The organism is Thermoleptolyngbya sichuanensis A183 (assembly GCF_013177315.1).
Classification (GTDB): Bacteria; Cyanobacteriota; Cyanobacteriia; order Elainellales; family Elainellaceae; genus Thermoleptolyngbya; species Thermoleptolyngbya sichuanensis.
Genome location: NZ_CP053661.1, coordinates 4,431,380 through 4,546,722, shown reverse-complemented (window position 1 = coordinate 4,546,722; position 115,343 = coordinate 4,431,380). Strand labels below are relative to the sequence as shown.

The following is a 115,343-nucleotide window of genomic DNA, read 5'->3' as shown; positions in this document are numbered from 1 at the left end:
CAGCGGTAGCTGCCGTCTTTGCAGCGCAGCCGATACTCGACCCGAAACAGGGGCAGCGCTCCCTGGCAGTAGGCTTCGTAAACCGACATGACCCGCGCGTGATCATCGGGATGGATGCGCTGCTCCCACGCTTCGTAGGTTTCTGAGGGTTCGTCGGGCTGGTGGCCCAGCATGGTCTTCCAGCGCTCAGAGTGGAAGGTCTTGCCCGTGATCAGGTCTGCATCAAACACGCCGTCATTGGTGGACTGGACGACGGTTTGCCAGCGCGTTTCGCTGTCTTGCAGGGCGAGTTCGGCTTGTTTTCGCTGGGTAATATCGATGCAGGCGATCGCCACGCCATAGTTTTCTAGCGGAATCGGCGCAGCGCAGACATTCACCCATTGCACAGAGCCGTCGGCGCGAACAATGCCCTTTTCAACATTATGAACAGGCTGTTGCGCTGTCAGAGCGCGGACGCTGGCGAATTCCTCTGGCGGCATGGGGGTGCTGTCTGGCCGCAGCATGGGCTGGGCAGGGCGATCGCACGCATAGCGCGTTTGCTCAACCGCCGGAATGCCCAACATTTCCTCCAGTACCGGATTCACCTCCACAATCCGACCCTGTTCATCCGTCATAGCAATGCCCACGGGCACAGTTTGAAACAGGGTTTCGTATTTGCGCTGGCTTTCGCGCAGGGCCGCTTCGATTTGTAATCGTTCAGTCACGTCTTTGGCGATCACCAGTTCTGCCCGCCGCCCCTGGTAGGTGAGCCGGTACGAGGTAATTTCCACTTGGATCGGACTGCCATCTTTTTGGGTGTGTAGCCAGATGCCCGAATCTTCCATGCCCTGATTCACGGCAGAGATCATCGCCAGCAGCCGAGGAATCTCCTCTGGTGGGCGGATTTCTGCCAGGGTCATGCTGAGAAATTCCTCGCGGCTATAGCCATATTTCTGCACCGCCGCTTCATTCACCATGAGAAACGCCAGCGTGTCTAGGTCAAACACCCACATGGGCAGGGGATTGCTTTCAAACAGCAGCCGGTAGCGCTGCTCCGAGGCTTGCAGCGATCGCTCTGTCTCTTGGCGCTTGAGCAAGGCGGCGATCGCCCCCGATAGACTTTGCAGCCATTCCAGCAGCGATGGCGACACCTCCTGCCGCTGGGGATGTCCCAGGCTAAGGGTGCCGAGGGTGCGTCCGTCTGCGGTCAGCGGCAGGCACACGAACGTAGCGATCCCCAGCACCCGCAGCAGTGACGTGCGATCGCCCGGAACCGTCGCTTCAGGTTCGTAATGCCGGATCAGCGCTTGCCCCGTTTGCGCGACCACGCCCGACATGGTTTCTGCAACTGGAAACTCCAGCGTCGGCGCGTGGGTACAGGCTCCCCTGCATTCGCGAGTCTGTTCATTAATCCATTCGCCGCCCCATCCCTCTATGGCTTCCCCGACGGCTGGATCTGCCGAACAATCCACGCCACACAGCCCCTCAAACACCATCGTCTGACGGGTCGTGTCATATCGCTCAATGGCCACGATCAGAAAGCCCGTCGCTTGCCGCACCTCTTCGGCAATGCAGCGAAACACATCCGGCGTAGATTGGGCGTTTAGGCTGAGCGTTAGAATGCGGTTGAGGGTGCGCTGTTCCTGGTGATAGCGCTCTAGCTCTAGCTCCATCTGTTTGCGGCGAGTCACGTCGCGCCCGACGGCTTGCAGTTCGATCAGTTCGCCAGATGGGTTAAAAAAGCCCTGGACGATCCACTCATACCAGGTCATTTCGCCCGTTGCGCTCCAGACCCAATGTTCGTGGGTTTGAACCGGGCTATCTGGGGTCAGGGTTTGAATTTCGGTCAACTGCTGAGTGACGCGGCCCTGCTCGTTTGGATGAACCAGGTTGACGAGGGGCTGCCCCAGCAGTTCGGCTGCGGATTTGCCAAAGCGATCGCAATAGGCCGAATTCACAAAGGTCAGCACGCCATTGGGCAAAAAGCGGCAAACTAGCTCGGTTTGGCTATTCACCACGGCTTGATAACGGCGAGCGCTCCCTGCTTCGTCTGCACGGCTGCTAGAGGGATGGGTGGCACCAGGATCGGGGTTCATGCAGCCTTTAACACGAGTCTGACTGAGCAGACAAAGGGATTAAATTAACGATCTTAACGGTCTTAAATTGATTACCTTAAACCGATTTCAGCCATTTGATTGACAATGCACCCTCTTTCTTCAGAGTAGCAAGAGAGCCACAATCTCTAAAAATTCTTAACAAGTCTGGTCTTCACTCGCCAAGATGAGCCGATATCTAAGCGCTGCAAATTGGGCTGAGTGGGTCTGCAAATCGGGCTGCAAATCCGGGCTGTCCGCAGGCAACCAAGCCTGTGTAACGCTATGTTAAGGAATGGATGCTGATCCATGTGCCCTGATGACAGTACTCTGAAGTATTCTGACGACTGTGACCCAACGTATTCTTCTCTGGTTCCGCAACGACCTCCGGCTCCACGATCATGAACCGCTGCATCGGGCGATCGCCAGCGGCGCAGAGATCGTCCCGGTCTACTGTTTCGACCCGCGCCAGTTTGATAAGACTGCTTTTGGCTTCCCCAAGACAGGCGCGTTTCGGGCCCAGTTTTTGCTAGAGAGTGTAGCTGATTTGCGGCGATCGCTCTGCGGCCTGGGCAGTGATTTACTCATTTGCCAGGAGTGCCCTGAACTTATTATTCCCCGCCTGGCAGCAAAACTGGCGATTTCTGCGGTCTTCTATCACCAAGAAGCGACCGCCGAGGAGCAAGCAGTCGAAATCGCCCTCAGCAATGCCCTAAAGCCGCTGGGCGTTCGGGTGCAATCGTTTTGGGGACATACGCTCTATCATCCCGATGATTTGCCCTTTGATCTGTCGCAGCTTCCGGAGTTGTTTACCGCTTTTCGCAAGCAGGTCGAGCGCGACTCATCGGTCAACCCGCCCCTGCCTGCGCCCAAGTCGCTGCCGCCCCTGCCAGAGGATTTGCCAGACGACTGGCCAGACGATTCGCACAAACCAGGCGAAATTCCCACTCTGGCAGACCTGGGGCTGATGCCGCCTGCAACCGATGCGCGGGGGGTGCTGCGGTTTCAGGGGGGCGAAACGGCGGGACTGGCACGACTCAAGGATTATTTTTGGGAGGGCGATCGCCTGCGGGTATACAAAGACACGCGCAACGGCATGTTGGGTGCAGACTATTCCTCCAAGTTTTCGCCGTGGCTGGCGTTGGGCTGCCTGTCGCCGCGCCTGATCCACGCCGAAGTCGGTCGCTACGAAGCAGAGCGCATCAAAAACGACTCCACCTACTGGCTCATTTTTGAACTGCTCTGGCGCGACTATTTTCGCTTTATCTGCGCCAAGCACGGCTCCAAAGTGTTCTATCCCTCTGGTCTCCAGGGCATTCCCATCCCTTGGCAGCAGGATTGGCAGCGGTTTGACCTGTGGCGCAAAGGGCAGACGGGCTTTCCGCTGGTGGATGCCAACATGCGAGAACTGGCCGCCACCGGGTTCATGTCCAATCGTGGACGGCAAAACGTCGCCAGTTTCCTAACGAAAAATCTGGGCATCGACTGGCGCATGGGCGCAGAGTGGTTCGAGTCGCTGCTGATCGACTACGACGTATGCAGCAACTACGGCAACTGGAACTACACGGCGGGCGTGGGCAACGACGCTCGCGGCTTTCGCTTTTTCAACATCCTCAAGCAGTCCAAAGACTACGATCCGCAGGGCGACTATGTAAAGCACTGGCTACCAGAACTGGCGAACGTGCCCGCTGCTAAGGTGCATGAACCCTGGAAACTGTTGCCCGTCGAACAGCAGCGCTTTGGGCTACGGCTGGGCGTGGATTATCCCAATCCCGTGGTGGACTTGTTCAAATCGGCAGAAGCGAACGAAAAAATCTACAACGCCGCCACGCAGGGTTGGAGCGCGGCTCCCAAGCCCAAAGCCTTGCAGCGAGGCAAGCGTCGGCGCTAAGAAGCCCTGACATCGATTTGCGATTTTGGATTTGCGATTTTGGAGTGCCCGTCAAGCTCTGCAAGATTTCTAGCCATTCTTTTCCTGGCTCCGCGCAGGCGATGTGGCTAGCAGAATTGGTATAGGGTGGTTAGCAGAATTGATACAGGATTGAGACAAGAAAGCGCCCGAAAAGCAAGACTGCTCCGACAGCATCCTGTTGACCTTGCAATCCGAAAAAACTCGCACTACCGTATGGGCAGAAAGGGTTCCTAGAGCCGTGGTTTGACCGATAGAAATTTCTCTGGGCTGAGGGATCGGCCTGAAGAGAATCTCTTAGGACTTACGCAGTTGGAGGATTTCTTGCGGGCTGCACCCGCAAGAAATCCTCCAAAACCTAGAGAACTTATGGCAAGTGCGTCAGTCCTGTCTCTCAGAGGGTGTTTGAAAAGGTATCGCCTGTAATGTTAAGCACTCAGAGATCCCCCCTAGCCCCCCTTAACAAGGGGGGAAACCGCCTTAAAGTCCCCCTTTTTAAGGGGGATTTAGGGGGATCTAGCACGCTTTGCTACAAACAGTAGGACTTTTCAAACATCCTCTCAGAGGGTGTTTGAAAAGGTATCGCCTGTAATGTTAAGCACTCAGAGATCCCCCCTAGCCCCCCTTAACAAGGGGGGAAACCGCCTTAAAGTCCCCCTTTTTAAGAGCTAATTTGTAAAGGAGCCTGAAAGCCTTGTTAATCAAGGATTTCCGAGAAACCGCTTTTCCTGGGCAAACATGACCTCAAAGCCACACATGCCAAGAGTTTCAGGCTTCTTAAGATTTGCTTCATAAATTAGCTCTAAGGGGGATTTAGGGGGATCTAGCACGCTTTGCTACAAACAGTAGGACTTTTCAAACATCCTCTAAAGGCAGTTTCTAGGTTAAATGTCTGATTGATTCTTCTGGTTGATTGTGTTTAGGAGTGAACAGAAATCATGGCTCGACGAAACGGTGCGGTAGGCGGGTTTCTCCGCGATTTTCGAGAATTTGCCCTGAAGGGAAACGTGGTTGACTTGGCGGTGGGTGTAATCATCGGCGCAGCCTTTGGCTCGATTGTGCAATCGCTGGTGGACGACATCATCATGCCCATCATCGCCCTGATTTTTGGCGTAGATCCGGCGGCAGGAATTTCGGGCATCACAATTATTGGTGCTATTCCCGTGGGCAATTTTTTGGCCGCCATTATTAACTTCCTGATTATTTCCTTTTCGCTGTACCTGGTGATCAAGTGGTTTGCTTCGTTTAAGCGCAAGGAAGCCGATCCCGAAGCGCCTGATTTGGCTGAGGTGAACACTCGCCTAGCGGATGCGGTGGAGCGCCTGACGGAAACGCTAGAACGACGCTAGTCGCGACGATGCGAGGGCGTGGGGGTGGGTTAGGAGTTAGGAGCTTAATTGCTAGCTCATCACCGCCAAATATTCGCCCCGATCGCACACGCCGGTAATCTCCAGCGCATCGTTGAACATCGCCAGGTTTGCGACGTAGCCAGGTGCGAGATAGCCCAGACGATCGTTCACGGCGATCGCCGCGGCGGGATAAGCACTCGCCATCCGCAGTGCCTCGTCTAGGGGCAGCCCAATCGAAACGCAGTTGCGGATGGCCTCGATCATCGTCAGCGCAGAGCCGCCCAGGGTTCCCTCGGCCGACACGCACTTGCCCTCGCGGTAGAACACCACCTGCCCGCCAATCCTGAAGGAGTCCATCTGAGTGCCAACGGGCGGCGTGGCATCGGTGACAATTAGCAGCTTTTCACCTTTCATGCGGTGGGCCAGGGCGATCGAGCGCAGGTGGGTGTGATGACCGTCGGCAATAATTCCGGCATACACGTCATCTCGGTCAAAGGCAGCGCCTACCAGCCCCGGACTGCGCCCCAGCCAGGGCGACATGGCGTTAAATAAATGCGTCACCATGCCCACGCCTGCGTCGAATCCGGCGATCGCCTGCTCGTAGGTTGCATCGCTATGGCCGGCGGACACCAAAATACCTGCATCTGCCAGCGTCAGAATATCGTCTATCTCTACGATTTCGGGAGCCAGCGTCAGCAGCAACACAGAATTGCGACCCGCCGCCGCGATCTGCTGAATCATTGCTGGTTCGGGCCGACGGATGTAGCGCTCGTTGTGGATGCCCTTGCGCTTTGGGTTTAGATAGGGCCCTTCCAAATGCAGCCCTAGCACGTTATGGGGGCGAAATTTTCGATAGTCGCGCACCAGTTCCATCGCCCGCAGCATATCCGTATCCGACGTGGTGATCAGCGTTGGCAAATAGCTGGTGGTGCCGCTTTTAAGGTTGGTCGTGTGCATGATCTCCAGCGTCTTGGCTGTAATCTCGTCGTTGAACATGACTCCCCCACAGCCGTTCAGTTGCAAATCGACAAAACCGGGTGAAACGTGGTCGCCTTGCAAGTCAATAACGCCGAAAGAGTCGGGTAAATCCCAGGACGGGAGAATGTCGAGAATGCGATCGCCCTCAATCAGCAGCGCGTGATCGACCAAATCTTGCTCACCAGTATGCAGTACGCAATTTGTCAGGGCGTAGGGGCGCATAGTTAGGACAAAATAAAAGGCAAAAGGCGTTCGCGCTGCCGTTCGTGAATTCGTGTATCAGCTTGAACGAAATTAGTCTTGCTGACGTTTCATCTGACGTTCATCTGATGTTCTAACTGTGGGATCAGTGCAGGGCAGAAGGGCGATCGCCCCCGGCAACAGCACGTCCCTTAAACTCTAAATTCTGCTCCGGTCAATGCGGACAGTCTCAAGAGGCTGGCCTCAATCATACATAAACTCAAAAGGCCGCGCTCCAAATTGATCCGCACATTGATCCGCCAGATTCAGGATCTATCGGCTTCTTCTAAGTCTTTTGAGTCTGAGTCTGCGTCTGTGATTCCCGCATGGGCGGCTCGATCCGTCAGTTCCCCATCTGCCTGCTCGGAATGTAGCCTCTGAGAATGCCCTGGCTGAGAATGCCCTGACAAATTGGCTCGTCCCGGTTGACCTTTGCGCCGCAGCACCCGATTCACCGATGAGGATAAATATCCCGGCAGGACAAACACCACCAGCGGCAACCCCGCCAGCAGCACGGTGATCCCCGTTCCTGCCACCTGCGTTCTGACGTATTGACGCGGCTGGGGCTGGGCGCTGGAGGTCATCTGTTCTAGGGGCAGCGCTGCCATCTGGAGCCAGTTCGACAGCTTTTCTGAAAGCTGGGCATTTAGCCGCAGTTGGAGGGTGGCGGTGGAAAACGACTGGACATACTCTGCCGACAAAAATGGCTTGTAGTGACGAGCATCCGGCGTAAGCTGTTTGACAAAGGACAGCGAGATGCCCTTGAGCAATTGTCGGAGTGCCTCTGTTTCGCGATCGCCCTGTTCTCGCATAAACAGGCTGTGGGTAAGCGCCTGGTTCAGGTTTTCGGGATCGCCAACACTGAGGTGCCCGCCGCCAATGACTGTGAGCAAGAGCTTGGAATCAGCCGGAAGCTGGGTAAAGGGCAACAACTGCTGGCTGACGGCGGGCATCACTGCGTCTGAAGTGCCCGATACAATCAGCGTCGGAATACGGATCTTCGCCAGACTCTCTTCGTCAAACAGGCGACCAATCACCGGATTGAGCAGCATCACTCGCGCCACCCGGCGATCGCGCAGATCGGGCAGTTCGTCGGGCAGATCCGCCGCCGTACACTGCAACCAGTCAGCAATGGACAGGGCGACCCGCTCCGGGCTATTGCAAAACTGGCGCAGATTGGGCAAGTCGAGTCTGGCTCCGGCCAGCGCTAGCGCCGTGTAGCCGCCCAGCGAGTGGCCGATGACCACGACCTGCTGGGTATCTAGCCGCCCCCTGAGCAACGTGGAGTGACGATTCAACCGATCGAGTTCGCTCAGTAAAAAGCTGATGTCATGAGGGCGATCGATAAACTCCTGGCTGGGCAGAAGATCGGTGCCATGTCGCCCCCGTGTCCTCCCCTGCGTAATTTCCGTGATCCAGGCGACGTTGCTGCCAGGGTGTTCCAGTGCGGCCACTGCAAAGCCATAGGAAGCCAAGTGTCTCGCCAGATAGCCCAAAAATCGGCGGTCGGCTCCAAAGCCGTGAGAAATAACGATAAGCGGGCCAGTCGTGCGATAGCTCCAGTACAAATCGACCGGAATCGTGCGGGCCCGTTCGTAGTCGCGGAAGACGAGGGACTGCTGGCGTACCCAATGCATACCGGGACGGGTCGGGTCTAGCTCCGCATGGAAGGGAGCTGCTTCAGGCACGGTCAGCTCGCGCTCCAAAATCGAGGTCAGCGCCTGACTTTGCCAGTAGGCTAGATTCATCTGCGAGGTCAGCGAGGCCACTGCCGTCAGGTCTAGCACGACTTCTGGAGCGGGAAATTCTTGCAAGAATCCCAGCAGGCTCAGCCCGTTGGCGTGGGTGGCGGCACGAGTCAGCGCCAGTTGCAGCATTTTGCGATCGCCATTGGGGATAACGCGCTCCAGTGCTGTAAGCAGGCGATCGCCCGCCGAGGAACTCAGGAGATCCTTAACCAGGCGATGCCCAGCGTTTGGATCAAGTGGAATACTGCTTTGCAGCGTGCTTTGCAGAGATGGACTAAGCAGCAGACGATAGCCCCGCAGCGACCCCTGCACATCCCCGGTCTTGGCGTAGTGCTGTAAATCGGACAATTGCACCGAAGACTGCACTGGGCCGAGCTTGATCGAGAGCTTTTTTGCCGCTGCTGCCGGATCGGCTAGGCTACCCACCAGCAGCAGCGCTCCACCCACCCAGCCCAGGGGCGATCGCCATCGCTGGGCCGTGATAAACCGCTTCAGAGGGGCAGATAAAAGCACAGATGGGACATCACGCCATCGGTCAGCAGGTGCAGGTCTTTCGGTTTTCGCGGACAGATTCTCAACTCCGGGGGCGGCGTGTCGAGTAAAAAACCGTCGAGCGTGTAGGGGCAGCAAAGGCATCGCAAACAGGTCTACAGAGCATCTCGGCAAATGAGCGGGTCGGGCAAATCAGCGAGGCTGTTGTTCTGATGGGGTTTCTGAACAGGGCATTCTGAACAGGGCGTTCCGACGAAATCCGCTGGGCTAGAAGCAGGTATTGTTAACCATACCCAGATTGCTGGTGCAACGGTATAAATCCAGCGGCATAAAATCAACAATTTGTAAGAATTTAAGATTTTGACCACCCATTAGTTAGTTTTCCCTACCTGCCAAGGTAGATTACAGCAAGTTAACAATCTGTCAGACTTCGCGGCTACAAGTCTGCTTTAGAAAACCGGGTGAGAAAATCTGGACGAGAGATCCGGCTGAGAAATTTGGACGAGATATCTAGACGGGAAAACTTGGGCGAGAAAAGTGCCCGCCAACCTTCTTATCGGGCTTCGTACAGGGCTTTATAGGGAGCTTTACAGGGGGCTTTACAGGGGATGCAGGCTGAATCTGAAGCTTGCCTTAGCTGTGGCTCAGTTCTCCCACCCGATGACCACACTGGGCGCAAAAGCGATCGCCCATCTGCACCTCGCCGCCACACTGGGTACAAAATCGCTGCTGGGACTGGCGTTCGGCACTGCCCATTCGCATCTCCAAACTGCCCATCTTCATTTGCATCGGGTTCAGGCGCATTTCCATATCGCCCATCTTTAGCTCGCCCATCTGCATCTCGCCCATTTGTAGGGGATGACCGGAATTCATCGGCGGCATTGGCTTCATGGGTTCCATTGGCTTCATGGGTTCCATTGGCTTCATGGGTTCCATTGGCTTCATGGGTTCCATCGGCGGCATTGGGTCTTCTGTCGTTTCCTGCATCGGCAGCACCGCCGCCCCCGAAAGCACAGGCACACCGTTGAGCGACTGCATCTGGCTCCCCTGCACCTGCACAAAGCGCGAGCCGTTTTCTGTCTCCACTTGCACCACCACACCGCCTGCTGTGCGAAATGCCTGGGGTGGTGCGGCCCAAGCACCCGTTTCGACCGACATTCGCTGGCTTTGCTGCTGTCCGGCGCTGGCGCTTAGAAGGGTGAGAATCGTGAGGCGATCGCGGCTTTCAATCCAGAGGCGCTGACCTGCACCCAGGTCTGTGACGTATGCCATAGCTAGCTCTTCCTTAATCTTTTCAAAGGGAATCCAGGGGAATTTCAAAAAGGTTTGGTATCATCCCTACATCCTAAACGCCAGACCCAAAGACTCTGCCCAAAACAAGCAAGGATCGGGGGGGTTGAAGCGCTAGAGGATGCTTGCGAACCAGTTCAACACTGAAAGCAGGTTTTTACAGTATCCGTTTTGGCCGATTTGGAAGACGCGGTTTGCCATAGTGGGGGGCGTGGTAAGTACACAGCAGCAGGCTGGGCGGTGTTCTAAAACTTTCTAGGTTGTTGCTTGCCCTGAGTCGATTCCCCCCTTTTAAGGGGGGCTGGGGGGATCAAAAGTGCTCTAAAGCCCGTCCTAGGGTCATTCATCCGCACCCTTTGACGAATCAAAGAAACGAGCCAGAAAAATTACTAGAAAAATTAATTTCTTTTGCCGTGAAACTGGACGACTACGACCCCGGAGATTTCTACGACGAGCTGTTTGTCGAACGAGGACAGCCTCGCCCCGAAGCGCTGCCGCTGGTTGAGCGCATCAACTCTTTGAGCATCGAGGAGTTGATGCAGCGACAGCAGTCTGCCCAAAAAGCCCTACTGCGGCTGGGGGCGACCTTCAACGTCTATAGCGATGAACAGGGCACTGAGCGGGTGTTGCCCTTCGACATTATTCCGCGCATCGTATCTGGACATGACTGGGCCTGGCTGGAGCGCGGACTCAAGCAGCGGATTGAGGCACTGAACCGCTTCTTGAGCGATATTTATGGCGAGCAAAAAATCGTCAAAGACGGACTGATTCCGGAAGACTTAATTTACTCATCTAAAGGGTTTCTCAAGCCTTGTCTGGGCATGGAGCCGCCCAACGGCATCTGGTGCCATATCACGGGGACAGATCTGGTGCGCGATCGCGACGGGCAGTGGTACGTGCTGGAAGACAACCTGCGCTGTCCCTCTGGCGCGTCCTACGTGCTGGAAAATCGCCGCGTCATGAAAACCACATTTCCGCTGGTGTTTGGGCAGATGCCGATTTTGCCTGTAGACGACTACGCGGGCCAGCTTTTGGAAACCCTGCTAAACCTGGCTCCGCCCCACCTGGACGATCCCACCGTGGTTGTGCTGACACCGGGGATGTACAACTCTGCCTATTTCGAGCATTCCTTTTTGGCGCAGCAGATGGGCGTGGAACTGGTGCAGGGCAGCGATCTGGTGGTGGCGGATGGCTATCTGCAAATGAAGACCACCAAGGGTCTTCAGCGGGTAGATGTGGTCTATCGCCGCATTGACGATGATTTTCTTGACCCCACCACGTTTCGCCCCGACTCGATGCTGGGTATTCCCGGCATTATGGAGGTCTATCGGCGTGGGCGGGTGGCGCTGGCCAATGCGCCGGGTACGGGCGTAGCCGACGACAAGGTAATCTACGCCTACGTGCCCAAGATGGTGAAATATTATCTGGGCGAAGACCAGATCATTCCCAACGTGCCGACCTATCTCTGCTGGGAGCCGCAGGATCAGGCCCATGTGTTAGCAAACTTGGACAAGCTGGTGGTGAAGGCGGCGAACGAGTCTGGCGGCTATGGAATGCTGATCGGCCCCCACGCCACGCCAGAGCAGCGCGAAGACTTTGCCGAACGCATCCGCGCCACCCCGCGCAACTATATTGCCCAGCCCACGCTTACGCTGTCTCGCGCCCCGACGCTGATGGGCGATCGCATCGAAGGGTGTCACGTCGATCTGCGGCCGTATATCCTCTACGGCAAAGAGATTTATGTGAACCCTGGCGGACTCACCCGCGTTGCCCTGCGGCGCGGCTCCCTCGTCGTCAACTCATCCCAGGGCGGCGGCACGAAGGATACGTGGGTCGTGGGCAATAGTTAGCAAGTCCAACCCTTTAACCTCTAATCTTCCTTCAATCAACTAGCCTTCCATCAATCCATCAAACAATGCTCAGCCGCGTTGCCGATTCCATCTACTGGCTTAACCGCTATATCGAGCGGGCCGAAAACGTCGCCCGATTTGTAGACGTGAACCTGAACCTGCTGCTGGATTCGCCCGTGGGCGTGGCCCAGCAGTGGGAGCCGCTGGTGCTGACGACGGGCGACCTGACGCTGTTCAAAGAGAACTATGGCGCAGCGACGGCAGACAACGTGATTCGCTTCCTTACCTTTGATGCCAAATACCCCAACTCCATCCTGTCGTGCCTGCAAATGGCCCGAGAAAACGCGCGATCGGTGCGGGAGAGCATTTCCTCGGAAATGTGGGAGCAGGTCAACGATTTTTATCTCATGGTGAAAGATGCCTGCCAGCGCCCTGATGACTTGGACTTGTCGGACTTTTTCTCGCAGGTAAAGATGTCGAGTCACCTGTTTGCAGGCGTGATGAACGCTACTATGTCGCACAACGAGGGCTGGCACTTTGGGCGGATTGGGCGGATGATCGAGCGGGCAGACAAGACCGCGCGGATTTTGGACGTGAAGTATTTCATCCTGCTGCCCTCAGTCAAAGACGTGGGCACGCCGCTGGACGAGTTGCAGTGGATCGCGCTGCTGAAATCAGCCAGCGGCTATGAGATGTATCGCAAGCGGCAGCACCGCATCACGCCGCAGGATGTGGTGAACTTTTTGGTGCTGGATCGGGAGTTTCCCCGGTCGATCCAGTTTTGCCTGCTAGAAGCCGAGCGATCGCTCCACCAGATTACGGGCAGTTCTCGCGGTGTATGGCGCAACCCAGCAGAACGGGCCCTGGGAAAACTGCGCTCCGAACTGGACTACATTACCGTTGAAGAGATCACCCAGCGTGGGCTGCACGAGTTTCTCGACGACCTGGAAACTGCGTTGAACGACATTGGCAGGAAAATCCGCGAGACGTTCTTTGCGCTGGAAGTGGTCTAGCGGGCACTGAGACTCGGCGAGTTTGGCGAATATTGGCGAATATTTCAGATGCACCTAGCTGATGGGCCTAGCTGACTAGCGCATGAAGTAGCGGGCACTGAGTCCGAGCAAGTTTGCCGGGCGAGTTTGCCGGGCGAGTTTGCTGGGCGAGTTTGGCGAAAGCAGCGGCTCGATTGGGAACGCTAGGATGGAGATCCGGCGGTGTTTCCCGCTACCTGTCTTTTCTCCTTTTCCATCGCTGCATCATGGGACTGTTTAACCGAGTCTTTCGCCCTGCCAGCCCACCGTCTTCGCCGCCTGCCCCGCTGCCCGCAAAGCCCAAATCGCTCACCGAACTTGAACGAGAGCTAGAGCATGAGCGGCGGCAGGCAATCCAGGCGCGTCCTGTGAGTGCGCCCCCGCCGCGCCGGAGTGGAAATTTTTTGGGCAAGCTGCTGGGACTGGGGCTGCTTGTTGGCGTTCCAGCGGGCATTCTCTGGGCCATCAACCTGCCCTACGCGCCGATTCGCCGCCCGGTTGCCGAAAAAGCGCCCGTGCTGCTGTTGCCCAGCTATGTCAGTATGGACAACAACTACAAGGCGGCGATCGCCCTGACGCAGCAAGCTAAACAACTGATTGACAACCCTACCCGCCCCGAAGATATTGATGCGGGTCAGCGCAAGGCCATCGAAGCGCAGAAGCGTCTAGACGAGCTACCCGTGTGGCTGCACGACTATTGGTACGACGGCTGGAGCGGGCTATATCGCTGGAGCTTCACCACCGCAGGCTTTAACAATGCCCGTATGGAAGTGGCCCGCCTGCAAGCCAAGGCCGCTCAGGAGCAGAACGCTCAAACGGCGCTGGTGACGGCAGAGCAGGCAATCGCCCAGGCTAAGCAGACTTATCAGCAGGCCGCCAACCCGGCTGACCAAGCAGGGGCGATCGCCGCTTGGCAAGCGGGTCTGCAAGACTTGGAACTAATCCCCAGCCAGACCCTCGCCGGCCGCACTGCCCGCACCCGCCACGCCGCCGCCGTCGCCGAGCTTCGCAGCACCGTTGGGCTGGCTGCCGAAAGCGCCAAGGTCAACGCGCAAATTGAAAATGCCCGCCAGTTTGCCTGGCAAGCGGCCAAAGCAGCCCAAAACCCGCCCCATACCGTAGCAGAGTGGGATCGGGTGATGGATCTGTGGAATGAGGCGATCGCCCGCCTGCGGCAAGTTCCCAGCAATGATCTGCAAGGCAAAGCCGAGGCCGAAAAACTGCTGGCCCAATATCAGGCCAACCTGGGCGAAATTCGCGTGCGCCGCGATGCCGAAGCCGAGGCTGTGCGCCGTCTGGCGCGGGTAAACCAGGAGATTCAGCAGTTTCAGCAGCTCGCAGGCAGCACCAATGCCAATTATCAAATTGGCCAGCTTAACCGCATCCTCACCGAACTGAAGGCGATCCCCAGTGGCACCACGGTTTACAAAGAGGCAGAACTGCTGACGATTCAGGCGCAGAATGCCCTAAGTAAGCTGACAGGGCAGTGAGGCATCATCATCGCCGCATCTTCGTTCCGTTCTGATAAGGTGAATATTGCAGAAGGCAGGGACTCCGTTACGGTTTGTCCTGCATTCTCCTCATCTTGCAATCTTTTAAGCTATGCCAACACCTGCTGAATTTTTGACGGCGACCCAGTGGGCGGGACTCATTACCCTGGTGGCGGGGGCGATCGCCGCCCTCGGCTTCCTGTTCCAGTGGGGCATCCGCTTCCGGTTTGTGGGCATCACCGGGTTTATGGCTGTGCTAACGGTGGGGCTATTTGCGCTCAGCCTGATGCCGATTACCCGCGTGGAAATTCCGGGTGCGGTGCGCTTTTCGACGGTTTATGACTCTGGCTCCACCCAGGTCGTGATTGCGGTTCCCCCCGATCTCACCAGAGAGCAACTCACCGCCACGCTCCAGCAGGCCGCCAACGACCTCTTTTCACCCGGCCGCCTGGGCCGCAGCGGCGAAAACCAGATGACCATCCGCGCCCGCACCGTCACCCACCCCCAGGAAGGGCTGACCCAGTTGGTATACCTGGGCCAGGTCAAGCGCTCCCTGTTCGATCGCAACGACGATAAGATGGAAATCTCTATTTTTTAATCTTTGATTTTTGATCTTTGATTTCTAAGGGATTTCTAAGGGGTGATAGAGCGACCAGGCTCATCAAGCGCTGCTTGCACCCTCCGGCGAATCCCCAGTCCCTCAAACACGCTGCACCGCAACACCGGTTACCGAACCTATGGCCAAACCCTCCTCGCCTCCGACGCTGATAACCTCCATGATTGCCCCGGCACAGGTCATGCGCGGGCAGGGGGCGATCGCCCAGGCGGCAGAGGCGATCGCGCAGTTGGGGCGGCGGCCCGTGGTGATTGGGGGCGATCGCACGCTGAAGGGAGTGCGGCCGCGGCTCCAGCCCGTGTTCAAAAAGCATTCGCTGAGCGCAACAGAGGCAAGCTACGGGGCAGATTGCAGCGAGGCTTCACTGGCCAAGCTGCGGGAGGCGATCGCCCAGCACGGTGCAGATTTCGTCATCGGCGTGGGCGGCGGCAAGGCGCTGGATGCGGCCAAGCTGGTGGCACATCAAACCAGCCTGCCAATCGTCACAATTCCCACCTCTGGTGCCACCTGTGCGGCTTGGACGGCGCTGTCCAACGTGTATTCCAAGGCGGGGGCATTTCTCTACGACGTGGGGCTGCCCCGCTGTCCTGATTTGCTGATTTTGGATTATGACCTGGTACAGACGGCGGCCCCGCGCACGCTAGTTGCGGGCATTGGCGATGCGATCGCCAAGTGGTACGAAGCCTCGGTCAGCAGCGGTCATTCGGAGCGCACGTTTCTCATTGCCGCCGTGCAGCAGGCGCGGGTGCTGCGCGACATCCTCTTCCAAAAGTCGGCCGAAGCGCTGCGATCGCCCGGTAGCGACACCTGGCAGGACGTGGTAGACGCAACGGTGCTGCTGGCGGGCGTGATCGGCGGCATCGGCGGGGCCCAGTGTCGCACGGTGGCGGCCCACGCGGTTCACAACGGGCTGACCCATTTACCTCAGAGCCACGGCACGCTGCACGGCGAAAAAGTTGCCTACGGCATTCTGGTGCAACTGCGGCTGGAGGAAATGGTGCAGGGCAACCGCCTCGCCAGCAGCGCCCGCCAGCAGCTTCTCCAGTTTTATGACGACATCGGCCTGCCCAGGACGCTGGGTGATCTGGGCCTCGGCGATATCACAATCGCTCAGTTGCAGCACGCAGCCGAAGTCGCTTGTGCAGACCATTCCGATATTCACCGCCTGCCCTTTGCCGTTACCCCAGCGCACCTGATGGCGGCGATGGTGTCCACCACAGCGCCCATTGCCGATAGCTGGGCCCAGGAGGCGGCCACAGCGCGAAACCTGGACGACGCTGATCGCGCTCCGGCTCAGCCTTCCCATCCGTCTTCTTTCCTCCTCCCCCCCGTGTCTGCGGAGGTGTCGGAATGAAACTAGACTGGATTAGCCCGGCGGATCGGCTGAGTGCGCTGCCGCCCTACGTGTTTGCGCGGCTGGATGAGCTGAAGGCGCGGGCAAGAGAGCAAGGCCTAGACCTGATCGACCTGGGCATGGGCAACCCCGATGGCCCAACGCCCCAGCCCGTCGTTGAGGCGGCGATGAAGGCGCTGCAAAATCCTGCCAACCACGGCTATCCCCCCTTTGAGGGGACTGCCAATTTTCGCAAGGCGATTACCGACTGGTATGCCCGTCGCTATGGCGTGCAGCTTGACCCCGATGGCGAGGCGCTGCCGCTGCTGGGGTCGAAGGAGGGGCTGACGCATTTATCCTTTGCCTATGTAAATCCGGGCGATGTGGTGCTGGTGCCCAGTCCGGCCTATCCGGCGCACTTTCGCGGGCCGGCGATCGCCGGAGGCGACATTTACCCACTGCTCCTGAAGCCTGAAAACAACTGGCTGATTGACCTGGCGGCAATTCCCGAAGAGGTGGCCCGCCGCGCCAAGATCCTCTACTTCAACTACCCCAGCAACCCCACTGCGGCCACTGCGCCCAGGGAGTTCTTTGAAGATGTAGTTGCCTTTGCCCGCCAGCACCAAATCCTGCTGGTTCACGATCAGGCCTACGCCGAGCTAGCGTTCGATGGCTACCAGCCCACCAGCCTGCTGGAAATTCCTGGCGCAAAGGAGATTGGCGTAGAGTTCCACACGATGTCCAAAACCTACAACATGGCGGGCTGGCGCGTTGGCTTTGTGGTGGGCAATCGCCACATTATCCAGGGCCTCCGCACCCTAAAGACCAATCTGGACTACGGCCTCTTTAGCGTCCTGCAAACGGCAGCAGAAACGGCGCTGCAACTGCCGGATGTGTATCTACATGAGGTGCAGGAACGCTACCGCACCCGCCGCGACTTTCTGATTCGCGGGCTGGGCGAACTGGGCTGGAACGTGCCCAAAACCCTGGCGACGATGTACCTCTGGGTTCCGTGCCCGCCGGGAATTGGCTCCACCGATTTTGCGCTGCATTTGCTGGGCGAAACGGGCGTAGTGGTGACACCGGGCAACGCCTTTGGGGAGGGCGGCGAAGGGTACGTGCGAATTAGCCTGATTGCTGAGTGCGATCGCCTCGGTGAAGCGCTGCGCCGCATGAAGGACGCGGGCATCCATTACAAGGCCTGGCAGTCGGGCTGAAACCGGTCTGGAACCAGGCCAGGTCAGGCAGCGTGAGAGGTCTATACCCCATTCGCTAAACTAGGCTCATCTCTCAACCCCTCTCAACCCCTCAACCCCGTCTTGCCATGTCCATTGCAAAAGACTTGGACGGTCAGGGTCTGGAACCAGCGACAGCCCCCCGCACCGCATCCAGCAATTTGCCTAGCCCGGAGCCTGCTTGGGCTGCGGGTATAGACTCTGGTCTTGACCTGGACAAGGTTCCCTTTCCACCCGGCGACCTCTACAGCGACGAACCTCCATTGGAATCTGAACTGCATCTCCGCCAAATTTTGTTGCTGATTCAGTCGCTTGAATGGCTGTGGCGCGGGCCAGACCCCAGCACCCATCGAGATTTCTACGCCTTTGGCAATCTCACCATCTACTACAGCCTGCGCGAGCGCAAATCAGAGGACTTTCGCGGGCCGGACTTTTTTGTGGTGTTGGGGGCCGACCCCAAGCCCCGCAAAAGCTGGGTCGTGTGGGAAGAGGGCGGCAAATATCCCAACGTCATCATTGAACTGCTGTCGGATTCGACGGCTCATGTCGATCGCGGGCTGAAAAAACAGCTCTATCAAGACACCTTCCGCACGCCCGACTACTTCTGGTTTGACCCCCATACGCTGGAGTTTTGCGGATTTCACCTGCTAGACGGACGCTACCAGCCCCTCGAAACCGACTCGCGGGGCTGGCTGTGGAGCGAACAGCTTCAGCTATTCTTGGGAATTCAGGATCGCAAGCTGCGGTTTTTTACCCCAGACGGGCAGCTTGTACCAATCCCTGAAGAAGCGACCGCCATCGAGCGGCAGCGGGCGGAAGAAGAGCGACAGCGGGCAGAAGAAGAACGGCTGCGGGCGGAACAGGCCGAAGCACTCCTCGCACAGTATCGGGCGCGGTTCGGCGAGTTGCCCAGCGAGTAGCGCTTCGGCGGTTGCCTGGGTTGAGGGCGATCGCCCCTCCAGTTGCTTCTCAACCAGTTGCCTCTTAAGCTTCCCCTGACCAGCCCTAAACCATTGCGCTGAACCGGGCATTCACCTCTTCCATAGACACATCTTCGACGTGGGTCGCAAGCGTCCAGACGTGACCGAACGGATCGGCCAGCGTACCCGCGCGATCGCCATAGAACTGATTTTCCACGGGGCGAATTTCCGTTGCCCCTGCGGCGATCGCCCGATTAAACAGCGAATCCACATCTTCTACATAGACCATCAGGCTGACAGGCGTTCCGCCAATGGCTTGGGCGCTGCGATGATCCATCTCCGGAAACTCGTCGGACAGCATGATGGGCGAGTTGCCGATTTTGATTTCGGCGTGGGCCAGCTTGCCCGATGGGTCAGCCAGGCGCATTAGCTCCGTTGCCCCAAACGCCTGCTCATAGAAGGCGATCGCCCCTGCCGCGTCATGCACAATCAGATACGGAGTCACCGCTGGATATCCATCAGGAATCGGTTTGACTGCCATCGTGATCGCCTCCCAAAAAAAAGAACATGTGTACTATATCACAGCGTAACGACCCTCGCGCAGCGCCAAAATTAAAATTAATGCTCCGTTTTTGCGATTTCTCAGTACACTTTTGGGCAATGTGATGTTGCAGTGTTGCAGTGTGTGTTGCAGCGGTTGATTCTCAGGGCTAGCTCCCACAGTTGGCTCATACCGTACTGCTCACACCGTATTGCACACTGTATAGCAGCGATATCGCGGAACTCCTCCACCCGGTTTTGAACAACGCTATGAACTCCAAACTCGTTTCTCTAGGGCTGTTGGCTGCGCTGGGTGTGGCCCTGCCTGCCCGCGCCGAAAATCTTGAGCATGTGCAGCGGTTGCTTGCAAATCGTCAGTGCCAGCAGTGTGATTTGCACCGGGCGGGGCTGGTGTTCACCAATCTGTCGGGGGTAGATGTCAGCCGTTCTGACCTGAGTTTGGCGAACCTGAACCGGGCAAACTTGCAAGGGGCAAACCTGCAAGGGGCAAACCTGCAAGGGGCGGTCTTGTCCTATGCCAATCTGGGTGGAGCCGACCTGCGTGGGGCAGATTTGCGCGGGGCAGACTTGCGCGAAGCCTACCTCTATGGCGCAAATCTGACCGGGGCGCTGCTGGACGGGGCAAACCTGTGGCGGGCGATTGGGCTGCCCGAAAACCTGGTGTCGGTGGAGCAGTTGTACCTCTGGGGGTTGGCAGAGGCGCAGCGCGGCAACTTCCCCGATGCGATTCAGTATTTCAATCAGAGCCTTAGTCGCCAGCCTGACTTTTCAAGCGCGATGCTGGCGCGGGGCATTGCGCGGCTTCAGTTGGGCGATGAAGCAGGGGCAATGGAAGACGGACGGCAGGCCCAGCAAATGTTTTTGGCCCAGGGAAACATTCCAGGGCAGCAGCTTTCAGAGCGGTTTGTCACTGGGATTGAGCAAGTGCTGGCAGCCGAAGAGCGGGAACGGCGGGCCCAGCGGCGCAGCAACGGGGTTGGCAATGTGGTTAGTGCTCTTGGGGGCTTGGCGAGTTTGTTTTTACGCTTTTTGCTGTAGGGCCAGCGCTCTGAGGGCTGAGGCTCTGGAAATAGAGCCAGCCGACGATTCCCAAAAACGCCAGGTAGGCGATCGCCTGTGCCAGATACAGCTGGTCGCGGTAGCCCAGCAGCGCCTTTAGCAGCACGCCGGGAAATTTTTTGTCGGGCAGCACGGCGCGGGCATCCCACACCTGCGGCCCCAGCACGCAGTCTGGCCCGGCGCTAAAGCAGAGATTTGCCCAGGCGGGATGAAGTTGCACCCAGGCGGCGATCGCCAGGTCTACATGACGCAGCATGGAGATCACCAGCCCCGACACGATCAGCAGCAGCAGCACCCCCATCACCTGAAAGAAGCGCCTCAGGTTGATTTTCACGCCCAGTTGAAACAGCAGCACCCCAATGGTCACTGCGCCCACCAAGCCCGCTATCGCGCCCAGCGCCGGAGCCAGCCCGTCCTGAAACTGCGCCGCCAGAAACAGCACCGTCTCGAATCCTTCCCGCAGCACGGCAATGGTGATTAGCCCAAACACGCCCCAGCCTGCGCCGTCTTGCTGCAAAGCCGACGTGACCGCACCTTCCACCTCTGCCTTGAGGCTGCGGGCCTGCCGCGTCATCCACACCAGCATCCAGCTCAGGAGGGCGATCGCCACCAGCCCAAATCCCGCCTCCATCGCCTGCCGCAGCACAGGGGCATAGCGCTGCTGAGACTGGTTCAGCGCCGTCAGCACGCCGCCCAGCAGCACACCCACCAGCACGCTGCCCGCCAGCCCTGCGCCAATGCCGCCGTAGACCCACGGGTTCAACCGGGACTGGCCCGCCTTGCTGAGGCAGGCCAGCACGATGCCCACCACCAGCGCCGCCTCTACGCCCTCGCGCAACGTCACCACAAATGCAGGCAAAGCAGCCGTTAAATCCATTGGTTCAAACAGCCCCAACTCAAGAACAGACTCGCAAGTATTGACGGTTACAACCGCAATTACAACCGCCATTACAACCAGGGATTGCAACCAGGGATTGCAACCAGGAATTGCAACCAAGAATTGCAACCAGCATCGCAACCAGGGATTGCAACCAGGAATTGCAACCAGCATCGCAATCAACGATTACACCTGTGATTCTACTCTGCTGCTGCTACAGGCGGCGAGATGGGGCTGGGTGTTGGGGGCGATCGCCGTTAAAGCGTCGGGCAAAGCGTTGGGCAAAGCGTCGGGCTGCGGCGCTTCCTGATGAGGCATATCCAGCGGACACTCGCAGACCCCCTGCTGAAGCCAGCGCATCCCCACCTGATGTAGCGCCGCCATCACGGGCTGAATTTCTCGGCCCTTGTCCGTCAACCGATACTCCACACGGGGCGGAATCTCTGCATAGACCGTCCGCTCAATGAGTCCGTGTTCTTCTAGCTCCCGCAGCCGCGCCATCAGCGTTTTGGTGCTTAGCCCTGGCAGTGCATCGAGAAATTCATGGGTTCGGCGGGCAGGGCGACCATTCTGATTTGGCGCACTGGCAAACAGCTCGCGCAAAATCAAAATTGCCCACTTGCTGCCAATCAAGTCAAGCGTAAACTGAATCGGGCATTTGAAATCAGAGGAAGAATAAGAGCGAGAATCCAACGGACTATCTCCTGAACTTTGGGGGTGTAATTGATCTATCTCAGGATTAGCAAGTGATCCATCCAATAGCTTCTTCGACCCGATACCAGGCTATTAGTGCAAGGGATACGAATTCGTCAGGTTTAACGTTTTCTTCCGGTTCCGCCCAAATCCAGCACCCATCTGATTCTTTTCCTCTGGGTAACTGGGTGTGCATTCTGGAAACTGTCTTGTCCTCCTGAGGCACGTCTTTCATCATGGGGGCAAAGGCAAGTACTCGACAAACCGCTGCCTTAGTCCTGCTGTCATCTGGGCACTTGTGCATCGGTACATTCCATCCCGCTTCAAGCTGCCCGTTGCACACTCACTTTTTGGAGAATTGGCTGAATGGTTAAGTTACTCGTTGGCGTGCTGGTGTTTGTGATCAACCAGATTTATCACGATCGCCCGATTCCTCGGTTTTACGTCCTGGAAACTGTGGCTCGCGTTCCCTACTTTTCTTACCTGTCGGTTTTGCATTTGTACGAGACGCTGGGATTGTGGCGGCGTGTGGAGTGGCTCAAGGTTCACTTTGCCGAGTCCTGGAACGAGCTACACCATCTGCTGATTATGGAAGCGCTGGGGGGCAGCCAACATTGGGGCGATCGCCTTCTAGCCCGCAGCGTTGCCTTGCTCTACTACTGGATTATCGTGGCGTTGTATATTATCTCACCCAAGTCGGCGTATCACTTTATGGAGCTAGTAGAGGAACATGCCTATCATACCTACGACCTGTTCTTGGTGCAGGAAGGCGAAACCCTAAAGGCTCAGCCTGCTCCTCAAGTAGCCCTTGAATATTACCAAACGGGCGATCTGTATCTGTTTGATGCGTTTCAAACGGCCCATCCTCCGCAGGAGCGTCGTCCAGCAATTAACAATCTGTATGACGTGTTTGTTGCCATTCGCGATGATGAGCGAGAACACGTAAAAACGATGGTGGCCTGTCAGCAAGCAGACCATACCGGCAGACTCGGCTACGAACCCCTTCAGGAATTGCCGTCAAACACCGTCGCAGAGCCAGTTTTGATTGAGAAAGCTGAGGAAAAAGAAGCCGTGACGCGCTCATAGGCAGGAGAGTCAGGCTCAGAAAGAGCATTAAGGAGCATTAAGGAGCCTCAAAACTGGATGCGTATTGAGCCTGACCCTGAGCTTGCCTTGACCCTCACGTTGCAGGAATTTTGTAGGGATTGATGATGGCACTGTTCAGCTTGTGAGGAAACTAGAGAGAAGGTTTGGTGAAGCCCAAAGATCCTCCTGCTGGTTTTGCTGAAGCACAGTTGGGCACGCAGTTGGAAGCGCAGTTGGAAGCACGTCTGGAAGCGCATTTGGAAACGCAGTTGGAAACGTATTTGGAGACACACACTGCGCTAACGCTTGAAGATCGTAGACGCTACACCGCCGACTCAGATCCACACCTACTCACACCAGTTAAGGAGTCCCTATGCAGGTTACTACGATTCAAGAATTGGAAACGCTGATCGAACAAGTCAAGGCAGCCCAGGCTCAATACGCAACCTATACCCAGAGCCAGGTAGACTGGATTTTTAAGCAAGCTGCTCAGGCGGCTAATGCCCACCGGATTGATCTGGCCAAGCTGGCCGTTGCAGAAACCGGGATGGGCATTGTTGAGGACAAGGTGATCAAAAACCACTTTGCCTCGGAAATTATCTACAACAAGTACAAGCATGAGCGCACCTGCGGGCTGATCGAAGAAGATGATACCTTTGGCATTCAAAAAATTGCCGAACCTGTGGGCATTCTGGCAGGCATTGTGCCCACAACGAACCCAACTTCGACCGCCATTTTCAAGTCGCTCATTTCCCTGAAAACCCGCAATGCCATTATTTTTTCACCCCATCCCCGTGCCAAGCGCTGCACAGTTGAAGCAGCCCGACTAATTCTTCAGGCGGCTGTGGCGGCCGGTGCGCCGGATCACATCATTGGCTGGATTGATGAGCCATCGGTGGAGCTATCGCAGGCCTTGATGCAGCACCCGGATATCAAGCTGATTTTGGCGACGGGCGGGCCGGGGATGGTGCAGGCTGCTTACTCATCCGGGCATCCGTCGCTGGGGGTGGGTGCAGGAAACACGCCCGCCGTGATTGCCGAAAGCGCGGATATTCAAACGGCAGTGAGTTCTATCTTACTCAGCAAAACGTTTGATAACGGCATGATTTGCGCGTCGGAGCAGTCGGTGATTGTGGTTGAGCCAATCTACGACGCAGTGAAGCAAGAGTTTACGACACGGGGCGCTTATTTCCTGAAGCCAGAGGAGAAGGCGAAACTGGGCGAACAGATTGTGCAGAATGGGCGGCTCAATGCGGCGATTGTGGGTCAGTCGGTGCAAACGCTGGCGAAGCTGGCGGGAATCTCGGTGCCGCCACAAACCAAGGTGCTGATGGCTGAAACCGACCGAGTGGCCCTAGATGAGGCGTTTGCCTGGGAAAAACTGTCGCCGATTCTGGCGTTTTATCGGGCAGCAAACTTTGAAGGGGCGATCGCCCGCGCCGAGGAGCTAATTAACTTTGGCGGCAAGGGGCACACCGCCGCGCTCTACATCGACACCGCTCAGCGTTCCGAAATTCAGCTTTTTGAAACCCGAATGCAGACAGGGCGCGTGCTGATCAACACACCGGCCTCCCAAGGAGCAATTGGCGACTTGTATAACTTCAGGCTTGACCCGTCGCTGACGCTGGGCTGCGGCACTTGGGGGGGCAACTCGGTCTCTGGCAATGTCACTGTGCATCACCTGCTAAATATCAAAACCGTGTCGCAGCGGCGCGAAAACATGCTTTGGTTCCGCGTGCCGCCGAAGGTTTACTTCAAAAGCGGCTGCTTGCCAATGGCACTGGGCGACTTGGCGGGCAGGCGGCGGGCATTTATTGTGACCGATAAGCCGCTCTTTGACCTAGGCATGGTCAACCCTGTCACGCGGGTTCTGGAGAATTTGGAAATTCGCTACGACGTGTTTCACGATGTCGAACCTGATCCGACACTATCGAATGTGAATCGCGGGCTGGAGCAGTTGCGGCGGTTTCAGCCGGACGTGATTATTGCGCTGGGCGGCGGCTCGCCGATGGATGCGGCCAAGATCATGTGGCTGATGTATGAGCAGCCGGAGGTGGAATTTGCGGGCGTGGCTATGCGGTTTATGGACATTCGTAAGCGGGTGTATGAACTGCCGCCGCTGGGTCAAAAAGCCCTGCTGGTGGCGATTCCGACTACCTCAGGAACGGGGTCTGAGGTCACGCCTTTTGCCGTGGTTACGGATGACCGGGAGGGCATTAAATATCCCCTGGCAGACTATGCCCTGACTCCTAGCATGGCGATTGTAGACCCGGATCTGGTGCTGACGATGCCGCCCAAGCTGACGGCCTGGAGCGGGATTGACGCGCTGACCCATGCAGTTGAAGCCTATGTGTCGGTGTTTGCGACGGACTTTACCAACGGGCTGGCGCTAGAGGCGATCGCCCTTCTGTTCCAATATCTGCCGCGCTCCTATCGCAACGGGGGCCGCGATCCCGAAGCCCGCGAACGGGTTCACTATGCCGCCACGATTGCGGGCATGGCCTTTGCCAATGCGTTTTTGGGCATCTGCCATTCGATGGCGCACCAGCTTGGCGCGGTGTTCCACGTTCCGCACGGGTTGGCCAATGCGCTGCTAATTTCCCATGTGATTCGCTACAACGCTACGGATCAGCCCTTTAAGCAGGCGATCTTCCCGCAATACAAATATCCCAACGCCAAGGCCCGCTACGCCCAGATCGCCGACCATCTGCACCTGGGGGGCAACACAGCCGATGAAAAGGTGGAACGGCTGATCATCGCAGTGGAAGAACTGAAGCGCAATGTCGAGATTCCGGCAACCCTGGCGGAAGCGCTCAGTCAGATGGGTCAGGCCTCCTATCCGGGGGGCGATCGCGCTTCGTTCTATGCCCAGCTAGATAACCTGGCCAACCGCGCCTTCGACGACCAATGCACGGGGGCAAATCCTCGCTACCCGCTGATTCAAGACCTGAAGGAGCTATTTGTGTTGGCCTACGAGGGACCCCAGGCCGATCCAGACGACGTGCCGCTGTGCTATCGCGCAGAAATTGCCCGCGCCAGTCAGCAGCTTGCGCCAAACCCCAGCGAGCATGAACCTGCGAACGTAGGCGATCTGTCTGCCTCGGTAATGGCGGAGATGCCCTCGATTCCCTCTTTAGCGGCGGACGACTCATAGCCCCCCGGCGCGGGGCCGGCCCGGAATCTGGCTGGCCCCGCGAACCCGCCGCTTTTTCTGATTTCAGGTCTTACCTTCAAGTCTTACCTTCAAGTCTTACGTTCAGGTTTTTACGTCCAGGTCTTACCTTCAGGTCTTACGTTCAAGGAGGCACTATGCCAACGCTTGTTTTAGAACCAGATGCCAGTCAAGCGCGATCGCCCTGGGACGGGTTTGTGCCCGGAGTCTGGGTAGAACGGATTGACGTGCGCGACTTTATCCAGAAAAATTACACGCCCTACACCGGGAATGAGGCGTTTTTAGCGCGTCCCACCGCTGCCACGCGCACCCTGTGGCAGCAAGTGACGCAATTCATGCAAGCTGAGCGAGAACGGGGCATTTTGGATGCCGATACGCGGGTGGTGTCGAGTATCACTTCCCACCCGCCGGGCTACATTAACCGCGAACTGGAGCGGATTGTGGGGCTGCAAACCGACCAGCCGCTGAAGCGAGCCATAATGCCCTTTGGCGGCATCCGAGTTGTGAAAACAGCGCTAAATGCCTACGGCTATACGCTCGACCCCGAAACGGAGGCAATTTTCACGACGTATCGCAAAACGCACAACGACGGCGTGTTTGATGCCTACACCCAGGAAATGCGGATGGCGCGGCGGTCGGGGATTATCACCGGGCTGCCCGATGCCTATGGGCGGGGGCGGATTATCGGCGACTATCGGCGAGTGGCGCTGTATGGGTGCGATCGCCTGATTGAAGACAAAAAAGACCAGAAGCAGTCGCTCGCAGCCCTCAGCGACGAACCCACCATTCGGCTGCGGGAGGAACTGTCGGAGCAGATCCGGGCGCTGGAGGAACTGAAGCAAATGGCCGCCAGCTACGGCTGTGACCTCAGCGCCCCGGCCGCCAATGCCCAAGAAGCCGTGCAGTGGCTTTATTTTGGCTATCTAGCCGCCGTGAAAGAGCAAAACGGCGCGGCAATGTCGCTGGGGCGGGTGTCTACGTTCTTAGATATCTACTGCGAGCGGGATCTGCGAAACGGCACGGCTACGGAAATCGACATTCAGGAACTCATCGACCAGTTTGTCATGAAGCTGCGGATGGTGCGGTTCCTGCGAACGCCGGAGTATAACGAGCTATTTTCGGGCGACCCGACCTGGGTGACAGAATCCATTGGCGGCATGGGAGAAGACGGGCGACCCCTGGTGACAAAAACCAGTTTCCGAATGCTGCATACGCTGAACAATCTGGGGCCGGCTCCCGAACCCAACCTGACGGTGCTGTGGTCTGAACGGCTGCCGGATGCGTTCAAGCAGTATTGCGCCAGGATTTCTATTGAAACCAGTTCAATTCAGTATGAAAACGATGACCTGATGCGGCCCGAGTTTGGCGATGATTATGCGATCGCCTGCTGTGTGTCTGCGATGCGCGTGGGCAAGCAAATGCAGTTCTTTGGCGCACGGGTCAATCTGGCCAAGGCCCTGCTCTATGCCATCAACGGCGGCCGCGATGAAAACACAGGCGAACAAGTAGCGCCCCCGTTCCGCCCCATCCTGTCGGATTATCTAGACCCCGATGAGGTGATGGAAAAATTCGACAGACTGCTCACTTGGCTGGCAGAGCTATACATCAACACGCTGAACGTCATTCACTACATGCACGACAAGTACTGCTACGAGCGGCTAGAAATGGCGCTGCATGATCGGGACGTTTATCGCACGATGGCCTGCGGCATTGCAGGACTTTCGGTGGTGGCGGATTCGCTGTCTGCGATTCGCTATGCCAGGGTGAAGGTGTTGCGGAATGAAGCCGGACTGGCCGTAGATTACGCCGTGGAAGGTGACTATCCCAAGTTTGGGAACAATGACGACCGAGTGGATGCGATCGCTGCGAACTTGGTGACGACCTTTATGAACAAGCTGCGGCAGCATAAAACCTACCGCGATGCCGTGCCCACCCAGTCAGTGCTGACGATTACCTCCAATGTGGTCTACGGCAAGAAGACGGGCAGCACCCCTGACGGGCGAAAGGCCGGCGTGCCCTTTGCCCCCGGTGCTAACCCCATGCACGGCCGCGACACCAAGGGGGCGATCGCCTCCCTCGCCTCTGTCGCCAAACTGCCCTACGCCCACGCCAAAGACGGCATTTCCTACACCTTTTCCATCGTGCCTGACGCACTGGGGAAACAGACGGGCGATCGCATCCAAAATCTGGTGAGCTTACTAGACGGCTATTTCCACGGTCAGGGGCATCACGTCAACGTCAACGTACTCAATCGAGAAACCTTGCTCGACGCGATGGCGCATCCTGAACAATATCCACAACTCACGATTCGAGTGTCGGGCTACGCGGTCAACTTCATCAAGCTCACCCAGGCGCAGCAGCTAGACGTGATCAGCCGCACCTTCCACGATCGCGTCTAGGCATAGGTGGCATTCGCAAGAGACTCGCTTTTGTAAGGCGTTCAGCCGACGCAACGCAGGGCAAAAGGACTCCGGACGGCAACGACAGGAACAATTGAAACTTGCTTGCAACTTGCTTGCAACTCGCTTGCAACTTGCCTGAAACTCGCTGACCGTTCGCCTTTTGCCCTTTCTCTCGACACTCTTGTGACTTTAGTTTGGACTAATGGTGAAGAGGAAGGCAGTCAATGAGAAGCACCGACTGCCGTAAGGTCAATGAAGTACAACCAACATTGACCCCATGATTTTCAACGAACTTCAGCAATTTCGCCAAACGTTGTATGCCAGCTTGGGAAACGCCAGAGATGCCCTGTTTGATCTGATGGATGCCGTGTTAGTGAGTGCGTGCATCGTGTCGTTTGTGAGGCTATCGCAGAGTCCTGTCTTTCGTCGCCAGTGGTCGAGCACCTATGAAGCGTTGCGCGATAGCCGCCTACCCCGATCAAAGGTGCTGAAGCTGTTGGTGCAGCAGATACCGACTCAGCAGCAACCGTTGTTGGCAGGTGATGCGAGTCGGTGGAACCGTCCTGCTGCCAGGCGTTTGAAAGACCGCACCTTATCAGGCAGAACAGGACATGCCCCGATAGCCGGACAAAACTACAGTACCTTAGCCTGGATTGCTGAAGACAGGGGCAGTTGGGCATTACCATTGCGGCATGAGCGCATCACCAGCTTTGAAACACCCGCCAGTAAAGCGGCATTCCAACTCAAACAAGTGACTCGGCAGTTAGCGGTGCGTCCGTTGGCGATCTACGACCGAGGGTACGGCAATGCCAGTTTTGTCAACCAAACGGCAGGGATTGAGGCAGACTTGCTGCTGCGGGTTACATCCAATCGATGTGTCTATGGCGCGCCCCCAGCGTATCGAGGGCGAGGCGCACCTGCCAAGCATGGACATAAGATGAAACTCAATGACCCTGACACTTGGAGTGTCCCGGTCGAAACCGTTGAAGTCGATGATCCCAACTGGGGACGAGTGCGGGTCAGTCGTTGGAGTGCATACCATTTCCGCAAATCCCCCAAACGGGCAATGGAAGTGTTGCGCGTGGAGGTGCTGGAGACACAGAGCAGCACGCGACGCTTGGCTCCTTTGTGGTTAGTTTGGCTGGGTGAGCAGATGCCTCCGTTAGAAACCCTGTGGTTGCACTACCTCCGTCGCTTTGCCATTGAACACTGGTATCGCTTTGCCAAGCAGAGGCTATATTGGACACATCCCCAGTTCAGTTCTGTATCGGCAACCGAACAGTGGAGCAGCCTGATGCCGTTGCTCAGTTGGCAGTTGTGGTTAGCGCGAAAGGACTGTACTGACCACCCCTTGCCCTGGCAGGCACCGCAAGAAACGTTGACTCCGGGTCGGGTCGCACAAGCGTTTGCAGGCATTTTGGCAGCGATTGGCACCCCTGCTCCTGCGCCTAAACCTCGTGGTAAATCGCCAGGACGAGGCAAGGGGCACAAGCCAACTCCTCGTCCCTGCTATCCGATGGTCAAAAAACGAGCCTCGAAACGCAAGACATCCGAACAATCCCTGAACAGTCCGGTTGCAACAGCAGCTTAACTGCGAGCAGGATTGTATCCAATTCCTTAAGTTCAACTGTTATGAACGGTTGAGCAGATTCTTTATGGCATCCTGTTGAGCATTATTGTGATGCCAGTTAGTCCAAACTAAAGTTGTGACTTACGCAGTTGAACAATTTCTCGCGGGCTGCACCCGCAAGAAATTGTCCAAAATCCAGAAGGTCTATCGCAAGTGCGTAAGTCCTGACTCTTTTGACACGCTTTGCTGAGTCTGCTTCCCTTGGCGCTGTGATTTTTAAGGCCTACCGTTATGTCAATCACCGGACGCATTCACTCCATCGAAACCTGTGGCACCGTCGATGGGCCTGGCCTGCGGGTCGTGGTGTTTACTCAGGGCTGTCCCCTGCGCTGCCTCTATTGCCACAACCCCGACTGCCGCGAGATATCGGGTGGCACTGAGGTCACCGCCGATGAAATGGTCGCCGAGATTCAGAAATATCGCTTCTACATTCGTCCGCCTGGTGGCGTGACCCTGAGCGGCGGCGAACCGCTGATGCAACCAGAGTTTGTGCAGGAGATTTTGCGGCAGTGCAAGGCGCTGGGCATTCACACCGCGCTGGATACGTCGGGCTATTGTCCGCTGGCGATCGCCCGCCCAGTGCTAGAGTTTGTCGATTTGGTGCTGCTGGATATCAAATCATTCAACCCGTCAATCTACACCCAGGTCACCAGCGTCAGCCTCCAGCCCACGCTGGATTTTGCACAATACCTCAGCGACTGCCACAAGCCTGCCTGGATTCGCTTTGTGGTGGTGCCAGGTTTAACGGATGATCCAAACAATGTCGCTGGGCTGGCCCAGTTCGTCGCCCGCTTGAAGAACGTGGAGCGGGTCGAAGTTATTCCCTTCCACAAGATGGGCGAATACAAGTGGCAACAGTTGGGCTATGACTATCAACTCAGCAATACCCCAACGCCCACACCAGAATGTATCCAGGCAATCCGGGCGCAGTTTCAGCAGGCCACGCCCGCGCTGGTACTGTAGTCCGAAGAATCCTAACTCTGGTTCTCTGCTCTAGCCAGCGTCTTAAAACTTTCTAGGTCGTTGATTGCCTTGAGTCGATCCCCCTAAATCCCCCTTAATAAGGGGGAATTCCAGAGTGGTTCGGCTCGGTTCCCCCCTTTTTAAGGGGGGCTAGGGGGGATCAAAGGGCTTTAAAACACGCCCTAGCCAGATTCTCCAGCCAGACTTCTTGGCCAGACTTCTTGGCTAGACTTCTCGGCTAGACTTCTCAACCAGACTTTTACGATCTCTCCTGTTTCTTCCTGCAAACCCCCTGTATCTTAGGAGGCAGAGCGTCGCTTGGTAATGTTCTGATTGATTACCGCTGGCCCCGCTCTTTAGAACGACGTAGGACGAATCAGGACGACAACCATGACAGACGTGCGAATTGGCATCATCGGCGGCAGCGGCCTCTACAAAATGGACGCGCTGAAGGACGTGCGCGAAGTCGAGGTAGACACGCCCTTTGGCAAACCGTCGGACGCGCTGATCGTGGGCACGCTGGAGGGCACGCCCGTCGCATTTTTGGCACGGCACGGACGCAACCACACGCTGCTGCCATCGGAACTTCCGTTTCGGGCGAATATTTACGCAATGAAGTCGCTGGGTGTGGAGTACCTGGTTTCGGCTTCGGCGGTGGGGTCTCTGCAAGCGGAGGCCAAGCCGCTGGATATGGTGCTGCCGGATCAGTTCATCGATCGCACGAGGGGGCGCGTCTCGACTTTCTTTGGCGAGGGCATCGTGGCGCATATTGCCTTTGGCGATCCGGTGTGCAAGAACCTGGCGGCGGTGTTGGGAGAGGCGATCGCCTCCCTGGATCTGCCCGATGTAGCGCTGCACCGGGGCGGCACCTACGTCTGCATGGAGGGGCCAGCCTTTTCTACCCGCGCCGAGTCGAACCTGTATCGAAGCTGGGGCGCAACGGTGATCGGCATGACCAACCTGCCCGAAGCCAAGCTGGCCCGCGAAGCCGAAATCGCCTACGCGACGCTGGCGCTGGTGACGGATTATGACTGCTGGCATCCCGACCACGACAGCGTGACAGTGGACATGGTGATCAGCAACCTGACAAAAAATGCGGTAAATGCCCAGCGCGTGATTCAGGAAACCGTGCGTCGCCTGGCCCAAAACCCGCCGCCTTCCGAAGCCCACCACGCCCTGAAATACGCCATCCTCACGCCGCTAGACAAGGCCCCTGCGGAGACAAAAGCTAAGCTGGAACTGCTGCTGAAAAAGTATTTGGGCTAGTATCGATTCTTTGATTTTGGATTTTGGATTTGCGATTTTGGATTCCGGTCGAGCGTCTGCGGGGCTTCCGGTGATTGCATCGGCCGCATGGTTTGTGTGAAGTGATGCGATTCGTAGCGTCACTTTGGCAATTCGATGGCGATTCGATACGGGGTCAAAATTGGGGCAAACAATCAATCGATAAATTCGCCCAAAAAGGGGTTGCTTCTATCAGGAAACCTGGACGTTTTTAGGCAGGGTTGAAGCGGTTGTAGGGGCGATCGCCCGTTATCCAAATCCTTGAACCCAAATATCGCAACCTCCAAAAGCGTGAATTCTCGTGAATTCTCAAGGCGTTTTTGTCGATCCCCAGCCCATTCGTCAAGAATTGTAATTAAATATACAATTTAATATTTTCCCGAACTCAAGCAGCATCCAGGCTTGGGCAATTTCCGTCAATCTCGCTCGTCCTCAGGCCTCAGGACTCCCCCGATTCCATTGACTAGCATGAAGGAGAGGGGGCAATGCAACCAGTCCCTCATCGCTTCCACACGGTTGCCTCAAGGAGGTACTCATGGTTCAGCTATCCGAACGCAGCGTCGCGATGCCGCACGATCAGAGTTTGGTGCTGTGGTTTGAGGATGTCGGAATTCACGATATTCCGCTGGTGGGCGGCAAAAACGCCTCGCTGGGAGAAATGATTCGTCAGCTTAGCGCCAAGGGAGTGCGCGTGCCGGGTGGGTTTGCGACGACGGCCCACGCCTATCGCCACTTCATTCAGAGCGCAGGGCTGGCGGAGGCGCTGCATCGCCTGTTTGCCACGCTGGATGTGGACGATGTAGAAAACTTGCAGGCTTGCGGGCGGGAAGCGCGATCGCTCATTCTCAACGCCCCCTTTCCCCAAGATCTAGAAGAGGCGATCGCCCAGGCCTATGCTGAACTGTGCCGCCGCTACGGGCCTGATACAGATGTCGCCGTGCGCTCCAGCGCCACCGCTGAAGATTTGCCCGATGCCAGCTTTGCCGGACAGCAAGAAACCTACCTCAACGTCCACGGACTGGATGCGGTGCTGAATGCTTGCCGCCATTGTTTTGCCTCCATCTTTACCGATCGCGCCATTTCTTACCGAGCCACCAAAGGGTTTGACCATTTCACCGTCGCCCTCTCCGTTGGCGTGCAAAAGATGGTGCGCTCTGACCTGGCAGAATCGGGCGTGATGTTTTCCATCGACACCGAGAGCGGCTTTCGCAATGCGGCGCTGGTGACGGCGGCCTACGGGCTGGGCGAAACGGTGGTGCAGGGTTCCGTCAACCCGGACGAGTATCTGGTGTTTAAGCCCACGCTGCAAGAAGGCTTCCGCCCCATCCTGGCCAAGCGCCTGGGCAGCAAAGAAATCAAAATGGTCTACGACACCGACGGAGAACATCTGACCAAGACCGTGCCCGTGGAACAATCGGAGCGCGATCGCTTTGCCCTGAGTGATGAGGACATTCTCAAGCTGGCGGAATGGGCCTGCATCATCGAAGACCATTACTCCCAAACCCACGGCACCTACACGCCAATGGATATCGAGTGGGCGCGAGACGGCATCACGGGCGAACTCTACATCGTGCAGGCGCGGCCGGAAACGGTGCAGTCGCAAAAGGCGCAGACCGTGCTGCGGCGCTATCGCCTAGAGCGCGAGGCCGGCGCAAAAACAGAAGACACTACCTACACCCACCACGAGCCGCTGGTGACGGGCCGCGCCGTGGGCGAGATGATTGGCCAAGGCAAGGTGCGCGTCATTCTTAGCCCAGCAGAAATTCACGCCTTCCAGGCGGGCGACGTGCTGGTGACGAGCCGCACCGACCCAGACTGGGAGCCAATTATGAAAAAAGCAGGGGCGATCGTCACCGATCAGGGCGGCCGCACCTGCCACGCGGCGATTATTGCGCGGGAATTGGGCATTCCGGCGATCGTTGGCTGCGGCAATGCGACGCAGGTTTTGCAAACGGGTCAAGAAGTCACTGTGTCTTGTGCCCAGGGCGAAGAGGGGCGTGTTTACGCCGGGTTCTTGCCGTTTGAGGTGGAGGAAACGCCGCTCGACACCCTGCCCCGCCCGCGCACGCAGATTCTAATGAACGTGGGCAATCCCGAAGAGGCCTTTCGCCTGTCGGCCCTGCCCAACGACGGCGTAGGGCTGGCGCGGTTTGAGTTCATTATTGCCAACCACATCCGCGTGCATCCGCTGGCGCTGCTGAACTATGACCAACTGCCAGAGGATGACGAAAAAGCGGCGATCGCCCAACTGACTCACCTCTACGACCACAAGCCCGACTACTTTGTAGACAAGCTGGCCCAGGGCGTGGCCACCATCGCTGCTGCTTTCTATCCCAAGCCGGTCGTCGTGCGGATGTCAGACTTCAAGAGCAACGAATACGCCAACCTGCTGGGCGGCAAATCGTTTGAACCGCACGAGGAAAACCCAATGCTGGGTTGGCGCGGTGCAGCGCGATACTATGACCCGAAATACCGCGACGGCTTTGCGCTGGAGTGCGCGGCGATTCGGCGCGTCCGCAACGACATGGGGCTGACGAATGTGATTCCCATGATCCCCTTCTGCCGCACACCCGAGGAAGGGCGCAAGGTAATGGCAGAACTGGAGCGCAACGGCCTGAAGCGCGGCGAAAACGGCTTGCAGGTCTACGTCATGTGCGAAGTGCCCAGCAACGTGATTCTGGCAAACGAGTTCAGCGAAATCTTCGACGGCTTCTCCATTGGCTCCAACGACCTGACCCAACTGACGCTGGGACTCGACCGCGACTCGGCGCTGGTGGCAAACGTGTTTGACGAGCGCAACGAAGCCGTAAAAACGATGATTCGCGTCGTGATTGAACGCGCCAAAGCCAACGGTCGCAAGATCGGCATCTGCGGCCAGGGGCCCAGCGACTATCCCGACTTTGCCCGCTTCCTGGTCAGCCAGGGCATCGACTCTATTAGCCTAAACCCCGATACGGTGGTGAAGACCTGGCTGGATGTGGCGCAGGCGGAGGCGATGGAGTGAGGAAAGAGAGAAGAACGAAGAACGAAGAGCGAAGAGGGCAGGAAAGAGAGAAGAACGAAGAGCGAAGAGGTTCTGTTTTTCGTTTTTCGTTTTTCGTCTTTTCCGTCACTCAACTGCCGCGATAGGTGCTGTACGACCACGGCGACACCAGCAGCGGGACGTGATAGTGCGCGTCGGCATCGGCAATGCCAAAGCGGATGGGAATCTGGCTGAGGAAGGGCTGGTCGGGCAGTGCGTCGGGAAATTGGGCGAAATAGTCGGCGACGGCAAACACCAGTTCGTAAACACCGGCTTTCAAATCACCATCACTGAGCAGGGGGGCATCGGTGCGGCCGTCGGCGTTGGTGGTGACGGTTTTCAGCAGGGTGCGGCTGTCGCCGTTGGGGTGAATGCCGCCGTGAATCGCATAGAGGGCGATCGCCATTTGCGCCGCCGGACGACCATGCGCCGTGTCCAAAACGTGGGTCGTGAGCTTACCCGCCATTGCCATCTCTCCAGTTTTTGTATCTCTCAAGCCTAATTCCCGATTCGCTAACGCAGCGGCCCCGCCAAAATCACCTTGCTAATGGCATCGGTAACATCCGTCGGCTTTTCCGTCGCCAGTTGGTGATACCACTGCTGCGTCACGGCGGGGTCTTTGCCGTGAATCTGTTCGGCCCGTTTGCGGGCCTTTTCTACCACCGCGTTGGCGCGGGCCATGCGCTCCGACTCGTAGCGCTTCAGGGCATACTCGATGCTGATATTGGTGGTCAGCAGATAGTTTGCCAGCACCAGCGCATCTTCCATCGCCTGACAGCCGCCCTGGCCCAAGTCAGGACAGGTGGCGTGGGCCGCATCGCCCAGCAGCGCCACCCGCCCGCGCACGTAGCGATCGATCGGGCCGACATCGTGAATTTCCGGACGCGCCACGGTATAGGGGTCAAAGCGGTCGATCAGGCGCTGCACAGGCTCGGCCCAGCCTGCGAAATGGGCCTTTAGCTCTTCCCGGTAGGTGTCGGGGTTGGCGGGTGTGCCCTTGGGCAGCGGCACGTCGAGGAAGAAATAGAGGCGATCGCCCGCCACAGGCATCAGGGAGGCTCGCTTGTGTTCGCCAACGTAGATGACCCAACTCTCCGGCGGAGACAACTCAGCATCGGCAGGCACTAGCCCGTTCCAGTTCACATAGCCCACATACTGCGGCTCTACCTCGCGCCCTACGACGTAGCTCCGCAACACCGAGCGAATGCCGTCCGCCGCCACCAAAAAATCGCCCCGCGCCTCGCGCCCGTTGATAAACTGCACCGTCACGCCGTGGTCGTCTTCCTCCACGCCGATGCAGCGACAGTCGAGATGCACCTCGCCCGGAAACGCCGCCATCAGCATTTTTTGCAAATCGCGGCGGGCGACCGGATAGGGGCGCTGTCCGACTTTGTGAATCAGCGGCGCAAGCTCGATGTAGTTCAGAAGTTCTCCGGCTTTGGTGTGATACTGCATCCGGTTCATAATGCCGCCGATTTCGGCCATGCGATCGCCCAATCCCAAACGGTTCAGCACTTTCACGCCATTCGACCAGACGGAAATCCCCGCACCCACCGGCCGCATCTCCTTCACCCGATCATAAATTTCTACCTCATATCCGGCTTGTCGCAGGGCGATGCCAGCCGTCAAGCCACCAATCCCAGCCCCGATCACGATCGCCTTCAGGTTTTGCATAGATCTCCGTCTGTCGCTTTCCTGTATACGGTATACAGCGTTTCACAAACCCATTTGAACCTATCGAAATAAATAAGACGTATCAAACGCCTCATTTGGTATCCTGACTTACCAAACTGATGCTCAAGCCCTTGACTTGAAAGCCGTTTGGTTGATATTCCCAGTCCTCATTCGTTTTTATTCTAATCGCTTTAGGACTTACGCAGTTGGACGATTTCTCGCGGGCTGCGCCCGCGAGAAATCGTCCAAAACCCAGAAAACCTATCGCAAGTGCGTAAGTCCTACGCTTTCCAGAATGACCTTTCGGTGATTTTGCCATTCTTCTTGACTCGATATCCAAAAGTGATATTATTTTTTAGGCAAGGATATCGTTTTTCGGTATCAAGCCCGCGTCCCGATGTGGCTGATGCAGCTCCCCGTCAGCCACTCGATGACGCTGGGGCGATCGCCCTGGCAATTTTGAATTGTGGATTGGTGATTTTGGATAACGAATCCGACGGAATGTGCAACTTTCAATCTGCCCTCATCCCCCAACCCCTTGTATCTTGAGAACAGGAGAACGAGCTAGGACTCTTGTTCCCTCTTCTTTGGGAGAGGGCTAGGGTGAGGGCAGCAAGACGCTTAAGCACGAAAATCATACGTCTGTTTAGAAACGCCGACTCCAAAATCAGTCCATCCAGAAACGAAGACCATGACCCGCGTGTTGATTGCAGAAGATGAGCCGCGCATTGCTGCTTTTCTAGAAAAGGGATTTCGGGCCAATGGCTTTGCAACGGCGATCGCCCCCGATGGACAAACTGCCTGCGACATGATTACCAGCCAGGAGTTTGACCTGCTGATTTTGGATCTGGGGCTGCCCAAAAAAGACGGCTGGACGGTGCTGGAGGAACTGCGCGGGCAAGGCGAACAACTGCCCATTATCATCCTCACCGCCAGCGACAGCGTATACGACACTGTTGCCGGGCTAGAGAGCGGCGCAGATGATTACGTCACCAAGCCCTTTCGGTTTGAGGAATTGCTGGCCCGCGCCCGCCTGCGCCTGCGCCACACCCGCACGACCCAGGGTGCCGAAATGCGGCTGCAAGTGGGCAACATCGAGCTAGATTTGCAAGCGCATCAGCTTTGCGTGGGCGATCGCCAGATTGAGCTATCGGCCCGAGAATTTGCCCTAGCAGAAACGTTCCTGCGAAATCCAGGGCGGGTACTCAGCCACGAGCATTTACTCAAACACGTCTGGGGCTACGACTATGACCCCGGCTCCAATATTGTCAATGTCTACGTCGGCTATCTGCGAAAAAAGATGGGGAACGGGTACATCGAAACCGTACGCGGCATCGGTTATCGCTTTCAGCCGTAACACGCCGTAATCCACAGATGCCCAAAATTTCAGTCCAATATAATCTCGGTTCATCATTTTAGATTTGGATTGGATGGCGCTCCTCATCTTTTGGGTATCTTTGGGGTCAATTGTGATGCGCTTCTGCGGCATTCAGAGTGCGCTGCTTGCGCTAAGGCCTGCACTTTTTATGGGGGCGATCGCGCCGCAGACAGCAGACGAAAGCCCGAACGCAAAAGTTCCCAAAATCCAAAACTGATTTTCAAAAAGCAGGTGACGTTTACTCCTTTCAAAAAGTTCCTGAATCAGACTAGTAATTTCTAAAATTCTAGAAATTTTTCAGAACTCATATCTTGGGATGTATCCTGAGAGCGACTTTTCGGCAATATTCTGCACCTTTAGATACAGGTATTCTTGTCGTGAATCTCATTGCAAAACAATGCTTTAGTGCTTCCTAAGAAAAGCATTAGAAAACTCTAATAAAGGTTGCTCCCTACTATCCACCTCGATAAGCTGAAGACACATGGAGGAAATACTGAAAAATGCAAGCGTTCTTGCAGGTGCAAGTATTTCTAAACATGAGTCGATAGTTAGTAATGAGGATCGTGCAATGACTAATAAGGAACTTTCACAACATCAGCCTGCGGGTATCGATCTGTTCCTGGGTATTGAAGGCTTGGCGCAAGTGCTAACCGAAGAAAACGAACTGCTGATCACGGGTGGGCGACGCCGAAATTCCACCCCTCCGCGCCGTAATACTCGACGGGTTGTGCGCCGTCGGACGACTCGCCGAGTAGTGCGTCGCCGCAATCTTTCCACGACCTAATTTTGACCTGATTTCGCTACGGCGCTTTGTCGCTGGCACTGGTTCATAAAAGGATGATGTAGCACTTGAAGTGCTGACTATGCAAAGACCTCAGCCGATTTTGACTACAGACTGCGAAGGTTTGTCTACAAGGGCTTTGCGAGGTTTGTCCTCCACTAACAGTCCAGTGCCCGATATCTTCGACTAATCCGCTGTTGATTAGGGGATAGGATTTTAACTCATGACCAATTCATGACTTAAAATGCCTCTTTCGACAGAGGTTAGCTCTTTAACTTTTACCGAGTCAGAGCCATAGCCAGAGTCCTGAGTGGCTCTGGCTAAGTTTCTTAGAAAAGTAAGCTATGGCAGAAAACCGTTTACCTGAACTCGTCAGCCTTGGGGATGCTGATTAATATAAACTCCGAAATGCATACAGAAATGACGTTTAGATTAGATCATCAGAACGTTTTTGATTATCTAGTGAGGCAAAAGCTGTGCGATCGCCCATCGGAATCCGTTCTTTCTATTGAAGCCAAATCTTCCAAAAACTTTAATTTGCTGGTGCGACTGACGGGCGATCGCCTGCTGCTGGTGAAACAGGAACCACTGGATGCCCAGGGCAATGCCGCTGGAGATTTGCTGATTGAAGGGCAGGTGCAATCTCTATTTCAAGCACATTCTGAACTGAGTAGTTTGATTCCCCTAACGGCGGGCATTTTGCTGTTTGATCCAGTCCATCACATCCTGGTGATGAACTATCTTCAGGACTATCTCGATCTGGAAACTTTCTATGCTGAACAGCAGGTATTTCCAGCGGCGATCGCCCACCAGTTAGGGCATCTAGCCGCGCAATTTCACCGCACTACGCTGGACTATTGGCCGATTTATCACCAGCTTCATCCCGACGAGGAGGCACTTCATCGGGCTGCCCTCCAGCAAACCCAAACGGCGGCAATGGCAGAGGACGAAATTGCCACGATTGTTCCCAATTTTGAAGACGGTCTGGAGTGGCTGACTCCAGAAGATTTGGGGCGGATCAGCGAAGATGGGCAGCGGTTTTTTGAGCTGTATTTTCAGGCTGAGGATCTGCGGAGGGCGATCGCCCATTTAAGCGAGATTTACGACCCCTGCTGCCTCACGCATCAAGATTTCAAGTTTGGCAATGTGCTATTGCATCGCAACTGGCCGCAGTTGATTCGAGCCTCCTCTAAAGAATTAAAAGAATTAGCAGGATCAGCAGAATCGGCTAAAAAATCATCCGCGACCAATCAGCCTTGGAATGCTGCCCCGCAACCGCTGCGCCTGATCGACTGGGAAAAGGCAGAATGGGGCGACCCAGCGCTGGATATGGGCTTTCTGATTGCTTGCTATCTGCGGCTATGGCTACAGAGTTTGGTCGTGTCGGGGCTGGATTTGACCGAGGCGCTGCGGCTGGTGGCCGTCCCGCTGGAGGCTCTCCAGCCGTCGCTGCGATTGCTCGTGCGCGGCTATGGAGCGGCGTTTCCCGAAATGGGGCGATCGCCAGTCTTTTGGCAGCGGGCGATGCAGTTTGCAGGCTATAGCCTGGTTCGCACGCTGCGGGTCAAGGCGCTACATTTCGAGCCGCTGGGCAATGTGGGCATTTGCACGATGCAGGTGGCGAATTCGCTGCTCAATCGGCCAGAAGCGGCGATTCGGTCAATTTTTGGCGGGCCGCTTCTGGACTGGATAGACAGGGAAGCATCTGACGCAGAATTGGGCAACCAGCCAGATAGCCAATCCGACCTTGCGGCGACATCCGGCTCTAGCGAACTAGCAGGTTCCCCCGCGACAGTTCCAAACGCGACCCCGACGCTTAAGCTGCCGCCCAGAGCGGGGCTAGACGATTTGCTGCGACATCTCCACATCAGCCCAGAGGGACGGATTTATCACGATCGCTGTCCGGCGGCGGTGCTAGTAGAAGACGATCGCCCCTTTGACCAGTTGCCGCCAGAGGTGCAGCGCTCCTATCTGCGGCTCCAGCTTCGCAACGTGATCTACGACCTCTATTTCTGCGGCCGACATCTGACCGACCAACCTGCGGCAACGGATCTGCGAAACTCGGTGCAGGCTGGGGTGGATGTGGAATTTTTTGAGCAGCTTAGCGCAGCAAACACAGGACAGGGCTATTTTGACGCAGGCTGGATCGTCACGCAGATCGACGAAACGACGGCCTTGGTTCAGCGCAATGGGTTGATTTTGCGGCTGGAGCGCGATCGCCATTTATCTCCCTCCCAAAGACATCCGGCAGTGGGCGACATGGTTGCGGTGTGGATGCCACCCCATCGCATGGACGCGAGTTTCTATACTGTTTTGGGCGATCGCGGCCCGATTTCGCCCGATGCGCCAGCGGTGCAGGTCTATTTCAACCTGTCGGCTGCGGGGGCGATCGCTCTCATGCGCGTCCTGATTCCCGCGCTAAATCAGGCAAAACTGCCCTTTTCCCTCGGCCTGCTGCACGACCCAGCCGACTATGGGCGACGCGACGCAGCCATCTTGCGGCTGTGCCAGGTCGATTGGGCTGCGGCGGCTCCGATGCTGCGGCAGGCTTATCCGGTTGTGCGATCGCACCTCCAGCGGGCCGTGCCTCTGTTTACCAAGGCCCTCGCGCCAGGAGTGGGGCTAGCGGAGGAACCGATGGAGGAACCGATGGAGGAAGCCTGCAACGAGGCGATCGAGTTTGGGCTGCACCGCGCTCAGTTGGTTGCCGATGGGCTGCTAGACAGCGCCGACCCCACCGCCCGGCTAGCGGCGATCGCCCGTCAGTTTCAGCAGGCAGGGCTGTGGCTTGACCGGCCGTACCTGAATCCTGGTGCGGGCGATCGCTACTCGCTTTGAACGGCTCGACGATTGCTGAGTTTAGAAAATAAACGGCAGCACCGGGCGCAGTAGCCGCCGCAGCTTCAGCAGCATCACTGTTTGCCGGATTTCGGGCGGCAGATCGCGGGGTTGTTCCTCAATCGCCGTCTGGCGACTGGTCTGCTGGGTGGCGCGTTCGCTGGCAGTAAGCGGTTCTCCCGTGACGGGCGATCGCCCCTCCAGCACAATCTGCGTCCGCAGCACCTCCTCTGGCACGTCCTCCGGCGGCGGCAGCGCGTGCCCCAAACCGGCCTCAACGCCCATTGCGCCTGCGATGCCGCACACCACGCCCACGCCAACCCCGGCAATCCAGCGTCTCATTTCACATTCCTGCTGAGAGAGAGCATTTAGCGCACAAGCGAACGAATCTGGTTGCGATAGTCGGCAGTGTCTAGCCCTCTACCTTGGGACAGGATGGTTGCATCTACCATCTGTCGCAGGCGGGCAGCGCGTTCCCCAGAATTGGGGTGGGTACTCAGGAAAGTGGGCACCGAGCCGCCCCGCTGCTGGAGTTTTTCCATAAAGCTAACCAGGCCAATCGGGGCATAGCCAGCGCGGATTATATTGCTAAGGCCGCGCTCGTCTGCTTCGTATTCGTCACGGCGGCTGTTGGGTCGGTTGATGGCGAGTTCCACACCTAGGGCAACGGCCGTGTTGCGATCCAGTCCGGCGGCGCGGGCGGCCCCAGCGGCGATCGCCCGATCGCGCAACTGCTCAACCGAGTGGCGCGAGGCAATGTGCCCAATCTCATGCCCCAATACGCCCGCTAGCTCAGCCTCATTGTCCATTGCTTGCAGCAGCGCAGTGGTGACGTAGACATAGCCGCCCATTGTGGCAAAGGCATTGATCTGGTTGCTCTCGACCACCTGGAAGGTATAGGGAATCTGGGGGCGATCGCTGTGGGGCACGAGTCCCTGTCCCACGCGGTTAACGTATTCAGAAACCGTCGAATTCTGATAAAGCCGAAACTGCCGCGTCAACAATTGCTGGTTGATCTGCCGACCTAGCTCCAACTCTTGCCGCTCCGACATATTGGAGATTTGAACAATTTGCGCCCCGCGAATCAGCAGTTCCAGCCAGCGCGGCACGGTTTGCGAATGAGACGGCGAAGGGCTAAGCACAATTAGCCCAGTTGCCATCACGCCTGCCATCAACCCATAGAGCCAGCGGCGGCGCAGATTGCCAAATTGGTGAAGGAGAAAGTCAATCATGATGCTTTGCCAGAGTGTGGAATGTTGACGTGCAGAGGAGTTCAGGAGTTAGGCGTAACAGATAACAACAGGCTTGCCTGAAGCTTCGGGATTCCTCAAGATCAAAAAATTGAGCCTGGATCAATCCAAATATATTGATCGTTGAGACGTAGATTATGCAAAATTGTTGCGCGAGTAGGCATCTTGCGCGGGCCGGTGTGATGACGTAGGTGAGGGCGATTGCCCCTCAGCCCTTTTTAAGCGTTACTCCCAAGAACTCTCTCTAGCGTTCCACAATCCCTCCAAAAATCACTCTCCCCAACGGTGAAGTTCTACAGCGGCAGATAACTTTGTTGACCACCCCCTTGAGCCAGCAATGCAACCACTGCGGCGCGGGGCCACACCAGGCAAAACTGACGATTGATCACATCATTCCGCTGGCGCAAGGTGGGGTAAACGACCTGAGCAACCTGCAAGTGCTGTGTCGGCGATGCAACTCATCCAAGCAGCATGGATTTGATACGAAGCGCGACTGTCATTTCAACAGGACTTTTGGATCGCAGCACCACCAGCGGTGACTTCTTGCTAAACCAAGCTCGGCTCCAACAAGGCCCCCTGCATCCGGCTCAGCCAGTCGATCAGGTTCTCTAGCTGGAGGTCGGCGCTGAGGGCCCCTAGGCCACGGACGGTGACTTTGCCGGAGGTGTAGACAAAGCGGGGTTGCAGGTGGCTGGGCAGCTTGTCCTTCAGCAGGTTCCAGGCGGGTTCTTCCATTGGCGTTTCTAGCACGACATGCTGATTGCCGTCGGGCTTGATGCGCGAGAAGCCTAGTTTCTTGGCAATCTGCTTTAGTTCCACCACGCGGAACAGTTGCAGCGCGGCGGGGGGAATGGGGCCATAGCGATCGCTCCAATCCACCGCAATCTCGGTCAATTCCTGCTTGGTCTGGGCAGCGGCGACGGCGCGATAGGCGCTCATCTTTTGATCCAGGTCGGGGATATAGTCGGTGGGGATGAAGGCAGTGAGGCGTAGGTCGATCTGGGTGTCGTCCACCTGGGGAATTTCCTGCCCGCGAATTTCCTTGATGGCTTCCTCCAGCATTTCCATGTACAGGTCAAAGCCGATTGCGTCCATCTGCCCCGACTGCTCCGCGCCTAGCAAATTACCCACGCCGCGAATCTCCATATCGCGCATGGCCAACTGATAGCCAGAGCCAAGCTGGGTAAATTCCTGAATGGCGCGCAGCCGCTGACGGGCGGTTTCCGTGAGCTGGCTTTGTTTTGGGTAAAATAGCCACGCATGGGCCTGGATGCCCGCGCGGCCGACCCGTCCCCGGAGTTGGTAAAGCTGGGACAGACCGAACTTCTGCGCGTCTTCGATCAGAATTGTATTCACACGGGGGATGTCCAGCCCCGATTCGATAATGGTGGTGCAGACAAGGATATCTGCCTCGCCGTTGTTGAAGGTGAGCATGGTGGCTTCCAGTTCGCCTTCCTGCATCTGCCCGTGGGCGATCGCCATCCGCACCCCCGGCACCATCTCTCGGAGCTTGGCGGCGGTTTCCTCAATGCCCTCCACCCGTGGCACCACGTAAAACACCTGCCCACCGCGATCGAGTTCCTGCCGAATTGCCGTCCGCACCATCTCCGGATCGTAGGGCGACAGGTGGGTCTTGATGGGGCGGCGGGAGGGCGGCGGCGTGGTAATCAAGCTCATTTCGCGCACGCCCGACAGCGCCATGTAAAGCGTCCGGGGAATCGGCGTAGCGCTGAGGGTCAGCACGTCTACCTGGGTTTTCAGGGTTTTGATTTTTTCCTTTTGGTTCACGCCAAAGCGCTGCTCTTCGTCTACCACCAGTAGCCCCAAGTCTTTGAACTGCACGCCCTTACCCAAAAGCTGGTGCGTCCCCACCACCACATCCAGTTCCCCAGAGGCGAGGCGCTTCAGGATGTCCTGCTTTTCGGCATTGGTGCGAAAACGGTTCAGCAGACCGACCTGAATCGGGTATGGGGCAAAGCGCTCCTTCAGGGTGTGGTAATGCTGCTGCGTCAGGATCGTCGTCGGCGCGAGCAGGGCGACCTGTTTCCCAGCGGTGATCGCCTTGAACACAGCGCGGATGGCGACTTCCGTTTTGCCGAAGCCCACGTCGCCGCAGACCAGCCGATCCATCGGGCGATCGCCCTCCATATCCCGCTTCACGTCCTGAATCGCCTTGAGCTGGTCGGTCGTGGGCTGGTAGGGGAACGAGTCTTCCATTTCCTCCTGCCAGGGCGTATCCGGCGGGTAGGCGTGGCCCTGCTGCTGGGCCCGCTGGGCGTAGAGTTGCAACAGGTCAAAGGCAACTTTCTTAATCGCCTTGCGAACCTTTTGCTTGGTGCGTTCCCAGGCTTTGCCCGTCATCTTGCTGAGTTCGGGTTTGCCCTCGCCCACGCCGCGAAACCGCGACAGCGCATTCACCTGATCCGCCGCCACCCGCAGCAGCCCGTCGGCATATTTCAGCACCAGATATTCGCGGGTTTCGTTGTCCAGCGTCAGGCTTTCCAGCTTGATGAACTGGCCAATGCCGTGGTTTTTGTGGACGACGTAATCACCCGGTTGCAGTTTGTTCGGGTCAACTTGTTTGGAGGCGGCGCGGCGACGCTTGCGGACGTAGCTGGGCGTGGCCAGGGTGTGCTGCCCAAAGAACTCGCGGTCGGTGATGACGACGATGCGGAACGTTGGCAGAATGAAGCCCTCTAGCTCTGCCAGACCGGAATACTTCACCGCTGTCGGCACGCGGTTCGCCTGGAGCCGATCGATGGCCGGATAGTCGTGGGGGTTGGGGATGAACTGCGCCGGACAGTCGTGTTCTTGCAACAGCGCCACCGACCGCGACGGCTGCGCCGAAATCAGCCAGATCCCAAACTGGCGATCGCGCTCCTGGCGAATCGTCTCTGCCAAGCGCCCAAACTGGTGCGGCACGGCGGGAACCGGGCGGCTCGCCAGGTTCAGCCCGCTGCCCTCCTCCGCCAGTTCGGAAAGGTGTAGACACAGAAAGCGATCGCACGCCGCAAGGGACTCCGTAAACGGTCGGTGGGTCTTGGGGAGGGTTGGAGCCGGGGGAGATTGCGCGGCCAAGCCGTCGCCCACGGTCCCCTGCCCCCCGCATATCTCGCGCCAGTGGTCTTCTGCATGGTCAAACCAGCGATCGCCATGCGCCTGACACTGCTCCACCTCATCAATGGCGACCAGGGTATTCTCTGGTAAATAATCCAGCAGCGACGCGGGCCGCTCAAACGCCAGCCCCAGAAACCGCCGCGCCCCTTCCAGCCGCCTGCTTTCCGCCAGCCGCTCTGCTTCTTCCGGGGATAGGTACGGCTTGAGAAGCTCCAAACTTTCTGCCAAATCGCCCTGACCGCTGGCCCCCAACCCTAACAACACCATCGGCGCAAAATCCGTTGCCGTCAGCACCAACTGGGGCACATTGTCGAGCGATCGCTGGCTGGCGGGGTCAAACTCGCGGATCTTCTCTAGCTCATCGCCAAATAGCTCCAGGCGCACGGGCAACTCCGCCGCCACCGGAAACACGTCGATAATGTCTCCCCGCTGGCTCCACTGCCCCTCCGTTTCCACCATCGCTACTTTTTCGTAGCCCAGCAGCGCCAGTTGGCGACTGAGGGATTTCAGGTCAATTTCCAAGCCCTGGGTCAGCGTGATGCAAAACTGGCGAAACGTCTCCACAGGCGGCAGGTGCGGCTGGAGCGATCGCTCGGTGGACACAATCGCAAGCTGAGACAGATGGGGCGACGACTCGACCCGCGCCAAATCTGCCAACACCTGCAACTGCCCCCAGGTCATCTCCGATTCGGGGTCAAAGGGTTCGTAGGGCGACGCTTCCGACGTGGGGTAGAAATGCACCGTGTTCCAGCCCATCGCCTCTAGTTGGGCCGTCCAGCGGCCGGCTTCCTCCAGCGTGGCGGCAATCACCAGCAGCGGGCGCTGGGCCACTTGGGCCAGGGTAGAGGCGACCAGTCCCTTGGGCAGGCGGGCGATGCCGTTGAGAATGAGGCGGCGCTGCTGGTTCAGCTTGGTGAGCAGTTCGGCCGTGAGGGGCGATCGCCCCATGACGCGACAAATTGACGAAAACACCATAGCAGTTGGGATTTCGGAAGACGGTGATTGAGCAACGGATTGAGCAAAGACTGTTGACCATTGTAAAGCGCTGCCAGAGATTCAGGATTTGGGAAACCGCCTCCGGAGAGATGGGTCAGGGCCCAAGATGTAGGAAATCGGTTCCAGATGCCGGGTCAAATCCGTCGCCGGCCCCCTGGCCGCTCGCGAGAAAATCTGCTGATCCTACAATTTCACCCTGGCCGAGGTGCTACCTTCGTCTATAAGTTTGCGAGATGCGCTTGCGAATTTGGCTGGCGAAACCTGACTGGCGAAACCTGACTGGCGAAACCTGGCTGGCGAAACCTGACTGGCAAAACTAAGCCTGCAAGCGCTTGCAAGCTTGCCTTAATTTCTAAACGCAATGTGCGACGTTGCTGATTCCCCTCCCCCTTTTCTGGTATGCCGAAGGCTTCAAGCTCTCTCCCAGAGCAGGAGAGGGACTTCCAGCCTCTCTTGCTCCCCTGCTCCCAGCTTAGGAAAAGGGGTTCGGGGAGGAGGGCAGCTTGGAAGTTGCACATCGCATCGTTGCACATCGCATCTTCGTGACTTCCGAAAACGTTATCTATCCCCTTTTGCCGGACGCTGGTCGCCGCCGGATACTGCCACCAATGCCTTCCGTTGCTGTTGAAGTTTTAATCGTGCTGCTGCTGATTTTGGCAAATGGCATCTTTGCGATGTCGGAGATGGCGATTGTGTCTGCCCGCAAAATCCGTCTTCAGGAGATGGCCGAGCGAGGCGACAAAAAAGCCCAGGCAGCGATAGAACTGGCGACTTCTCCCAATCGGTTTCTCTCAACGGTGCAAATTGGCATTACGCTCATCGGCATTCTGGCGGGCGCGTTTGGCGGGGCGATGATTGCGAATACCCTGGCAGGGGCGATCGCCCAGGTTACCGCGCTTGAACCCTACAGCGGGGCGATCGCCCTCAGCGTCGTCGTCCTGACGATCACCTACCTCTCGCTGATTATTGGCGAACTGGTGCCCAAGCGCATCGCCCTCAGCAACCCCGAAAAAATCGCCAGGGCAGTCTCTCGCCCCATGCGCTGCCTCTCGTCTCTAGCCTATCCGCTGGTGCATTTATTAAGCGCTTCCACCGAAGGCATCCTGAAACTGGTGGGTGTAAATCAGTCTTCTGATGAACCCCTGGTGACGGAAGAAGAAATTAAGGTGATGGTGCGCCAAGGCGCAGAGGCCGGCATGTTTGATGCAGCCGAGCAAGACATGGTGGAGCGAGTGTTTCACCTAGGCGACCAGCGCGTCAGCGGCCTGATGACTCCGCGCTTGGAAATTGTCTGGCTAGACCTCAATGACCCCGAACACATTAACCGCCAAAAAATCATTGAAAATGGACATAGCCGCTATTTGGTTTGTCAGGAAACGCTAGACAACGTGCTGGGCGTGGCTCACGTCACCGATCTACTCTCCCGCAGCCTGTCCGACCAGCCCTTTGACCTGGCGGGCAACCTGCGGCAACCGCTGTTTGTGCCCGAATCCAGCCCCGCGCTGAAGGTGCTGGAGTTGTTCAAACAGTCCAGCACCCACCTAGCCATCATCGTGGACGAATACGGCGTGGTGCAGGGCATTGTCACGCTGAATGACGTGATGGAGGTCATCATTGGCGATGTGCCGATGGCAGACCACGGGTTTGAAGCCGCCATCGTGCAGCGCGAGGACGGCTCCTGGCTGCTAGACGGCATGTTGCCCATCGACAGGCTTAAAGAACTGTTCGACCTTGACGAACTGCCGGATGAAGACCGAGGCAACTATCAAACGCTGGGAGGCTTTGTAATCATGCAGCTTGGCCGGATTCCCGCCGCCGCTGACTATTTCAACTGGCACAACCTGCGGTTTGAGGTGATGGATATGGACGGCAATCGCGTAGATAAGATGCTGGTGATGCCAGTGGTGCAGAAGGAAGATGGCAGGCTGGGGGAATGAGTTGCGAATCGGGAAAACAGCGGGATGATGGAATCAGGCAATGCTGGGAGATGCCAATCCCCCTACACCCTCGATACTTCGATACCCTAATCTTCCAACGCTTCCAATGCTCGAACTCTTTTTGGCGGAACTGCGCCGAAGCTGGATTCAACTGCTGCGATACTCCACCGAGGCGATCGCCGGAATTGTCATTACCACCGTCGTGTTCTACGGGCTGTTTCTGAGTGCGCGGTATATTGCCGGGCCAAACTTGCAATTTGGCGATCGCCTTGATGCTGTGGTGATTGGCTACGTGCTGTGGACGCTGGCGCTGTTCATCATGAGCGACGTGGCGGGCAACTTGCAGCGCGAGGCACAGACGGGCACGCTAGAGCAGCTATTTCTATCGCCCTATAGCCCGCCCCGGCTCTTCCTGACGCGGGCGCTAGCCAGCCTAACGATTCAACTGACGCTGATTGCCTGCATTCTCGGCGTAATTTCCTTGCTCACGGGAACGCGGCTGTCCTTTCCGCCTGCGGTGCTGCCTGCCTTTGCCACGGTGCTGCTAGGAGCCTACGGGCTGGCCTTTGCGATGGGGTCATTGTCGCTCTTGCTAAAGCAGGTACAGCAGCTTTTGGGAATCTTTCAGTTTGCGCTGCTGTTTTTGCTGGCGGTGCCGTCGGAAACTTGGTCAGGGCCAATGCGGCTGCTGGGGCTGCTGCTGCCGATGGCTCCGGGTGCGGGGCTGATGCGTGATGTGATGGCGCGGGGTGTGCCGCTCAAGGCCGACAACTTTGGGCTGGCGCTGCTGAATGGTGCGATTTACTTTGCCCTAGGGCTGACGCTGTTTCACCTGGCCGAGCGCGAAACCAAGCGGCGCGGTAAGCTGGCGGGCTACTAAGGCGGGCTACTAATAAGTAGGTGGACATTAACAAACATAAAACCCAAAGACCCTGCGCCGCCCGCTGCGCGGGCGGCGCAGGGTTCAGGATCTGTTTTTAATCTGGTCTATTTACTTAGAAGTCTGGGAACAGATAAGAGTTCTGGGAACAGATAAGAGTTCTGGAAACAGAAAAGAATTGAGGAATATTGCGCTGATTTTTCTGAGATGGTAGGCTATGAACTTTCAAGCCCGACTTTTGGGCGAATAGCGTCCAGAAACTCTGGTTTTCTTTGAAATTCTCTAATGAATTCATCAGCGACTTGGCGGATTTTGTTCAGCCTTTTATGTCGATTTGATGCAGTCTAGCGATTCAGGTGACTTTGTAGCGCAAGCCTGGTATCGATTCTCGATTTTAGATTTGCGATTTCGGAGCGCTAGTCAAGCCTCTGCGTAACTCCCAGGCATCTCATCCAGCACGACTCTCAGGAAACTCGATAGGGTGTATCCCACTTTTGTAACCCTCATTTTGTAACCCTCACCCTAAATCTCTCTCCCGCTTTGGGAGAGGGACTTCCAATCCGGCTCCCCTGCTCCCAAAGCGGGAGCAGGGGCTGGGGGATGAGGGCAAGCTTGCATAACTGGGATGCGCCCACTCGATATAAGCCCCAATCTCTAACTCTTAACTTCCAATCCCTGGTCTCCAAATATGCCTGAAGGCCCCGAAATCCGCCGTGCTGCGGACGAAATTGAACGTGCCATTACTCGCGAGCCTGTCCAAGATATTTTCTTTGCCTTTGAGCATCTGAAGCCCTACGAAGACAAACTGAGGGGCGATCGCATTCTAAACGTGCAAACCCGTGGCAAGGGAATGCTGATTCGCTTTGCCTGCCAGTTGAATATCTACAGCCACAATCAGCTTTACGGCATCTGGTACGTCCGCAAAGCCTACGATTTCCCACAAACAAAGCGTCAACTCCGCCTTGCAATTCACAACAGCCAAAAATCTGCCCTGCTCTACAGCGCCTCGGATATCGAAGTGCTGCGAGAAGACGAGCTAATACAGCACCCCTTCTGGAGCCAGGTCGGGCCCGACGTGCTAGATTCCGCCGTCAGCGTTGAACAAGTCGTCGCACGATTGCTCGATCCCCGCTTTCACCGTCGCGGGCTGGTGTCGCTGCTGCTAGATCAGAAATTTCTCTGCGGCCTGGGCAACTATCTCCGCAGCGAGGTGCTGTTTGTGGCGGGTGTGCATCCCAGCCTGCGCCCGATGGACTGCACCCCAGAGCAAATAACTGGACTGGCTGAGGCGGCGATCGCCCTCGCCCGCCAGTCCTACACCACAGGCGGCATCACCAATGACCTGGCCCGCGTCGCTCAGCTCAAACAGCAAGGCCTCAGCCGTGGCCAGTATCGCTTTCATGTGTTCAACCGCGACGGACAGCCCTGCTGGGTATGCCAAACGCCCATCGAGAAGAACATACTGGGCGGACGACGGATTTACTACTGTCCGGTTTGTCAGAGCAAGGGCGTAAGTCCTGTCTTTACTTAGAGGATGTTTGGAAAGTCCCACTGTTTGTAGCAAAGCGTGCAGATCCCCCTAAATCCCCCTTAAAAAGGGGGGACTTTAAGGCGGTTTCCCCCCTTTTTAAGGGGGGCTAGGGGGGATCTCTGAGTGCTTAACATTACAGGCGATACCTTTTCAAACACCCTCTTAGATAGCGCTTTAAGCAGCGTTCTAAATGAAATGGCTGAAGGCCCCAAGAGGCTTGACTGACACGCCAAAATCGCCCATCCAAAATCCAAAATCGCCCATCCAAAATCGTTAGTATCCCAACTCGCTATCACGCTTCCTCAGACGTGCGACAATAGGCTACGATCTTTTTCCCTTTTTTGCTCCTGGAATCCGATTTGGCATGGCGCTTACCAATTTGCGATCGCTCCGATTTTTACGCACGACACAGCGGCCGAGTTTGTCGGTGCAAATGATGTGGGTGGGCGTGGCGATCGTGGCAGTGTTTGTGCTGGCGGCGCTGCTGGCTCCGCTGTTTCACACCTGGGGCTGGCTGCAAGACCCGCTGGAGGCGCTGGCGAACCCAATTCATGAACCACCGTCGGCGGCACACTGGTTTGGCACCGATCGACAGGGCTACGACATTTTTGCTCGCACCCTCTATGGCGCACAGGCAGCGCTGAAGGTAGTGGTGCTGGCGACGGCGCTGAGCGTGCTGGTGGGCGTGCCGTTGGGAATGCTGAGCGGCTATTTGGGCGGCTGGCTAGACCGAGTGCTGCTGTTTCTGATGGACACAATCTACACGCTGCCGGGGCTGCTGCTGTCGGTGACGCTGGCGTTTGTGGTGGGGCGGGGCGTGCTAAATGCGGCGATCGCCCTCAGCATTGCCTATGTGCCGCAGTATTACCGCGTCGTGCGAAACCACACCGTCAGCGTCAAAACCGAGCTATTTATAGAAGCGGCGCAGTCGATGGGTGCGTCCACCTGGCGCGTTTTGAGCAAGTACCTCTTTGCCAACGTGATCCAGAGCGTGCCCGTGCTGTTTACGCTCAACGCCGCCGATGCCGCGCTGACGCTGGGAGGACTCGGCTTTTTGGGACTAGGCTTACCCGACCAAACCCCCGAATGGGGCGCAGATCTTCGCCAAGCTCTGGATGCACTGCCAACGGGCATTTGGTGGCCCGCCCTCTTCCCCGGCCTCGCCCTAACGCTATTGGTCACGGGCCTCTCCTTGGTCGGCGAGGGGTTGAATGAGTTCATTAACCCCCTGCTGCGGCGAGAAAACTGGAAGTAAAGTCCCTATGCCTTATGTAATCGGCATCGACCTCGGCGGCACGGCGATCAAGCTGGGTCGGTATGACGCTCAGGGAACGTGCGCTGCATCCGTCACCGTGCCCACGCCACAACCGCCTCAGCCAGAGCAGGTGGTCGAGGCGATGGTGGCGGCGATCGCCCAGGTTGACCCCCAGAACGAGGCGATCGCCCTTGGGGTGGGCACGCCAGGCCCAGCAGACGCAGCGGGTCGGGTGGCGCGGGTGGCAATTAACCTCGGCTGGCAGGATGTGCCCCTGGCGGACTGGCTGGAGGCGAGGACAGGCAAACCGACGGTGCTAGCCAACGATGCCAATTGTGCAGGGTTGGGCGAAAGCTGGCTAGGGGCAGGGCGCAACTTTCGCGACGTGATCTTGCTGACACTGGGGACGGGCGTGGGCGGGGCGATCGTGCTGGATGGCAGGCTGTTTTCGGGGCGACAGGGCACGGGCGGCGAACTGGGGCTAATCACGCTCAACCCGCAGGGGCCAGAGTGCAACAGCGGCAATCGCGGTTCCCTGGAGCAATATTGCTCGGTGCAGGCGATTCGACGGCGCACGGGGCTAGAGCCAGGAGAACTGGGCCGCAGAGCCAAGGCGGGAGATCGGGAGGCGATCGCCTTTTGGCAAGAATACGGACGCGACCTCGGCGCGGGCATCGCCAGCCTGGTTTATGTCCTCACGCCAGAAGCGGTGATTCTCAGCGGCGGCATCAGCGCCAGCTTCGAGTTCTTCTACCCAACGCTGTGGGAGGAACTGCAAACCCGCGTGTTGCCCAGTTCCCGCGAAGGACTGCGCGTGTTGCCTGCTGCCCTGGGCAATCAGGCCGGTGAGGTGGGTGCGGCCAAGCTGGCGTGGGAGTTGGTGAGGGCACAGGGGTTGCGAAGCGATGGCCTGGAGCAGGCTGATGGGATGGAGTCGCCGCTCCCCAACTCCCTCCGCCAACTGGAAATGGCCTACTGGCTGGCTTCTGAACAGGCGCGGTTCCATGCCGGGTTTCTGGCGCGGGTGTCTCACGAATTGCGATCGCCCATTAACGGCGTAATCGGGCTACAACAGTTGATTCTCAACGATCTGTGCGATAGCCCAGAGGAGGAGCGTGAGTTTGTGCGACAGGCCAATGGCGCAGCCCAAAAGATGCTGGGGCTGCTGGATCAGGCGATCGCCATTTCGCGTATTTCGCAAGACTTTCGCAAGCTGGAGCTACAGCCTGTACAGCTTGCGGGAACGTTTCTGGCAGTGGGCGATCGCACCCAACTTTTGGCCCGCAACCGCAATTTGCAGCTAGAAATCCTCCCGCCCAGCCCAGCGTATTACGTGCTAGCCGATCCGCAGTGGTTGCAGCAGGGATTGGTGAGCCTGGTGAGCGGGGCGATCGCCACCATGCACGACGGCTCAATTTGCCTAACGGCGGAAATTGACGCACCCACCAAGCTAGCCCGGCTAATCCTGGAAGACACGCGCCCCGCCGAAGCCTGGCAAGAACCCCTCGACCAGTTGGCTGCTCTGTCGCAAAACCCCAAAATTACCCGCAGCAGCGGCTATGTGCCTGTGGCTCAGCTTTCACCGGGATCAAGTCTGCTGGCATTTCAATCCATCCTGGAGGCAATGGGCGGACGGCTGGAATTGCTGAATACGCCCACCGAAAATAGCCCCCTGTCGCGCTTGCAAATAACCCTGCCCCTGATTCAAGAACTTTAGTTTGGACTAACTGGCATCACAATAATGCTCAACAGGATGCCATAAAGAATCTGCTCAACCGTTCATAACAGTTGAACTTAAGGAATTGGATACAATCCTGCTCGCAGTTAAGCTGCTGTTGCAACCGGACTGTTCAGGGATTGTTCGGATGTCTTGCGTTTCGAGGCTCGTTTTTTGACCATCGGATAGCAGGGACGAGGAGTTGGCTTGTGCCCCTTGCCTCGTCCTGGCGATTTACCACGAGGTTTAGGCGCAGGAGCAGGGGTGCCAATCGCTGCCAAAATGCCTGCAAACGCTTGTGCGACCCGACCCGGAGTCAACGTTTCTTGCGGTGCCTGCCAGGGCAAGGGGTGGTCAGTACAGTCCTTTCGCGCTAACCACAACTGCCAACTGAGCAACGGCATCAGGCTGCTCCACTGTTCGGTTGCCGATACAGAACTGAACTGGGGATGTGTCCAATATAGCCTCTGCTTGGCAAAGCGATACCAGTGTTCAATGGCAAAGCGACGGAGGTAGTGCAACCACAGGGTTTCTAACGGAGGCATCTGCTCACCCAGCCAAACTAACCACAAAGGAGCCAAGCGTCGCGTGCTGCTCTGTGTCTCCAGCACCTCCACGCGCAACACTTCCATTGCCCGTTTGGGGGATTTGCGGAAATGGTATGCACTCCAACGACTGACCCGCACTCGTCCCCAGTTGGGATCATCGACTTCAACGGTTTCGACCGGGACACTCCAAGTGTCAGGGTCATTGAGTTTCATCTTATGTCCATGCTTGGCAGGTGCGCCTCGCCCTCGATACGCTGGGGGCGCGCCATAGACACATCGATTGGATGTAACCCGCAGCAGCAAGTCTGCCTCAATCCCTGCCGTTTGGTTGACAAAACTGGCATTGCCGTACCCTCGGTCGTAGATCGCCAACGGACGCACCGCTAACTGCCGAGTCACTTGTTTGAGTTGGAATGCCGCTTTACTGGCGGGTGTTTCAAAGCTGGTGATGCGCTCATGCCGCAATGGTAATGCCCAACTGCCCCTGTCTTCAGCAATCCAGGCTAAGGTACTGTAGTTTTGTCCGGCTATCGGGGCATGTCCTGTTCTGCCTGATAAGGTGCGGTCTTTCAAACGCCTGGCAGCAGGACGGTTCCACCGACTCGCATCACCTGCCAACAACGGTTGCTGCTGAGTCGGTATCTGCTGCACCAACAGCTTCAGCACCTTTGATCGGGGTAGGCGGCTATCGCGCAACGCTTCATAGGTGCTCGACCACTGGCGACGAAAGACAGGACTCTGCGATAGCCTCACAAACGACACGATGCACGCACTCACTAACACGGCATCCATCAGATCAAACAGGGCATCTCTGGCGTTTCCCAAGCTGGCATACAACGTTTGGCGAAATTGCTGAAGTTCGTTGAAAATCATGGGGTCAATGTTGGTTGTACTTCATTGACCTTACGGCAGTCGGTGCTTCTCATTGACTGCCTTCCTCTTCACCATTAGTCCAAACTAAAGTCAAGAAGAAGACTCAGGGTTTTAATCCATCGAAAAGAGATGGAAGAGCCACTGAAGAGGGGAGTGTTGCTGAACAGAAGCATGATATTCGTGCTTAGGCTTCTTGCGGTTCTCACCCTAGCTCCCTCCCAAAGGAGAAGGAACAAGAGTTGTGGCTTCCATCTCCCCACGAAGAAGGGTCAGTGGATGAGGGCAGGTTGGACGTTGCACATCGCGTTGTTATCGGTTGATTGCCAGCTAGGAGGTCGGCAAGTTAGACACACTCAGCCGCAGGCGATAGTTCACCGGAGCGCTAGAAGCCGTCGAAACGCGCACAAAATAGGTGCTGGGCATAAGACCCGTCAGGCTAAACTTGCGAACCCCCCCCAGCACGGGAAACGACAGCTTTTGCCCGCCAAACCTCAGCACTCTGCCCCTGGCATTTAGCACCGCAAGCTGAACAGTCGGCGCACCCGACTTGCGAAACACAATCTGCATGGTAGACGGATTTTTCACCACCAGTCGATACAGGTCGCGGTCTGACCGACTGACCGAATCCAGTCGATTGAACTTTCCGGGGATCGGCCTGACCCGTAGCGCAGATCCCAGCGTCCCTCCGGGTTCTTGCTGAGAGGCACGGGCGACGGTTCGCACGCTGAGCGCAGCCAGGGGCGAAGATCTGGCAGGCACAGAAAGACTGCGATTAGCGAAGAGGTTCGATTTTAGAGGCTGAGACATGACGATTTTCGACGATTTTCAAAACAGGAAGACTTATAGCTTATCCCTGGAAATACGGAAATGACGATGTGCTTTTTATAAAGCTTAAATATTCTCAAAAATTAGACCACCAATTCCCAAACGATTCTTTCGTCTTTTGTGCGATCAGGCTTGAGTGGGGAAGGATTGTAAAGATAAGGATTGTAAAGATATTGTTATGGAGTCCACAGCATAGTGTCGGGCGCACAACATGCTGTAAAAGTGCAGCTTGGTGAAGCTTATAGGTGAAGCTTATAAAGGTGAGCCGCTTTGCTAGGGCTGGTGTGCCTTTGGGTTGGCGCAGTTTCCATGCAGTCAAAATCAACGCCCAAACGTTTGATCCCAAACGTTTGATTACGGACAGAACTTACGCATTTGCGATAAGCTCTTTGGGTTTTGGACAATTTCTCGCGGGCTCAGCCCGCGAGAAATTGTCCAACTGCGTAAGTCCTATAAATCCTAACGGAATAATAAAGATTAAAGAGGCGCAGGATGAATCGATTGAAGTGGCTGAGTGTCTTTGTTCTGATGGTGCTGCTGGTGGGCAGTTTGGTGTGGCCGGCGACGACGCTGGCGGCTCCGGGTTCCACCGTAATGTCTCCAGCCTCGCTTTCGATGGCCATGTTTGCTGAATCTTCTGGAGGTGCTTCGTTGTTTTCTTTTTCTGGATCGCGTCCCACCAATCTGGGAGTGAAGGACGGTAAGCTGGCAGCTTGCCCTGGCTCACCCAACTGCGTCAATAGTCAGGCTCCGGGGTCGGATGCCGAGCATTACATTGCGCCCCTGAGCTATAGCGGCACCCCGGCCGAGGCGATCGCCCGTCTCAAGGGCATCATTACCGCCATGCCGCGCACCCGGATCATCACCGAGTCTGATCATTACCTCTACGCCGAGTTCACCAGCGCCCTGATGGGGTTTGTGGACGATGTGGAGTTCTACGTAGACGAGGTGGCGGGCGTGGTGCAGGTGCGATCAGCCTCGCGCCTGGGTCAGTCTGATTTGGGCGTGAATCGCAAGCGAGTTGAGGAAATTCGGGCTAAGCTCTAGAGATTTTGGATTGGGGATTTTAAGTAGATAGACCAGATTAAAAAACAGATCCTGAACCTTGCGCCGCCCGCTGCGCGGGCGGCGCAAGGTCTTTGGGTTTTATGTTTATTAATGTCCACCTACTTAGATTTTGAATTGGGGATTTTAGATTGAGCAAGAGGGTTGGGGCGATCGCCCAGTTCTCTCTTCGCTTCTAGTCCAAAGTCCCTCTCGGTTTTCTGAAAAAAAAGAGGCGAGAACGCAGCACATTCCCGCCTCTGTTTTGCTGTGCAAACCAAACTGTTTCGCTGTGCAAACCAAACTGTTTTGCTGTGCAAACCAAACTGTTTTGCTGTGCAAACCAAACTGTTTTGCTGTGCAAACCAAACTGTCTTGCTGAGCTTTCTCTCACCCTCTGCTGTCGATTCACTTCAGTGGCGTTACGAATAAAATTGCTGAACGCTTTGAAAACGCTCGACTAGCAATCCAAAATCGCAAATCCAAAATCCGAGAATAGAAATGACCTCCAGCCCTACAGGGGCTTGCCAAAGTTTTGCGTCCAGTAGTGGTAATAATTCACCTGGCCGGTGTCATTGGCAAGGTAGTGGTAGCCGATGCCGATGTCCTGATAGTTGGGATTGAGCATCGCCGCCCGATGTCCGGGGCTGTTGATCCAGGCATTCACCACAGCCTGGGGCGTGCTGTAGCCCGCGGCAATGTTTTCGCCCGTAAACGACCACTGATATCCAGCCGCCGTAACTCGCTGACTAAAGGTAGAGCCGTCTTTGCCCGTGTGGCTAAAGAAGTCCTGGTTCGCCATATTGATGCTGTGCCCTTGGGCAGCATTACTCAGCTTACTGTTGTAAGATAGCGGCCGTAGTCCGTTTTGCTGGCGAAATGCATTGGTCAGCCGCAGCACTTCGGCGATGAACCCAGTCGGCTGGGTTTCGCGAGTGCCACCACCGGAGGATGTATCCGATGGGGTCGTTTCCATTGCCAGGTTGTAACTGAGACTGCCGCCCTGGCTGCGGACTCTGAGGAAGAACGTACCCGTCAGGTTTTTGGCTGCTAGCGTGTTAGATTGCCCAGGGCGAATGAGCATTCTGCCTTTAACTTCATTGGCATCGAGGCGGCCGTTGTTGTTCAGGTCTTGAATCAGGTCGGCGATCGCCCCTGTGCCGCTGCCAGTTCCCGAAGCCCTAATAGTGACATTGCTAGCTCGGTTGAAATTGAGGCGGTAGATGTCATCCCGATCGCCAGAGCCGACCCATTCGCTGAGGTTCAGCTTTCCAGAAGAGAAGCGGAGCCTGCGGGCCGTTGCGAAGGTGTTTCCAGCGGTATCTTTCTGCATCTCAGTGGATGACGGCATATCGGGTGGACTCTTCCAGTAAGACCCATCCGTACAGTTAGCGCCAACCTGGTATACACGGAGACTCTTTACACTTAAATTACGAACTGTCAAGCGAATAAAAGCTTGATTTGAATTCGCCTGAATTCGTCTATTTCAATACCGTTGAAGGGCGATCGCCCATCCTAAAAAAGATATCAAATTTAGATATCGAATAATTCTGGACAGAAATTAATATACTTGCACTACCGCTTCTGTACCTTCAGGTATCGATTCAAACTGCGCCATACCGTGCAACTACGCGCAGGTTCGCATTGTCCATCGCGTCGTCCAAATTTGCACAAGCCGAATTTGAAAGGGCCAGCGCCGAGCGATCTGAAGTTTTGAGCCAGGCCCAAAGCTGATCGCCGATCGAAAAATGCCACCATTCATTGGGATGGCGACAAAAACCTGCCGATTGCAGGGCGGTGGCCAGGCGTTGGCGATTTTGGTGAGCGATCGCCCGCGTTGGGTCATAGCGGTCGGAAGTGGGGTCGGCGTAAGGCGCAAAGTAATCGGGGTAGGAGCGGGGGCTGAGTTCGTCGATTGGCGAACCCATGTCGGCGGGTTGACCGCTGGCATCGAGCAGGGTGACATCGACGGCTGCACCAGTGCTGTGGGGCGGTGGCGTGGCGGGATTATAGTTGGGCACGGCCCAAAACTGATAAACCTGCTGCCAGAAGTCGTGCTGCTGGGCCTCACTGAGCGTGGCAGGATCTAGTCCGTGCGATCGCACTAGGTCTTGAAAGGTATAGTCCACCATGAACTGCTGCACGGCGATGGGTCGATAGGCATCGAAGATCTGGATGCGCCAGCCGGGGCAGTTTTCCTGCAAGTTTGCCTGGGCTAGCCGCAGCCGCTCCAGCACGCCCTGCCGCACAAAGAACGGAGAGCGATCGCCATAGGGCGCACCCAGCACCGCGTAGGGATGGGGATCTACCCGCGCAAATTCGTCTGCGGGGAGTTCTACCAGCGGCTCGCCGCAGTCCTCAATTGCCACCTGATGATAGGGCTTCATGACTCGTGTGCGGGAGAAGGATCAGGATTGCCCAGCCCGCTTTCGCCCGGTGCGTCGCTCTCTTGCCCCCCGACGACCCGATTGCGACCTAGCGCCTTTGCTCGCAGGAGGTTTTGATCGGCCCGGCGCAGCAGGCTGATGCCCCGCGCATCGTCCTGCACCACCAGCGATGCAGTGCCCGCGCTGATAGTGATGTTGAGATCCAGAGAGTCGTCGATAACAAAGGGCTGGTCGCTGATGAGCCGACAGATGCGGTTGGCGATCGCCTCTGCTTCCTGATTCCCCGTATCGCTGAGAATAATCACAAACTCTTCGCCGCCATAGCGAAATGGCGTGTCATAAAAGCGCAGGTTATGCCGCAGCCGCGAGGCAATCAACTGCAAAGCGCGGTCGCCCACCAGATGCCCGTAGGTGTCGTTGATGCTTTTAAAGAAGTCTACATCTAGCATCAGCAAACTAATGGGCATTCCCCGCAGCCGCGCATTATGAATCTGCCGGGGCAGTTCCCACTCAAAGGCGCGGCGGTTGTTTAGCTCGGTGAGCGGGTCCGACAGGGCGATCGCCGATAAAATATCGTTGGTGCGGATTAACTCTCGATGGTTTTGCACACGCCGCAGCCCCGCCTGCACATGGGCACCGATCAGCGACTGATCGCTTTTTTCAGACGACTTATTCTGCAACTCGGCTCGCCACAGATCTACATAGGCATCCGCCCCCATCATCAGGGCCGAAGTTTCCAGGTGCGCGTCATCTTGGGGGCGATCGCCCAGTTCGTTCGGCGCAGGCGGCTGCCGATCATCCACCACCACGCAATAGATCCACGCCAGATGGCTCTGCGTCTTAACCCGCTGGCACAGATCCAGGCTGCCCGGCTGAGTCGCTTGGATAATCAACAAGTCGGGCTGCTGCGCCTGAATCAGCGGCGTCGCTTCGTGCGGATTGGGCGCAACCTCTAGAGTAAACGCTGCCAGATCAGGGGTTAGAGCCGAAAGGGATGCCAGAAATTCGTGATCCCCCACAATGAGAATCGAAGCGTCCATGGAATGCGGAGCCTACCTCGAAAATCTAAAAGACCAGTCGCCAAATTGATGAATCGCCTGTTTGCCTAAGCTAACAAATGCCTAAACAGCTTGAAGAGAACCCTCTCCAGCCGCTAAATCATCTTCAGAATAGAAAATAGGGCGTATCGTTCAGACTCAGCTTTGCAAAAGAAGTCTTGCAATAGCAATTTAGTCAGATCCCCACGCTGCGTAGGGCATTAAAAATAGAATCAACACAAGCTCAGCCCGGTATAAGCATTCTCTAACCTGATGACACTACGGATGAGAATGGATACATCAGCCGAATCTGTTATTTCGGAATTTGCAGAATAATTTTCATGCTTTTCTTAGATTTTTCAATCATGCCCACATTTAAAGGTATAAAAATATACTCAATTAAATGCGATTCATTAAGCCTCAAGCTGCACACCTCCATGAATCCGGGCGTTTAATATAATCCTGAAACAGGACTGAACAGTAAGGACAGCAACTCCTGAAGTGCTTTTATCCGGATTCATCCTTGATAAAAGGAACTCCGCAACAGGTACCGCGCAGGCAAATACCGCGATACAGATAATGCACAACCCAAGATAGTGAGAGGAGTAACGTGCGAGGAGCAAAAGCACAAACGGACGGCGCAGCCCATCTCAGAAGCCACGCACGTCAGTCAAAGCAGCTAAGTCCAGATCCCAACTGCAATAGCCTGTACAGCAACATACAGGTCAACGGTGGGTTTCTGTGGGTTTCAAAATGCAAAGAAACCAGTGTCAGGACAATGGGCGGGGCTGAGTCCGCGATTGGCGGGGCCAGCAAGACTCTGGATCTCCACAATTTGCAACGCCTGCATCAGTTGCCAGTGATTAAATATCTGCTAGATATCCACTGGATCTGCATTAGCGCCAAATTTGGTTCAATAAAGCCCTGCTTTGGAAGATTTCGGTCAGTTATCCCAATCGCCACACCTGAAACTACCACAAACCTGCCACATTAAAACATAGAGAAATCTCAGGACACTTATCATCAAAAACGTCACTCTAGGCCTACTTGAAAACCCTTCGATCCCCCCTAGCCCCCCTTAAAAAAGGGGGGAACCGAGCCGAACCACTCCGGAAGTCCCCCTTAATAAGGGGGATTTAGGGGGATCGACTCAAGGCAATCAACGATCTAGAAAGTTTTAAGACACTGCCTAGATTAATGTGAGATTGCTGACTGATTCTGCGAAGCTGGCTCTGTGAAGTCGTGAGGATGACACGCCGCCATTCATCATTGACATCCTTGAGACATCCCTGAGACACCCCTGAGAGGATATTTGAAAAGTCCTACTGTTTGTAGCAAAGCGTGCAAGATCCCCCTAAATCCCCCTTAAAAAGGCGGACTTTAAGGCGGTTTCCCCCCTTTTTAAGGGGGGCAGGGGGGATCTCTGAGTGCTTAACATTACAGGCGATACCTTTTCAAACACCCTCTGAGACACCCCTGAGACACCCCTGATTGCTGATACTGCTGTCTAGCTGTTGGTTGCCTGACACAAGTCCTGAAGTCCTTGAAAATGCGTTTCCCTGGAGTCGAAGCCCATAGCCTTTGAGTTGAAACCGGAGGACTTGGTCGAAGGGGCTTTTTGGCTAGTGTTCCCTATGAGAAATCAGAAGTTCCCAGAGATGTGTCAGGCAGTCAGGTCTAGCTGTCTAAATTGTCTAAATAAATTGTCTAAATAATGTGCTGTTAATCATGTGCTGTTGTTGATGTGCTGTGGCTGATACGGTGCTGATGGATTTTGTCAGGATACCCAAAGTCCAGCAAAATTCCCTCAGCATTTCCTGATTTTTGGGTTGCTGAATCTGCCAGCCAGATAGCAAGATCGTAGTAACCAGGATTTTTGATAAGATTTGCGTCGTTCCAATTGTGTGGCTTGTGGTGTGGCTTGCAATTGATCGGTTCGCGATTGGGTAGCTTGTAATTGTTTAGTTGGCAGTTGTTTGGCTTGCAAGCGTCTGCCTGAGCGATTTAGCAAGCCGTATGGGGTTCATCAAAACTCGTGCGATCGCCCCTATCCTGAGCGATACCCCCTTAGCCCAGCCCTGCCGGCAACTGCTTGCAGCCCTGATCTCCAATCCCTCTCTCGGCCTGTTTCGAGTTAACCTATGCCTAAATCGCCGCCCAAATCACCGTCCCGTTCCGCCGCTTCGACCCAGCCGCCCAACCTCAGCGGGGCGCAGATTCGCCAGACCTTTCTCGATTTTTATGCCGAGCGGGGGCATCAGGTTCTCCCCAGCGCCTCGCTGGTGCCCGAAGACCCAACGGTGCTGCTGACGATCGCCGGAATGCTGCCGTTCAAGCCAATTTTCCTGGGGCAGCGGGCCGCCGAGTTTCCCCGTGCCACCTCTTCGCAAAAGTGCATTCGCACCAACGACATCGAGAACGTCGGCCGCACGGCTCGTCACCACACTTTCTTTGAAATGCTGGGCAACTTTAGCTTTGGCGACTATTTCAAAGAAAAGGCGATCGTCTGGGCGTGGGAACTCTCGACCGAAGTCTTTAAGCTGCCTCCAGAACGATTGGTGGTCAGCGTCTTTCGGGAAGACGACGAAGCCTTCGCCATCTGGCGCGACCAGATCGGCATTCCCGAAGCCCGCATTAAGCGGATGGACGAGAAAGACAACTTCTGGCAGTCTGGCCCGACAGGCCCCTGCGGCCCCTGCTCCGAGATTTACTACGACTTTCACCCAGAGCGGGGCGACGATCATATCGATCTAGAAGACGACACCCGCTTCATCGAGTTCTATAACCTGGTGTTTATGCAATACAACCAGGACGCAGAGGGCAACCTGACCCCGCTATCCGCGCAGAACATCGACACGGGCATGGGGCTGGAGCGGATGGCGCAGATTCTCCAGCGCGTGCCGAATAACTACGAAACCGACCTGATTTTCCCGATTATCCAAACCGCCGCACAGATTGCAGGTCTGGACTATTCTGCCTGCGACGAAAAAACCAAAACCTCGCTGAAGGTGATCGGCGACCACGTTCGCGCTGTGACGCATCTGATCGCCGACGGGGTGAACGCCTCTAATTTGGGGCGGGGCTATGTGCTGCGTCGCCTGATTCGCCGTGTGGTGCGCCACGGGCGGCTGATTGGCATCGAGCAGCCGTTCATTACCCAGGTGGCCGAGTCGGCGATCGCCCTTGCTGAAGCCGCCTACCCCAACCTGCGCCAGCGCGAAAAAGCCATCAAGACCGAACTGGCGCTGGAAGAATCCCGTTTTCTGGAAACCCTGGAGCGCGGCGAAAAGCTGCTGGCAGACATCATTGCCAAGTTGCCTGCAAAGGGGCAAATTTCGGGACAGGATGCCTTCACGCTCTACGACACCTACGGCTTCCCGCTGGAGCTAACCCAAGAAATTGCTGAAGAAGCAGGGCTGACGGTGAACACCGACGGCTTTGAGGTGGAAATGGAGAAACAGCGCGATCGCGCTCGGGCAGCCCACGAAACCATCGACCTCACTGTGCAGGGCAGCCTCGACACGCTGGCGGAGAACCTGCACGAAACCAGCTTTTTGGGCTATACCCAGCCGCAAGCAGAGGCGGAGGTGAAGCTGGTGCTGGTACAGGGCAAGCCTGTGGACACGGCTGCTGCGGGAACCGACGTGCAGGTGATTCTCGACCAAACGCCGTTCTATGCCGAATCGGGCGGGCAGGTGGGCGATCGCGGCGTTTTGCTGGGTGAAGCAGGGCTGCGGGTGCGCGTCCAAGACGTGCAAAAGGATGGAGCAATTTTCGTTCACTTTGGCACAGTGGAAGCGGGCACGCTGAAAACGGGCGATCGCCTCACCGCCCAGATCGACCTCGCCTGCCGCCGCCGCGCCCAAGCCAACCATACGGCGACGCACCTGCTCCAGGCCGCGCTGAAGAAACTCATTGATGAGAACATTGGTCAGCAGGGATCAATGGTCGCCTTTGACCGGCTGCGGTTTGACTATAACTTGGCGCGGCCGCTGACAGCGGAGGAAATTCAGCAGATCGAAGACCAGGTGAACACCTGGATTGCCGAAGCCCACGCAGCGGACGTGTCCATCATGCCGCTGGCCACTGCCAAAGCCAAGGGCGCAACCGCCATGTTTGGCGAAAAATATGCCGACGAGGTGCGCGTTATCGACTTTCCCGGCGTGTCGATGGAACTATGTGGCGGCACCCACGTCAGCAACACGGCTGAGATTGGTCTATTCAAAATCATCTCGGAAACGGGCGTGTCTGCTGGGGTGCGCCGCATCGAAGCCGTTGCGGGGCCTGCGGTGCTGGAATACCTGAACCTGCGCGACAGGGTGGTGCGCGACCTGGGCGATCGCTTCAAAGCCAAGCCCGAAGAGATTCCCGACCGCATCACCGCGCTTCAGGACGAGCTAAAGACGACTCACAAAGAACTCGCCGCATTGAAGGCAGAACTGGCGATCGCCCAATCGGATCAGCTAATCGACCAGGCAGAAGCGTTGGGCGATTTCAAAATCCTGGTGGCAGAAATGCCCAATGCCGACGCAGACGCGCTGAAAACCGCCGCCGAACGTTTGCTGCAAAAGCTGGGCGAAGGCGCAGTATTCCTCGGCTCTGCCCCTGCCGCCGATAAAGTCGCCCTTGTCGCCGCCTTTAGCCCAGCGGTCAATCAAAAAGGTCTGCAAGCCGGAAAGCTGATCGGGGCGATCGCCAAACTCTGCGGCGGCGGTGGCGGCGGCCGACCCAACTTTGCCCAGGCCGGCGGCCGCGACCCCAGCAAGCTGACCGAAGCCCTCACCGAAGCGCGATCGCAGATCCATGCCGCTCTGGGTTAGCCGCTCTGGGTTAAACGTCCGAACGAGATGTGCAACGTTGCCAACCTCCCTCCCCCTTTGCTGGTATGCCGAAGGCGTTAAGCCCACTCTGGAAGAAGCGGCTGGGGGATGAGAGGGGGCGGAATGCGAGATCAAATATTGCCAGGTTAATTAGGATCAGGACTGACGCACTTGCGATAAGCGCTTTGGGTTTTGGACAATGTCTCACAGGTTGCGCCCGCAAGACATTGTCCAACTGCGTAAGTCCTAAGGATGTCCTGATCGCTGCTGCTGTGGCTCTCCAAACCATTTGCGGCACAAAAACTCGAAGTATTCCTTCTCTTGCAGGGTTAGCAGGGCGCGATTGATCTCTTCGCGGAGTTCGTCGCCCTCCCGCAGGGCAATGCCGTAGTGTTCCCGACTGAGGCGATCGCCCGCCATCACTAGGTCAGGCTCCTGAGCCGTCAGGTATTCTGCCACAGGACGGTCTATCACAATTGCCGCCACTTCGCCCGACCGCAGCGCCCTCAGCGAGGCTTCCAAATCCTCCATTGGCACTCGCTTCACGGGCTTGGTTCGCAAAAAATAATCGGCAGTCGTGCCCTGGCTCGCGCCGATGGGCTGTCCGGCAAGATCGCTCAGGCTTTGCACCGGGGCAGCCTGCTGGCGAGCCGTCGTCATAGCTGAGATAAAGTCCGCCAGGATGAAAAAGCTAACCCCCATCCAGAGTCCCGCCACAATGCGCCCCGGCAAGCCCACAGGCGTTACGTCGCCATAGCCAAAAGTGCCCAGCGTCACCACGGCAAACCAGATGCCCTGCCCAATCCCCGCCAGCGGCCCCTGCTGAAAGTGGGGATTGTGTCGCCGCTCAAATAGCCAGATTAAGAATCCGACGACGATCGAGCTAAGCAAAACGCGGCCGACCGCTTGCAAGGCTCTGCCGCCGCCTAGATAATCGAGCAGCCGAGCAACCTGGGATTTTTGCGATCGCATCACGAGTAATTGCAGCCCCGCCTCATAGGTGGGGTGAGAAAAGTCGAGTCCTGTGGCTTCCCGATGGGCGGTGATGGAAATGCCCGCGATTGCCACATCGACCTCGCCTTGCCGCAGCGCATCTAGCAGTTCCGGCGTAGTGTCATAGACCACATACCGGGTTTGGGCGTTAATTTGCGGGGCGATCGCCGTCCACAGGTCAATGCTATAGCCCGTCGGGTTGCCCTGCTCTGCGGCAAACACAAACGGCTCAATCGGCTTTACGCCCACCCGGAGCGATCGCTCTGCCAGCATGGGCGAAGACACAGGAGACGGTTGAGCCGTCTGGGCCCAACTGGCCGCTGTCCCAACTACCTCTATCGCCAGCACACAGCCCACGGTCCACACTGCCGCCTTCCATGTGGCATCCCATCTCACGTTCCATCTCTGTTCCACGCAGACCCTCACGCCTCCCAAGCCGACATTGCACTAGCCATTGCACCCGCTTCCAATACGCCAGTTTCCAATACGATGATTGAGAATGCCAAGCATCCCGGCGACACAGGCTGCCAAAATCTCGCCAAAACCCGCCAAAATCCAAAATCCAAAACCCAAAAGCCACCTGATTTGCCGTTCCCAGGCAATTTCTCTAACAGGTCTTCCCATCTCCTCCCCGGCTGATGAAAATTCTGTTTCTCGACCAAAGCGGCAAACCAGGCGGCGCAGAGCTTTGCCTGCTAGATATCGCTGCACCCTACCGGGAAACCTGCCGAGTGGCCCTGTTTGCCGACGGTTCGTTCAAAACTCTGCTGGAGCAGCGCCAGATCCCGGTGCAAGTGCTGATGCAGAACGGGCTGCAAGTTCGCAAAGAAAGTGGACTGCGGCAAGGCTTAACGAGTTTGGGACGGCTTGCGCCGCTGATTGGTCGTGTGGCAAAGCTGGCGCGAGATTATGACCTGATTTACGCCAATACGCAAAAAGCGCTGGTGGTGGGGGCGATCGCCAGCTTTCTGGCCCGCCGCCCGCTGGTCTATCACCTGCACGATATCCTCTCGCTCGACCACTTCAGCCGCACCAACCAACGCATCGCCGTGGCGCTGGCCAATCGCGCCGCGCTGGTGATTGCCAATTCCCAAGCCAGTCGGCAGGCGCTCATCGACGCAGGTGGAAAGGGCGATCGCACGGTTGTGATCTACAACGGCTTCCAGCCCGCGGCCTATCGCCAGCCCCGCCAGGATCGAGCCACGCTGCGACGAGCCTGGGGGCTAGAAAATTCCTTTGTGGTGGGGCATTTCAGCCGTCTGTCGCCCTGGAAGGGACAGCATGTGCTGGTCGAGGCGCTGGCAGCGTGCCCGCCGCAGGTTGCCGCCATACTGGTGGGTGAGGCTCTGTTTGGCGAAGAAGAGTACGCGAAACAATTGCGGCGGCAGGTCGAGGCGCTGGGGCTGGGCGATCGCGTCCTGTTCTTGGGCTTCCAGTCCGACGTGACCTCGCTGATGCACGCCTGCGACCTGATTGCCCATACCTCTACCGCCCCGGAACCCTTCGGGCGCGTTGTGGTGGAAGGAATGCTCTGTGGTCGCCCGGTCGTTGCCGCCGACGCAGGCGGCGTGAGGGAATTGATTGATCCAGAAAAAACAGGCTGGCTCACGTCGCCGGGTGATGCCGTCGCGCTGGCCGCTGCGATTCAGCAGTGTTTCCAGCAGCCAGAGGTAGGAGAGGCGAGGGCGATCGCCGCCCAATCTTTCGCCAGCTACCGCTTTCACATTGACCACGTAAATGCCGAGATTCGCGCCCAGTTGCAGCGCATACTGGCAGGAATGGAGTGACGGAACACTGCCGTAGAACCCCAACGCCGCATGTCACGGTGAAGACGGTTGTATGATAGGAGGAACACATTTTTGGCAAATGACCAGGGCGCACTATGGCCCCTGGTACTGCTAGAATCCTTGCTCATCTTGCATTCTGGGTAGATAGTGCGGCTTTGCTAAATCTGCTAAAGCAACTCCAAGACATCATTCGCCGCTGGTGGTCGGAATTTACGCTCCAGACCAAGCTGATGGCGATCGGCACGCTAATGGTGTCGCTGCTGATGAGCGGGCTGACCTTTTGGGCAGTGAACTCAATTCAGCAGGATGCGCGGCTCAACGACACACGCTTTGGCAGCGACCTGGGCTTGTTGCTGTCGGCCAACGTTGCGCCGCTGGTGGGCGAAAACAACCTAACGGAACTGGCTCGTTTCTCCCAGCGCTTCTACAGCAGCACCTCCAGTGTCCGCTACATGCTCTACGCCGATGCCGATGGCGAAATTTTCTTCGGCATCCCCTATTCCCAGTCCGAGGTGCAAAACTCGCTCACCATCCGTCGCCGGATGCAGCTTCCCGAAAACTTCAATCCGGCGCTGGAATATCCGATGGTGCGCCAGCACCTCACGCCCGATGGAGAAGTGACGGATGTCTTTGTGCCGCTGAACTACAACGGCAAGTATCTGGGCGTTTTAGCCATCGGCACAAATCCAAACCCCACTGTGGTCACGTCCTCTCACCTGACGCGAGACGTGACAATCGCCGTTTTCGTGTCCATCTGGGTGATGGTGATCTTGGGGGCGGTGTTTAACGCGCTGCAAATCACCAAGCCGATCAAGGAACTGCTGGTGGGCGTGAAAAACATTGCCGCCGGGAATTTTAAGCAGCGTATCGACCTGCCCTTTGGCGGAGAGCTGGGCGAACTGATTCTGAACTTCAACGAAATGGCGGAGCGGCTGGAGCGCTACGAAGAGCAAAACATCGAAGAACTGACTGCTGAAAAGGCCAAGCTGGAAACGCTGGTGTCTACGATTGCCGATGGAGCCGTGCTGCTCGATTCCGATATGGACGTAATCCTGGTGAACCCCACGGCACGTCGTCTGTTTGGCTGGGAAAATACGCCGGATCTGCTGGGACAGCCCGTGCTAAACCTCCTGCCAGAGCCAGTCAAAGCAGCCCTCAGCCAGCCGCTTCAAGAGATTACGCAGGAAGGGCTATCGTCAGACATGCTGCGCGATCGCGCTGAATCAGAGTTCACCATCGCCGTGCCAGAACCCGTCAACCGGACGCTGCGGGTGCTGCTGAATACGGTGCTAGACCAGTCCCGCGAAAATGTGAAAGGCATCGCCATCACGGTGCAGGACATCACCCGCGAGGTGGAGCTAAACGAAGCCAAAAGCCAGTTCATCAGCAACGTATCGCACGAACTGCGAACCCCGCTGTTTAACATCAAGTCGTTCATCGAAACGCTGCATGAGTATGGCGAAGACCTAAGCAACGACGAGAAGCGGGAATTCCTGGAAACGGCAAACCGGGAAACCGATCGCCTGACGCGCCTGGTCAACGACGTGCTGGATCTGTCGCGTCTGGAGTCCAACAAGCGCTATCACTTCGAGGCGATCGACCTGACGCAGCCCATCGAGCAGACCCTCCGCACCCACCAGCTCAACGCCCGCGACAAGGCAATCGAACTGGTGCAGGATGTGGAGCTACACCTGCCGACGGTGCTGGGCAACTATGACCTGCTGCTGCAAGTGTTGAATAACCTGCTGGGGAACGCCCTGAAATTCACCCAGGCAGGCGGGCGCATTGCAATTCGTGCCTACGCAATGGGCTGCGAACCGGAGCATCCCCACTTGGCGACCTGCGTGCGCGTGGAGGTTTCGGATACGGGCATTGGCATCGACGCTGAAGATCAGGCCTGCATCTTCGACCGCTTCTTCCGGGTGGAGAACCGGGTTCACACGCTGGAGGGCACAGGGCTGGGGCTGTCCATTGTGCGGAATATCATCGAAAAGCACCATAGCCGCGTGCATCTGGTGAGCGAAGTCGGCGTGGGGACAACCTTCTGGTTCGATCTGCCCGTGTTCCAGAAGGACACGCCGCTGCTGGATGGGGCGCTGAACAACGGCAAGACCACCGATTCCCCTGCCCCCCCGTCGCTAGAACCGCAGGTCGCGAAATAATTCAGGGTTAGAGAAATTCAGGCTCAGAGAAACAGAAAAGATTTGGCACTCAATCCGACTGTGCGTGCCGCTGAAGCTTTTGCTAAAAATTCAGATTCCTATTCAGATTCCTAAGTCTTTAGTTTGGACTAATGGTGAAGAGGAAGGCAGTCAATGAGAAGCACCGACTGCCGTAAGGTCAATGAAGTACAACCAACATTGACCCCATGATTTTCAACGAACTTCAGCAATTTCGCCAAACGTTGTATGCCAGCTTGGGAAACGCCAGAGATGCCCTGTTTGATCTGATGGATGCCGTGTTAGTGAGTGCGTGCATCGTGTCGTTTGTGAGGCTATCGCAGAGTCCTGTCTTTCGTCGCCAGTGGTCGAGCACCTATGAAGCGTTGCGCGATAGCCGCCTACCCCGATCAAAGGTGCTGAAGCTGTTGGTGCAGCAGATACCGACTCAGCAGCAACCGTTGTTGGCAGGTGATGCGAGTCGGTGGAACCGTCCTGCTGCCAGGCGTTTGAAAGACCGCACCTTATCAGGCAGAACAGGACATGCCCCGATAGCCGGACAAAACTACAGTACCTTAGCCTGGATTGCTGAAGACAGGGGCAGTTGGGCATTACCATTGCGGCATGAGCGCATCACCAGCTTTGAAACACCCGCCAGTAAAGCGGCATTCCAACTCAAACAAGTGACTCGGCAGTTAGCGGTGCGTCCGTTGGCGATCTACGACCGAGGGTACGGCAATGCCAGTTTTGTCAACCAAACGGCAGGGATTGAGGCAGACTTGCTGCTGCGGGTTACATCCAATCGATGTGTCTATGGCGCGCCCCCAGCGTATCGAGGGCGAGGCGCACCTGCCAAGCATGGACATAAGATGAAACTCAATGACCCTGACACTTGGAGTGTCCCGGTCGAAACCGTTGAAGTCGATGATCCCAACTGGGGACGAGTGCGGGTCAGTCGTTGGAGTGCATACCATTTCCGCAAATCCCCCAAACGGGCAATGGAAGTGTTGCGCGTGGAGGTGCTGGAGACACAGAGCAGCACGCGACGCTTGGCTCCTTTGTGGTTAGTTTGGCTGGGTGAGCAGATGCCTCCGTTAGAAACCCTGTGGTTGCACTACCTCCGTCGCTTTGCCATTGAACACTGGTATCGCTTTGCCAAGCAGAGGCTATATTGGACACATCCCCAGTTCAGTTCTGTATCGGCAACCGAACAGTGGAGCAGCCTGATGCCGTTGCTCAGTTGGCAGTTGTGGTTAGCGCGAAAGGACTGTACTGACCACCCCTTGCCCTGGCAGGCACCGCAAGAAACGTTGACTCCGGGTCGGGTCGCACAAGCGTTTGCAGGCATTTTGGCAGCGATTGGCACCCCTGCTCCTGCGCCTAAACCTCGTGGTAAATCGCCAGGACGAGGCAAGGGGCACAAGCCAACTCCTCGTCCCTGCTATCCGATGGTCAAAAAACGAGCCTCGAAACGCAAGACATCCGAACAATCCCTGAACAGTCCGGTTGCAACAGCAGCTTAACTGCGAGCAGGATTGTATCCAATTCCTTAAGTTCAACTGTTATGAACGGTTGAGCAGATTCTTTATGGCATCCTGTTGAGCATTATTGTGATGCCAGTTAGTCCAAACTAAAGCTAAGTGCTTGCTGCTCGGATAGCCGCGATGATTTGCAGGTTCGCTTTGGGAAAGGGAAACTGGTCTAGCTCTGCCGCCGTGACCCAGCGCACCTCGTCGCACTCGATGGGCTGGGGGTCGCCGCTGAGGTGGCGACAGTGATAGACATTCAGCGTGACGCGGAAGTGGGTATAGGCGTGGTCGATGACAATCAGGCGATCGCCCACTTCAATTTCAATCCCCAACTCTTCCCAAATTTCGCGGCGGATACAGTCTTGCACCGTTTCGCCCGGCTCGATCTTGCCGCCTGGAAATTCCCATAGCCCGCCCAGCAGTCCTTCGGGCTTGCGCCGATCGATCAGGATGTGTCCCTGCTCGTTCCAGATGACGGCCACGCCGATTTGCTTGTGGGGCAGCGGGGCGCGAGTTTCGGCAATGGGCAATTCGTTCTGCATGTTTCGCTGATGGGCAAGACAGTGGGGTTGCCAGGGACAGAGCAAGCAAGCAGGGTTACGCGGCGTACAGCAGGTCGCGCCCAGATCCATCAATGCTTGGTTAAAATCTCGTGGACGCTGCGGATCGAGGAGCGCTTCCGACGCTTGCCAGAGTGCAGCCAGAGCGCGATTGGGCGGCACTGCTACTGCCAGCAATCGCGCCAGCACTCGCTTCACATTACCATCCAAAATGGGTACGGGTTGGTTAAATGCGGCACTGAGGATGCCCCCAGCGGTGGTGCGCCCGATGCCGGGGAGGGTAAGCGCTGTGGACAGATCGGCAGGAAACTGGCCGCCATGTTGCTCAACAATCACCTGAGCAGCGCGATGCAGATTGCGGGCACGGGCATAGTATCCCAGCCCTTCCCAGGCTTTGAGGACTTGGGTTTGGTCGGCGGCGGCCAGTGCAGTCACGGTAGGAAACTGCGCCAGCCAGCGCTCGTAGTAGGGAATCACCGTTTTCACCTGGGTTTGCTGGAGCATGATTTCCGAAACCCAGATGGCGTAGGGGTCGCGGCTGCGTCGCCAGGGCAGGTCGCGACCTTGGGCCCCATACCAGCACAGGAGCGATCGCCGCAATTCCGCAATATCCCAACAGGCCGCTGCCCCTTCCGCCGCCGCTGCCCCTTCATCTGCCGCTGCCCCTTCATCTGCCGCTGCAAAGTGAAAGCTCGACCGACCCACCGGATCGACCGAGCTAGAACCCAGAAAACAGGAGTTAAAATCCGAACCTTGACTCACAGACGCACCTAACCAACTTCGGGCACATCCTGGAGCGATCGCTCAAACGCCATGCGCTGCTCAGCGTTGCGGAGAAAGTAGCCGCTCATCATCGCCGAAGCCAGCAGGCGACCCAGATTCTCGCGGCTGGTCGTAATCGACACGTCAAAATGCTCAGAGGGCAAGCCACCCAGCAGTCCGATAATGTTGCGTTCCATGACCTGAAACACTTCCTGCGAGCCAGGCTTGGAGAGCTGAGCGACCGTCTCAGGACTCATGGATTGGACATACTGCCAGAGCAAATTTCCCGATTCTGCACCATCGCCAAACAGCTCTGAGATTTTGTTAGACGCATTGTTCACAGCAGTAACCTCGCTCAGACAGTGGTTATTGATTAATACTGTAACAATCCTGCCGGGGCAGGGGGAGGTGGGTGAACCGAACCGCCAGGTGTCAATTTTGCGAATTTGCCCCCGCCATCCTACTCCCTTCTCTTCAGGCGGGCACAACGGCAATGCACTCAATCTCTACGCGCACGTCCTTGGGCAGCCGCGCTACCTGCACACAGGCCCTTGCTGGGGCCGTTGCTTCATCAAAAACGCGGGTATACACACCGTTCATAGCCACAAAGTCATTCATGTCGGCCAAGAAAACCGTGGTCTTGACCACATCGGCAAAGGTTGCGCCCGCAGCTTTCAAAATTGCTTCCAGATTGGCCAGCACTTGCTCTGTTTGGGTGGCGACATCTTCGCCCACGATCGCCCCTGTTTCGGGATGCAGCGGGATCTGCCCCGCCACAAACACCAATCGTCCCTGAGCGGCGATCGCCTGACTGTAGGGCCCCACCGGAGCCGGAGCCGCCTCCGTCCGAATCACTTCCCGCATACCATATCCTCCTCACCTTAGATTTATCCAAAGCGCTATCCCAACTTTGGCCGCAGCCCATGCTCCCGAAAATAGCGATAATCCCGCAAGATCCGGTCATGGTCAAAGCACAAATTGCTGGGCAAATCCCAAATCTCAAACACGCCCAGATTTTTAGCATCGTCGCCCGCAAAGGGGTCACCCTTGGCCGTTGCCAAAAACACAACACTGAGGGTGTGCAACCGGGGGTCTCGCTGCGGGTCGGAATAAACCTGAAACTGCTCCGTTAGCTTGACTTGTAGCCCAGTTTCCTCAGCGGCCTCGCGCTCGGCAGCATCCTCCACCGACTCGCCATAGTCCACAAACCCCCCCGGCAGGGCCCAGCCAAAGGGAGGGTTTAGCCGCTCGATTAGCACAATGGGTCGGTAGGGCCGATCCATGAGTTCAATGATGATATCTACGGTGGGAACGGGATTCCTGTAGCTCACAGGTCTATGTTTTTGAGGGACGTATAGACAGCACCAGACTTGCTAAGCAGCATAGACCCTTTTGGCGCGTCCGAATACCCTGGCAGAATTTAACGTGGGCAAGATTTATTGCTTTGAACCCCGATGATGTTTTCAGCAAGCAATGGTCATCCCTAGCGGTGGCTCTGGAGCAGTTGCTTGACGGTCTTCAGCAGTTCTGGCGGGTGAAAGGGCTTGGTGATATAAGCATCTGCGCCCTGCTTCATGCCCCAATAGCGGTCAAATTCTTCGCTTTTTGTCGAGCAGATGAGGACGGGAATTTTTTGAGCAGCGGGGTCGTTCTTGATCCAGCGACAAAGTTCGTAGCCGTTCATCTCCGGCATGATCAGGTCAGTGATGACCAGATCCGGGGCGTTGGATTGGATCATCGCCTTGGCCTCGATGCCGTTGGTTGCCTCCATGACTTGGAGTCCGTTACCCTGAAGCAGTTCCAAAAGCATTTGCCGCAGGGTTTGGCTGTCGTCCACAATCAACACGGTTCTCATGGTTTGTCTTGACTCCGGCTTGCTGGATGGGGGCTGGACAAATCGCAAATCCCTTCAGGAGTATTCCCATTCTCGCCTAGAGAAGGCAGACCTGACGCACGGCTTGGGCGATCGCCCAAGAATATTGCTCTACATTGCTCCACGTTGCTCCACATTGCTCTACACAATCCTTCCAGAATCTCGTCACAATCTCCAGAGTCCCTTCATAAAGAGTCTCAATCGATGGCATGATAAAGAACTAGGATTGCCTGACATACCTTAACAATTCATCTCATTTAAGGCTGTGGCTGGAAAACCCTGTGGTGGGGCGAGAAGAGTTGGGTCAGGTTGCCGGATGCTGTGTTGAGCTGCCGATATCTGAGTTCAATTTAATTTGCAGGTATCTGAGCCATTTTTGGCAGCTTCACCAGGTTGCAGTTCTGTCCTGTCCGGGGTTCATGCTTAGACATCGCGGACTGAGCCACCACACCGGGTCAGGATAGAGTTGGGTCTGTAGCTGCCTCAATTTATTATTGATGTTCTTGGATGGAAGGAGAACGATTTCTGTGCTTAAGAGATACGTCTGGCTAGTTGTGGGGATAGCCCTTTTTATCTTCCAGGTTGTCGGTGGGGCTGCGATCGCCGCTGAACTCGACGCTGCGACGCGCACGGTGCCTCTCAATGCGGCAGGAGACACGATCACGCTCACGCAAAAGCAGGTTGCGGACGGCAAGCGCCTGTTTAACTACGCCTGTGGTCAGTGTCACGTCGGCGGCATCACCAAAACCGACCCTAACGTAGGGCTAGATCCCGAAACTCTGGCGCTAGCAACGCCCCCGCGCACCAACATCGAAGCCCTGGTGGACTACATGAACAATCCCACCACCTATGACGGACAGACCGAAATTTCGGAACTGCATCCCAGCACCAAGAGTACCGACATCTTCCCTAAGATGCGGAACCTGACGCAGGACGACCTGAAGGTGATTGCGGGTCACATCCTGATTCAGCCCAAGGTGGTGGGCGCTAAGTGGGGCGGTGGTAAGATTTACTACTAAATCACAGCGAATGCCAGTGTTCACACGGCGAATGTCGGCACGGTGAATTTCGGCACGGTGAATGTCGGCACGGTGAGTGCCTACACGTCGAGTGCCTGCATTTGTACATAGGGAGTGCGGCCCATCGATGGAGGTTCATACGGCAGGGTGGCATTTGGTTGTGCCCCATGTGCTTGCAGCCTGTGTGCTTGCAGCCTGTGTGCTTGCAGCCGATGCGAACGACCGTGAGACGCGCATTCTTTTTGAGCGGCGGGTTTTGGCAGCGTTTAGAGCAGTCAATGCCCGCTTTTCTATTAGAAAATGCCATTAGAAAAACTGCCTGCCCATTCTCTTGCTGCTATCGTCTGCCGCTGTCCTGGATCGATTGGATGCGCGATGGCAAAACGCAGTGATAAAACGCGATAGCAAAAAACGCAATAGCAAAATATGTAGTCAAGCGATCGTTATTTTCGGACGGGGCAGCCAGTATAGTCAGGCTTGTCCTGGTCAGGCCTGTCATGGTTTTGTGTCATGGTTTTACAGATGGCCCCGGCTGCGCGATCGCCCTTCGCTAGATGAATGGTTTGGGTTCCAAGCGACACCGCCAGCGGGTGGCCCAGGTTGCCATAGTTCTTGGCGCTTGGCTCTTGGGCGGATGGCTATTGTATGGCAGCGCCTTTGCACCAGACGAGAGCCAGGGGTCTGGACTATTGCTAGAGCGGCAATCCCAGATGGCTCCGGCGCTAATTACCCCCCAGGTTGCAGCAGAGCGTGCAGAAGAACGTGCAGGAGAGCATGCAACTGGGTGTGCAGCAGAGATTGCGATGGGTTCCAGATCAGGGATGGTTTCTAGGTCAATAGAGGCAGCCGATGCTTTTTGGAAGGAAGCGGGCGATCGCTGGCAGCAGGTGTTTCGGGTCTGGCAGCCGCCGAAGTTTCCAAAGGCAGGTCGCTCTGTAACGCCAAGTAAAACAACGCCAAGTAAAACAACGCCAAGTAAAACAACGCCAAGTAAACAAGGCGATCGCCTCATGCTAGCGGACTTAGCGCGTCCCGTAGCTGTTCCTGCGGCGACACTCCCCAGCCCAAACTTGCCTGCCTCTGGATCAGCCCCTTCGACCCCAGAAACCCAGGGGCGATCGCCCGACTCCCGTTCAGCTTTTCCCCAAACGCCAGAACCGCCAGAGCATCAGATCAGGGTGCTACAGGGACATCAACGCGCGGTGTGGAGCGTGGTGTTCAGCCCGGATGGTCAGCACCTCGCCACGGCTGGAGCCGACGGCACGGCTCGCCTGTGGGACGATGCAGGTCATGAGCTAGCCCAACTGGTGGGCCATAAACGTGCGGTGTGGAACGTGGTGTTTAGCCCGGATGGTCAGCGCCTCGCCACGGCCGGAGCCGACGGCACCGCCCGCCTGTGGGCCCTGAATGGCGACGAACTGACGGTAATTTCAGCGGGCGATCGCGCGGTGTGGGATGTCGCCTTTAGCCCCAACGGCCAGCGCCTCGCCACCGCCAGCCCCGACGGCACAGCCCGCCTGTGGGATTTGGAGGGGCGGGAGTTGGTCGTGTTTCGGGGACACAACCGCGCCGTTTGGAGTGTTGCCTTTAGCCCCGACGGCCAGCGCCTCGCCACCGCCGGAGCCGATGGTACAGCCAGGCTGTGGACTTTAACGGGTCGCCAGCTTGCAGTATTTCGCGGGCACGATCGCGCCGTGTGGAGTGTTGCCTTTAGCCCCGACGGCCAGCGCCTCGCCACGGCCGGAGGCGACGGCACGGCTCGATTGTGGAGCCTGACTGGGCGATCGCTCGCCATCTTTGGGGACAATCGACGCGCCGTGTGGGACGTTGCCTTTAGCCCAGATCAGGCGCATCTTGCCACCGCCAGCACCGATGGCACGGTTCGTCTCTGGAATCGACATGGTGGACTGGTGGAAACCTTTGAGGGACATCGCCGTGCAGTTTGGAGCGTTAGCTTTCGTCCCGATGGCAAATGGCTAGCCTCCGCAGGGGCAGACGGCACCGCTCGGATTTGGGAACTGCCCGCGTTACTCAGCGCAGATCCTTCCTAAGTAGGCAGACATTAGCAAATATAAAACCCAAAGACCCTGCGCCGCCCGCGCAGCGGGCGGCGCAGGGTTCAGGATCTGTTTTTTAATCTGGTCTATCTACCTACCTGCTACCTGATGTAGACGTTCCTTCGGTGGCAATCGTCCTACCGTGTTCCAAAATGCTTGAACCTCCCTCTAACCTAAGACAGATATGCCTCCTTCACCCAACGACCTTCTGGACTTCTGGTTTGGTGCGCCCGACGAAACAGACCGAAGCTACGAGCAGCGTCGCAAGCTGTGGTTTACCAAAAACCCAAAAACAGACGAACAGATGCGCGATCGCTTCTTGCCGCTCTATGAGCAGGCCGCCAGGGGCGAACTGGACGAGTGGCAGGGGGAACCGCGTTTCTGTCTGGCGCTGGTGCTGCTGCTAGATCAGATTCCGCGCAATATCTTTCGCAACACGCCCAAAGCCTTTGCCACAGACGCAAAAGCACTGGAGGTGAGCCAGGGGGCGATCGCCCGTGGGCTGGATCAGGCAATGAATCCGCTGGAACGGCTGTTTCTCTACCTACCGCTGGAACATAGCGAAAACCTAGCGCACCAGCAGCAGTGTGTAGACTTGATGCAAAAACTAGCGGCGATCGCCCCCGAACTGCGCGACCCCTATGACTATGCCCTGCGCCACCGCGACGTAATCCAGCGATTCGGCCGCTTTCCCCATCGCAATCATATTCTGGGGCGACGCTCCACACCAGAAGAAGTCGAATTTCTCAAGCAGCCCGGTTCGTCATTCTAGCTAGACTATTGTCACTCTGGGTAGACTATGTTAGTTCTCGATTTTGGATTTGAAGGAAGAGCGAAGAAGGAAGAGCGAAGAGCGAAGAACGAAAAATCCAAAATCTAAAATCCAAAATCGGTGCAACGCTAGGAGACAACCCCCATGGCAACCTGGATCAAAGAAACCGACTCTGCCATTTACCTGATGGAAGGCGGCTACTACCTTGAGCGAATCTTCAAAAAGCCCCGCGCTAATGGCGAAAAGGAACTCAACATTCGCCCAATGCACGAGTGGTTTAAGCGAGCCGATGCGCCGGGGGGTATGGTGGTGGCGGTCGGCGTGCCGGGGCCAGAACCCCAGCCCAAGCCCGGAACCGGCCACGAAGGCGGCGGCTCCGGCGGAATGCCCAAACCCCAGGTGACGTTTATCCCGGCGCACCCGTCCAACTATCGCGCTCGCCGTGAAGGGTTCAAAATTAATACCATTGTGTTTCACAACACGGTGGCTCCGGTGCAGAGCGCCATCAACACGTTCCAAAGCTCGACCTCGCAGGTGTCGGCGCACTACATCATCGACCGCTCTGGCGAAATTATTCAGATGGTGCAGGACGACTACTGCGCCTTTCATGCGGGCAATAAGGATGTGAACGATCGCTCTATCGGTGTTGAACACGAGGCCACGCCCGCGCAGAAGGGCTTCACGCCTGCCCAGGAAAAGTCCAGCATCACGCTGATCCGGTTTTTGCTGGATGCCTATGGGATTCCCAAGGCCAATCTCGTCACCCACCGCAGCGTGCGGGCGACCCAGTGCCCCAGCCTGATCTTTGGGACAGACTCGGAGTTTCAGCAGTGGGTGATGCGGAATTTCTAGGGGCTGGCGCTGCTTCAGGCTCCAGGGTTCCCAAACATTGCGAGAAGCCCGCAGCGGTTTGCCCGGTAATCCAAACTTGCCAATCCAGAACTGCCAATCCAAAATCCAAAATCAGGAAAATCTTGGAGCGTCAACAGGCGGGCTTCGGCGGCTGCCAATCCAAAATCGCCAATCCAAAATCCAAAATCCGCCTCACTCTGTTTCCCCGTCCTCTGTAACACTTCCTATCAAACCTGTGCCCTGAGTTACGGCTTGCTGCCTTAATAAAAGGCTATATAGCAATCAAGTTGTCATCCGCCCGTCTCCAAAAACTTGCAGCGTTGCAAATGGGTTGACGGGCGGGTTGGTCATCTGCCGTAAGGGCTGGGAGAAATCGTGTTTAATTTACGAACGGTCTTATTTGCCTTTGTGCTGCTGGCGATATTGCTGCTGGCGGGGCGCTATTTGAAGCATAAAATTCGCTTTTTTCAACGGCTTTATTTGCCTGCGTCGATCATTGCAGGGGTGCTGGCGCTGCTGCTGGGGCCGCAGGTATTGGGGGCGATCGCCACGTCCATTGGTGGCGAAGAGTCGCTGCTGGCGGGCGGTCTGTTTTCCGAAAATGTCCGCACCGTCTGGTCGCAGGCTCCCGGTGTGTTTATCAACATCGTCTTTGCCGCGCTATTTCTCGGTGAGACGATTCCGCCGCCGCGCGACATTTGGCGCAAAGCCGCGCCTCAGGTGGTGTTTGGGCAGACCCTCGCCTGGGGGCAATATGTCGTCGGCATTTTGGCCACGCTGCTGATTTTGGGGCCGGTGTTTGGGGCAAACCCGATCGCCTCCTGCTTGATCGAAATCGCCTTTGAGGGCGGCCACGGCACGGCGGGCGGTATGGCAGAAACGCTGAACAATCTGGGATATGCCGATGGCGCAGATCTGGCGATTGGTCTGGCGACGGTGGGCATTGTGTCGGGTATTGTGCTAGGCACGGCGCTGGCCGACTGGGGGCGGCGCAAGGGCTATGTCGCTTCGATTAACCGAAACGCCATCGAGCCAGAGGAAATTCCCGACCTGAACGTGGTGGCCGAAACGCCGGAACTGCGCCAGCAGCGGGCGCGGCTGCTGCGAAATCTGCTGGTCGATCCGCTGTCGATCAACTTTGGCATCGTCGGCATGGCGATCGCCCTTGGCTGGCTCTTGCTAGAGGCGCTGAAGTGGTTTGAGTCCGTCACTTGGGGACAGACGGGCTTTGTGGTGATGCCGTTTGTGCCGCTGTTTCCGCTGGCGCTGGTGGGCGGCATTATCACTCAGTCCATTCTGAATCGGCTGGGGCTGGGGGCGCTGGTCATTCGCCCGATGATTCAAAACATCGCGGGCGTGGCGCTGGATGTGGTCGTGATTGCGGCGATCGCCTCCATCTCGCTGCGGGTGATCGGCGGCAACTTGGGTGTGTTTCTGACGCTCAGCATCCTGGGCATTTTGTGGAACGTACTCATCTTCCTGTGGCTGGCTCCGCGCCTGTTTTCGCAACATTGGTTTGAAAAGGGCATCGGCGACATGGGCCAGTCGATGGGCGTGACCGCAACGGGCATTTTGCTTCTGCGAATGGTAGACCCCGACAACAGCACCGGCGCATTTGAAAGCTTCGCCTACAAGCAGTTGTTCTTTGAACCCATCGTGGGCGGCGGCCTATTTACCGCTGCGGCTCCGGCCCTGGTGAATAGCTGGGGACTGGTTCCTGTGTTGCTGCTGACGGGTGGACTGCTGATTTTCTGGCTGGTGGTGGGCTATGTTCTGATGCGACAGGAACGGCGGCATTCCTCGGCAACGCCTGTGTAACCGGGGCAGCAGGAGCAGCAGGGTTGGGGGCCGCAACAGCCATGCAGAGGGATGCCTCTCCTTACCCCAGACTCCCCCGCTTCTGCTGCTCTCGCTCCATTGCGCGAAACAGGGCTTGAAAATTGCCCTCGCCAAAGCCGTCAGGGAGGCGCTGCTGCTGACCGGCCCAGTAGGCGCGGCGTTCGATCACTTCCAGGAAAAAAGTCGGCTGCGGAAAGATGGGCTGGGTAAACGCCTGGAGCAGCATGGCGTTGGGTTCATGGGCGGCCCAATCTACCAGGATTTGCTGCTGGGCGATCGCCCGCCAGGCCTCCTCCGACAGCGAAAAGCCCTCACGCTGCCGCAGCTGGGTATAATATTCCAGCGGCACATCGAGAAACTCGACCCCGCGCTGGCGCAACTGGGCGATCGCCCCCAGGGCATCCCGCGTCCGCAGCGCAACATGCTGAATCCCTGCGCCCCGGTTGATATCGAGAAATTCCTGAATTTGCGAGTTGGGCGAGGCGGGTTCATTGATCGGCAATTGCACCGTGCTGCCAGGATGCCCCAACACGCGACTGCACAGGCCCGAACGCTCGGTCTGAATAGTGAAGCCCTGCTGTCGCCGCAGCCCTAGCACCTGTTCATACCAGAGGGTAGCTGGTTCCAGGTTGCCCGCGGCCACATTCAGCACTGCATGGTCGATTTGTTCAAAAAAACCAGCGCAGTGGGGTGACATGGCTCCCGGCTCCCAAAAGTCCAGCGTTTCTAAATCGGGCAAGGTGGCCCAGATGGGGACTGCCGCCTGCCCCGACCAGTCCAGCAGCGTGTGACGCAAATCTTGCCATCCGGCGATCGCCCCCCAGCGCAGAGTGCCGTTGAGCAGGTCTTCTTCTGTGACGGGCTGCAAGACAGTTGCTCCAGCGGCGATCGCCTGGGTCATGACCGCCGCCACATTGCTCACCCCAAACGCCAAGTCCGCGACTCCGGGCGGGTGCTGATCGAGATAACGCGCCACTGGGCTACTGCGGGTTCGGGCTGAGGATACCGCTATCCACACCCCCCCACAGCGCACGATTTCTGTCCAGGTTTCGCGGCTGCGGGCCGTCGCCACAGGCAAAAAGCCCAACCGCTCGATCAACCACTCGCGCCATTCCCCCGCATGGCCTACATAGAAGTGAATATGCTGAATGTCCATCGTCAGCCTGCCTACCAAAATGCAACCCAAACACACCCACACCAAACGCCCTCAGCTTATCGCGTGTCTGTCTAAAATGCAGCGAGGGAGACTACCCCAAATACGGGGAAGCCTGAGAACGAGAGCATAAGGAAGCATGGGAGTCGCCGTCCCAAGTTAAAGATTTGTCAACTCTTTGATCGCCAATCGCTCTCCCTCTCTTGCGCTTGTCCTGCAAGACTCAGGTTGTTCGACAAGACAGGAGGGTAGTCTTGCATTTTCTCAAGGTCTGCTTTAGTGTCAAATGGAATCTAAAGATAAGATTTTTTTTGAAAAAATCTAAATGTCTTTTCCTGCAAGGTTTCTGTCGTTCTAGACGGAGATTGCAGGGCGAGAAGTGCAGGAGCAGTTATAGGAGTGGTTACAGGAGTACTGACAAGAGGAGCTACAAGAGGAGTTACAAATCGTTGTTGCCAGAGGACAGCAGTTCGTTAGACTATCATCTTGGCAAGCGCTGTCCGGTCTGAACACGGTTCAACAGTATCCAATTGCGAAACCTCAGATCGCAAAACCTCAGATTGCTGTCACCCGATTGTTGTTGTAATAAGGAACGGTTATGGAACCTGAAGTCAAAAACGAAATTAACACCCCTGACTTTATCAACGCCGAGGACACTGGAAAGCTGACTCCCTTCGGCACCGAGGAAAACACGGGCGAAGAGTGGCGTGAGTACGTGGACAAAGCAACAGAATTCGTTGCCGACCTGCCCAAATACCTATCTGAGTTTTTTGGGCAGTACAAAAGCCCCTTTGTCACCATTGGTCTGCTGCTGGCAGCGCTGATTGCGGTGCGGCTGGTGCTGGCGATTCTGCGGTCGGTCAACGATATTCCCCTGCTGGCTCCTACCTTTGAGCTGATTGGGCTGGGCTACACGGCGTGGTTTGTCTATCGCTATTTGCTGCGGGCCTCAAATCGGAAGGAACTGGTCAACGATTTCAACGAGCTAAAGTCGCAAGTGCTGGGGCATCGCAATAACCCGCCGCTCTAGGGCTTGGCCAGGGCTTGAGTTGTCTTGAAGCGTTATCTCATTGCGGGGTTGCCCTAGAAACTGGGTAATCTAGACATGGAAGTGTCTGTATAGCAGCGCTTGCTTAATGTAAAGGGTACTACAAGGGTTCTAAGAGGGCACTATAAAGAGCGCTAGAAGGGCGCTAGAGGGCACCGAAAGGGCACGAAGAGATTGACAGAGGGCAACTCGATGGACAGCGTGGGAGTTGTTGCAATTGGGCGCAACGAGGGCGATCGCCTGCGGCAATGTCTCTCGTCGGTGGTGGGTCGGGCGGCGCAGGTGGTCTACGTCGATTCTGGCTCTACAGACGGGAGCGTGGAACTAGCGCGATCGCTCGGTGCGGAGGTGGTCGCGCTGGATCTGTCGATTCCCTTCACCGCCGCCCGCGCCCGCAATGCCGGATTTGCTCGACTGCTGGAACTGCTGCCCCATGCAGAGTTTGTGCAGTTTGTCGATGGCGACTGCGAAATTGTCTCCGGCTGGATAGAGCAGGCTACCCAAGCCCTGCACGACCATCCCGACTGGGCGGTGGTCTGCGGGCGGCGGCGGGAGCGCTTCCCGGATGCCACGCTGTACAACCGCCTCTGCGACATGGAGTGGAATACGCCCGTGGGCGAGGCCAAGGCCTGTGGCGGCGATGCGCTGATGCGGGTGGCGGCGGTGCAGCAGGTGGGCGGTTATAACCCCGCGCTGATCGCGGGCGAGGAGCCAGAACTCTGCGTGCGGCTGCGGCAGCAGGGCTGGAAAATCTTCCGGCTGGATACCGAGATGACCCTACACGATGCCAACATGACGCGCTTTGCTCAGTGGTGGAAGCGCACCAAGCGGGCCGGCCACGCCTACGCCGAAGGCTCTTGGTTGCACGGGGCCCCACCCGAAGGGCACTGGGTCAAGGAAACGCGGAGCATCTGGCTATGGGGATTGGGAATTCCCCTGGGGGCGATCGCCCTTGCACCGTTGACCAAGGGTCTCAGCCTGCTGCTGCTGCTAGGCTATCCGCTCATGACCTATCGCATCTACCGCTATTTCAAGCAGCAGGGCTACAAGGCCTCCGACGCGCTGCCTTATGCCGCATCCTGCGTATTGGGCAAGTTTCCAGGGCTGGTGGGCGTGCTGCAATTTCACACCAATCGCCTGCTGGGCCGCCGCAACGCGCTGATCGAATACAAGTAATGCTGCTGTCGTCTGTCCTAACCCTCGTCTCTACACCCCAATCCCTTGGGATTTACGCACTTGCGATTAAGTTTTCTGGGTTTTGGGCGATTTCTTGCGGAATACGCCCGTGAGAAATCCCCCAACTGCGTGTGTCTTATCCCTAAATCAAACCCGATTCCTGAAACGCTTGTTCCAGATCAGCCGCAACCCCCAATTGGGCAGACCAATGTTGCAAGTAGGCGATGTCAAGCTGATCCGTCTGGGTTTTCAAGATTCCTAGAATGTCTCGCCACTGCTTCTCTGACTGGCTAGATTGCCGCCATTGCAGCTTGCTCAAAATCAAATCTTCTGGAGACGCAAAGTAAAAGTCGCCCCGATTGGGAATCGACAGTCGCCGCCGCCGCCGAAACTTTTCCATATCAAACGCATCCGCGCCAGATAGCACCAGATCAGCCTGGAGGATGGTTTCCTGATGAATAATCTGCAACGTGCGCGTTTGTCTGGTTAGGACTTCTTCCACTCCTGGCACATAAAAACCTGCTGCTTCCAGCGCTGAAATCAGTTGTGTCAAATCTGCGGGATTCAAATCCGGGTTCAAATTCAACACTACGTCTAAGTCTTGAGTGGTTCTGGGTTCTCCGTAGGCGGTTGCGGCAACTCCGCCCGTGATGTAGTAATCCACACCTAGCGATTGAAAAATGGAATGCAACTGCACTGCCAGGGCTAGAGAGTCTTGAATCCAGTTCATGTCTTTCCCTGGTAAAGCGGGGCTTGGGCTGATGTTCGCCAATATGCCTTCGAGAACATCCGAACAGAACCGCCCTCCACACCAGGTTCGCAGCACTTTTTCGGCAAATGCCTCGGGAAGCAAAGATGGGAACCGCTGCTGGAGGCTGACCCAGGACAGCTCACGAGCACTCCGTTCCAGCGCGGCTGCCATTTCCAGGCGACTGGCCATAGACTGTTGGCGCAGCAGCCTGAACCGCAGCTGGTCTGCGGCTACGGTGGTATCGCTTGCCTGGGGTTGGTAATTAGAGGACTGCGCGGGCATCGGGGCTAGCCTGGGAGAGTGAGAAATTGGGCAGTTCGATTCGCTCTACGGTTCCTCTGGTATAACTACTTGTATTCTATTTCTTTGCCAATCTCCGTCAGATTCCTGCTTAATTTCCGTTCAAACGTCCTTTGGAAATTCTTGTAAGGAAATTCTTGTAAAAACTAGCCCTATGCGTCGTTCTATTTCCCTTTTTAGCGCTGTATTTCTGACTTGGGTGACTGGGCTATCGGGGGCGATTCCCGCAGGAATCGCTTCGCGAATCGCCCAAACCCCTCCACCCGACCCCAGCGGCTCCTGGCTGGACGACAATATGCCCAACTGGAACCAGCCCGGTGCTGCCATCCCTGCCGCGCCCCAGCCAGAGAGCGGTAGCAACCTGGAGTATTGTATGCAATCGTTTCGACAGGCAACGCTGCCTGAAGATGCGCTGGTGCAGGCTGCGGGCTGGACGCTGACCGGAGCCGCTCAGGTTTTCAACGACACAACCGTAATCACAGGCATGGCGAATACTGACGGCATGTGTCGCCCCCTCCGCTATCAGGTGTTTGTGTTTAACAAAGGTGCGTTTGTGGGCACGCTGTCGCCCATCCTGATGGACTCCCGAACCGATGGCAGCGTCTTTAGCGTGGATTTGTATGGTGCAGACGGACTGAGTGCCCAGTTTAATCGCTACGAATCCGGCGATCCGCTGTGCTGCGCCTCTAGAGAGAGCCGCGTGTTCTACGAAATTCAGACTGAAGGTGATACTGTAATTCTGGTTCCCAACTTGCCAGCAGCAACCTTTTCTAGCCCCGATGCCCAATAGCGGCGGGTTACAATTCTCAGGCTCAAGTGATGCCCTCTAGATCTGCTTCCGCCCTTAGAGTAGTGGAATAGATGCTGCTGACACGAGATTTTACAGAGTCTTGTGCAAACTTATGCGTCAGTTTTTTGCTTCTCGCGCCGTCCAAGCGGCTCTCCGGTTTGCACTGATAAGCCTGTTGAGTTGCGGGCTGGCGATCGCCGGAGAATTGACCCCGCCTCTATCCCCTGCCCTAGGGCAACTGCCTTCCCTGCCCACGCGGTTATCAAATCCGGCTTTTAGCCCACCTGATGGTGTCAGCCGCCACGGAGAATACGAGACTGCCCCCATTCGCTCTCCACTTGACAATAAATGGTTATTTGAAGTCACGTCTCCTACGATTTTTAACCGGGAAGATGTGCCGCAGAATCGCCTGCCCGTGGAAGTGCGAGCGCAGGAGGTAAACGCACGACTGTGGCGCGTGCTGAGTCGAGCCGCCAACGCCAAAGAAACCCCCAAGGTGACGATTGCCATTCTTAACAATCGCCCGGTTTTGCAAATCAGCGATGACCAAACCACACGCCCCATTCGCTTAGTCACCGTTACTGAGCCCGACTCCGATTGGAATAGCAAACCGCTGGATGAGCTGGCAAAAGAATGGCAGGACATTCTGCAAAACGAGATGGTTCGCTTTAAGCAGCTCACCTCAAAAGACATTATTTTGCAGCGCCTTCGGCATGCATTTCAGCTTTTGGTGGGGCTGCTTTTGGCAAGTGGCATCATCTGGTTTTTGCAGCGACTTTTGACTCGTCGCCAGCGGACGCTAGAAGCCCGCTATGAGGAACAACTCGCGGCGATCGCCAGTGCAGAAAAAACGCATCAGCGTAACGCGCCAATAATCACAAATGTCTCGTCCGATTTGCCAGAAGGAGAAGAATCAGAAGCACGAGAAATTGCAGAACTGCGATCGCATTTTTTAGAAGCTTTGCAGGCTCAGTTCAGCGTCAAACGACAGCTAGATGTTGACAAGTTTCTAAAGTGGGCGCTGTTTTGGATTTTCATTTTGATGTGGTATGTCGGCATTGCCAGAATTATATCAACTGTGCCGCTTTTGATGCGATGGAGCGTTTACGTTTGGGCAACCCCTCTTGCCCTACTGGCAATCTGGTTTGGCATTAGTTTACTCATTCGTATTAGCCGCAGCTTAATTGATCGATTTCTATTTTCCTGGAAAATCAATGGGCTTTTACCAATCGGTGAAACCCAGCGCATTGCCCTACGAACCAAGACAATTTCCGAAGCCCTGAAGGGGCTAATTACCTTCGTTTTAATCCTGACTGGAATTGTCTGGACTCTGGGCTTATTTAATATTCCAACAAGTTCCATTCTGGCAGGTGGCGCGGTTATTGGTTTAGCTATTTCCTTTGGTTCTCAAAGCCTGATCAAAGATTTGGTAAACGGCTGTCTTATTTTGATCGAAGATCAGTTTGCCGTTGGGGATGTGGTGAAAATTGGGGACAAAAGTGGACTGGTTGAACGGCTGAATTTGCGCGTTACTCAACTCCGTAACAGTGAGGGGCAGCTGATTACCATTCCCAATAGCAGCATCACCAATGTTTGTAATCTGACGCGCCTCTGGTCACGAGTCGATTTCTCAATTATCGTCGCCTATGAGAATGATCCAGTGAAGGTTCTGAAAGTGCTAAAACAGGTTTCGGAAGACCTCTATAATGAGCTTGGGTGGCGCGATCGCTTGATAGAATCTCCTGATGTTTTAGGCATTGATGAACTTGATCATACAGGGATGCTGGTGCGAGTGTGGATTAAGACACTTCCGCTAGAACAATGGAGCGTCGGCCGCGAATTTCGGCTGCGCGTTCGTCAAGCATTTGAAGCAAATCAGATTCAAATTGGCAAACCTCAATGGATTACCTACAGCGCCAGTTTGGAAAACCTCAATCTCAACGCTACTCCGGCAGTGAGTTCCCCGTGACCCCTCCTGCGCGAAGTCCAGACCTGAGCCAAGCAGAACGAGTAAAACAGGCCGCGCTAGAGTTGGGGTTTCACAAAGTCGGCATTGCCTCTGTCGCAACTGTCACAGCGGAATCGGCGGGGCTGAACCGCTGGCTGGCGCAGAGCTATCACGCGGATATGGCGTGGATGGCGAACCCCCGAAGACAGGACGTGCGGCAGATCCTGCCGGAGGTGCAGTCTGTAATCTGCGTGGCACTAAATTATTACGTGAATCAAATGCGGTCAACTGCGCCGGGAGTGGCCAAAATCTCGCGCTACGCCTGGGGGTGCGACTATCACCGCGTCTTGCACAAAAAGCTAAAGGCGCTGTGTCGCTGGCTGGAGGCCCAGGGCGACGGGATTCAGACGCGCTTTTATGCTGATACGGGCCCGATACAAGATAAAGTCTGGGCGGAGCGGGCCGGGCTGGGCTGGATTGCCAAAAACAGCAACCTGATTACCCGCGAGTATGGCTCCTGGGTGTTTTTGGGCGAAGTGCTGACGAATCTGCCACTGGCGGCCGATACGCCCCACACGCAGCACTGCGGCACCTGCACCCGCTGCATCGAGGCCTGTCCCACGGGCGCAATTGTGGAACCTTTTGTGGTCGATGCCAATCGCTGCATTGCCTACCACACCATCGAAAATCGCGCCGCAAAACTGCCCGACGACATTGCCGACAAGCTCGATGCCTGGGTGGCAGGCTGCGACATCTGCCAGGACGTGTGCCCCTGGAATCAGCGCTTCGCCCAGGAAACAGACGTAGCCGAGTTTCAGCCTTACCCGTGCCATGTCAACCCCGCGCTGGCGGAACTAGCCGAGATCTCGGACGAAGAATGGGGCGATCGCACGACGGCTTCGGCGCTGCGGCGAATCAAGCCGGAGATGATGCGGCGCAATGCGCGGGCGGCGAGTGGAGAGGGGCAGATGGAGGGAGGAGGCGAGGGGGAGAGGCGATGACAGGGGGACGGAGTGCTGAGGTATTGGCATCCCAACGAAACAGAACACGGCTCTCATCATTCTCCCCCTGCCTGATTTCCTGATCCCATCATCTCATTTAGGACTTACGAACTTGCGATTAAGTTTGCTGGGTTTTGGACGCTTTCTCACAGGCGCTGCCCGCGAGAAAGCGTCCAACTGCGTAATCTTTTGCAGGCTAGTAGCTGTCGCCTTTACTCACGGTTTTTTGCCCAAGCTGGTGATTCGCCTGATGCAGCCGATTGGCGATCGCCTGTCGCCAGGCCAGATCCACGTTCGGATCAGCAATGACTTCCTGAGCAAGCTGGCGATAGACGGCGCTGGTGGCAGCGTTGACCTGTTCCAGCAGCCGGAGGTTGTGATAGACCGTGCGAGGGGAGGGAGTGTCCATAGGAATTGGTGGGTTGGTGAGTTGTGCGGGGAGGCGGAGCAGGAGAGGCTGCGGGCATTAAGCTGCCTGACCTCTCCTGCTTTACTGCTTTACGGTAGATCGGTGCTGCCCATCAAGTAGCGATCGCACTCTCGCGCTGCGCCGCGCCCTTCGTTGATCGCCCAGACAATTAGGCTCTGTCCGCGCCGACAGTCGCCTGCGGCAAACACGCCAGGAATGCTGGTGGTGAACTGACCGTGGGCGGCTTTGATATTGCTGCGGGAGTCGCGCTCGATGCCCAGGGAGTCGAGCAGCGGTTGCTCTGGCCCCAGAAATCCCATTGCCAGCAGCACCAGTTGGGCAGGCAGCACTTTTTCCGTGCCGGGGATGGGTTGGGGAATGAACTGACCGTTGTCGTTCTTTGTCCATTCCACCTGCGTAATATGAATCGCTTTTACGTTCCCGTTTTCATCCCCTTCAAACTTCGTGGTGGTGGTGAGGTACGTGCGTGGGTCTGCCCCAAACATGGCCGCCGCCTCCTCCTGTCCGTAGTCCATTTTGTAGACCTTGGGCCATTCCGGCCACGGGTTGTTGGCGGCGCGTTCCTGTGGAGGCTTGGGCATGATCTCAAGCTGCACCAGGCTCTTGCAGCCGTGGCGAATCGACGTTCCCACACAATCGGTTCCCGTGTCCCCGCCACCGATAATCACCACGTCCTTTCCGGCTGCGGAAATGTAGTCTTTGCCAGGTTGTTTGTCGAGAACAGCGCGGGTATTTCCCGTGAGAAACTCCATTGCAAAGTGAATCCCGTTCAGGTTCCGCCCTTCAATCGGCAGATCGCGCGGTTTCGTTGCGCCCGTGCAGAGCAGCACCGCGTCATAGTCCTTCAGCAGCGCTTCCGCAGGTAGGTCTTTGCCGATTTCCGTATTGCAGATAAACTCGATGCCCTCGGCTTCCAGCAGATCGAGCCGCCGCCGCACGATCTTTTCCTTATCCAGCTTCATGTTGGGGATGCCGTACATCAGCAGCCCACCGGGGCGATCGGCCCGCTCAAACACCGTCACCCAGTGACCAGCGCGGTTAAGCTGGTCGGCGGCGGCCAGTCCAGCCGGGCCAGAGCCAACGATCGCCACCTTTTTCCCGGTGCGGTGGGCGGGTGGTTTGGGCGTGATCCAGCCTTCTTCCCAGCCCTTTTCGATGATGGAATACTCGATGTTTTTGATGGTGACGGGCGGATTGTTGATGCCCAGCACGCAGGAACCCTCGCAGGGAGCAGGACAGACACGCCCCGTGAATTCAGGAAAATTGTTGGTCTTGTGGAGGCGATCGAGGGCTTCGCGCCACAGCCCGCGATACACCAGGTCATTCCATTCGGGAATCAGATTGTTGATGGGGCAGCCGCTGGCCATGCCGCTGACCAGCATTCCCGTATGGCAAAAGGGAATGCCGCAGTCCATACAGCGGGCCGCTTGGGTGCGGAGCCGCTCCTCCGGCATGGGGTTATGAAACTCGTTCCAGTCGCGAATGCGATCGCCCGGTTCGCGTTCGGTGGGTGCTTCGCGGAGATATTCGATAAAGCCGGTTGGTTTGCCCATAGTGGTGTTTTGACGGAGTTTTTTCTAATTTGAGTCCAGCGGTTAATGCCCTGATCACAGCCCTTTCCAGTGCCTCCAGCGGTTCCTAGACCCCTTTCAGGGTGAGTAGCACCCACCCCAAAAGAGACGGTTTAGCTGCCACCCACGCGGGCCACATCGCGGGCGTTTTGCTCGAAGGCGGCGGCCAGGGCATCGTCGCCACTGAGGCCAGAAGACAGGGCAGCGGCGATCGCCTCCAGCACGCGCTTATAGTCCTTCGGCATCACCTTGACAAACTTCGGCACAGTGTTGTCCCAATCCGCCAGCACCCGCTGAGCCACGGCGCTCTGGGTATAGTCGGCGTGCTGCTGAATCAACTGGCGCAGATCGCTGATTTCTTCAGCGTCCTCCAGGGTTTCCAGCCCCACCATTGCCGTGTTACAGCGGGTCGCAAAATCGCCCGCTTCGTCTAGCACGTAGGCCACGCCGCCGCTCATGCCTGCGGCGAAGTTGCGCCCGGTGCTGCCCAGCACGACCACCTTGCCGCCCGTCATGTATTCGCAGCCGTGGTCGCCCACGCCCTCCACCACCGCCGTCACGCCGGAGTTGCGGACGGCAAAGCGTTCACCCGCGATGCCCCGCGCATACAGTTCGCCAGCGGTCGCTCCATAGAGCGCCACATTCCCGACAATGATGTTTTCTTCCGCCACAAACGTCGAACCAGCAGGTGGATAGACAATAATCTTGCCGCCGCTGAGGCCCTTGCCCAGGTAATCATTCGCGTCGCCCTCCAGTTCCAGCGTCACGCCGCGCGGCACAAATGCACCGAGGCTCTGACCTGCGCTGCCCTGGAAATGCAGATGCACAGTGTCGTCCGGCAGCCCTTCCCAATGGCGCTTGGTGATTTCGTTGCCGAGGATCGTGCCGACCACGCGGTTCACGTTTTTGATCGGCAGCGTAGCGCGGACGGGTTCGCCCCGCTCGATGGAGGGCTGGCAGAGATCCAGCAGCATCGTCAAGTCGAGAGATTTTTCCAACCCATGATCCTGCGGCATCTGGCAATAGCGCCCGACTTCCGGGCCGACTTCTGGCTGATAGAGGATCTTGGAGAAATCCAGCCCTTTTGCCTTCCAGTGGTCAATGGCGCGTTTGGGTTCCAGAACATCCGTGCGACCGACCATTTCGTTCAGTGTTCGGAAGCCCAGTTCCGCCATGATTTCCCGCACTTCCTGGGCGATGAAGGTCATGAAGTTGACCGTGTGCTGGGGGTCGCCTGTGAACTTTTCGCGGAGCTGCGGGTCTTGGGTGGCAATTCCCACCGGACAGGTGTTGAGGTGGCAGGCCCGCATCATGATGCAGCCCAGCGTCACCAGCGGCGCAGTGGCAAAGCCAAACTCCTCGGCTCCCAGCAGGGCAGCAATGACCACATCCCGACCCGTCTTCATCTGCCCGTCGGTTTCCACCACAATGCGCGATCGCAGGTTGTTTAGCACCAGGGTTTGGTGGGTTTCCGCCAGTCCCAGTTCCCACGGCAAGCCCGCGTGCTTGATGGAGGTCTGGGGCGATGCGCCCGTGCCGCCGTCGAAGCCAGAAATCAGCACCACATCGGCATGGGCCTTGGACACCCCCGCTGCGATCGTGCCCACGCCGACTTCGGACACGAGCTTGACGCTGATGCGGGCCTCGCGGTTGGCATTTTTCAGGTCGTGAATCAGTTCTGCTAGGTCTTCGATGGAGTAGATATCGTGGTGAGGCGGCGGCGAGATCAGCCCCACACCGGGGGTGGAGTGGCGCACCTTGGCGATCCAGGGATAGACCTTCTTGCCGGGAAGCTGCCCGCCTTCGCCCGGTTTTGCGCCTTGGGCCATCTTGATCTGGATTTCCTTGGCTTGGGACAGGTAGAGACTGGTCACGCCAAAGCGACCCGATGCCACTTGTTTAATGGCGCTGTTTTTGGAATCGCCGCGCTCGTTTGTCCAAGTATAGCGGTCGGGGTCTTCGCCGCCCTCGCCCGTGTTGGACTTGCCGCCGATGCGGTTCATGGCGATCGCCAGCGTTTCGTGCGCCTCCTTGGAAATGGAGCCGTAGCTCATTGCGCCCGTCTTGAAGCGCCGGAGAATCGCCTCCACGGGTTCCACCTCCTCAATCGGCACGGGCTGCCGTGGCTTGAATTGCAGCAATCCACGCAGCGTGAAGTATTGCTGATTTTGCTCATTCACTAGGGCGGAATATTGCTTGAACAACTCGTAGTTGCCCTCACGCACGGCCCGTTGCAGCGTGTGAATCGTCAGCGGGCTAAACAGGTGCGCTTCGCCCTCCTTTCGCCATTGATATTCGCCGCCAACATCGAGCGTTTCGTTATCCGTCGTCCGTTCCGCAAAGGCGTGATGATGCCGCAAAATCGCTTCCTGAGCGATGACCTCTAAGCCTACGCCTTCGATACGCGAAGCTGTCCAGCTAAAGTAGCGATCTACGACGGCACGATTTAGCCCGATCGCTTCAAAAATCTGCGCCCCGCGATAGCTCTGGATAGTGGAAATGCCAATTTTTGACGCGACTTTGATCACGCCCTTGGTGACAGACTTGACGTAATTTTTGCAGGCTGTGGCGTAGTCCACATCCACCAGCAGCCCGTCGTCGATCATGCCCTGGAGGGTCGCAAACGCCAGATAGGGATTAATCGCGCCGCAGCCATAGCCGATCAGCGTCGCAAAGTGATGCACCTCACGAGGTTCGCCCGACTCCAGCACGATGCCGCAGCGGGTGCGCGTGCCCTGGCGAATCAGGTGGTGGTGCAGCCCCGCCACTGCCAGCAGCGCCGGGATGGGGGCCTGGGTTTCGCTGACGGAGCGATCGCTCAGGATTAAAATACTGGCTCCAGCGGCGATCGCCCCATCCGCCGCCGCAAACAGCGCGTCCAATGCCTGCTCCAGCCCGGCCGCGCCCGCCTGCGCGTCAAACACCATCGGCAGCGTGGACGAGCGGAACGGCCCGTCTGGTTGCGCCTTGAGCTTTGCCAGTTCCGCATTCGTCAGAATCGGCGTTTTCAGTTTGATCATCTGGCAGCTTTCCGGCACGGGTTCCAGCAGGTTGCGCTCGGAACCAATGGTGGTTTCGGCCGAGGTAATGATTTCCTCACGAATCGAGTCGATGGGCGGATTCGTCACCTGGGCAAACAACTGCTTGAAGTAGGTGTAGAGCAGCTTGGGGCGATCGCTCAGCACCGATAGCGGCGTGTCCGTGCCCATTGCGCCCACCGCCTCCACGCCGTCCCGCGCCATCGGCAGCAGCAGCATCCGCAGGTCTTCAAAGGTGTAGCCAAAGGCAGTTTGCAGACGAGTGAGGTCGGTAGGGAGAGCAGCGGGGGATTCAGCTGCAGAGGGCAAACTGGCGAGATCCACCAGATACCGATCCAGCCACTCGCGGTAGGGCTGCTGGGTAACGATTTGCTGCTTTAGCTCATCGTCGGCAATAATGCGGCCCTGGTTCATATCTACCAGGAACATGCGGCCAGGCTGGAGGCGACCCTTGTGGGCGACGCGCTCTGGCTCGATGGGCAGCACACCCGCTTCCGAGGCCATGATCACCAGATCATCATGCGTGACGTAGTAGCGGGAGGGACGCAGCCCGTTGCGATCCAGCACTGCGCCCATCATTGTGCCGTCGGTAAAGGCAATAGAGGCGGGGCCATCCCAGGGTTCCATCAGGCAGGCGTGGTATTCGTAAAACGCCTTTTTGTCCTGGCTCATGGACTCGTGGGCCGTCCAGGGTTCTGGAATCATCATCATGACGGCGTGGGGGAGCGATCGCCCTGCCAGTGTCAGCAGTTCCAGTGTGTTATCAAAGATGCCGGAGTCACTGCCATTAATGTTGATCAGGTTAGGAACTTTTTTCAGATCATCTCCAAACAAGTCGGACTCAAACAAGGCTTGACGGGCGTGCATCCAGTTGATGTTGCCGCGCAGGGTATTGATTTCGCCGTTGTGGGCGATGTAGCGATAGGGGTGCGATCGCTCCCAGCTTGGGAACGTGTTGGTACTAAAGCGTGAATGCACCAGACCCAGCGCACTCTCCATGTCCGGATCATGCAAGTCGGGATAGTATTTGCCTACCTGCTCCGGCATCAGCATCCCTTTATAGACCAGCGTACGGCACGACAAACTAGCCTGATACCAGAACGGATCGATACCAGCAGTGCGAATAGCTTTGTGAACGCGCTTGCGAATCACAAATAGCTTGCGCTCGAACGCCAGATCATCGGTCAAATCGGGCGATCGCTGAATGAACAGTTGCCGCATAAACGGTTCGCTGGCCTTTGCGGTGTTGCCCAGTGATGAATTATCCGTCGGCACGTCGCGCCAGCCCAGCAGCGTTTGCCCTTCTTCGGCAATGATCTGAGCGGCGATCGCCTCTCCCCGCCGTCGCTGTTCCGGATCGGGCGAGGTGTAGGTCATGCCCACGCCATACTGCCCCAGTGCAGGCAGCGCAATGCCTTCGATTGCTGCTACTTTCTCCAAAAACTTGTGGGGAATTTGCATTAAAATTCCCGCGCCGTCGCCCGTATTGCTCTCGCAGCCACACGCGCCCCGGTGATCCAGATTGATTAAAATCGTCAGCGCTTGCTCAATAATGTCGTGGGATTTTTGCCCCTTCATCTGCACCACAAAGCCCACACCGCAGGCATCATGCTCAAACTGCGGATCATAGAGTCCCTGGCGATCGGGCAGGTGATTCAAAACATGGGGCGGCTCAGCGGACAAAGCGTGCTGGTTCATGGCGACGACCTGAAGGCGAAACGTGAAGTTTTATCTAGACGCAGGTGTTGACTATGCTTCTAGATGCAACTGGCATTTTCTAACAGGCTTTTGGGTGAAGGCGCAGGTCTTAAGGATGTTGTCAGATCTGGCGAAGAAATGTCATCATTTGGTGTGTTTTGCAACAAACTTGAGACGCAAAACCGTTGCAGAAGTTATCAAAAATTCACTCGATTTGAGCAGGCGTTATTCTCTAGAAAAGATCTGAGATTTAAGTACATTTCACTTTATTTGCCTCACTCTTTTCTGGTCTGCCGAAAGCTTTAAGCCAGAATAGCCCTAAATTGGCATAAGAATGTCCTAAAAATATAAGGATGGGCGGCCGGTGCGCTGCCCATCCTTATGCCAAGAATCATTACTTTACTTTTCGGGCACTGCCTAACCCAGAAAAGGGTGAAAGTCCAAGAAATGCTGCGTCAAGCAGGTTAGGGCTTGAACCGGGAATGGGCTAAGTCAGGCTCTAACCCGCTAGACCAAGAAATGCTGCGTCAAGCAGGTTAGGGCTTGAACAAGGAGGATTTCGGGAGATCTGACTGCGTAAGTCCTGAGAGATCGAGAAGGATCAACCCACCCAGATTTAGCCCATCAAGATCACGTTATCAATTACATGAATCACGCCATTGTCCGCTTCCACGTCGGGCATCACCACCGTCGCATTTTTCACCTCAAAGGCATCGGACAGATCAAGCGGAATCACTGAGCCTTCGACAGAAGTCAGGCTTTTCAGTCCCTTGAGATCTGCCTGGGTGTACTTACCAGACACGACATGGTATTTCAAAATGCGCCCAAGCTGCGGCGGATTTTGCACAAGGGTTTGAACAGTGCCGGGTGGCAATTTGGCAAAGGCATCGTCCGTTGGTGCGAACACAGTGAACGGCCCGCCGCTCTGCAACACCTCCACCAGACCCGCCGCTTGAACTGCTGCGACGAGCGTAGAAAAGCCTTCCGTTTGCACAGCAATATCAACAATCGTAGGCATGGCTTAAGGAATGTTAGATGGATTGGTCAGTGAACAGATCAGTGAATTGATTTAAGAGTCAATTAGGACTCATATGTTTGAAGCCTATTTGAAGCCTTCGGACCTGATCCACCCTCAGCCCCCTTGTTAAGGCTACGGTGTACTCACATCTCGATTGTTTGCGTTAGGCTCTGAAAAATCCCCCTAAATCCCCCTTAATAAGGGGGACTTCCGATCCAGTTCCCCCCTTTGCTCAGGGGGCTAGGAGGGAGCAGTTCCCCCCTTATTTAAGGGGGGCTAGGGGGGATCAAAGCATCGCCGCTCAAGCATAGAAAACTTGGATATACACAGTAGCTTGTTCAGGGGGAACCGAGCCTGTCCGAAGAGACTTCAGTCCAGGGGAACTTAAGGAGAACCTAGCGATAGTCTGGACTCTGGATATCGCGCAGGCGGGCCTCTGGACGCAGGAACCGATCCATCTGCGCTTCAAAGAACTTGCGATTGGCCATGCGGTGCTTAGGATTGGGATCATCCAGCGGATACAGCAGCGCCGTCCGCAATGCCTGAATCACCGCCGATGTGACGTTGTACATCGACCGCTGGAAGGTAATCCCCAACTGCACTAGCATGTCGTCTTCTCCCCGGCAGTGTTGATGATAATATTCCACCAAGTAGGGCGGCAGGAAGTGCAGCATGTCCTGCATCAGCAGCGTCGGCGGAATGCCCGCAGTGCCTACAGGAAACACGTCGGCATAGAGAATGCCGTAGTGAAAGTCTTTCTGGTCTGCGGGCACTTGGTTAGCCTGGGCGTTGTAGGACTTAGTGCCCCGGAAGGGAGAAGTACGGTAGAACACGGCTTCTACGTAGGGTAGCGCTGCTTCATAGAGCCAGGTAAAGCCCTTGGACTTGGGAATGATTTCGTAGCATTCGCCGTCGATGTAGGCGTGATGGTAGATGGGACGGCCGGCGATCGCAAAAATACCGTTCACCAAAAAGTTCATTGCGTCGGGTACGCCTTTAAACCCGCCCTCATCGTAGATGTCCGACATCTCGAAAAACACCGGAGCCATCACTTCCCAGAACAGCCCCAGATTGGAGTAGTAAGACAGTTCCCTCACCTTTTCTAGGAACATATCGGGGAAGAGTTTATATAACCCCAGCATCACCGGATTTTTCTTGAAATAGGCGCGGATGGCGCGATCGGCATTTTGCTTATATTCGTCGGAGTCTAGATAGGCATCAAACTGGTTCACCGGAGCGTACATGTGCCGATGCCACAGCATGGCCCGCATACATTCTTCGGCAAATTCCATATTCACCCGGTCGTGCCAGAGGTGGTGCAAGAGCTTGGGCAGCTTTTTCTTGAGTTCACCCTTTTCCATAAATTCCAGCAGTTCCGGGTGGGCAGACGCTCGACCACGCCAGATCCGCAGGTCGGCCGTGTCTCCGGCGTAGTGGTTGGGGCGATCGAGGTATTCCTGGGAAATGAAGTATTTGAAAAAGGGAAACGGGTCGAGAAACACCTGCTCTGCAATGTAGAGCAGGTCGCGCCAGTAGAAATCCATCGGCACGGCGTAGGCTTTGTAGATGCCGATGATCTGCATCAGGTTTTCGGGCGTGTCGGGCAGCATGGAGCCGCCGGCCTCTAGCCGATGGATGATGTCGGCGTGGGGATGCCGAGAGGGTGGGATGAGGGTGGGGGGGGTTTGGAGAGTAGTGGTCATGGCGAGATGAAAGAAGGATGGGGGGACGGGGTGACAGGGTGTTGGGGAATGCGAAAAAAGCCTGAAACCTAGCTTGGGGTTTTAAAGCACAGCCTAGCTATTTGCTGACAGGGCTGGACATCAACAGAAGATCAGGGGTTTTCGCTATAGGGGCAATCGCCAGACGGGTTTCTGCGGGTGTGGTGACGGCGGCGATCAGCGCGTTGCTAGTGGGTTCGATCCAGCGGACGAGCCAGTTGGGCTGGATGCCCAGCAGGAAAATAATCCAGGCAAGCACTAAGGCTGGAACGCGCTCTGACCATTCGACTTGGGGAAAGCGGGCGATCGCATTGTCTAGCTTGCCGAAGCAGGTGCGGTTCATCAGAATGACAAAGTACACCGCAGTTAAGCCCGTGCCAACCACGCCCATTAGGGTTTGCACCGGGAACACGGCGTAGCTGCCCTGGAAGATCAGAAACTCGGCAATAAAGCCCACCAGTCCGGGAATGCCCGCGCTGGCCATGCCGCCCAAAATCAGCAGAGCGCTGACCGACGGCAGTCCGCGAATCGGGTTCAGCAGACCGTTCAGCACATCCAGTTCGCGAGTGCCAACTTTGGTTTCGATCACGCCGACTAGGTGAAACAGCAGCGCCAGAATCACGCCGTGGGCAAACATTTGGGAAATTGCGCCGACCATGCTGAGGCTGGTGAGTGCTGCGCCCGCTAGTAGTAGATAACCCATGTGACCTACGGAACTGTAGGCGACCATGCGCTTGATGTCCTTTTGGGCGATCGCCGCTGTTGCGCCATAGAGGATGCTGACTGCGGCCCAGGTGGCCAAGCCCGGAGCCAGCAGCGCCCAGGCATCGGGAAACAGCGACAGACAAAAGCGGAAGATGCCGTAGGCTCCCAGCTTTGCTAGCACACCGCCCAGCAGAATGGCGACCGGAGCCGAGGCCGACACGTAGGTATCTGGGAGCCAGGTGTGGAACGGCACCAGCGGCACCTTAATGCCAAAGCCAATCAGCAGCGTCACCAGTAACGCAACTTGCAGCCCCAATGGCAGCGTCTGCCCCATCAAGGCGCTGTAGTCAAAGGACTTGCTGCCTGTGAACCAGACCAACCCCAAGAAGCCCGCCAAAATCAGCGCCCCCGACAGGGCAGTGTAAATCAGAAACTTGACCGCTGCGTAGCCCCGCTTTTCGCCACCCCAGATGGAAATCAGCAGGTAAAAAGGAACCAGTTCCAGTTCATACAGTAAGAAGAACAGCATCAAATTTTGCGCGACGAATGCGCCTGCCACACCGCCGCTGACCAGCAGCACCAGCCCATAAAACAGGCGCGGCCGCTCGGTCGTTTCGGAACTGCTGAAGATGGCAATCCAAGTGAGCAGGCTATTCAGCACCAGCAGCACCAGCGATAAACCATCTACGCCGAGGCGATAGTCCAGCCCCAGCGGTTCGATCCAGGGCAAGTATTCCTGCATTTGCAGCCCCGGATTGCTGAGATCAAACTGGCTGGCGAGAAATAGGGTGTACGCCAGGATGCCAGCGGAACCCCAGAGGGCGATCGCTCGCACTTTTGGGCCTGAAATCGACGATGGCAGTAGCGCCAGCACAAGGGCAGCAACAATTGGTAGCCAGATCAAGATGCTGAGCATAGGTTTGGTAAGAATCAGGAATGGGGGTCAGGGTGAGGAATTAGCCGAACACAACGAGCTTCAGGTTGGACAAAATCGACCAGGCGCTAAGAACAATTAGCACCGTCAAACCAACGGCAATCGTGAGCGCATAGAACTGGGTTTTGCCCGTGTTGCCATACTTCAGGGTTTCGCCGCCAAAAATTGAGGCAATTCCAACCAGATTCACCAGTCCATCGACAATGTACCGATCGCCCCAGTCCACCAGCCGCGACACGATATCCACACTGCCCACAACGCTAGAGCGGTAGATCTTGGGGGTATAGAAGTCGTAGGCGAGTAGGTCTTGCAGCGGCTTCCAGGGCAGGCGCACGGGCTTTTCGACGGGGCCCAGGTAGACCACAGCGGCGATCGCCATGCCAGCCAAACTCGACCAGGTCAGCAGCAGGGCAGCGGTTTTATCTAGCTGCGCCCAATTTGGCAAGAGGTTCAGGCTTTGTAGCACCAGCGGCAGGTGCAGCGTGAGGGCCGCCACCACAACCATCGGCAGGGTCACGGGCCAGAGATTTTCGGGCGATCGCTGGGCCATCTGCTTTGCCTGGTTGCCAAAAATCAGGCAAAACACCCGCACCACGCTGAAGGCCACCAGATCATTCACCACCAGCAGAATGATTGCCACGGTAGGAGAGTCTTCGCGCAGCCCGTCTACCAGTTTCAGCAGCGCCCAAAAACCACCCAAGGGGGGAACTGCTACAAGACCCAGTGCCCCAATCGCATAGGACAGTCCCGACACCGGGCGACGGCTCCATAGCCCGCCAAGCTGCGTCAAGTCCTGGGTGATGCTGTTCAGCACGATGGAGCCACAGCTCATAATCATGGCCGAAACGGCGATCGCATAGGTCAGCAGCAGCAGCAGCGCCGCCTGCGTTTGACCTGCACCCACCGCCATAAACACAATGCCCATGTAGGCGCTAGCCAGATAGGAGAGCGATCGCTTGATATCGATCTGGGCAATGGAAATGAGGGATGCGCCCAGCGCTGTGACGGCTCCAATAGCAATAACAGCAGTAGTGACAGTGGGCGACAGCGCCAGCACGGGTTGCAGCTTGATCAGCACCCAGGCCCCCGTCGCTACAACGACCGAGTTTCGCAGAATGGTGCTGGGAAAGGGTCCTTCCATCGCCTCGTCCAGCCACAGATGCAGAGGAAACTGGGCGCACTTGCCCATCGGCCCCGCCACCAGCGCCAGCCCGACCAGCGTCATCAGCTTCGGATTCACCTCAGATGTCTGGGCCCAGGCTGCCAGTCCATCAAAGTCCCAAGTGCCTGCCAGCGGATAAATCGCCAGCACGCCCATTAGCAAGAACAGGTCGCCAACCCGCTTGGTCAAAAAGGCATCCCGTGCCCCCGTCACCACCAGCGATTGGTTAAACCAGAAGCCAATCAGCAGGTAGGTTCCCAGCGTCAGGATTTCCAGAATCATGTAGGCGAAAAACAGCGAGTCGCATAGCGCCAGCCCGCACATGCCGCCTTCAAATAGCGCCAGCAGCGCAAAGAACCGCGCCCAGCCCCAGTCCATTTCCAGGTAGCCAACGGCGTAGAGTTGGGACAGGAAGTTGATGCCAGTGATGAGCAAGATTGCGCCGATGGTCAGGGCGGACACTTCCAGAGGCAGGGTTAAATCCAGCCCTGCGACCGTCAGCCAGTGCAGGCGAAACGTGACGGCGGGCTGTTGCCAGACGGCCGGGAAAATCAGCAGCGCGTGCAGAAAGGCGATCGCCGTCATGATCAGGTTCACATATCCTGCTGGACGCGGCCCCGTCAGGCGAGTCACCGAGGGGAACCAGAGCATGGACAGTACCATGCCCATCAGCGGGTAGCAGGGAATGAGCCACGCACTTTGAATAAGGAGTTCAGCCATATTCCGGGGAGTTGGGTGAGGGATCAGGTCTGAAAACTAAGTAGCCCAAAGCTTCAGCCCTCTTGACATGCTCCAAATTGGCCCTGTGATGCAGGACAGGACATCAGTATCAGAGCAAATTCAGAGCAAAGAGGGGCGCGGTTGGAAGCCTGAGCGCGAAGACCTAAGTCTATGACGACCTAGATAGATATTGAAAAAAATCTATATCAGATGTTTTCTAGATTAGCTTAAAACCTAAAGCAAATCGAAACTGGATAGATTTTCTTCGATATGGATCACTTAATGCATCGAAGAAAGTCTGCTTATATCGCTTCTCTGCTTATTTTCCTATGGTTCATTACACAAAAAACGGATGCCAGGAGAAGAGTCCTTGGGCATCCGTTTGTTTTTGGTAAAATTCCTCGCGCACCGGGCAAGGGGTCAATGAGGCTGAGGGTTAGCTTAGGCTAAGACTACGGCTCGATCTTGACCGACAAAATCTTGTCACCGGGGCGAATTGCGTTCACTACGTCCATATCTTCCGTCTTGCCAAACACCGTATGCTTGCCGTCCAAGTGGGGCTGGGGCGAATGGCAGATAAAGAACTGGCTGCCGCCTGTGTCTTTTCCAGCGTGGGCCATCGACAGGGAGCCGGCCTGGTGCTTGTGGGGGTTGCCTGCGGTTTCGCACTTGATGGTGTAGCCGGGGCCGCCGCGGCCGTCGCCGTTGGGGCAGCCGCCCTGAATCACAAAGTCGGGAATGACGCGGTGAAAGTTCAGCCCGTCATAAAAGCCTTTGTTAGACAAATCCACAAAGTTTTTCACGGTGTTGGGCGCGTCCTGGTCAAACAGTTCCAGGGTAATCGTGCCCTTCTCGGTTTCCATAATGGCGCGGGTCATGGGGTCTCCTGAGATTTTCAAACGAGCATCTTTAAGTATGTAAATATGCCTGTGAATGCATATTCGGATGAAGGATATGCCGTCTTAGTGTATCAACTGGGGCGATCGCTCAGATCAACGCCCAGAAATCGATCGAAAAAGCGCGATCGCCAAATAAAGCGCAGCAGCAGGCACCATTCCACCGCCACTAGCCCGATGTAGAGATAGCCGGGAATGCTCAGCGGCGACAGTTCAAAGAATTCTCGCAGCGGCGGCAGGGCGACGATCAGCAGGTAAATCCCTAGCAGGGCGATCGCCATCAGGGTATAGCGCCAGTCACCACTGTAGGGTTCGCCGCCGGCCCAGGCGCGGGTTGGGGGTTTGAGAAACGGCAGCAGGCATAGCTGCCCCAGCACTAAAATCGTCACCAAGGCACTGCGGGGCAGGGAATAATCAACCTGGCGGAGTTCCTGAAACGGGGGCAAATCCAGCACGGCGCTGACCAAGAAAAACAGGTACACCAGCAGCGACACCAGCGTCAGGCTGAGGGTGGCAGGCACAACAAAATGCAGCATCGAGCGCACCAATCCGCCGCGTGGCGTGGGCGCAGGCTTCGCCCAGACGGGGATAAAGATCGTCGGCAGCCCCACGCCGATCAGCGTCACCACTGCGCTTTGCTTGTTTTCGAGGGGGAAGCTGTCGGTGACGATGGCCGTGGCAAAGATCAGCAGCGTAACGCAAAACACGCGCACCAGGAATAGCTTCATTACGTCCTGGATGCCGCTGCGAATCCGCTGTCCCTCCAGAAACGCATGGGGCAGTGCGGCAAAAGAGTCTCGCAGCAGCACGATGTCGGCGACCCCGCGTGTGGCTTTGCTGCCGCTTTCCATGGCGATCGCCAAGTGGGCCTGCTTCAGCGCCAGCACGTCGTTCACCCCGTCGCCAATCATGGCAACATAGCGCCCCGATTTTCGCAGCGCCCGCACCAGGTCAGCTTTTTGGTCGGGCGTGATGCGGCCGAAAATGGTGTGCGCCTGCGCGGCCTGGGCAAACTGGGCAGCATCGAGGTCAGCCAATTCTGTGCCAGAAATGAGCGAAATTTGGTCGCTCAGTCCTGCTTGCTTGGCCAAGGCCGCGACGGTCTGGGGGTTGTCGCCAGAGATAATTTTCACGTCGATCCCCGCTTGCCGGAAGCCCTGGAGCGTTTCGTAGGCCTCTGGCCGCAACTGGTCGCTAAAGCAGAGCAGCCCCAGCGGCGCGAGATCGGGCGGCATCTGGGGCATCGCAACCGTTTCCTTGAGCGCTGCCCAGTCGGCGCTCCAGGCCAGCAGCACCACCCGCAGTCCTTCTCCTGTCATCCGCTGCATCCGGCTGACCCAGTTGGCGGGCAGGGGCGCGGCTTTCAGGAGGATTTCGGGCGCACCCAGCACGTAGGTTCCGGGGCGCGGGCCGCTGTCAAAGGCGATCGCACTCCATTTTCGTGCGGAGGAAAAGGGCACTTCGGCAATGGGCGATCGCACGGAACCGGGACAGACAGCGGCGATCGCCTCGCTGGTGCGGTTGGTGGTGCTGAGGCTGGCGGCAAAGTCGCCCAAGTGCGATCGCAGCTCCTCTTCTGGAATGCCAATAGGATACACCGCTTCCAGCGTCAGGTGATTCGTCGTCAGCGTCCCAGTTTTGTCCAAACACAGCACCTCCACATGGCTCAGCGACTCCACCGCATTTGCCTGCTGAATCAACACCTGCTGCCCCAGCATCCGCACTGCTCCCAGCCCATAGGCCAGCGTAATCGCCAGCAGCAGCCCTGCGGGGACTAGCCCTGCCACCACCGCCGCCCGCTGCGCCACGTCGTTGAGGGAATAGGACTGGCTGAGAAAGCTAATGCTGATCAAAATCCACAAAAAGCAGGCGATCAGCACAAAGACGCGAATCACGACGTTAATTTCACGCTGGAGCGGTGTCAGGATGTTGCGAAACGCCCGCGCCCCCGCCATGAGCTGATAGGCAAAGGTGTCCTTGCCGACTTTCTGCGCCTCGTAGCAGGCCGTCCCGCTGACGCAGAAGCTGCCAGAATAAACCCGTTCGCCCGCCGTTTTGGGCACAAGTTCCGATTCGCCCGTCAGCAGCGATTCGTCTAGCTCGGCATGGCCGTCGCCCAAGATCGCCCCATCCACCACCACCTGGTCGCCCGGCCGCAACAACAGCACGTCCCCCAGCACAATTTCACTGGGGTCAATTTCGCGCTCCTGTCCGGCGCGGATGACGGTCGCCTTGGGTCGGCTGAGGAGGGCGATTTGATCCAGCTTTCGTTTTGCCCAAATTTCCTGGTAGATGTTAATCAACACGCCACCAAAGATGACGACCACTACCAAAAATCCATCGCCCGGCCGCCGCAGCAAAAACATCACCAGGCTGAGCAAAAAGAAAACACTATTGATAAACGTAAACAGATTTTCGCGAAGGATCTGCCCGTAGGAGCGGGTGGATTGGAGGGTGACGTTATTGCCTTGTCCTGCTGCGCGTCGGGCGATCGCCTCGTCCTCGGTCAGCCCATGCAGCGTAAATGCTTGAGGAACACCCGCTTCACTCATATGTGTGCGTCAAGTCCGTATGACGGCTAGTGTAGCAAGTTAGGGGTTGGGGGTTATGGATGGTGCATTGGTATCGGCTGAGGTTGTGGCAGAAGAGGCTGAGTCTGGGACGGGCGCTCGCTCGATGCGAATCTGGTGCAGTCGGGGGCCGGCCGCCGAGGTCACCGTCAGGTGCAAATCGCCGTAGCGGAGGCTGTCGCCCTGCACGGGGATTTTTTGCAATTGGTGAATCAAAAAGCCGCCCAGCGTTTGGTAGTCGTCTAGAATCGGCAGGTCGAGGTCGAGCGCCTCATTCACTTCTTCCAAGGTCATCTGCGCCTGCACCAGCGTCGTCCGCTCATCCAACTGCTGGATCATCGGCTCCTCTTCGGGGGTGTCCGGCTCATCGGGATAGCCGATAATCTCGGAGGCCAGATCCTTCAGCGTCACCAGTCCAGCCGTGCCGCCAAACTCATCGACGACCATGACCAGGGCCTGGCGCGATCGCTGCATCAGTTGCAATAGCTCACTGAGTTCCAGGTTTTCGGGCACAAACTGGGCCGGGCGCACCCACGGCGTAATGGGGCTTTCTAGCGTGATTTGTCCCTGCACCAGCGGAGCCGCCAGTTCCTTGAAATAGATGATGCCCAGGATGTCATCCAGCGAGTCGCCAATCACGGGATAGCGAGAGTGGCCCGTTTCCGCAACGGCATCCAGCAGGTCTTGAAAGGTGGCATCCTGGGGCAGGGCCGTGATGCTGATGCGGGGCACCATGACCGCCTGCACAGACACTTCGGCAAACTCCAGCGCGTTGCTGAGTAGCTCCCGCTCCTCTTCTTCCAGTCCGCTGGTTTCGCTGGAGGTTTGGATGATAAGCTGCAATTCTTCTGGCGTGACGCGGTTATACCAGCCCTGGTTGCTATCGCGGATGCCAATCAGCCGTAGCAGCCAGTGGGTAGACTGGTTCAGCACCCAGATAAAGGGGTTAAAAAAGCGGGCGATCGCCAGACTAGGCGGCCCCAAAAACCGCGCCAGTTGCTCTGGATAAAGCAGCGCCAGCGCCTTGGGGCAGAGTTCTCCCAGCACAATTTGCAGATAGGCAATCAGCAAAAAGGCGGCCAGAACCCCCACGGAGTGAGAAATCGCCAGTTGCCCCGTCGCGCCCAGCGGCAAGCGGCTGAGTCCGATTTGCAGCAGCACGGCTACCGTTTTTTCGCCAATCCAGCCCAGCGCCAAACTGGATAAGGTAATGCCCAACTGGGCAGTAGACAACAGCTTTTCCAGACTGCGCTGCAAATCCTGCACAGTTCTGGCCTGCACGTCACCTGCCATCACCAACTGGCTGATGCGTGACTGTCGCACGGACACAATGGAAAATTCTGCGGCTACAAAAAACGCATTGATGGCAATCAGCGACAGAACTGCCAGAAGTCTTAACATCACGCCAGAGGCCGTGAGGGGCTGGGCAGCGCTGAGCGCAACAACCGAAGCAGCAAGGGGAATCATCCGCGACTATCAGGAAAACAGGGACAAGACCAAAGACTCATCCAAGCCACCACCTGGCTCGATTGACAGGGTTGATAGCGTCCTCCTTGGCTCCAGCGTCGCTGACTCGTCCCAGTCCTTCTGTGCTGGAGCGAGCAGGCTGACTGTTGTTGATTCGATTTTTTACATCCTCGATGATTTTAGATTCGGGAATGATGATGATCTCGTCGCGGCTGCCCTGTTCTCCGGCGGCTTCGCTGCCCAGCGAGGTCGGCCGCACGTCGGGCTGGGTCACGCCGCGCAGTGCCTCACGCCCCAGCGCATAGCCCCAAATGCCGCTTGCCACCCCCGCTGCGGCCATGAGCGTCAGCAAGATTAACGTGAGTGCGACGGTAGAATTAAGTTTCATAGAGGCTTTTAATTCTGTAGTAGAGGCTTTAAGGAATTGCGGAACTGGCGCGATGCGAGGCAAGTGGGGTTAACTGGCTTTGAGATACGAGCTTGAGATGCAAGCTTGAGAGGAGATTTTATAAGAAGCAGGCGCTTCCAAAAATGCAGGCTTTCAGAATGCAGGCTTTCAGAATATAAGAATATCAACAGCCTGGAAAATCGGCACTGGAAAATTCAAGTGTGTCCAGACTTGAAATCCCCCACTCCGACATTACAATGGACTAGCAAAGGCATGGTGCCTCGTGTGGGCGATTTTCCTAACCAGGGTTGGCCGAGCGGATTAGGCAGCGAACTCATAATTCGCCTCAGGCAGGTTCGACCCCTGCACCCTGGATTTTCTGGGTTTTCAAGATCATCCTAACCTACAACATGACCCTCCAAAGTTCTAGTCCACACTCTCCCGTTGCTGTGGCCACCTGCGACCTGCCTACGCTGCGCCAGTCGGTGCTGGATTTATTTTGCGAGGCGGCGTATAAGGAAGGCGAGTTTACCTTGTCTTCTGGGCAGACGAGCCGCTACTACATCAATGGCAAGCTGGTGACGCTGCATCCGTGGGGTGGGCTGGCCTGTGGACGGCTGCTGCTGGCCCAGGTTCCGGCGGAGGCAGTGGCGGTGGCGGGGCTGACGCTGGGGGCCGATCCGCTGGTAACGGCGACGAGCGTGGTGGGGACCTATGAGGGGCGATCGCTCGCCGCGCTGATCGTCCGTAAAGAGGCGAAGGGCCACGGCACCCAGGCTTATATTGAAGGGCCGGTTTTGCCGTCGGGTAGCCCGGTGGTGGTGCTAGAAGACGTGGTGACCACAGGACAATCGGCGCTCAAAGCGGTCGATCGTCTGCGCGATGCCGGGTATGCGGTGAACCATATTATTTCCTTGGTCGATCGCCATCAAGGCGCAGCAGACTTGTATTACCAAGAAGGGCTGGGCTTTCAGGCGATTTTTTCGATTACTGAGATCCAGTCTCGCTGGGCAGCGCTGCAACGAGCGGGTGAGGGATAAAGAAAATGCTGGCAGCCGTCCTCTATGGTCAGGAAGACCTGCGTTTGGAGCAGCAAGCGCCACCTGTGCCGGGGCCGGGAGAGGTGCTGCTGCGGGTGACGGCGGCAACGACCTGCGGCACGGATCTAAAGGTGTGGCGGCGGGGTGGCCATGCCAAGATGCTAAAGCCGCCGACTCGCTTTGGGCATGAGGGCGCAGGGCATATTGCGGCGCTGGGGGACGGAGTGACGGGCTGGCAGGTGGGCGATCGCGTCGTGGCGAACAACTCTGCGCCCTGCATGGATTGCTTCTTTTGCCAAAGGCAGGAATACTCGCTCTGCACCCAACTGGTGTTTAACAATGGCACATTTGCAGAGTTTCTGACCATTCCCGCGCCCATTGTGCAGCACAACCTCTTGCCAATTCCTGAAGGCATGTCCGATGCGATCGCCGCGATGACAGAACCCCTGGCTTGCGTGCTGCACGGGCTGTCTCGCTCGAATATCCAGTCGGGCGATCGCGTCGTGATTTTGGGGGACGGCGCGATTGGGCTAATGTTTGTGGCGGCGCTATCGCTGGGCTATGGCGTTGGAGGGAGAGGGGGAGAGGCGGAAAGAACGAAAAACGAAGAACGAAAAACGGAACTTCTTCGTTCTTCGTTCTTCTCTCTTCCCTCACGCCAACACGCTAACATGCCTTGCGAAATCTTCCTCTTTGGCGGTAGCTCTACGCGGCTCCAGGTGGGCGAGGCGTTTGGAGCATCGCAGGGGTTCAACCATCGCCAGGTTGCAGATGTGCCTGGGCTAGTGAAGTCGCTGACAAACGGCTGGGGCGCGGATGTCGTCATCGAAGCGACGGGAGTACCCAGCGTGTGGGAACAGGCGATCGCCTGTGTGCGTCCGGGGGGAACCGTAAATCTGTTTGGCGGCTGCCCACGGGACACCACGATTACCCTCAGCACCGAGCAACTGCACTACAGCGAACTGACGCTGAAGGGAGTCTTTCACAGCACGCCGCGCCATGTCCGCGATGCGCTGGCGATGCTGGCGGCGGGCGATCGCCCCTTTGAAAAGCTGATCAGCGACGAGCGGCCGCTCAAGGACTTGCAACAGACTTTTTACGATATGCGCGATCGCACTGTGATCAAAGTCGCCATGCGCCCCTAACGCCTGGGAAATCGCGTGAAAATGCGGACGGATCTCTCCTTCACCCGGCATACCCTAATGCTTAGAGAGCGCAACCAGGAACCCCAGGGATGAGGAGCGGGAGGCGGCTCTATCGGTTCTCGATTTTGGATTTGCGATTTTGGGTTGCTCGTCAAGCGTCTGCAAGGCTTCCAGCAATCTCATTCGCAGCTCCGCTTAAGAGAATTGATGTTTCGCCACTTCAGCCTAATCCAGGCTAAATCCAAAATCCAAAGCCCAAAATTCCAAACCCCTCCGGAACATAGCCCTACAGGACTGAAGCATCAATCAGAACTAGCCTGTCTGACCTGCGAAACTTCACCCACTTGTACCAGGTATAAACCTCCCCCTCAGCGCTACACTTAGCAATGAGATTCACCAGAGCTAGCTTTCAATTCGCTTCACTCTGTCTAGGAACTTAACTGACCTCAACCGAGACGGCTTTATTCATCCCCCCGTCTCCAGGAGATAAGCCAATGAGCGATTTTGTCCTCGATGCACCCGCCGCAAACCGCAACACCTACTTTGTGGCATACTACGGCAGTCAATACCAAAAGCAGACTGCGGTTCTCCATGTTCAGCACAACTTTGATGACTCGATTCAAAAGCTGCACCTGCTGATTCGCACGCGAATTAATGAGGTTCTCGGAGAAGAGACCCCCGCTTGCTATCACATCCTGGCGCTGGCAGCTCCCGAAACGATTCCTGTTTAGTGCTTCTGTCTAATCCAGAAGGTTGATCCAGAAGGTTGATCCCGAAGCGGCTGACCATGAGCAGTGTGGAGTTCATCCATCATTGCCATTATTCATTGCCATCATTGTTGGATACAGATCGTAGATCTAAATCCAATGGATATAGATCTAAAAACAAAAAGACTAGGTTGGGGATTCCCTCGCCTAGTCTTTTTGAGTTTGGGACTTACGAAGCTAGACAGTTTCTCGCGGGCTGTGCCTGCGAGAAATTGTCCAAAATCCAGAAAGTCTATCGCAGGTGCGTAAGTCCTGGAGTTTTTAGCCTGGATTTTTAAGGAGCTAGGGCGTTGCCGCGCAGGAGACTGCCGATGGTTTTGGCAGTAATCTTAAGCTGCGTCAGTGGGTTGGCAGGCACGACTGTCTTGTACAGGTAGCTGTCGAAGGTGAGCTTTTGCACGTCGATATCGGCGCACATTTCCACAAACGCCTCGCGGGTCGCATCGGAGCGATAGAACACGCGCTGAAGCAGATCCAGCACCAAGTACGTTGCGCCGTAGGCTTTGTCCCAGCGCTTGATGTAGACCTTGAGGTCGTCTTCGGTGGGGATGCGTTGCCCTTTGTTGGACAGTTCCACAATCGTTTCGGCGCACATGCGACCCGACTTGGCGGCAAAGTAGATGCCTTCGCCAGAAGACTTGGTGACATAGCCAGCGGCATCGCCCACCAGCGCCACACGGCCCACCACCCGACGGGGGCGGGGATGTTCGGGAATGGGGTGCGCTTCGACTTTGATGATTTCGCCGCCTTCTAGCTTGGCTGCGGCGCGTTGGCGAATGCCCGCTTGCAAATCTTTGATGCGGGACTTGTTTACCTTCATCGTGCCCGTGCCAACGGCAACGTGGTCGTATTTCGGGAAGACCCAGGCGTAAAAGTCGGGCGACACGTCATCGCCGACATACATTTCAGCTAGCTCGTGGTAGTACGCCATTTTGTCTTGGGGCAGGCGAATGCGCTCTTGGAAGGCGATCGCATAGTTATAGTCCCCCGCATCAATGGCTTTGGCAACGCGAGAGTTTGCGCCGTCTGCACCAATCACCAGGTCAACTTGCAGGGTTTGGGCAGTGCCCTCCACGCTGCCGTTGGAGTGGTCGGCATAGTGGAGGGTGTAGGGGTCGCTGCTGGTTTTTGGCAGATCCAACCCATAGACCGTGCCATTGATCAGCTTTGCGCCCAGTTTGGCAGCGCGATCGCGCAAAAAGCCGTCCAGCACTTCGCGGCGACACATGCCGATATATTCGTCATCCTTGAGCGTGCTGCCGATGTTGACCTCGATATTGGAGGGTGAGATCATCTTCATCTTGCGGACGCGGCGATCGATAATTTCTGGCGGCAGGTCAAATTCGCCCACCATGCAGAGTGGAATCGCCCCACCGCAGGGTTTTGCGTTGTCTAACTTGCGTTCAATGAGATAAGTTTCGATACCTGCTTTTGCCAGGGTCTCGGCAGCGGAAGAACCTGCCGGCCCGGAACCAACGACAGCAACCCGTAGAGCCAAAGGTCGTCTCCCAAATTTTCATGTAAAGCGTACGAGTGGCATCGTAGCATGAGCGGGGAGCCTGATTCAGCAAGGGTTTTGGGGATATGGCGAAATTGAAACAGACTGTAACTTCTCGTAACGAGAATTGAGGCAGATCCTCTCTGTCTAGCATCCCATATCCCTTGTTTTGCAAGCGTTTCAGACCTTATGGGTGGGCCCACTGAAGATCGTCAATGGCAATCCCAGGCTTTCCTCAGGTTTCCTGAAGGCGAAAGTTTCCTGGAGGCGAAAGTTTTCTGGAGGCAAAAGTTTTCTAGAGGCGAGGGGACGGGCTAGCAGCCAGCCTGCATCCCTTGAGCCGAGCAATGAGCAATGGTCTGGGCCGAACCATCGTTGGCCTTGCTGCAAGACTGGCTAGCTGGGCGATCGCAGTTTTAGGTGCTTGGGCTTTAGGTTCTGTGGCGGGTTCTTTGGCGGGTTCTGTGGCGGGTTCTGTGGCGAGTCCTTGGGCAAGTCCTTAGGTAAGGGGTCTGCCTGGAGCAATTCTGACGGAACTTGCTTCGTCAACCACACTAGAAAGTTGCCCAGCGTTCCCTCTAGCAGTTCCTCCAAATCCCCTTCTAGAAACACCTCGAAGGTCTGCTGGACATCTTCATAGAAGGATAGTTCCCAGTCAAACCAGCACACCTGCGTCCAGTGCAAATCCGCTTCTAGGCGATCGCCCGGCAGCAGTTTCCCAAAGGGTAATCCCGAATATTGCTCCAACTGATGAGCCGCAAAGTTGACGACCGCTTCTGCGATACCCAGCGATTTGCCGTAGGTGTGAAACCATTCCTGGGGGCTAAGGCTCGTCCGCCGCTGGAGCGATCGCACCACCCGCCGCCGCATTGCCAGATCAGGACGCAGGGCCGTGTAGCTACGCAAGCTATAGAACCAGTTTCGGAGCCGATGCCACATAGACGCAGGAGATGGGTAAAAACCCAGAGGGCGCTTTCCCCAAAGTATTCCCATTTGACGGGGAATCTCTCAGAAGGGGCCTGCGCCCCAAGACAGAGATTCCCACACCAGCGTCCCCAGCCTAAACCTCACCTTGCATCGCTACTCTGTTGCGTTCAGGTCAAAAATCACGTCCTGTTCCAGGTCAAAAATGTGGTCGTAGTCAAAAATGAGTGAATTCGGGTGGCGCATCAGCGAAAAGCCAAAGTTTGAAACGACATCCGTAGTAAACGTCGCCATCACCAGTTCAATCAGCCGCTTTTCGGGAATTTCTGGCTCCTGCACAAAATAGTTTCGCCGCGCAAAAAACACGCCTTCATCCTTGGGCACGACAATGCTGTTGACCCGATGAGCATATTGGATCGGCTTAATATAGGTGGCAATAAAGTCATCCTGGTTGCGCTGTAGGCGGTACAGCTTTTCATGCTGATACCAACTCATGCGAAACATCATTTTCAGCAGCTCAAAGCCCAGCACATAGCTAAATACGTTGTTGCGCTCCTCCGTGCTGAACACCAGCCGCAGCGCCGATTCCAGGTATAAATCTGGCTGCCGTCGTGCATCCTGAGCAGAATGCACATAAAACTGGCGGATATAGCGTCGCAGCACGCCTGCGTCCAGCTCGGTGGCAATGCGAAATTCTTTGAGATAGTCTCGTACCCGCTGCTCGGTTTCTTTGTCCTCTAGCTTGCGCGACACCAGCCCATCGGCCGTGTAGTTGTCCAGAAACTCCGCCTGCACCTCTGGCGATGCTGCACACATCAGGTGACACAGCGACAGTACGTAACGCCGCTGGTGCCAGGGCAGGCTTTCTACCCAAATCTTTGCCTCTGGCGGCAGCTTGTTGAGAATGCTCCCAACTGTGTCGTCTCGATAAAAACCGTTGCGTCGGGGAGGTCGGGGTTTTGCCATAGAGGGGCAAACGGTCTAGCGCCAATAAAGAGCCGTCGAGGATTTATGAACTGCGATATTTCTATAATTTAACGTTTAACCATCTGATGCCTACCCAGTTTAATGGCTACCCAGTTGGCCTGCAAT

General features: G+C 56.7%; 81 protein-coding genes, 1 tRNA gene and 3 pseudogenes (1 of these 85 cut by a window edge). 46 read left to right on the top strand and 39 right to left on the bottom strand.

All coding sequences use genetic code 11. The features are described 5' to 3' along the window. Nucleotides 1–2,075 (bottom strand): annotated as a pseudogene (locus tag HPC62_RS23565) (PAS domain S-box protein) (its annotated part extends 1,447 nt beyond the left edge of the window); the annotation flags it as partial. 346 nt (nucleotides 2,076–2,421) lie between these two features. Between HPC62_RS23565 and HPC62_RS18795 the strand changes: the two are divergent. Together HPC62_RS18795 and mscL are read left to right on the top strand one after the other, a co-directional pair. Further along, nucleotides 2,422–3,963 (top strand): DASH family cryptochrome, encoded by a 1,542-nt coding sequence (locus HPC62_RS18795; RefSeq protein ID WP_172358048.1) that lies wholly within the window; start codon nucleotides 2,422–2,424, stop codon nucleotides 3,961–3,963. A gap of 956 nt (nucleotides 3,964–4,919) precedes the next feature. After that, nucleotides 4,920–5,330, top strand: a complete 411-nt coding sequence (gene mscL, locus HPC62_RS18790) for a large conductance mechanosensitive channel protein MscL (protein WP_172358047.1) — start codon at nucleotides 4,920–4,922, stop codon at nucleotides 5,328–5,330. 51 nt (nucleotides 5,331–5,381) lie between these two features. Here the strand turns inward: mscL and nagA are convergent, their stop codons facing one another. The 3 genes from nagA to HPC62_RS18775 form a co-directional block, all read right to left on the bottom strand. Next, entirely contained in the window at nucleotides 5,382–6,530 is a 1,149-nt protein-coding gene (nagA, locus tag HPC62_RS18785) for an N-acetylglucosamine-6-phosphate deacetylase (RefSeq protein WP_172358046.1), read from the bottom strand. Nucleotides 6,531–6,814: 284 nt separating this feature from the next. Next, nucleotides 6,815–8,809, bottom strand: a complete 1,995-nt coding sequence (locus HPC62_RS18780; protein ID WP_172358045.1) for an alpha/beta hydrolase — start codon at nucleotides 8,807–8,809, stop codon at nucleotides 6,815–6,817. Nucleotides 8,810–9,421: 612 nt separating this feature from the next. Next, the gene (locus HPC62_RS18775) at nucleotides 9,422–10,060 is read right to left on the bottom strand and encodes a zinc ribbon domain-containing protein (RefSeq protein WP_172358044.1); all 639 of its coding nucleotides are present in this window, start codon (nucleotides 10,058–10,060) and stop codon (nucleotides 9,422–9,424) included. Nucleotides 10,061–10,491: 431 nt separating this feature from the next. Between HPC62_RS18775 and HPC62_RS18770 the strand changes: the two genes are divergently transcribed. The 7 genes from HPC62_RS18770 (at nucleotide 10,492) to HPC62_RS18740 (ending at nucleotide 18,553) form a co-directional block, all read left to right on the top strand. Next, nucleotides 10,492–11,928, top strand: a complete 1,437-nt coding sequence (locus HPC62_RS18770) for a circularly permuted type 2 ATP-grasp protein (RefSeq protein ID WP_172358043.1) — start codon at nucleotides 10,492–10,494, stop codon at nucleotides 11,926–11,928. 65 nt (nucleotides 11,929–11,993) lie between these two features. Further along, on the top strand, nucleotides 11,994–12,941 hold the full coding sequence (locus tag HPC62_RS18765) for an alpha-E domain-containing protein (RefSeq protein WP_172358042.1): 948 nt from the start codon (nucleotides 11,994–11,996) through the stop codon (nucleotides 12,939–12,941). A 245-nt stretch (nucleotides 12,942–13,186) separates the two neighbouring features. Continuing rightward, nucleotides 13,187–14,449 carry a hypothetical protein gene (locus HPC62_RS18760; RefSeq protein ID WP_172358041.1) on the top strand — a complete coding sequence of 421 codons (1,263 nt, stop codon included), beginning with the start codon at nucleotides 13,187–13,189 and terminating at the stop codon, nucleotides 14,447–14,449. Nucleotides 14,450–14,561: 112 nt separating this feature from the next. Continuing rightward, nucleotides 14,562–15,047: a Ycf51 family protein gene (locus tag HPC62_RS18755; protein WP_172358040.1), complete on the top strand. Its 486-nt coding sequence runs from the start codon at nucleotides 14,562–14,564 to the stop codon at nucleotides 15,045–15,047. A gap of 139 nt (nucleotides 15,048–15,186) precedes the next feature. Then, nucleotides 15,187–16,419, top strand: coding sequence for an iron-containing alcohol dehydrogenase family protein (locus HPC62_RS18750; RefSeq protein WP_172358039.1), 1,233 nt, complete (start codon nucleotides 15,187–15,189; stop codon nucleotides 16,417–16,419). Next, a complete protein-coding gene (locus tag HPC62_RS18745) occupies nucleotides 16,416–17,615 on the top strand; it encodes an aspartate aminotransferase (RefSeq protein WP_172358038.1) in 1,200 nt (399 codons plus the stop codon). Before HPC62_RS18750 ends, HPC62_RS18745 begins: the two co-directional genes overlap by 4 nt. Nucleotides 17,616–17,722: 107 nt before the next feature. Next, nucleotides 17,723–18,553: a Uma2 family endonuclease gene (locus HPC62_RS18740; RefSeq protein ID WP_172358037.1), complete on the top strand. Its 831-nt coding sequence runs from the start codon at nucleotides 17,723–17,725 to the stop codon at nucleotides 18,551–18,553. Between the two features lie 85 nt (nucleotides 18,554–18,638). On the opposite strand, the gene HPC62_RS18735 is transcribed toward HPC62_RS18740, so the two are convergent. Next, complete coding sequence (locus tag HPC62_RS18735; RefSeq protein WP_172358036.1) at nucleotides 18,639–19,094, bottom strand: VOC family protein; 456 nt, start codon at nucleotides 19,092–19,094, stop codon at nucleotides 18,639–18,641. A 269-nt stretch (nucleotides 19,095–19,363) separates the two neighbouring features. On the opposite strand from HPC62_RS18735, the gene HPC62_RS18730 reads away from it, so the two are divergent. Next, complete coding sequence (locus HPC62_RS18730) at nucleotides 19,364–20,152, top strand: pentapeptide repeat-containing protein (RefSeq protein ID WP_172358035.1); 789 nt, start codon at nucleotides 19,364–19,366, stop codon at nucleotides 20,150–20,152. On the opposite strand, the gene HPC62_RS18725 is transcribed toward HPC62_RS18730, so the two are convergent. Both HPC62_RS18725 and HPC62_RS18720 read right to left on the bottom strand, forming a co-directional pair. Then, nucleotides 20,103–21,050, bottom strand: coding sequence for an FTR1 family iron permease (locus tag HPC62_RS18725; protein WP_172359042.1), 948 nt, complete (start codon nucleotides 21,048–21,050; stop codon nucleotides 20,103–20,105). The two genes, HPC62_RS18730 and HPC62_RS18725, sit on opposite strands and share 50 nt — an antisense overlap. A gap of 318 nt (nucleotides 21,051–21,368) precedes the next feature. Then, nucleotides 21,369–21,743, bottom strand: a pseudogene (locus HPC62_RS18720) (winged helix-turn-helix transcriptional regulator); the annotation flags it as partial. Nucleotides 21,744–22,109: 366 nt separating this feature from the next. Here HPC62_RS18720 and HPC62_RS18715 point away from each other — a divergent pair. From HPC62_RS18715 to ppsA, 7 genes are all read left to right on the top strand, one after another. After that, complete coding sequence (locus HPC62_RS18715; RefSeq protein WP_172358033.1) at nucleotides 22,110–22,829, top strand: alternative oxidase; 720 nt, start codon at nucleotides 22,110–22,112, stop codon at nucleotides 22,827–22,829. Nucleotides 22,830–23,202: 373 nt separating this feature from the next. Further along, nucleotides 23,203–25,983, top strand: coding sequence for a bifunctional acetaldehyde-CoA/alcohol dehydrogenase (adhE, locus tag HPC62_RS18710; protein WP_172358032.1), 2,781 nt, complete (start codon nucleotides 23,203–23,205; stop codon nucleotides 25,981–25,983). Between the two features lie 155 nt (nucleotides 25,984–26,138). Continuing rightward, nucleotides 26,139–28,400, top strand: a complete 2,262-nt coding sequence (gene pflB / locus HPC62_RS18705) for a formate C-acetyltransferase (RefSeq protein WP_172358031.1) — start codon at nucleotides 26,139–26,141, stop codon at nucleotides 28,398–28,400. Nucleotides 28,401–28,680: 280 nt separating this feature from the next. Next, on the top strand, nucleotides 28,681–29,994 hold the full coding sequence (locus tag HPC62_RS18700; protein ID WP_172353244.1) for an NF041680 family putative transposase: 1,314 nt from the start codon (nucleotides 28,681–28,683) through the stop codon (nucleotides 29,992–29,994). 270 nt (nucleotides 29,995–30,264) lie between these two features. Continuing rightward, nucleotides 30,265–30,996, top strand: coding sequence for a pyruvate formate-lyase-activating protein (gene pflA, locus HPC62_RS18695; RefSeq protein ID WP_172358030.1), 732 nt, complete (start codon nucleotides 30,265–30,267; stop codon nucleotides 30,994–30,996). Nucleotides 30,997–31,386: 390 nt separating this feature from the next. Continuing rightward, nucleotides 31,387–32,262 carry an S-methyl-5'-thioadenosine phosphorylase gene (locus tag HPC62_RS18690; RefSeq protein ID WP_172358029.1) on the top strand — a complete coding sequence of 292 codons (876 nt, stop codon included), beginning with the start codon at nucleotides 31,387–31,389 and terminating at the stop codon, nucleotides 32,260–32,262. A 553-nt stretch (nucleotides 32,263–32,815) separates the two neighbouring features. After that, nucleotides 32,816–35,284 carry a phosphoenolpyruvate synthase gene (ppsA, locus tag HPC62_RS18685; RefSeq protein WP_172358028.1) on the top strand — a complete coding sequence of 823 codons (2,469 nt, stop codon included), beginning with the start codon at nucleotides 32,816–32,818 and terminating at the stop codon, nucleotides 35,282–35,284. 109 nt (nucleotides 35,285–35,393) lie between these two features. Here ppsA and uraH read toward each other — a convergent pair whose 3' ends face one another. Further along, nucleotides 35,394–35,768, bottom strand: a complete 375-nt coding sequence (uraH, locus tag HPC62_RS18680) for a hydroxyisourate hydrolase (RefSeq protein WP_172358027.1) — start codon at nucleotides 35,766–35,768, stop codon at nucleotides 35,394–35,396. 47 nt (nucleotides 35,769–35,815) lie between these two features. Continuing rightward, a complete protein-coding gene (hpxO, locus tag HPC62_RS18675; RefSeq protein WP_172358026.1) occupies nucleotides 35,816–36,976 on the bottom strand; it encodes an FAD-dependent urate hydroxylase HpxO in 1,161 nt (386 codons plus the stop codon). Nucleotides 36,977–37,667: 691 nt separating this feature from the next. On the opposite strand from hpxO, the gene HPC62_RS18665 reads away from it, so the two are divergent. The 3 genes from HPC62_RS18665 (at nucleotide 37,668) to HPC62_RS18655 (ending at nucleotide 41,973) form a co-directional block, all read left to right on the top strand. After that, the gene (locus HPC62_RS18665; RefSeq protein WP_172358024.1) at nucleotides 37,668–38,333 is read left to right on the top strand and encodes a response regulator transcription factor; all 666 of its coding nucleotides are present in this window, start codon (nucleotides 37,668–37,670) and stop codon (nucleotides 38,331–38,333) included. Nucleotides 38,334–38,922: 589 nt separating this feature from the next. Then, nucleotides 38,923–39,138, top strand: coding sequence for a hypothetical protein (locus HPC62_RS18660; protein ID WP_172358023.1), 216 nt, complete (start codon nucleotides 38,923–38,925; stop codon nucleotides 39,136–39,138). Nucleotides 39,139–39,555: 417 nt separating this feature from the next. Then, nucleotides 39,556–41,973: a T3SS effector HopA1 family protein gene (locus HPC62_RS18655; protein WP_172358022.1), complete on the top strand. Its 2,418-nt coding sequence runs from the start codon at nucleotides 39,556–39,558 to the stop codon at nucleotides 41,971–41,973. A 21-nt stretch (nucleotides 41,974–41,994) separates the two neighbouring features. Here HPC62_RS18655 and HPC62_RS18650 read toward each other — a convergent pair whose 3' ends face one another. Further along, nucleotides 41,995–42,315, bottom strand: coding sequence for a hypothetical protein (locus HPC62_RS18650; protein ID WP_225906824.1), 321 nt, complete (start codon nucleotides 42,313–42,315; stop codon nucleotides 41,995–41,997). Nucleotides 42,316–42,341: 26 nt separating this feature from the next. Next, nucleotides 42,342–43,205 carry a M48 family metallopeptidase gene (locus HPC62_RS18645; RefSeq protein ID WP_172358021.1) on the bottom strand — a complete coding sequence of 288 codons (864 nt, stop codon included), beginning with the start codon at nucleotides 43,203–43,205 and terminating at the stop codon, nucleotides 42,342–42,344. A gap of 329 nt (nucleotides 43,206–43,534) precedes the next feature. On the opposite strand from HPC62_RS18645, the gene HPC62_RS18640 reads away from it, so the two are divergent. After that, on the top strand, nucleotides 43,535–43,762 hold the full coding sequence (locus HPC62_RS18640; RefSeq protein ID WP_228721653.1) for an HNH endonuclease: 228 nt from the start codon (nucleotides 43,535–43,537) through the stop codon (nucleotides 43,760–43,762). 7 nt (nucleotides 43,763–43,769) lie between these two features. Here the strand turns inward: HPC62_RS18640 and mfd are convergent, their stop codons facing one another. After that, nucleotides 43,770–47,315 carry a transcription-repair coupling factor gene (gene mfd / locus HPC62_RS18635; protein ID WP_172358020.1) on the bottom strand — a complete coding sequence of 1,182 codons (3,546 nt, stop codon included), beginning with the start codon at nucleotides 47,313–47,315 and terminating at the stop codon, nucleotides 43,770–43,772. Nucleotides 47,316–47,944: 629 nt separating this feature from the next. Between mfd and HPC62_RS18630 the strand changes: the two genes are divergently transcribed. The 6 genes and pseudogenes from HPC62_RS18630 to HPC62_RS24220 all read left to right on the top strand — a co-directional run bounded on the left by HPC62_RS18630 (nucleotide 47,945) and on the right by HPC62_RS24220 (nucleotide 54,656). Beyond that, nucleotides 47,945–49,273 (top strand): hemolysin family protein, encoded by a 1,329-nt coding sequence (locus HPC62_RS18630; protein ID WP_172358019.1) that lies wholly within the window; start codon nucleotides 47,945–47,947, stop codon nucleotides 49,271–49,273. Between the two features lie 106 nt (nucleotides 49,274–49,379). Continuing rightward, complete coding sequence (locus tag HPC62_RS18625; RefSeq protein WP_172358018.1) at nucleotides 49,380–50,153, top strand: ABC transporter permease; 774 nt, start codon at nucleotides 49,380–49,382, stop codon at nucleotides 50,151–50,153. Nucleotides 50,154–50,841: 688 nt separating this feature from the next. Next, entirely contained in the window at nucleotides 50,842–51,684 is an 843-nt protein-coding gene (nei, locus tag HPC62_RS18620) for an endonuclease VIII (protein ID WP_172358017.1), read from the top strand. Nucleotides 51,685–52,048: 364 nt separating this feature from the next. Then, nucleotides 52,049–52,939: an ABC transporter permease gene (locus HPC62_RS18615; RefSeq protein WP_172358016.1), complete on the top strand. Its 891-nt coding sequence runs from the start codon at nucleotides 52,049–52,051 to the stop codon at nucleotides 52,937–52,939. A 7-nt stretch (nucleotides 52,940–52,946) separates the two neighbouring features. After that, nucleotides 52,947–53,822, top strand: a pseudogene (locus HPC62_RS24225) (ROK family protein); the annotation flags it as partial. A 45-nt stretch (nucleotides 53,823–53,867) separates the two neighbouring features. Further along, a complete protein-coding gene (locus HPC62_RS24220) occupies nucleotides 53,868–54,656 on the top strand; it encodes a sensor histidine kinase (protein ID WP_315872764.1) in 789 nt (262 codons plus the stop codon). 107 nt (nucleotides 54,657–54,763) lie between these two features. On the opposite strand, the gene HPC62_RS18605 is transcribed toward HPC62_RS24220, so the two are convergent. Together HPC62_RS18605 and HPC62_RS18600 are read right to left on the bottom strand one after the other, a co-directional pair. Continuing rightward, on the bottom strand, nucleotides 54,764–56,077 hold the full coding sequence (locus HPC62_RS18605) for an NF041680 family putative transposase (RefSeq protein WP_172353244.1): 1,314 nt from the start codon (nucleotides 56,075–56,077) through the stop codon (nucleotides 54,764–54,766). Nucleotides 56,078–56,404: 327 nt separating this feature from the next. Beyond that, complete coding sequence (locus HPC62_RS18600; RefSeq protein ID WP_172358014.1) at nucleotides 56,405–56,836, bottom strand: hypothetical protein; 432 nt, start codon at nucleotides 56,834–56,836, stop codon at nucleotides 56,405–56,407. Between the two features lie 558 nt (nucleotides 56,837–57,394). Here HPC62_RS18600 and HPC62_RS18595 point away from each other — a divergent pair. Next, nucleotides 57,395–57,949 (top strand): DUF1499 domain-containing protein, encoded by a 555-nt coding sequence (locus HPC62_RS18595; protein ID WP_225906826.1) that lies wholly within the window; start codon nucleotides 57,395–57,397, stop codon nucleotides 57,947–57,949. A gap of 511 nt (nucleotides 57,950–58,460) precedes the next feature. Here HPC62_RS18595 and HPC62_RS23550 read toward each other — a convergent pair. The 3 genes from HPC62_RS23550 to HPC62_RS18580 form a co-directional block, all read right to left on the bottom strand. Continuing rightward, the gene (locus HPC62_RS23550; RefSeq protein ID WP_225910574.1) at nucleotides 58,461–59,297 is read right to left on the bottom strand and encodes a CAP domain-containing protein; all 837 of its coding nucleotides are present in this window, start codon (nucleotides 59,295–59,297) and stop codon (nucleotides 58,461–58,463) included. A gap of 253 nt (nucleotides 59,298–59,550) precedes the next feature. After that, a complete protein-coding gene (locus HPC62_RS18585; protein WP_172358013.1) occupies nucleotides 59,551–60,333 on the bottom strand; it encodes a M15 family metallopeptidase in 783 nt (260 codons plus the stop codon). After that, nucleotides 60,330–61,373: a GGDEF domain-containing response regulator gene (locus HPC62_RS18580; RefSeq protein ID WP_172358012.1), complete on the bottom strand. Its 1,044-nt coding sequence runs from the start codon at nucleotides 61,371–61,373 to the stop codon at nucleotides 60,330–60,332. Before HPC62_RS18580 ends, HPC62_RS18585 begins: the two co-directional genes overlap by 4 nt. A gap of 2,138 nt (nucleotides 61,374–63,511) precedes the next feature. Here HPC62_RS18580 and alaS point away from each other — a divergent pair. Beyond that, entirely contained in the window at nucleotides 63,512–66,190 is a 2,679-nt protein-coding gene (alaS, locus tag HPC62_RS18575; RefSeq protein WP_172358011.1) for an alanine--tRNA ligase, read from the top strand. 246 nt (nucleotides 66,191–66,436) lie between these two features. Here alaS and HPC62_RS18570 read toward each other — a convergent pair whose 3' ends face one another. Further along, complete coding sequence (locus tag HPC62_RS18570) at nucleotides 66,437–67,597, bottom strand: transporter substrate-binding domain-containing protein (RefSeq protein ID WP_216655285.1); 1,161 nt, start codon at nucleotides 67,595–67,597, stop codon at nucleotides 66,437–66,439. A gap of 224 nt (nucleotides 67,598–67,821) precedes the next feature. Between HPC62_RS18570 and HPC62_RS18565 the strand changes: the two genes are divergently transcribed. The 3 genes from HPC62_RS18565 to HPC62_RS18555 all read left to right on the top strand — a co-directional run bounded on the left by HPC62_RS18565 (nucleotide 67,822) and on the right by HPC62_RS18555 (nucleotide 72,652). Continuing rightward, entirely contained in the window at nucleotides 67,822–68,970 is a 1,149-nt protein-coding gene (locus HPC62_RS18565; RefSeq protein ID WP_172358009.1) for a glycosyltransferase, read from the top strand. 155 nt (nucleotides 68,971–69,125) lie between these two features. Next, nucleotides 69,126–71,132 carry a two-component system sensor histidine kinase NblS gene (gene nblS, locus HPC62_RS18560; protein WP_172358008.1) on the top strand — a complete coding sequence of 669 codons (2,007 nt, stop codon included), beginning with the start codon at nucleotides 69,126–69,128 and terminating at the stop codon, nucleotides 71,130–71,132. 206 nt (nucleotides 71,133–71,338) lie between these two features. Beyond that, the gene (locus tag HPC62_RS18555; protein ID WP_172353244.1) at nucleotides 71,339–72,652 is read left to right on the top strand and encodes an NF041680 family putative transposase; all 1,314 of its coding nucleotides are present in this window, start codon (nucleotides 71,339–71,341) and stop codon (nucleotides 72,650–72,652) included. Between the two features lie 113 nt (nucleotides 72,653–72,765). On the opposite strand, the gene mutY is transcribed toward HPC62_RS18555, so the two are convergent. The 5 genes from mutY to HPC62_RS18530 all read right to left on the bottom strand — a co-directional run bounded on the left by mutY (nucleotide 72,766) and on the right by HPC62_RS18530 (nucleotide 75,835). Further along, complete coding sequence (mutY, locus tag HPC62_RS18550; protein WP_225906853.1) at nucleotides 72,766–73,827, bottom strand: A/G-specific adenine glycosylase; 1,062 nt, start codon at nucleotides 73,825–73,827, stop codon at nucleotides 72,766–72,768. Nucleotides 73,828–73,988: 161 nt separating this feature from the next. After that, nucleotides 73,989–74,321 carry a DUF760 domain-containing protein gene (locus HPC62_RS18545; protein ID WP_068515063.1) on the bottom strand — a complete coding sequence of 111 codons (333 nt, stop codon included), beginning with the start codon at nucleotides 74,319–74,321 and terminating at the stop codon, nucleotides 73,989–73,991. A 133-nt stretch (nucleotides 74,322–74,454) separates the two neighbouring features. After that, nucleotides 74,455–74,844 carry a RidA family protein gene (locus HPC62_RS18540; protein WP_172358007.1) on the bottom strand — a complete coding sequence of 130 codons (390 nt, stop codon included), beginning with the start codon at nucleotides 74,842–74,844 and terminating at the stop codon, nucleotides 74,455–74,457. A gap of 35 nt (nucleotides 74,845–74,879) precedes the next feature. Then, nucleotides 74,880–75,311 carry an NUDIX domain-containing protein gene (locus tag HPC62_RS18535; protein ID WP_172358006.1) on the bottom strand — a complete coding sequence of 144 codons (432 nt, stop codon included), beginning with the start codon at nucleotides 75,309–75,311 and terminating at the stop codon, nucleotides 74,880–74,882. Between the two features lie 152 nt (nucleotides 75,312–75,463). Beyond that, nucleotides 75,464–75,835, bottom strand: a complete 372-nt coding sequence (locus tag HPC62_RS18530; protein WP_172358005.1) for a response regulator — start codon at nucleotides 75,833–75,835, stop codon at nucleotides 75,464–75,466. A gap of 545 nt (nucleotides 75,836–76,380) precedes the next feature. Here HPC62_RS18530 and psbV point away from each other — a divergent pair. The 5 genes from psbV (at nucleotide 76,381) to HPC62_RS18505 (ending at nucleotide 82,371) form a co-directional block, all read left to right on the top strand. Then, a complete protein-coding gene (gene psbV / locus HPC62_RS18525; protein WP_068515074.1) occupies nucleotides 76,381–76,872 on the top strand; it encodes a photosystem II cytochrome c-550 in 492 nt (163 codons plus the stop codon). A 554-nt stretch (nucleotides 76,873–77,426) separates the two neighbouring features. Beyond that, a complete protein-coding gene (locus tag HPC62_RS18520) occupies nucleotides 77,427–78,923 on the top strand; it encodes a WD40 repeat domain-containing protein (protein ID WP_172358004.1) in 1,497 nt (498 codons plus the stop codon). Between the two features lie 190 nt (nucleotides 78,924–79,113). Then, on the top strand, nucleotides 79,114–79,701 hold the full coding sequence (locus tag HPC62_RS18515) for a DUF924 family protein (RefSeq protein WP_172358003.1): 588 nt from the start codon (nucleotides 79,114–79,116) through the stop codon (nucleotides 79,699–79,701). Between the two features lie 144 nt (nucleotides 79,702–79,845). After that, nucleotides 79,846–80,553 carry an N-acetylmuramoyl-L-alanine amidase gene (locus tag HPC62_RS18510; protein ID WP_172358002.1) on the top strand — a complete coding sequence of 236 codons (708 nt, stop codon included), beginning with the start codon at nucleotides 79,846–79,848 and terminating at the stop codon, nucleotides 80,551–80,553. Nucleotides 80,554–80,928: 375 nt separating this feature from the next. Then, nucleotides 80,929–82,371, top strand: a complete 1,443-nt coding sequence (locus tag HPC62_RS18505; RefSeq protein WP_172358001.1) for a sodium/glutamate symporter — start codon at nucleotides 80,929–80,931, stop codon at nucleotides 82,369–82,371. Between the two features lie 61 nt (nucleotides 82,372–82,432). On the opposite strand, the gene hppD is transcribed toward HPC62_RS18505, so the two are convergent. Further along, the gene (hppD, locus tag HPC62_RS18500; protein ID WP_172358000.1) at nucleotides 82,433–83,548 is read right to left on the bottom strand and encodes a 4-hydroxyphenylpyruvate dioxygenase; all 1,116 of its coding nucleotides are present in this window, start codon (nucleotides 83,546–83,548) and stop codon (nucleotides 82,433–82,435) included. A 595-nt stretch (nucleotides 83,549–84,143) separates the two neighbouring features. Here hppD and HPC62_RS18495 point away from each other — a divergent pair. After that, nucleotides 84,144–84,575, top strand: a complete 432-nt coding sequence (locus HPC62_RS18495; RefSeq protein ID WP_172357999.1) for a CAAD domain-containing protein — start codon at nucleotides 84,144–84,146, stop codon at nucleotides 84,573–84,575. 210 nt (nucleotides 84,576–84,785) lie between these two features. Next, a complete protein-coding gene (locus HPC62_RS18490) occupies nucleotides 84,786–85,769 on the top strand; it encodes a glycosyltransferase family 2 protein (RefSeq protein WP_172357998.1) in 984 nt (327 codons plus the stop codon). Between the two features lie 142 nt (nucleotides 85,770–85,911). Here the strand turns inward: HPC62_RS18490 and HPC62_RS18485 are convergent, their stop codons facing one another. Continuing rightward, nucleotides 85,912–86,802 carry a nucleotidyltransferase family protein gene (locus tag HPC62_RS18485; RefSeq protein WP_172357997.1) on the bottom strand — a complete coding sequence of 297 codons (891 nt, stop codon included), beginning with the start codon at nucleotides 86,800–86,802 and terminating at the stop codon, nucleotides 85,912–85,914. A 172-nt stretch (nucleotides 86,803–86,974) separates the two neighbouring features. Here HPC62_RS18485 and HPC62_RS18480 point away from each other — a divergent pair, with 172 nt between their 5' ends. The 3 genes from HPC62_RS18480 to queG all read left to right on the top strand — a co-directional run bounded on the left by HPC62_RS18480 (nucleotide 86,975) and on the right by queG (nucleotide 90,559). Further along, complete coding sequence (locus HPC62_RS18480; RefSeq protein ID WP_172357996.1) at nucleotides 86,975–87,610, top strand: LppP/LprE family lipoprotein; 636 nt, start codon at nucleotides 86,975–86,977, stop codon at nucleotides 87,608–87,610. 205 nt (nucleotides 87,611–87,815) lie between these two features. Beyond that, nucleotides 87,816–89,579 (top strand): mechanosensitive ion channel family protein, encoded by a 1,764-nt coding sequence (locus HPC62_RS18475; RefSeq protein WP_225910573.1) that lies wholly within the window; start codon nucleotides 87,816–87,818, stop codon nucleotides 89,577–89,579. After that, on the top strand, nucleotides 89,576–90,559 hold the full coding sequence (queG, locus tag HPC62_RS18470; protein ID WP_225906612.1) for a tRNA epoxyqueuosine(34) reductase QueG: 984 nt from the start codon (nucleotides 89,576–89,578) through the stop codon (nucleotides 90,557–90,559). Before HPC62_RS18475 ends, queG begins: the two co-directional genes overlap by 4 nt. Nucleotides 90,560–90,755: 196 nt before the next feature. Here the strand turns inward: queG and HPC62_RS18465 are convergent, their stop codons facing one another. The 11 genes from HPC62_RS18465 to HPC62_RS18415 form a co-directional block, all read right to left on the bottom strand. Then, on the bottom strand, nucleotides 90,756–90,968 hold the full coding sequence (locus HPC62_RS18465; RefSeq protein WP_172357993.1) for a hypothetical protein: 213 nt from the start codon (nucleotides 90,966–90,968) through the stop codon (nucleotides 90,756–90,758). Between the two features lie 89 nt (nucleotides 90,969–91,057). Continuing rightward, nucleotides 91,058–92,542 (bottom strand): glutamate synthase subunit beta, encoded by a 1,485-nt coding sequence (locus tag HPC62_RS18460; RefSeq protein WP_172357992.1) that lies wholly within the window; start codon nucleotides 92,540–92,542, stop codon nucleotides 91,058–91,060. A 131-nt stretch (nucleotides 92,543–92,673) separates the two neighbouring features. Further along, nucleotides 92,674–97,296 carry a glutamate synthase large subunit gene (gene gltB, locus HPC62_RS18455; protein WP_172357991.1) on the bottom strand — a complete coding sequence of 1,541 codons (4,623 nt, stop codon included), beginning with the start codon at nucleotides 97,294–97,296 and terminating at the stop codon, nucleotides 92,674–92,676. A gap of 616 nt (nucleotides 97,297–97,912) precedes the next feature. Then, nucleotides 97,913–98,314 (bottom strand): fasciclin domain-containing protein, encoded by a 402-nt coding sequence (locus HPC62_RS18450; RefSeq protein ID WP_172357990.1) that lies wholly within the window; start codon nucleotides 98,312–98,314, stop codon nucleotides 97,913–97,915. A gap of 395 nt (nucleotides 98,315–98,709) precedes the next feature. Then, nucleotides 98,710–100,017 (bottom strand): CO2 hydration protein, encoded by a 1,308-nt coding sequence (locus tag HPC62_RS18445; RefSeq protein ID WP_172357989.1) that lies wholly within the window; start codon nucleotides 100,015–100,017, stop codon nucleotides 98,710–98,712. 97 nt (nucleotides 100,018–100,114) lie between these two features. Then, the gene (locus HPC62_RS18440) at nucleotides 100,115–101,656 is read right to left on the bottom strand and encodes an NADH-quinone oxidoreductase subunit M (RefSeq protein WP_172357988.1); all 1,542 of its coding nucleotides are present in this window, start codon (nucleotides 101,654–101,656) and stop codon (nucleotides 100,115–100,117) included. 40 nt (nucleotides 101,657–101,696) lie between these two features. Then, nucleotides 101,697–103,556 (bottom strand): NAD(P)H-quinone oxidoreductase subunit F, encoded by a 1,860-nt coding sequence (locus HPC62_RS18435; protein WP_172357987.1) that lies wholly within the window; start codon nucleotides 103,554–103,556, stop codon nucleotides 101,697–101,699. Nucleotides 103,557–104,008: 452 nt separating this feature from the next. Continuing rightward, complete coding sequence (locus tag HPC62_RS18430; RefSeq protein WP_172357986.1) at nucleotides 104,009–104,434, bottom strand: peptidylprolyl isomerase; 426 nt, start codon at nucleotides 104,432–104,434, stop codon at nucleotides 104,009–104,011. Between the two features lie 92 nt (nucleotides 104,435–104,526). Beyond that, on the bottom strand, nucleotides 104,527–107,004 hold the full coding sequence (locus HPC62_RS18425; RefSeq protein ID WP_172357985.1) for an HAD-IC family P-type ATPase: 2,478 nt from the start codon (nucleotides 107,002–107,004) through the stop codon (nucleotides 104,527–104,529). A 39-nt stretch (nucleotides 107,005–107,043) separates the two neighbouring features. Further along, nucleotides 107,044–108,489 (bottom strand): hemolysin family protein, encoded by a 1,446-nt coding sequence (locus HPC62_RS18420; protein ID WP_172357984.1) that lies wholly within the window; start codon nucleotides 108,487–108,489, stop codon nucleotides 107,044–107,046. Between the two features lie 37 nt (nucleotides 108,490–108,526). Then, on the bottom strand, nucleotides 108,527–108,877 hold the full coding sequence (locus HPC62_RS18415; protein WP_172353198.1) for a hypothetical protein: 351 nt from the start codon (nucleotides 108,875–108,877) through the stop codon (nucleotides 108,527–108,529). A 302-nt stretch (nucleotides 108,878–109,179) separates the two neighbouring features. On the opposite strand from HPC62_RS18415, the gene HPC62_RS18410 reads away from it, so the two are divergent. The 4 genes from HPC62_RS18410 (at nucleotide 109,180) to HPC62_RS18395 (ending at nucleotide 111,793) form a co-directional block, all read left to right on the top strand. Next, nucleotides 109,180–109,252, top strand: a tRNA-Ile gene (locus HPC62_RS18410). A 35-nt stretch (nucleotides 109,253–109,287) separates the two neighbouring features. After that, nucleotides 109,288–109,917, top strand: coding sequence for an orotate phosphoribosyltransferase (gene pyrE, locus HPC62_RS18405; RefSeq protein WP_172357983.1), 630 nt, complete (start codon nucleotides 109,288–109,290; stop codon nucleotides 109,915–109,917). A gap of 5 nt (nucleotides 109,918–109,922) precedes the next feature. Continuing rightward, the gene (locus HPC62_RS18400; protein WP_172357982.1) at nucleotides 109,923–111,062 is read left to right on the top strand and encodes a zinc-dependent alcohol dehydrogenase; all 1,140 of its coding nucleotides are present in this window, start codon (nucleotides 109,923–109,925) and stop codon (nucleotides 111,060–111,062) included. Between the two features lie 494 nt (nucleotides 111,063–111,556). Continuing rightward, a complete protein-coding gene (locus HPC62_RS18395) occupies nucleotides 111,557–111,793 on the top strand; it encodes a hypothetical protein (RefSeq protein WP_172357981.1) in 237 nt (78 codons plus the stop codon). Nucleotides 111,794–112,103: 310 nt separating this feature from the next. Here the strand turns inward: HPC62_RS18395 and chlP are convergent, their stop codons facing one another. The 3 genes from chlP to HPC62_RS18380 all read right to left on the bottom strand — a co-directional run bounded on the left by chlP (nucleotide 112,104) and on the right by HPC62_RS18380 (nucleotide 115,217). Further along, nucleotides 112,104–113,327 carry a geranylgeranyl reductase gene (gene chlP / locus HPC62_RS18390; protein ID WP_068515126.1) on the bottom strand — a complete coding sequence of 408 codons (1,224 nt, stop codon included), beginning with the start codon at nucleotides 113,325–113,327 and terminating at the stop codon, nucleotides 112,104–112,106. Nucleotides 113,328–113,723: 396 nt separating this feature from the next. Further along, a complete protein-coding gene (locus tag HPC62_RS18385) occupies nucleotides 113,724–114,266 on the bottom strand; it encodes a hypothetical protein (RefSeq protein ID WP_172357980.1) in 543 nt (180 codons plus the stop codon). 141 nt (nucleotides 114,267–114,407) lie between these two features. Continuing rightward, nucleotides 114,408–115,217 carry a cobyrinic acid a,c-diamide synthase gene (locus HPC62_RS18380; protein WP_172357979.1) on the bottom strand — a complete coding sequence of 270 codons (810 nt, stop codon included), beginning with the start codon at nucleotides 115,215–115,217 and terminating at the stop codon, nucleotides 114,408–114,410. Nucleotides 115,218–115,343 lie beyond the last annotated feature (126 nt).

Excerpts from the sequence above, each read along its gene's own strand:
- mscL (WP_172358047.1), top strand. The coding sequence starts at position 4,920 with ATGGCTCGACGAAACGGTGCGGTAGGCGGGTTTCTCCGCGATTTTCGA.
- nagA (WP_172358046.1), bottom strand. The coding sequence starts at position 6,530 with ATGCGCCCCTACGCCCTGACAAATTGCGTACTGCATACTGGTGAGCAA.
- HPC62_RS18775 (WP_172358044.1), bottom strand. The coding sequence starts at position 10,060 with ATGGCATACGTCACAGACCTGGGTGCAGGTCAGCGCCTCTGGATTGAA.
- HPC62_RS18765 (WP_172358042.1), top strand. The coding sequence starts at position 11,994 with ATGCTCAGCCGCGTTGCCGATTCCATCTACTGGCTTAACCGCTATATC.
- HPC62_RS18760 (WP_172358041.1), top strand. The coding sequence starts at position 13,187 with ATGGGACTGTTTAACCGAGTCTTTCGCCCTGCCAGCCCACCGTCTTCG.
- HPC62_RS18755 (WP_172358040.1), top strand. The coding sequence starts at position 14,562 with ATGCCAACACCTGCTGAATTTTTGACGGCGACCCAGTGGGCGGGACTC.
- HPC62_RS18750 (WP_172358039.1), top strand. The coding sequence starts at position 15,187 with ATGGCCAAACCCTCCTCGCCTCCGACGCTGATAACCTCCATGATTGCC.
- HPC62_RS18745 (WP_172358038.1), top strand. The coding sequence starts at position 16,416 with ATGAAACTAGACTGGATTAGCCCGGCGGATCGGCTGAGTGCGCTGCCG.
- HPC62_RS18740 (WP_172358037.1), top strand. The coding sequence starts at position 17,723 with ATGTCCATTGCAAAAGACTTGGACGGTCAGGGTCTGGAACCAGCGACA.
- HPC62_RS18735 (WP_172358036.1), bottom strand. The coding sequence starts at position 19,094 with ATGGCAGTCAAACCGATTCCTGATGGATATCCAGCGGTGACTCCGTAT.
- HPC62_RS18730 (WP_172358035.1), top strand. The coding sequence starts at position 19,364 with ATGAACTCCAAACTCGTTTCTCTAGGGCTGTTGGCTGCGCTGGGTGTG.
- HPC62_RS18725 (WP_172359042.1), bottom strand. The coding sequence starts at position 21,050 with ATGGATTTAACGGCTGCTTTGCCTGCATTTGTGGTGACGTTGCGCGAG.
- HPC62_RS18715 (WP_172358033.1), top strand. The coding sequence starts at position 22,110 with ATGGTTAAGTTACTCGTTGGCGTGCTGGTGTTTGTGATCAACCAGATT.
- adhE (WP_172358032.1), top strand. The coding sequence starts at position 23,203 with ATGCAGGTTACTACGATTCAAGAATTGGAAACGCTGATCGAACAAGTC.
- pflB (WP_172358031.1), top strand. The coding sequence starts at position 26,139 with ATGCCAACGCTTGTTTTAGAACCAGATGCCAGTCAAGCGCGATCGCCC.
- HPC62_RS18700 (WP_172353244.1), top strand. The coding sequence starts at position 28,681 with ATGATTTTCAACGAACTTCAGCAATTTCGCCAAACGTTGTATGCCAGC.
- pflA (WP_172358030.1), top strand. The coding sequence starts at position 30,265 with ATGTCAATCACCGGACGCATTCACTCCATCGAAACCTGTGGCACCGTC.
- HPC62_RS18690 (WP_172358029.1), top strand. The coding sequence starts at position 31,387 with ATGACAGACGTGCGAATTGGCATCATCGGCGGCAGCGGCCTCTACAAA.
- ppsA (WP_172358028.1), top strand. The coding sequence starts at position 32,816 with ATGGTTCAGCTATCCGAACGCAGCGTCGCGATGCCGCACGATCAGAGT.
- uraH (WP_172358027.1), bottom strand. The coding sequence starts at position 35,768 with ATGGCGGGTAAGCTCACGACCCACGTTTTGGACACGGCGCATGGTCGT.
- hpxO (WP_172358026.1), bottom strand. The coding sequence starts at position 36,976 with ATGCAAAACCTGAAGGCGATCGTGATCGGGGCTGGGATTGGTGGCTTG.
- HPC62_RS18665 (WP_172358024.1), top strand. The coding sequence starts at position 37,668 with ATGACCCGCGTGTTGATTGCAGAAGATGAGCCGCGCATTGCTGCTTTT.
- HPC62_RS18660 (WP_172358023.1), top strand. The coding sequence starts at position 38,923 with ATGACTAATAAGGAACTTTCACAACATCAGCCTGCGGGTATCGATCTG.
- HPC62_RS18655 (WP_172358022.1), top strand. The coding sequence starts at position 39,556 with ATGACGTTTAGATTAGATCATCAGAACGTTTTTGATTATCTAGTGAGG.
- HPC62_RS18650 (WP_225906824.1), bottom strand. The coding sequence starts at position 42,315 with ATGAGACGCTGGATTGCCGGGGTTGGCGTGGGCGTGGTGTGCGGCATC.
- HPC62_RS18645 (WP_172358021.1), bottom strand. The coding sequence starts at position 43,205 with ATGATTGACTTTCTCCTTCACCAATTTGGCAATCTGCGCCGCCGCTGG.
- mfd (WP_172358020.1), bottom strand. The coding sequence starts at position 47,315 with ATGGTGTTTTCGTCAATTTGTCGCGTCATGGGGCGATCGCCCCTCACG.
- HPC62_RS18630 (WP_172358019.1), top strand. The coding sequence starts at position 47,945 with ATGCCTTCCGTTGCTGTTGAAGTTTTAATCGTGCTGCTGCTGATTTTG.
- HPC62_RS18625 (WP_172358018.1), top strand. The coding sequence starts at position 49,380 with ATGCTCGAACTCTTTTTGGCGGAACTGCGCCGAAGCTGGATTCAACTG.
- nei (WP_172358017.1), top strand. The coding sequence starts at position 50,842 with ATGCCTGAAGGCCCCGAAATCCGCCGTGCTGCGGACGAAATTGAACGT.
- HPC62_RS18615 (WP_172358016.1), top strand. The coding sequence starts at position 52,049 with ATGGCGCTTACCAATTTGCGATCGCTCCGATTTTTACGCACGACACAG.
- HPC62_RS24220 (WP_315872764.1), top strand. The coding sequence starts at position 53,868 with ATGGAGTCGCCGCTCCCCAACTCCCTCCGCCAACTGGAAATGGCCTAC.
- HPC62_RS18605 (WP_172353244.1), bottom strand. The coding sequence starts at position 56,077 with ATGATTTTCAACGAACTTCAGCAATTTCGCCAAACGTTGTATGCCAGC.
- HPC62_RS18595 (WP_225906826.1), top strand. The coding sequence starts at position 57,395 with ATGAATCGATTGAAGTGGCTGAGTGTCTTTGTTCTGATGGTGCTGCTG.
- HPC62_RS23550 (WP_225910574.1), bottom strand. The coding sequence starts at position 59,297 with ATGCCGTCATCCACTGAGATGCAGAAAGATACCGCTGGAAACACCTTC.
- HPC62_RS18585 (WP_172358013.1), bottom strand. The coding sequence starts at position 60,333 with ATGAAGCCCTATCATCAGGTGGCAATTGAGGACTGCGGCGAGCCGCTG.
- HPC62_RS18580 (WP_172358012.1), bottom strand. The coding sequence starts at position 61,373 with ATGGACGCTTCGATTCTCATTGTGGGGGATCACGAATTTCTGGCATCC.
- alaS (WP_172358011.1), top strand. The coding sequence starts at position 63,512 with ATGCCTAAATCGCCGCCCAAATCACCGTCCCGTTCCGCCGCTTCGACC.
- HPC62_RS18565 (WP_172358009.1), top strand. The coding sequence starts at position 67,822 with ATGAAAATTCTGTTTCTCGACCAAAGCGGCAAACCAGGCGGCGCAGAG.
- HPC62_RS18555 (WP_172353244.1), top strand. The coding sequence starts at position 71,339 with ATGATTTTCAACGAACTTCAGCAATTTCGCCAAACGTTGTATGCCAGC.
- HPC62_RS18540 (WP_172358007.1), bottom strand. The coding sequence starts at position 74,844 with ATGCGGGAAGTGATTCGGACGGAGGCGGCTCCGGCTCCGGTGGGGCCC.
- HPC62_RS18530 (WP_172358005.1), bottom strand. The coding sequence starts at position 75,835 with ATGAGAACCGTGTTGATTGTGGACGACAGCCAAACCCTGCGGCAAATG.
- HPC62_RS18520 (WP_172358004.1), top strand. The coding sequence starts at position 77,427 with ATGAATGGTTTGGGTTCCAAGCGACACCGCCAGCGGGTGGCCCAGGTT.
- HPC62_RS18515 (WP_172358003.1), top strand. The coding sequence starts at position 79,114 with ATGCCTCCTTCACCCAACGACCTTCTGGACTTCTGGTTTGGTGCGCCC.
- HPC62_RS18510 (WP_172358002.1), top strand. The coding sequence starts at position 79,846 with ATGGCAACCTGGATCAAAGAAACCGACTCTGCCATTTACCTGATGGAA.
- hppD (WP_172358000.1), bottom strand. The coding sequence starts at position 83,548 with ATGGACATTCAGCATATTCACTTCTATGTAGGCCATGCGGGGGAATGG.
- HPC62_RS18495 (WP_172357999.1), top strand. The coding sequence starts at position 84,144 with ATGGAACCTGAAGTCAAAAACGAAATTAACACCCCTGACTTTATCAAC.
- HPC62_RS18490 (WP_172357998.1), top strand. The coding sequence starts at position 84,786 with ATGGACAGCGTGGGAGTTGTTGCAATTGGGCGCAACGAGGGCGATCGC.
- HPC62_RS18485 (WP_172357997.1), bottom strand. The coding sequence starts at position 86,802 with ATGCCCGCGCAGTCCTCTAATTACCAACCCCAGGCAAGCGATACCACC.
- HPC62_RS18480 (WP_172357996.1), top strand. The coding sequence starts at position 86,975 with ATGCGTCGTTCTATTTCCCTTTTTAGCGCTGTATTTCTGACTTGGGTG.
- HPC62_RS18465 (WP_172357993.1), bottom strand. The coding sequence starts at position 90,968 with ATGGACACTCCCTCCCCTCGCACGGTCTATCACAACCTCCGGCTGCTG.
- HPC62_RS18460 (WP_172357992.1), bottom strand. The coding sequence starts at position 92,542 with ATGGGCAAACCAACCGGCTTTATCGAATATCTCCGCGAAGCACCCACC.
- gltB (WP_172357991.1), bottom strand. The coding sequence starts at position 97,296 with ATGAACCAGCACGCTTTGTCCGCTGAGCCGCCCCATGTTTTGAATCAC.
- HPC62_RS18450 (WP_172357990.1), bottom strand. The coding sequence starts at position 98,314 with ATGCCTACGATTGTTGATATTGCTGTGCAAACGGAAGGCTTTTCTACG.
- HPC62_RS18445 (WP_172357989.1), bottom strand. The coding sequence starts at position 100,017 with ATGACCACTACTCTCCAAACCCCCCCCACCCTCATCCCACCCTCTCGG.
- HPC62_RS18440 (WP_172357988.1), bottom strand. The coding sequence starts at position 101,656 with ATGCTCAGCATCTTGATCTGGCTACCAATTGTTGCTGCCCTTGTGCTG.
- HPC62_RS18435 (WP_172357987.1), bottom strand. The coding sequence starts at position 103,556 with ATGGCTGAACTCCTTATTCAAAGTGCGTGGCTCATTCCCTGCTACCCG.
- HPC62_RS18430 (WP_172357986.1), bottom strand. The coding sequence starts at position 104,434 with ATGACCCGCGCCATTATGGAAACCGAGAAGGGCACGATTACCCTGGAA.
- HPC62_RS18425 (WP_172357985.1), bottom strand. The coding sequence starts at position 107,004 with ATGAGTGAAGCGGGTGTTCCTCAAGCATTTACGCTGCATGGGCTGACC.
- HPC62_RS18420 (WP_172357984.1), bottom strand. The coding sequence starts at position 108,489 with ATGATTCCCCTTGCTGCTTCGGTTGTTGCGCTCAGCGCTGCCCAGCCC.
- HPC62_RS18415 (WP_172353198.1), bottom strand. The coding sequence starts at position 108,877 with ATGAAACTTAATTCTACCGTCGCACTCACGTTAATCTTGCTGACGCTC.
- pyrE (WP_172357983.1), top strand. The coding sequence starts at position 109,288 with ATGACCCTCCAAAGTTCTAGTCCACACTCTCCCGTTGCTGTGGCCACC.
- HPC62_RS18400 (WP_172357982.1), top strand. The coding sequence starts at position 109,923 with ATGCTGGCAGCCGTCCTCTATGGTCAGGAAGACCTGCGTTTGGAGCAG.
- HPC62_RS18395 (WP_172357981.1), top strand. The coding sequence starts at position 111,557 with ATGAGCGATTTTGTCCTCGATGCACCCGCCGCAAACCGCAACACCTAC.
- HPC62_RS18385 (WP_172357980.1), bottom strand. The coding sequence starts at position 114,266 with ATGTGGCATCGGCTCCGAAACTGGTTCTATAGCTTGCGTAGCTACACG.
- HPC62_RS18380 (WP_172357979.1), bottom strand. The coding sequence starts at position 115,217 with ATGGCAAAACCCCGACCTCCCCGACGCAACGGTTTTTATCGAGACGAC.